Genomic DNA, 113,158 nt, shown 5'->3' with positions numbered 1-113,158 from the left:
CCCGGAATGGTCGGTCGCGAGCGACGCGGAGGGCGGCAGCGGCGAGCGGGGCGGGCTGGTACGGACACACCTGTCCAGCCGACCGCGACACTGGATGACCCAGCCACTGCCAAAGTAGATGCAGAACGAGTGAGGCCGCCTTGATCGTTAGATGGCGGGCCGAATGACACACGCGATTGTTAATCTGAGAATGAAGGCGATAGCCACACCGAGTAGTGTCATTGTTGATGTCCCCGCGATCACGGCCGGCAACACTGCATCCACACTGACACTCAGTTCAGATGATACTTAACAGAGAATGTATGCTCCAGAAAAGCGGAAGGTATAATCTCTCGTTTCGGCGGTGAACAGAGGCTGCTGCGGGGGGCCTCTGCTTAACCAACAGACCACACAGACCGCTGCCAGCGTTGGTTAATCTTACCTGCACTCGTCGGTACCCATCATGGCGAAATCTGTGGTCGGTCTGCGATGGCTGCTGCGTGTTCCCAAACGATGCAATAGTACAGAGAGACAAGGAAATGCCTGACCCTGCAGGGTCAGGCTGAATTCGACACCATCCTTCACTGGAAGGGATTGTCTGGCGTCTCCAGCCGGGTAATACTCTGGATCGTGTCGAAGTCGTCATCAAACGAATAGAGGTACTCAATCCCTTCCCGCTCCATATATGCAGCAATGGTCGCGTCGCCGAAGGATAGGCCCTCATAGGTCTGGAAGAGAGTTACAGCGTTGGTGAAATCCTTCTGGGCCGCGTGGAGCAGTTCAAACCCAGCAGACTGATTTAGCCGCTCATATGTCTCGACAGCCGTCTCGTGTCGCTTCCGATTGTGTATCCAGTTGAGCGTTTCGAGGGCGATGTAGTTCGTCACCCGGGCTGTCGGAAGCTCACCGTGGTCAATGGCATGGACGATCTCCATTGCAATGTCGTGGTGCTCATCGTCAGCATCGGCCATCCCAACCAGAACGCCTGTGTCGATCACGGCGACCGCCATTAGTTAGGCTCCGAGAAGGCGGGATCGTCCTCGTACCCTGCAAGGTCGTGAGTGTCAGATCCACTACCCCCCATCGGAACTGGCTCGAAGTCATCGAACGCGCCGTAGCGCTGCTTGACGACCTCCACAGAGAGGGTACCCTCGTCGTCAGTCGTCCACCGAAGCTTGTCGCCAGGCTCAATGTCAAGACGCCGACGGATGGCTGCCGGGATTGTTACCATCCCCCGGTCGCTGACCGTGGTTTCCTCAGGGGGTTCGTCAGTTGCCATGCGTAGTGATACACGCTCGCCGATAATACATGTTGCCCCACATGTGGGGGAAAGAGAACAGGTGAAGTCTCGATCAGCAACTGGTCACAGCCGTGGATTGTTAACCAACAGACCCCGCAGATCGCTACCGGTGTAGGTTAATCACCGAAGGAGTCGATCGCCTCCGCAAGCGATCCCTCGAACTGCCACGTGGCCTCGATGAACGCGTCGTTCGTCTGTTCGTTCCACCGCGGGAAGCCGCACGCCTCGCTCACGGCCACCTGCCACGCGGGCGGCTCCACCTGTTCCAGCTCGTAGGGCGGGATCGCGACGATGTACAGATACTCCTCGTCCCCATGGATGCCCGCTTGGGGATCCTCAATCCCGTGGCCGAGCAGAAATAGTGGCTGGGAGAGATGTTGCATCCGAGCCGGATCACAGACATCGGCGGGCGACTGCGCGTCAACACGTCGATCAGCCTCTCGGGTTGGATCGAGATACAGCGGCAGCGTCGTGAGCATGTCGAGGAACACGTACTGGGCGGCCGCGTATCCCGGCCCTCGCACGCTGGTCGTCGCCTCCAATAACTGTTTGAGTTGGTGGAGTCGCCTGAGGATGCCTGCTGGATACCCGTCAGAGTGGGTGTAGACCTGTGCGACTGGCGCGGTCGGATCGGTTGTTCGGCCATCGTCGAGGGTCCGAACGAACCGGAGTTGACAGCGGGTCGACATCGGATCACGCCGGCGGTTGTCTCGCCGGCACACATCGCGGCGAGCCAGAAACCACGCACTACACCGGACGCTGCAGACAGTAAGCGACGATCACCGCAGCGAGCAGGTACTGAAGGGGTGGGGGTCTGTCCGATCGGGTGGGAGTCAGCTTGAACACGCAGCGCTCCGTGGTCCATGGTAGATGTCGATGGAACGGTTTGAGGCGGTTATAAACGATCTTCGCCAGCAATCGGGTGTGCTTGAGTGTGTTGCGTGGTCTGACAGCGTGTCGGTCCGCTATTCGGGGGTGCTCTCTGATTTGCGCCGCCGAGCCCGCACACACGATCTCGTCCCCGTGACCATCGACGGCGTGCTATACGCAGAGCCGGTGCCAGTGGAGACCGCCGACGGTGCGATCAGTCCGGCTGCTGATCCCGCCCCGGCAGCTGTGGTTGCGGAGGCTGACGGCGTCGAGTCAGCACACGTGCTCAAAGACAACGGAACATAACGGCTTCTCGTCACGACCACGGGCGTAAAAAACGCGATCGACTTTATGGAGCTCAATGCTTCCTACGGCTGGATACTCACCGAAGCCAAAGAAGCCCAGATCCGATTTGCCCCACCAACGGACGGTGTGTCGTTTCTGTTGAGCCGGGATACAAGCCAGCTTCGGCGCCTTGATCAGCCGTGAGACCACGACGCTCTGGGGGTGCGCTCAACTGCTACGGGGAATTCGTCTCGTCAGCGATTTTGTCGATGAACTCATCGTCGAGCTGCTGTTTCAACACGCGGCGGTTCGCCGCCTCTTCGGCGCCAATGAGCTCGTTGAGTTGCTTACCCGATATCTCGTCATCGTAGTAGGCGGCTGCGATCTCTTGGGAGAGCGCGTCGTCATGGGCTGCTGCTTTGAGATACTCGTGGAGCGCGGTCACGAGGATGTCCGTCCGATCCTGACCGCGAACAGCTGCGAGTGCATCGGCCCGGTCAACGAGCCGCGATGGTGCGTGAAACTCGACGCGCTTCGTGTTGCCGTCCATACTGTGTGGGCCAGTAGACCTCGCCTGTAGTGGATGTGGTCTGCGGCGCTGTATACTTGTCTTTCGAACGCTCACTCGTCTTCGAGGGCTGCGTAAATCTCTGCGTGGCGGCGTCTGTCAAGCGTCCCCATCTCGAGGGCAATCTCGTGGCGTTCGGCGTCGCTTTCGGCCGCCTGATACTGCTCGTACAGCTAGCGGACCTCGTTGTCAACCGCCGTCGAATCTGGACCGGACACCATTGCGCAGGTGCGTGTACGCAATGTCTGCGTATATTCCTTTCTCAGAACCCACTCGCTGGTGGCAACACACGATGTCCACACGGGTGACAGATCGCGGTCTGTGGGCCGCGCACAACGACGATCGCGACCGGCGCCCCACAGCGTGGACACGCGTCATAGGTCGCCATCACCAGCTACCCGGTTTGACCCGTCCACAGCGCTCACAGGCGACGAGTCGGCCCCGTGGCGTGGCATACTGTGCTCGCGCTCTCGGTGGATGTGGACACGATCCCCACGGCGGCTGCTTGAGTAGGCGAACGATGCGACCGATGGCGATCGACACTAAGTGGGTGAACATGGCTCCCACCCACTGGGAGCCACACAACCCCCACGCTAGCCGAGCGAGACGCCTCGGTCGCGGAACACCGGCTGGAACCCTCGCTCGTGGACTGCCATCACGAGCTCGGTGTACGCCGCCCGCACCGTGGGATCCTCGACGAGCTCACGAAACCGGCTCTCGAACCGTCGCCCGTGGGCTGTTCGGCGCTTGTCCGACCGGTCATGGGCCGCCTCATGACACAGGGTGAGAAAGAGATCGTGAGTCCACACCGCGCGTTTCGCGCTCGTCACGGCCGAATCCGTCACCACGATCCGGGACCGACCGTCTGTCCACGCATCGGCGGTCGCCTCACCCCAGTAGATTGTGCGGTCGATCCCGACCGCGTCGGCCAGCGCCCGCGCGAACAAGAGGTATCGCGCCTGCCGTGTTGCGAGCTCGGTGTCCGCCAGCCGGCTGTACCCCTGCCAGACGCCCGCCTCCTCAGCACGTGTCGCAACGTCGAACCGCGACGGCAGCGCAATCTCGGTGTCGCTCTCTGCTGCTGCCGACGCGAGCCGCTTAGTGGCCGGATCGGTCGTATCGAGAATAATGGCACCCCGCTCGACGAGCGCATCCCCGCCGTGGCTGGCGCCCTCCTGGACGGCGATCTGTGGCGCTGCCTGAATCTGTGCGAGACTCACCGGTGTCTCAGTCACCAGCTGGAAGAGATCGCGATCCTGCCAGCGCTCACGCAGCGTCTCGTCACCGATCAGGAGTTCCGCCATCTTTGTGCGTGTGTGGCTGTCGAGCGCATCATCGCCCACCTGCTCGTACAAGGCCTGCCGTGCGTCAGCGATCGTCTCCTGAATCCGGCCCCACCGATCACAGCCCGACTGGATCGCTGTCCGCCCGAAGTTGAGTGTCAGGTTCCCCTTTGAGACGACGACGCCACCCACGCCGACGTCGTGATCGGTGGTCACCAAGAGGCCGTTGCTGTACACGTCCAATCCGTCCTCAGGCGCATGCTCGATCGCCAGATACGCGTCGTCGGTCTCACGCGTTACGGACACCCGACTGTCACCGACGCCCGCAAACGGATGCCCGCGATCGACGGGCTCGCCGTTGACGACGACCGCAACGTCGGTCCGGAAGGTGAGATACGCGAACCGCTCACGGAGGCGCTCGACGATTCGGCGCCATCGGTAGCTCTCCGGATTGGGCACCTCACCCGCGTAGTGGTCGATGGTCACGCAGACACCGTCGAACGCGTGCTCCGTCTCGACGACAACGCCCTCACCGCCAGCCACCGCTGCGAACGGCTCTGTCGTTCGCTGATCCTGATAGTCGAAACACAGCGCGTGTCGCCCGCTCCAGATGCGCACGGCGCCTTTCGCGATGATCGCACCTGTCCCGATCCCCCACTCGCCGAGGGTGGTGTCGTCTGCTCGCTCTTTCGTCCCCGCGCCAAGCACGGAGAGATCCCGCGTCCCCTTCTCCCTCCCCAGATCAATGCCCGTCCCGTCATCACACACAACCGTGCGCTCGGGCGTGACGCTCACGAGCACCCGCGACGACCCGGGACTGTCAACCCCGTTCTGGACGGCCTCACGAACCGCATCCGTGAGATCCGCCATTTGGTCTTCGATCAGATACTGGGCGACCTGATCGGCCGTGGTCATCTCAACCGTCTCGGTACCCCGCGTCTCGGTCCTGGATCGATCCGGGGATGTGGCCTGGTTGGACATGGTGGCCACCCCCTCGGGGCACCCCACAAACCAACACGGACGGCGAGCCAGCCAGCAGACCAGGCGGGTTCAACCCCGTTGGTAGAGCGAAGAGACTGGTGACGGATGCCCCTATAAATTCATCTCCAAATTATTCTTAAACTACGTGATAAACTTCTTAAACACATATATCCTAATATATCACATGGTCAAAACCATTCGAGTATCAGAGGAATACCACGAGTGGCTGACTGCACACAAGGAGGGTGACGAAACGATGGAAGAAACGCTTCGTCGCATGACGCGTGGTCCCCACCCGGGTGATGTTGCCGGGCTCCTAACTGAGGACGAGGCCGACGCAGCCAAAACAGCGGTGACGGATCTGCGCGGACGTGACCGCGACCGGTTGAATGCTGCCCAGGCCGCCTTTGACGCCAGCGAAACCACCGAATGATCATCGACTCGTCGTATCTCTTCGACCTCATGGCGGAAGATTCGGATGCGTTCTCGAAAGGGGCAGAACTCGTCGAAACCGGCGAGATGCAGTGGTTGCCGACGCCAGTCGTCGCAGAGGCCTACTATGGGGTCGCGACAGCCCGCAGCACCACCACCGAACAGGCGCTGCGCAATCGGCTGCTCGGATATCCGCGTATCGAGGTTGACGACGAGATCGCGCGGCGAGCTGGTGAACTCCTCGCGGCGGCAGACGACCGCGCCGGCGAAAGCGCGGGTGTCGGGGCGAACGACGGCTACATCGCCGCGATGGCTGATGTCCTCGATGACGCGGTTCTCACAGACAACGTCGAGGACTTCAACCGACTTGGTGTCCCGGTTGAAACGTACTAACGATCTGTCCTCGAGTCTGTCGTGTCGCTGTCCTCGTCTTGGATCGCAAGAATATCTTGGGCAACATCGGCCACGTGTTGCTGATGCGCGGCTGAGGTCGCCGCGTGTTTGGCGGCAGTCAGTTGACCGTTGACCACCGCGTTCTGCTGTGGCCCCCATACCTCGGGCGGCTCCGATTGAATGTACGACACCCAGCGTTTGATCGCCGCGATGCGTTGCTCACGATTGCGGTCGTGTTTCGCATCGAGCTGATCAGGCGTCTCTGAATCGGTCATATTCAGCGCCGATGTCAAATCGGGATATTTATTTCTTGGGCCAAGACCCACTAAGTGTTTTCTTATCGAGGGTGTAGTGATGGACCGTATTCTCAGATCCAATCGTCAACATAGACGACTCCAGTAACTTCGTCATGAGGATACTGTTTCGACATCCGATGAACTGCATCGGCAATCGTCTTGGATGGGATCGTCACGTCGTTCACATACAGCACTGCTCGATATACCGAGCTATTTAATTCCAGAACAAAATCGTCGTCGTAAGTGAGGATTAGCCGGTCGTCTGACTTCGAATACTGGCCAAGTTCCTTGTCAATTGAACCTTTCCCGAAGGTGGTTAAATCAGAAACATGTTCGGCATTGTGTCCATAATTTCGGAGTTTATGAACAATCCGATACTCAATATTCTCATCGAGAAGGAGTCGATAGCTCATTCCTCGGGCGTCACGAGAGACTGTCGTGCTGCTTCCGTAGCAGCGCGGGTGTGACGTGTCTCGACTCGTCGCATCTCGTCGGGGTTCCGATGGTAGTACGCAAGCGCTTCGTACACTTCGCCGACGTCGAGTCCATGGCGGTCTGCGACGCGATCGGGACGTTGACCCGCCTCCTCAACGGCGGCGTGGAGCTGTCGAACCGTCACCCGACTCCCCTCGAGATGGGGCTCGTCGTGGATGTTCGACTCATCTGCGGAGACGATTCGGTACGTCGTCACTGCCATGCGACATCGTAGGTGTGCCGACAATAAAAAGCCGAGCCTGAACTCCTCAAACACCGCCTACTCATGATCAATCGGATCGGGCTGTGCAGCGATCCTGTCGATCACTGTCGTGCTCGTCGCTCGAATCCGTTCACACCGCTCGAGGAGCCGATCTGCGTCGTCGTCGCTCCACGCGGCAAGATACAGCGCCGACCCGTCCATCCCCAACCCAAAATGGCGCCCGGCGACGTACGCGACCGCCTCAGCCTCACGTTCGCGCGCCTCGCGATCGGCGGTATCCGCTGGGTCATGCAACAGCGCGTGGGCGTACTCATGGAGGAGCGTCCCCGCGACGGCTGCAGGATCTGCCTCCTGCACCTGAATGTGGGGTGTGTCGTCGACATGGCGACAGACGCCGTCGGCGTCGCCGTGCGGCCACACGCCAGCACTCACCACATCGACCGTCACACCGAGTGCGTCGGCTGCCGCGAGCAGTCCAGCTAGCAGCTCATCGGCCTCGCCTTGAGCCGCCGTCTCCAGCTCGGGCAGCGGTTCCCCCTGGGTCTGTGAAATATCGAAGACGGGAACGGGTTTGAACCCGACCACGCCCTCATCCCACTCATCGGGTGGCGTCTCATCGTACGCGCAGTCGCTGTCCGCGTGATAAGAAGGACTGTTCCCACAGTCGGGACACTGACGTGAGATGAGTGGCGCCCAAATCCAGATTGCGGATTCGCCTTCTTTCACCTGCCGGTTAAACTCTTCCTGCCAGGTTCGATAGCCTGCAACCTTCGTCGCTTCCGAACACTGGAGCGTAATCAACAGCGTGTTCCGGTGCGAGTAGTCGTGGAACTGACTCTGGACGTCGAGCCACCGCTGGAACGCCTCACTCGCACGTGCCTCGTCAACGCTATTGACGAGTTCGTAGAGCCACTGATCGATCGCTTGATGCATCGCGTCGGTGCGGGCGTCGGCGTCACCGAACGTGACGGGCCCGCTCGCGGGGTGGGATTCGGCCATGCGCGCTCCCACCCCTCGGGAGCGCCACAAACACCGACAATTCCACTCGCCAGCCAGTCGAGACGACACACGTGGAGGCGACACCTCCCCAGGATACGCCATACTGGCTCTCTGAGGGTGACAGCAACGCCAATACCACCAATATTAGCATAAGATTAACAACTTTGAAATCACATTTTACACCGCATGGGGGATCACCAAGACCCCACCCCGCCGCAGGATGCCACGCACCTCCGCCTCCGGCCGACCGACACGCAGCTGTCGCCTGACGCCGTCGAGCAGGGGTTCTGTCGGCTTCACAGCATCGACGCGGACGCTGACACCGACGGTTGGCTGAGCCGGCTCGGTGGGCCAGCCCCACCAACAATCGAGTTTCGCCTCCAGCGTCCCCCAGGCACCGACGCTGATCTCACGCTGTACGCCGGGATCGATGACGCACCCGTCGAACCACTCCGAGAAGGGTTACGCACCGCCTGCCCGAACGAGTACGAACTCACGCCCGCCACGCCCGACCCGGTGGACTCGCTGACGGAGTCGCCCGCTGAAGCCACAGATCCGGACGCTGATGAGACCATCATCGGCGATGATTCCGCTCCCACTGATGAGACCACAGATCCAGATGTCGATGACTCACCCTCGGAGGAGACAGCCTCAGCGGCCGACGACGCAGACCCGAGCGCCGAACTGGCCGCCGTCGAGTGGGTGGGTGACGCCGAGCGACGTGACGACTGGCAGACGCGGCTCACCCCTCTGACTGCGTTCCAAGACGCGGATGACACGCGGCCGCCGCTAGCGGTGATTGCGGAGACGCTCGCCGACACGACTGCTGCCGTCATCTACCAGGTCGTCTGCCGGCGCTACCGCGACTGGCGCGGCGACGCTCGCGACCGACAGCGCCAGCTCGATGAAGGCCGTGACACCATGGGGAGCCGGCTTGTTGATGATCTAATTGGTGATGTGCTAGCTACAAACGCCCGGGAGCGAGCGGCCACAGCCACCCCCGACCGGCCTGATCCGGCGACGGCCGGCCGGCAGGAGTCGATCGCCGCGGCTGACCCCCAACATGCGTTTTGCGCGAACGCTCGGTGTGTGATCGCCGGCCCCGACGCACGGTCGCTCGCCCGCCGGCTGGCGACCGCCCTCGAGACACTCAGCGGCGACTACTACACCATTGACGGCCGGATACAGATGGGGGAGGCGGTCGCGCCGGTCATCGAGGCCATCCGCGAACGAACGGTTCACGAGCCGACCTACGAGACGCCCCAAACGACGCTCCCGTGGACGGCGAATCGTAGTCGTGGACTGGTGATGGATGCCGCGACCGCGCCAGCCGTTTGCCTACTGGATGGCCCCGCACTCACCACGGGTGGCGATCGCGCCATGGACCCGACCGCTGCTGACCGGACGGCGCTCCCGCCGCCGCCCGCCAGCCAACTCGACCGCTATCAGACGCCCGGACTCACGCTCGGCCAGCCGCTCGATCAGGATGGTGAGCCCACCGCCGAACCGATTGCCGTGCCACCTGCCCTCCAACCGTTTCACGTGGCGTGGTTCGGTAAGACCGGCTCGGGGAAATCGACCAGCCTGCTCACGGGGCTGCTCGCGAACCACGCGGCCACGGACGGCGCCGACATCCTTGTTACGCCGAAAGGCGACGACATGGCGACGGCCTACTGTCGCGCCCACTACGCCGAGTACGACACGCTCGAGAACGTCTACTACTTCGACTGCGCGGAGACGCTGCCCGCCCTCTCAGTGTTCGATATCCGTGATCAGCTCGCAGACGGAATTGACCGGGTGACCGCTGTTGAGGATCTCACGGATCACTACATCGAAATTCTCGAAGGGATCATGGGGGCCGAGCGGTTCCACCAAGCGGTCCGCTCGCCCGACATCATCCGGCTGCTCGTGAAGGCGCTGTTCGACCCAGTGCACGGGAGCGACGCGTTCGCCCACCGGGAGCTCCAGCAGGCCGCCGCCCGGTTCCACGAGACAGGCGAGCCGCCGCCAGTGGTAGACGACGAGCTCCAGTCGATGCTGTACAACGTCGCCGCCAACAGCCAACAGACGTTCGACGAGCTGCTCCAGGGCGTCCACAACCGCATCGAGAAGATCCCGCTCGACGACCGGCTCAGCCAGCTATTCAACCACGTCCCCGACGCCGACGATCCCCACCTTGACCTCCGCGAGGTGATCGACGAGGACGCAGTTGTCATCATCGACACAGGAAACCTGCGGGATGCCAGCCAGCAGGCGCTCGCGCGGACGGTCCTCTCGAAGCTGTGGACCGCGCTTCAGCGCCGCGCTCAGATCACCGCCACCGACGACCGACCGCTGGTCAACCTGTATCTTGAGGAGGCGGCGCAACTCGTCACCTCCGGCATCGTCGACCAGCTACTCGCCCAGGGGCGGTCGTTCGGCTGTAGTGTTACCCTCGCCACACAGTTCCCCGGCCAGCTACGCGTCCGGGATGAGACGGCGTACATTGAGCTGCTCAACAACGTCTCCACCATTGTCACGGGGAGCATACCGGCCGATGACGCGCTCACGAAGCGGCTCGCAACAGCCGAACACGATCCAGCGGCGGTCGGCAATCGGCTGCGCGCGCTCAGCCGCGGCGAGTGGCTGGTGCGGCTTCCGGCACCGTTCAACACAACGCCGCCCTATCCGTTTTTGATCGCGAGCGCGCCGCTGCCCCCGGGGCATCCGGATGGAGACGGGTTCCGGCCGGCGCGTGAAACCGCGGTTGCCGCCCGGATCGAGACGTGTCGGGACCGGACGCGTCAGGTGTATGGCCTCGATCTAACGACGACGCAGGCGACAACAGGAACCAGTGACGATGTCCCCGACACCGAGGCCGAGACAGAACCCACCGCTACGGCGTCGACCGCGCGGATCGACTCCGCGCTGCCGTACACGGAGCGGCTCCCCGATCCGGTTGCCTACGACGACCAGCGCCACGCGCTCGTCTGTGTCGCCTGTGAGACGCGGTACGATCCCTCACCGGACGGGCTCCGGGCAGCGATCGGCTGTTGTCACGATCCTGAGTCGGTCGATCGCGACGACTGTCCCATCTGTGACCTGCCGCTCAAGCTTACCTATGCGGAACGCCAGGAAAGCCCAATCAGTGACGCGGGGCTCCGCTTCCTCCAAGCGGTGTATTCCGCCCACCAGGGTCAGTACGACCCCGAACTCGAATACGACATCACCCGCGACAGCATGCGCCGGCTCCGTGAGTACGTCGGCATCGACGCCGACGAACTCGATGAGCTCCGCGAGGCAGGCCTCGTCAGTCGTGACTGTCGGTATCCACACACGCTGTACACGGTCACGCCTGACGGCCGCGACGCAATCGGTGTGCGCCACCGCGAAGGAGTCGCTCACGGCGCCGGAGCCGGCGACCTCAGCGAGTCGAGCCTTCACGTGGCGATGGTTGAGGTCGGGACCCAGTTTCTCACCGCCGAGTACGTCGAGAATCCGGACTCACCAGCCGTTGAGACCGAGCAGTACTTCGAGGTCTCTGAGGGGCGACTCGATGCGGCCGCCGTCGACGAGACGGGCGACGTGGTCGCCGCGCTTGAAGCCGAGCGGATCAACAACGACGCCAGCCGGGCCATCCCCGAGGATTACGACAAACTCGCCGCCCAAGACCCGGACGCTGCCATCTGGATCGTCAAAAATCGGGAGGCGGCCCACGACGTCATCGAAGCGCTCAACACGCCGCCTGATGGGGACCCGCGGGTGACGAAGACCTACGGGAAACAGACTCGCCCCGCGGTGTTCACAATCGATCGGCCGGGGCTCACCGACGTGTACACCTTCCAATCGGTGCGTGACACTCACCTCGACAACGGCCAGTCAGACTAGGCTCACAACCCACTTGCACTCTCCTCCGAATCCGCACTCTCATTGCGCGGACTCGAATTCTGGCACTTACTGTCCGAAGCGCCAATCGAGTGCTACCCAGAGGATCGCTGTTGGAGCGCTCCGAGCAAACTGAGTACGCCGATGGCCTACAGCCGCTGTGAGTCACATGGAAGTCGTTTCATCGCCGCCACAACGGCCACCAGCTTCCCGTCTCGTCCTCCTCGATGGCATCCTCAAGCTCTTGGCGACGCTTCCGTTCCGTCTGCAGTTCCGCTTGGAGGCGTTCGTTCTCTGCTAACAGGGCCTCCACACGGTCGATGAGTTCCTCGACCCGTTCACGCCGTGCCTGCGCCCGCCGTGGATGGCCCGGTGCAGGCGTCTCGTCGGGAGCCGACTCAGCTGTCTCCCTCGACGGATCTGACGCTGGCGTCGATTCCGCTTCCGTCGCTGTCCCCGTCGGAGCCGCCTCGTGGGTTGTCTCATCGGAGGCGAGTGGCTGGTCGGTGGACCCGGCGGATGCTGGTGTAGCCGTGGGCGACTGATCGGCTGACTTCGTCTCGGGCGGCGTATAGACATCGTCAGTGCGAGTGATTGCGCGGTCGATTGTTTTCTCGCCGTAGGTGTGTCCGTCGGCGTAGTGGACCTCGTCCCACTTCTCACGGTAGAGGTCTGACTGCCGAAACAGCCGATCTATCCGGCCCGCATCACAACCTGTCCAGAAGGCGAGCAGCCGACACAGCGCCATGTCGGCCTCCGAGTGGCTCTCGTAGCCGCTCGTGGTCCCGTTCCAGAGACGCGTGAACTTCTCGCCGTTGGCAGCGTGTTTGGCGCGTGACAGCAGTTCTTCATCCGAGAGTGCAGCTGCTTTGGTCGCAGCCGTCCTCTTATCGGACGACGCGTCCGCAACTGCCGGTGCTGTACTCCTCTCATCTGAGGGGGTCGCTGAATCCTCGGCCGCGTCCGCTACTTCTGTGGCGTGGATCGTCTCGAGGGCATCTGTTCGCGCTGCAATCGTTGTGGGTGTCCCGCTGACGTGGTCGCCAGTCACGGTGAAAAACCGTGACCGGTCGTATAATTCGAGATCGCCGGCGCGGTTCCGTCCCTCAGGAAGCGTCCCGGACACGAGAATATGATACCCCGTCCCGGAAGGGCTCACTTCGGTATAGGAGTCGAGCTCCCCGATGATTCGGTTGGCAAACGCCGTCGGCTCGCCCGTCGCTGGATCTCGACAGTCATCAAGATCGACCCCGACGAGCGGATCGTCGGCGGTGAACACAAAGCCGAGCCCGGCAACACTGGTAGTGGTCACGGCCTCCCGCGCCGTCGCGAAGCTCCGCCAGGTGTCGGGGTCGGTTGTCGACGCAAACCGTGTCGTTCGGGGGATAATCGGCGCCTTGGTGGGTTTCCCATCGCGGTCCTGCGAGCGCCAGCAGATCCACTGGTCACGGTCGACAAGCGTTTCCGGGAGGGCAGCGGCCGTGGGCGGGATTCCCATACCCGATCGTGAGTAACGATCACACGCAATATGCAAATAGCCTGTGCCGATGAGGTTCTTGATTGACGCACAAATCTCGCCGCTTCCCGTTCTGGGGTATAACGCGACCCACAGCGTAGCCGGCGAGGTCGTCCCCGCAAGATTGCTGTTATCGCAACAAACCGCTCAATAGACAGGGCGGTGGCCCCGCCGCAATATATCGCGTAAAAACGCGTGAAACACGTTGGGGGACTGCTCTCAGCGCCCCGTACGCACAAGACGCTGACGCTGGCCGATGCGTCCACCCCCTCAAAACGTGCAGAAGTGCCAGATGACAGCGGTCTACGGACTCGTCTCGCGGCCACCTGGTGATATCTCACTTCTGACTCTTGGGGGAATACATATTTGAGACCTAACACACCAAATTACCAGTATCACCCCCATCGTGTCCGGGGTGATCCGACAGTACGGCGGTCGAATATCGGCCTCCGAACACCACTGTCAGGAGGGTGCTGGATGAGATGTCCGATCGAGTGATAGTTACGACAGCGGTATTCGCCCTCTTTCGTCTGTACAGGCCCGCTGTAGCTGTGACCGTTGCCGGTTCGCTTCTATATGTACCACGCAACTGGGTGATTGATACACGCGGTTTTCACGCGTCTGGCCAGCGTTGTATTGCGGCGGGAATCCTGCGTGAAACACCGTCAGCAGTTTCATCCAGACCCACCAGTGGGGTCAATACCCGACCCGGTAAACACCGCAGTTTATTACGATAGTTCTACAGGAGTCTTGAGTGGTCTTGGAGGCAGACACTCAGAGTCGAAGTCGGAGCGAAGCCGCCTCCGCTCACCAGCGAATTGTATTCTACGCGAGTACTGGGATTTGTATCCGGGACTGATAACCCACGATTACGCCCTCTCCCGAGCCTTGATACCCTTCCTGCGGCACTCCGTTGAGCGAAACCATTTCCATACAATCCGTCTTAACCAACAAATACGCGATATCCTCGCCGTTGTTGGTTAAGACGGATATTCACCAGCTGATTCAGGACAAAATTTGTTATTGCGTGACTGAACTGTTAGATTGAGTAGTGCTAACACGAATCACACAAATCTGACCCCACACATGTTCGACGGTCCTCCTCCATGGTGCCCCGTTCGTGTGCCGGTCCGCGCGGCCTGTCGTCGCGTCGCAGTAGGCTGTCTGCTCGTCACGCTTGTCGCGGTTGAGCCAGCGGCCGCCCAAGAGAGTGCTGTCTGCGAGGTTGACCGGCTTCCTGGGATGATTTCCGGGTTCTTCCAGCTCACCACCGCGATTGGCTTGTTGGGTCTCGTCGTCGTCTGGCAGGCCGACTCGCTGATCGAGCTGTTTACCCTCCGGCCGGAGCAGCGTGAGGGGCTCAAGCGTCACAAGCGGACGGCCTTGCGGTCGACCGTGATCTTGGTCGTGTTGGGACCGCTGTACACCGTCGCCGGCAGCGTGATGAACCTCCCGCTCGCGGAGTGTGTTGATTTAACGCCGTGGTAGCCACCTATGCGGGTCGCATCCAACCTGGGTCACCGGCTTGTGGTGGGGCTGGCGGCGCTGGCGGCAGTTCTGGCGGCCACTGCAGGAGCGACAGCCGCGGATTCACCACCGGCCAACGCAACCCCGACGGTTGACGCCCGCGACGCGGATCCATGTCTGACGCCAGCCGCGTACGACACTACGTACGGCCACCCCCCGACACCCACCCAACAGCTCGCGACGTGTACTGACCTGACGTACGCCGCACCGCCTGCCCACGCCGCCCGCATGACGACCGCAGCGTTTCCGGCGCTAGAGCCAGGTGGTGCCGATACCAGCGTCCACCCACCGCACGCCGATCGTGAGTCCGAGGGTGCGATTGCTGACGCACACGCCACCGTGTTTGCGGTCCACCCCGCAACACGGGTGCATCTCGACTCAACGACCACCCGGCAGTATATTGCGCCTACCGGGATGGTGCGAGCACTCGTTGATTACCGCGTCCGAGACAATCTCGGTCCGAACCGGTCGGTGCGTAGCCACACGGTGCGAACTGTCACGCTCGATATCGGTACCGAGCAGGTGGCGTCGACGACCGGGGCACAGACGCCGACGTTGCCGTACACCACGACCCAAACTGGCGAGCAGCCGCTCACCGTCACCGCCGAGATCGCGGTGTCGATCGCAGTGAACGGCTCCCGTACAACCACATTCACACAGACGGTCACCGTCAGCGACACGCGGTCCGTGTGGGTGTATCAACTGACTCCGGAGGCGTACACCGCCCGCTATCCCGATGGACGTATTGGCCTCGCCGTCTATCAGGGGAGCCCGTGGCACAGCCTCACGCTGTCGGAGGATGGCACCCACCGCGTGCGTGGCGTCTGGCGCTACTACACGGCCCGCGATCCGCGATGGGACCGGCTGACTGTCGCTCGGACTACCGCGACCACAACGCGGCCGTCGGCGGCAACACCGCTGCGTGTGGCGGCGTTCCCCGCCCAGATTGGTCCGCGTGCCGTGCCCGTCCGTGACGGGCCCACTCTTACGGCCGTGTGGGGCGTCACCACCCGATCGCCGGCGACACGGCTCCCACCAAACGTCTCCGTCGGGGTGATCAGCGACGAGTACACCCGGTCGTACGGGGTGGCGGTGCGAAACGAGACGCTCGATTCCGAGCGGATTCAGGTGCATGGTGTCGTTCGCGGTGTCTCGGCGCCGCTTAGCGAGATCACCCGAACTGCACGCCCGATTCGGGAGCCGAATCTGTCGGTCCGCCTGACCGACTCCTCGGGTTCGGCGGCGACACTCCGTATTACCGTTCGGGATTCGCAGACCGGGGCACCCCTCCGTGTGACCGAGTCAGCGGCGCCGAGACCAATCGTCGCCGATGGGCCGGACGGAACGCTGTCCATCAACGGCGATCCCGTCACGCTCGGACCGGACGGCACCGCTACACGAACCGTTGCCGAGCCGGGGCTGTACACGGTCCGCTTCGAGCCGGCGCCGTGGCGCACAACGTCGCCCGCATACACCGCCGCCAGCGACACCGTTCGCTGGCACCCGCTCGGTACCCTCGCTGGTTGGGTCCAGCTGCTCGAGACAACAATCTGGATCGGAATCCCGGTCGCTGTCGCCTGGATCGCTGGCCGGCAAGTTGCACACCTCATGTCCGGTGAGTCACGTCCATGAGCCACACCTCTCCACCGTCGACCCGACGCACCGTGCTGACAACGATTGCGACCGGCGGCGCCCTCACGGTCGCCGGCTGTGCTGACAGTCGGTCGACCGAGCCCGGATCGGGCGCGCTCTCAACAGTCACCGTTGAGGGGACCGAGCTAGTCGTCGAGTATGAGCCTGGTACGGACGCCACCCAACTAGCGGTGATCGGACCGTCAGGTGAGGCGTTTGCCGAACGCGCACTCACTCCGGGTGCCAGCCGCGAGACTGTCCCGATCGGAACTACGTACCCACCGGGCACCTACACCGTCCAGCTTGTCGACGACGACCGCGTCACGGCTACTGTTGAACAGGAACTGCGCCCGGAGATTATGATTCGGGAGTTGCAGCTGGCACGGAACCACCCAGAAGAGATGTTCGACGGGGCTGGCAATTTCACAATCGCGACGGAAGTAATCGTCACGGTCGAGAATGTTGGGACCGGTCCTGAGAAGCTCACTAAACTCCGATTTGACGGGGAGGTGCCCCGCCCGACCCCAGAGGAGATGGCCGGTAGTGGAATTATGGCAATAAATCGCCCTGTCAGGTACACAAACCCCGTCATTGGTCCCGGGGAATTGCGTACACTCTATTCGAGAAGTTTCCCGTTTTCACCAAATAGTGATACAGTAGAATGTACCCCGGAAGGAACTAGTGGACAATTTACCGTCGCACTCAGTGGTGATGTAACTGAAGAGGTGGTCGAACGAGAATACACTGCGTCATATCGAGGAGAAAACCTCTCCAACTGCCAAATCACGGTGGAGAGGGTAGGGACATGAGCGGTATTTCGCTCACAGATGTCGGTTACCAGTGGTTCATTGAGATCACTGAACAGATCACTGAATGGTTCATTGAGGGCACCACAAACGGGTACCGTGATTTAACCGAGGCACTGTTTGGTACACCAGTCCCGGAACCCACCAACGGTCTCCCATTAGGGGCTCCGCAAAATGCACCGTGGACGCGTCTTCACGAGGCACTCGTCGCGGGAGAGGTAACGCTTGTCGCATTTTTGATCCTCGTCTTATGTGTTCAAGCACGAAACACGCTGAAAATTTTCAATCTTAGCGACCCGATTCGTGCAAGACAGGTAGGTCGATCTGCGTGGACAGGCGGGATTTTGATTGCGACTTGGTACTGGATCGCCGTAACCACCCTGTACCTCGTGGACGGCTTCGCAATCGCTCTAGTGCCGGCTATCGGCGTTGTGGTTGAGCCAATGATCGATTTCCTTGATACCACACTCTCGAACCCTCTGCTTGGGTTGTTGCTTACGTCCGTCGGCGCCCTGGCCATGTAGGCGCTACAAGCTCTCCTGTTTCTGCGAGAGCTACTGCTGTACGTCTTCGTGTACGTGATGCCGATCGCGCTCGCTGTTGGATACGGTGGGCTCCCCGTCATTTCCGGGGCCGCGATGCGAATTGCGGTCAAATTCATTCCGCTCGCGGTAATGCCACTTCCCGTGGCGCTGCTGTTCCGTGGCTATGATCTGCTCTTCGGCGGCGGGTCACTCGCGGTCACCACAGACAGCGCCTTCTTCGGGTATCTCATCGCCGTTTCGCTGCCGGTGCTCAGCGTCTGGATCATCTGGAAGCTGTTCGCGTATACGACGCCGCGACTGGTCCGGACGGTCCGGAGGGCGACCGGCCTCACGGTGACAGCGGGCGCCGTCGCTGGTGCCGCGGCGGTTGCCGGGCCTTGGGCTGGCGCGACGGCCGCCCGCTGGGGCCCGACGGCAGCTATCGGCCAGACGGTCGCGCATCGAATCGGTCGGGACGATTCAAACGCCGAGTCGACTCCCGAATCACCTGCAACGGACACGACACCCACCCCCACGGTGCGTAGCCACGAGAGCGGGGCGCCGTCGTACCGCCGCACCGAAAACGAACCTCGTCCATGAGCGACTCCGAGAGCCCCGCGACCCGGCGTGTGATGCGGTCGCTCAATGCTGACCGCCGACTCCCGATTATTGGGGTGTACGAACGCGACCTGTACGTACTGTTGAGTTTCCCCATAGCGGGACTGGTGGGTGGGGCAGCGCTCGGCGTGGACCCGCTCGTGTTTCCGCTGGTGTGTGTCGGGCTGGCAGTCGGGGCGGCCGTCGTGTACGCGGCACCGCGCCAGCTCCCGGCGAGCACGTGGCTGCGCGATGTCGGCCGGTTCTACCTGCGCCGTCCGCGGGTGACCCTCCACGACGCGGTGGCGGCGGCGTCGACGCCCGATCCGGAGGCTGACACCACGGTGCCGCGGCCGTTTGTCGTCGACGAGCGCACCCAGGAGCTGACCGCGCTCAAACGGGCGTGGCCCGAGCATGGCGCGATCGAGCGGACGGACGGGACGATGGAGGCGTTTATTGAGGTCACCCCAGGTAACATGGATTTTGCGATGGCTGACGACTGGGCCACACACCAGGCGGTGGGCGAGGCGTTCGCCGATCAAGAGCTCACCTTTCGGCTGACGTTGTATACGACGACCGACCCGTATCCGGCCGCGAGGCTTGTCGACCAGCTTGATGAGCGGCTCGCCGATCCGCAGGTCACCACTACCGAGTCGCTGCGCGCGCTCATCGCTGCCTACCGCGAGCAGCGCCCGGCTGAGCTCGACGGCACCCAACAGGTGCGCTACTTTTTGCGCGTCGCGGTGGCCCCGTTTGAGGTGTACGAACGCCACCCCGAGGAGCGGACGCCGGCTGAGCGGCTCACGACGCTGCCGGTCGTCGGGGTGTTGGCGACGCCGTTCGTAACGCGCCGGGATCGGCTCACCGATGCGGAACTCCGCGGCGCGCAACTCACGAAGGTCCGCGAGCGGCTCCGGACCGTTGAGACGGAGTTCGTCGGCAAGAACAGTGACTGGACGGCCCGCCGGCTCTCGACGGCCGAAATCGTGGGTCTGGCGACGCAGTTTTGGACCGGAACTGACGTCCAGGAGCCGCCCGTGGCCGACCAGGCGGGCGTCGATCGCCAAGCGCGGGGTGAGACGGATGAGTGACGTGTTGTTCACGCTGGGTGGGGGCCTCGAGTCAGTGACGCCGGCGACACTCGTCATGGGGCTCATTGCGGGTAGCGGGATCCTCGTGGTCGGGTTGCTACTCGGGATCTGGCTGCAGGCTCGGCAGCCCGACCGGGATCCTGAGGTGGACCTGTCCGCGTATATTGAGCCTCCGGAGTCGGCGCCGCAGTCGGAGCCGGAGGTGGCTACACCCCGCGAGCGCCAGCAAGACGCGGTCGCCCCGGCCGCGGTCACCTGGGAGAACCGGTGTGCCCGAGTCGACGACGAGTGGGTGAGTACCCTTTATATCGCTGACTGGCCGGACTACCCGAGTGACGGCTATCTCAGTGAGCTGTTCACACTGACCGACGTCCGGTTTCACGTCACCGCCCACTTCAGGCCTCGCGATCAGGAGCGGGCGCTCGACCAGCTGCAGGCGGCCGCCGACGATCTGAAGGTAGATGCCGATCTTGAGTCGAGCGTCCGGAGCACGTATCTCCAGGACCGAGCGAGCGAGGCGGCCGCGATGTATCGCGCCGTCGAAGCGGGCGCCCGCGTGTTCTCACAGGCGCTGCTCGTGACCGTCCGGGCTGACGACCGTGACACGCTAGAATCGGACGTGCGCCGCGTGAAGCGGACGCTCCGCGAGCAGCCGGCCGAACTCGCACCGAAATCCGCGATCTGTGCGCAAGACAGAGCGTTACGTGAGGCCGCGCCGCTTGGTGGAACGGCCCTCGACCGCACGACGACCTGTGTCAGCGGCGCCGTGGGCGCGCTGCTGGCGTCGCCACACCGGCCTACCCTACTGGAGCCGGATGGCGTCGAGCTGGGGGTCCACAGGCATACGGATACCCCAGTCGTGGTCGACCCCTTCGCTCGTGAAAACGGGTACGCCACGTTCACGGTTGGAGATCCGGGGTCGGGGAAGAGCTTCAGCGCCAAACAGCGATTCATCCGGTCGGTGGCGCACCACGACGACCGGATCGGCGTCATCCTAGAACCGCTCAACGATTGGGCCGGCGTGGCCGAGGCGCTGGATGCCCAGCGGATCACCGTTGGTGGCACTCTCGGAATCAACCCCTTAGAGATCACCCCGATGCCCGCCCACGTCCGCGAGCAGCTGGGGGCCGACGCGAGCCCGTTCACGGAAAAGAAAGAGCGGGTGTTGAGCTTTCTCGCGAACTTCTTTGCGCACCGCGGGATCTCGCTCGGTGACCGGCGGACTACCCTGGAGGTCGCCGTCGAGACGGCATACCAGAATGCTGGGATCACCGAGGATATCACGACCCATGAGCGGGCGAGTCCGACGCTCCGTGATGTGATCGACGTGTTAGAAACGATCGCTGACGAACCCGAAGAATATACGCTGCGGACAGAGGCGGAAGCCGAGAAACTGCAGGCTGACGCCACGTGGCTCATCGATCAGCTCCGACCGTTCGGGCCAGATGGACAGTTCGCACATTTGGGACGCGCAAGTGAGGTCGACTTTCAGGAGACGGATCTCATTTATCTCGATCTCGCCCAACAGGAGGGCCGCGTGGGTGGCCGAACCAGCCTCGTGATGCAGCTGCTCATCTCGCTGGTGTACGAGCGCGCGAAACAGACCGCCAAGGAGGTCGTATTCGTGATCGACGAGGCACGGTACGTGTTGCGTGACGCCGAGAACCTCGCCTTTTTAGAGACGATTTTTCGGCATCACCGCCACCACGATCTGTCGATTCAGCTGGTCACCCAGACAATCGACGAGTTCTTCGAGCGGCCCGCAGCCGAGATGATCCTCGATCAGTGTGCGATCAAGCAGTTTCATCGGTTAGATGGAATGGATGATGAGTGGGCCGCAGAGTTCGGATTGAATCACGCCGAAAAGCGGTTCGTCCAAGAGGCGGTGCCAGGTAACGAGGAATTCGGGTATTCAGAAGCACTCGTGGGGGTGGACGGCGAGTGGCGCGGGATCGAGGTGCGGGCGTTAGACGCTGAAACACGGGTGATAGAAGGGGAGCCCTTAGAGCGATGACACCCACTACCGACCTGAAAATCGGAGAGAACCGCTACCAAGTTAGTCCTTCATACGTGATCCCGTCTCGCCGCTCAACGATCCGTCGGCCGTCAACGACGACGAGGTCGGCCATCGTATCAAACTCCGCGTCAAGGGCGGCGAACTCGTCCCAGTCGGTGACGACGACCGCGCCGTCGCCCCCGTCGAGCGCCGCCCCAGTCGAGTCCACGTACCCCACGTCGTCGAGGTAGTTCGAGGCGTTGTCGGTCGCGACCGGGTCGTAGGCCGTGACCGTCGCGCCACGCGCTTAGAGATCGCGGATCACTGGGATCGCCCGAGAGTTCCGCATGTCGTCTGGACCGGAATTGAACGCGAGGCCGAGGACAGCGACCTCGGCGCCGCCGAGATCGACGTGTCAAGCGAGAAGATCGACCAAGCACTCGGGCTGCCGATCGTTGACTTCGACCGCCACGTTGAGAACCGCCGGATCATACCCGTGTCTTTCGGCGTGGCCGCAGTCCTCGGGATAGCTGATGTCAATCTGCCAGCTGTCCAGTCAGATTCCGTCGATGGTGTGGCCCGACTGAATGAGCAGATTGATCGCGTCCGAGAGTTCTTACTCGCCGCGGTTGGAGAATCAAACGGGTTAGGACGCGATGACACCACATATTAACCAAGGCTGAATCTCTGTTGTGGTATTGACCCGGATCCGAAGCGTCTTTTCGGCTGACATTGAAACCGCGGTATGTTTGGAACGAGCGGCGTACGTGGCCCAGTCGGTGAAACGGTCACGGCTGACCTCGCACTTGACATCGGTCGCGCGCTGGTGACGGACGGCGCCGCCACGGTCGTGGTTGGTCGCGACGCCCGTGAGAGCGGGGAGCCATTACGGCGCGCCCTCTCGGCCGGGATCACAGAGTGCGGTGGCGACGTGATCGATGTTGGCGTCCAGTCGACGCCGACCGTCGCCCGCAGCGTCGTTGACGAAAACGCGGACGCCGGCGTCGTCATCACCGCCTCACATAATCCCGCGCCCGACAACGGGATCAAGCTCTGGGCGGCCGACGGACGCGCATTCGGTGAGGATGCGAACGCGAGGATTACCGACATCGTCGAACGGGAAACATTTGATCTCGCGGCGTGGGACGCCCTCGGAGAACGTTCCCGTGTCGACGGTGCACGCGAACGTCACGAGCGTGCGATCAGAGAGTCGGTCGCGATCCCGGATGATCTCTCCGTCGTCGTTGACCTTGGGAACGGCGTCGGACGTGTCACCGCCGATGCTCTTCATTCGGCCGGCTGCGACGTGGAGACGCTTAACGGACAGCGCGATGGACGATTCCCGGGCCGGCCAAGCGAGCCGACGGCCGAGAAATGTCAGACAGCGTGCATAATCGTCGAAGCGACCGACGCCGACCTCGGGATCGTCCACGACGGTGACGCCGACCGCATGATGGCGATCGACGACCGCGGCCGGTTCGTCTCGGGCGACACGCTTCTCGCGCTGTTCGCCCGGCGTGAGGCCGAGGACGGCGACCGCGTGGCGGTCCCAGTCGACACGAGCCTTCTCGTCGCGGACGCGCTCGCCGAGGTCGGCGCGGACGTGACGTACACGCCGGTCGGCGACGCGTACGTCGCGGCCGAGACCGCGAACCCTGATGTCGTGTTCGGTGGCGAACCGAGCGGCGCGTGGATCTGGCCCGCACAGACGCGGTGTCCGGACGGTCCTCTTGCGGCTTGCGCGCTAGCCGCGCTGGTCAGCACGGAGGGCTCGCTGGCCGCCATGGTTGACGACCTTCCGACGTATCCGATCCGGCGGGACTCAGTGCAAACGGATGCGAAGGAAGCCGTCGTCGAGCGCGTCGCAGCAATCGCCCGCGAGGGGTTTGACGACGTGTCGACACTCGACGGGATTCGGGTGGAGACGGAGACCGGCTGGTTCCTCGTGCGGGCGAGCGGGACCGAGCCGCTGGTCCGGATCACCGCCGAGGCGCGCGACGAGGGCGACGCCGACGAGCTGTTCGAAACGGCTCGCGAACTCATCGATCGAGCCGGTGACGACCATAGCGGCTAAACCCGGGCCTGTCGTCGACTCCACACATGTACGGAGTCGTGCTCGCGGCCGGCCGCGGGACCCGCATGCGACCGCTGACGGATCGTCGCCCGAAACCGCTCCTCCCGGTCGGAGATCAATCACTGCTCGAACACGTGTTCGACACCGCAATCGATGTCGTCGACGAGTTCGTGGTCGTCACCGGCTACCGCGGCGAGATGATCCGCGAGTCCATCGGCGACGCATACCGGGATCACCCGGTTTCCTACATCGAACAGGCGAAGGCACTAGGAACTGCTCACGCCGTGGCGCAGACCGAGCCGGTCGTCGACGACGACTTCTTGGTGCTCAACGGCGACGTGGTCGTGGACGCCTCGCTGCCGGAGGCGCTCGCCGACGCCGAGGGGACGGCCGTCGCAGCTACCAAAGTCGAGGACCCGCGAGCGTACGGGGTGCTCTCGACGGCCGCAGACGACTCGCTTGCGGGCATCGTCGAGAAGCCCGCCGACCCGCCGACCAACCTCGCGAACGTCGGCTGTTACGCGTTCGAGCCCGCGGTGTTCGAGTATATCGAGCGGACGCCCGAAAGCGAGCGTGGGGAATACGAGATCACGACCACGATCGAGCTTCTGCTCGATGATGGTCACCGGATCGACGTGGCCCCTTACGAGGGCACGTGGCTCGATGTCGGTCGCCCGTGGGAACTGTTGGAAGCGAACGAATTGGCGCTCGGGGACCTGGAGGAGTCGGACGAAGCCGTTGCCGGCACCGTCGAGGATGGCGTTCACCTCCACGGACCGGTCGTCGTCGAGGAGGGAGCCAAAGTGCAGTCGGGCGCTTATATCGAGGGGCCGGCGCTGATCCGCGAAGGAGCGGAAGTCGGGCCGAACGCTTACGTTCGTGGGGCCACAGTCGTCGGTCCGAGCGTCCACGTCGGTCACTCGGTCGAAATAAAAAACTCGGTGCTGATGGCGGACGCCTCGGTCGGCCACCTCTCGTACGTCGGCGACTCGGTGTTGGGACGAGGCGTGAACTTCGGCGCCGGCACGAACGTGGCGAACCTGCGGCACGATGACGCGAACGTCCAGGTGACGGTCAAGGGAGACCGCGTGGATACCGGGCGACGGAAGCTCGGCGCGATCGTCGGAGACGGCGCGAAGACCGGGATCAACACGTCGCTGAACGCCGGCGTCAAACTGGGCCCGGACGAGACCACCGGTCCCGGGGAGGCGCTGACTCGGGATCGGATATCGGAGCGCTGACCCACCGCGAGCGATTTAAACCGCGGGCGGGCGACGGTTGCGGCATGAACAACAATCCCGTGACTGCGGTGATCCTCGCCGCGGGCGAGGGACGGCGGTTAGAGCCGCTGACGAACCGACGGCCGAAGCCGATGGTTCCCGTGGCGAACCGCCCGCTGCTCGAACACGTCGTTGAGGCCGTCGCGGCTGCCGGTATCGAACGGATCGCGCTCGTCGTGGGGTACAGACAGGAGCGCATCCGGAACCACTTCGGCGACGGCGACGACTGGGACGTGACGATCGAGTACGTCGAGCAGTCGACGCAGCTCGGGACGGGACACGCCGTGTTACAGGCCGAGCCCGTCGTTGGCGGCCCCTTCGTCGTGCTCAACGGTGATCGGATCGTCGACGCCGATGCCGTCTCTGCCGTCCGCGACCGCCTCCGCGACGGCGACGCCCCCTTGGTAACCGTCACCGCCGTGGAATCGCCCCGTGACTACGGTGTTGTGCAGCTTACCGGCGACCGCGTTACGGAAATCGATGAGAAGCCCGAAGGCCCAGTCGACACCAACCGTATCAACGCCGGCGTCTACGGATTTACGCCCGCGATATTCGACGCGATCCGAGCGACGAACACGACCGGAGAACTGGCCATTACGGCGACGCTGAACGATTTGATCGAGCGAGACACGGTGAACAGCGTGGGCTACGACGGCCGGTGGCTGGACGTGTCGAACCTCTGGGACGTACTCACCGTCAACGCGGCGCTGATTCACGACAGCGACCACGCCCACGAAGCGCCTGCGACGAGGGATCGGGTCGGCGACGCCGTGACCGTCGCCGACGATGTCGTGCTCGCCGCGAACGTGCACGTCGGGCCGAACGCCACGCTGAGCGGGGCGACGGCGATCGAAAGCAATGCGACGATCGCGGCCAACGCCGTCGTCGAGAACTCGGTGATCTTCCCCGACGCGGTCATCGGTCCGGGCACAGTCGTCCGTGACGCCGTGGTCGCCGGCAACGCGCGAATCGGGCCGAACGCGACGATCACTGGGGGCCCCGCGACGGTCGTCGTCGGTGACGCCGTCCACCGCGACGTGATGCTTGGCGGCGTCGTGGGCGATAATGCGTCGATCGGCGGCGGCGCGACGCTCACCGACGGCGCTGTGGTCGGTGACGACGTGCGAGCCGACGCGGGGGTCGTGATCGACGGACGCGTTGAGTCCGGCGCGGTCGTCCGGAGGGGGTAATCATGTGTGGGATCATCGGCTACATCGGCGAGTTGCACGCTGGGGGACAGACGGACGGTAAAGAATCGAGCGAGGCGACGGACGGCGGGAAGTTCCAAAGCGTCGGCGGGATCGTACACCGCGGCCTCAAGAACTTGGAGTACCGCGGGTACGACTCCGCGGGCGTCGCGCTTGTGGGCCCGACGAGCGGGCTCACCGTGACGAAGCGGTCCGGTGAGGTCGACGGGCTGACGGTGCCGGACATCCCAGACGCGACCCACGGCGTCGGCCACACGCGCTGGAGTACGCACGGACCGCCGACGGACGCGAACGCGCACCCGCACACAGACTGTGTGGGCGACGTTGCCGTCGTCCACAACGGGATCGTCGAGAACCACGAGACGCTCAAAAGGGAGCTGGCGGGCCACGAGTTCACGAGCGACACCGATACCGAGGTCATTCCGCACCTAATCGAGGAAGAACTGACCGCCGACCCTAGCGCCGACCTGCTGACCGCTGTCCAGCGCGTTGAGGGGAAACTGGAGGGGAGCTACGCGATCTGTGCGGTGCGCGAGGACGAAGGCGAGATCGTCGTCGCGCGTCGCGGGAGCCCGCTCGTGTTGGGCCGCGGCGAGGACGCGACTTTCGTCGCCAGCGACGTGACCGCGTTCCTCGAGCACACCCGTGACGTGACCTACCTCGAAGACGGCGACGTGGCGTCGCTTTCGGCCGACGGGGTCGAAATATTCGCTAGCGGGGAGCCGGTAGAACGGGAGATCGAGACGGTGACGTGGGAGGCCGACGCCGCGGAGAAGGGCGGCTACGACCACTATATGCGCAAGGAGATCCACGAGCAACCCTCGTCGCTACGACAGACGCTCGCCGGGCGACTGGACGCCGACGGCGGCGATGTCAATCTGGACGTGTCGTTCCCGCCGGGCTTCCTTGCGGATCTGGAGGAGATCCGGATCGTCGCCTGCGGCACCTCCTACTACGCGGGGCGGTACGCCGCCCAGCTGTTCGAGGAGCTGGCGGGAGTGCGCGCGACCGTCGAGATCGCCAGCGAGTACGAGTTCGGCGCGGGCCGCACGCCCGACCGGACGCTGGTGGTCGCAGTCACGCAGAGCGGTGAGACGGCCGACACGCTCGGGGCGGTCCGGCGTGCGAACGCCGCGGGCGCTCGGACGTTCGCGGTGACGAACACCTTGGGGAGTACCGTCACGCGAGAAGTCGACGGGACGGCATTTATCAGGGCCGGCCCGGAGATTGGGGTGGCCGCGACGAAGACGTTCGCCTCGCAGGTAGCGACACTCGCGATGCTCGCGGTCGCCGTGGGGCGGGACCGGGGAGCGTTGGCGGCGGCAGACGCGCGGTCCGTGCTGGAGGATCTGCAGGGGTTGCCGGGCGCGATCCAGCAGGTGCTCGATGACGAAGAGCAGGTACGGGAGGCTGCCCGCGAGTACGGCGACAGTGAGGCGTTCTTCTTCGTCGGGCGGGCGCTCGGTGTGCCCGTGGCGTTGGAGGGGGCACTAAAGCTCAAGGAGATCTCGTACGACCACGCCGAGGGGTTCGCCGCGGGCGAGCTCAAACACGGTCCCCTTGCGCTCGTGACACCCGAGACGCCCGTGCTGGCCGTGTTGACCGACGGTGCGCGGGCGGCCGAGACGATGAACAACGTCACCGAGGCCCAGACCCGCGGCGCGCCCGCGCTGGGGTGTGTCTCGGCGGGTGACGAGTACGACACGCTTGATGTCGCGTTCGACGTGCCGGACGTCGGGATCGTTGAGCCACTGGTGGCGAATGTGTACCTTCAGCTGTTCGCGTATCACGTCGCGAACGAGAAGGGCCGGCCGATCGACAAGCCGCGGAATCTAGCGAAGAGCGTCACCGTGGAGTGAGCGGTTTCGGCGAGACACTCAACATCGTCGGAACGTCGTTCGTCTCTTTCACACCCGTTGAGCGGGTATCATGCTTTCGTGGATACGTTTACCAGATTTTAGAAGATACTACGACACATGACGACCACAATAAAAGTCCACGACGATGCGAAAACCCGTCTGGAAGAGCTACAGGCGAAGATTCGCCTGCAGACGGGACAAAACGTCACATAGCAAGAGCTGCTGGCGCGGCTCATCGACGACGCGTACGAGTCGCGCGAGGCGGTGATGGATTCGTTCCATGAGTCGTCCGTTCCGCTGTCAGACGAAGAGAAGGCGGTAATGCGTCGCGGTCGGTTCAATTCGGGCGTAGAGACCGACGAGGACGGCATTAACGATGTGCTGTACGGATGACTGTCCTACTTCGACACCAACGTGTTGTACGCAGATTACGACGGTGGCGCGTCGCGACACGACGCTGTCAGCACCGCGCTCGAAGCCGTGTCTGACAGGGAATTCAGCCAGCTGTGTATTAATGACTGAATATACGATGAACTGGTAACGCTCACGCCTAAGCGGAGCGGAGCGTTCACCCCCACACAGTGGATTTGCGGGAAGGTCCGCGCTTGCGATTCCTATCCTGACACCTACGAACTACTTTGCGTCTCCGCAGCGGTGTTCCCCGGTGCGAACATGTAAGAGGGATATGACGGCAGTCGTGACTCAGGGTGTTGTTGATATGAACTGCATCAGTGTCCATTGCGTCGATAGCTGAAAAATCATTTCTAGACCTACTAATAGAAACGCAATCCAATTACTGTCAGATCCGATAGAGGAGATATAGACACAAGTGAGAGCGGACGATGAGAACTGGGCGTTCGCTACTGACAAATCGTGAACGCTAGATTGTCGACAGCGAGCAAATATCGACGATCTGATCGTTATTAAATGGTCAGCCGTGTTCGATAGCGGTTTTCACGACTTGAGGGAGATCTCAAAGTGATGAAAAAACATGGTGGGCCAGCTGACGAAGTGCGAGAGATCGTATATTAATACTCTAAGTGAGGGGTACCGGAAAATAGATTAAATCAGGCTTCAACTATTTGGTTTGCTTAGTAACTCTTTCACAAAACAGGGTGATTTCACGGACAAGTATACTTCACAATCGATATACACGCGGACGGGCAACTCCCTCCAATTCGATGACCTCTGCTGATGAACTCTCGTGGAGAGAAAAAATCACTGCCCTCCGTCGCGTAGCGGCCTATCGTCCCATATTCACCCTCGGTCTGGTCCTGTTCGGTGGCCTCGCGGCGGTTCTTGAAGGTGTTGGCCTGGGATTCATTTATCCGATTCTCGAAGTCGCCCAAACAGAAGGGCCCGTTGAGGGCGGTGGTCCCGTACTCGATACCTTCCTCGCGTTTTACGAGTTTGTCGGCCTCCCATTCACGCTTGGCTATCTGATTATTGGGGTCGGGCTCGTGATGATCATCCGGTACACGTTCTCCTTCCTGGTGGCCTGGTTGCGGGCTATTCTCGCGAAACACTACGAAAAATCGCTTCGCACCCGAGCCTTCGAGAGCGCACTCGACGCCCGGATCGGATACTTCGACGAGGAAGGATCGGATGACGTGCTCAATGCCATCATTACTGAAACGCGGTATTCCGGCCGCGTCATCCGCGACGGTGTCCGGACGATGGAGTATGTGTTCCTCGTCACAGTTTACCTGGGCGTCATGCTGTACATCACGCCGACGATGACCGGACTGGCCATTGTCCTTCTTGGCGGGATCACGATCCTGCTACGCTTCGTCATCGAGCCTGCGGTGACAGTAGGTAATCGTGTTGCCGAGGCAAACGAAGAGGTCCAAGAGGCGGTTCAGGCTGGTACCCAGGGGATCCGGGACGTCAAGCTCTTCGGGCTCTCAGATGAGGTGTTTTCCTCGTTTCGCGAGTCGATCGAGCAGTACGCCAGTTCGAGTGTCGATATCACCCGGAACAAGGCCGCTATTCAGAACTACTATCAGCTCGCCGCCGCCTTGACCATCTTTGTCCTCATCTACGTCGGCTTTACCTACTCGGGACTCTCGCTCGGCGAGCTCGGTATTTTCCTTATCGCGATGTTCCAGTTAGCCCCACGAGTGAGTTCGCTCAATAGCTTCTTTTACAATCTCGAAGGGAATATCTCGCATCTCGTTCGGACCCAGGAGTTCCTCGATCGACTCAATGAAAACATCGAGCCGGACTGCGAGAAGGCAGTTCAGTCCGTCAACGAGATCGAGTTCGATGACGTCCATTTCGCCTACGAGCCTGAGGAACCAGTCCTCCAAGGCATCTCATTCGAGGTTGAGCGCGGCGAGTTCGTGGCCTTCGTGGGTCAGTCCGGCGCTGGCAAGTCAACGATCGTCTCGCTTCTGGCCCGACTGTATGACCCAGATGAGGGTGATATCCGGGCTGATGGCACCTCAATCGAGGAATACGACATTGACCAGTGGCGTGAACGAATCGCCGTGGTTCGCCAACAACCCTATATTTTCAACGACACCCTCGAAGCCAACGTCACGATCGGTAATCGGGACGCCATCCGCCGGGAGGTCGAAGAGGTCTGTGAGATCGCGAAAGTCGATGAGTTCCTAGAGGAACTCCCCGATGGGTACGACTCCCAACTGGGTGACGACGGCGTTCGGCTCTCTGGTGGGCAGCGCCAGCGGGTTGCGCTCGCTCGAGCCCTTCTCAAAGACGCAGACTTCCTCGTACTGGACGAGGCCACGAGTGATCTTGACTCCAATCTCGAACGGCAGGTCCAGCGTTCGATCGAGGCGATGGACCGGGATTACGGGATAATCGCCGTCGCTCACCGTCTTTCGACGGTCAAAAATGCGGATCGCATCCACACCGTCGATGCCGGTGAAATCATCGAGTCAGGCACTCACCGGGAACTACTCGACACCGAGGGGGAGTATGCTGAACTGTACGCCATCCAAGCAAAAGAGTGATCGAAAACGAGGAGCAGCAAGCGAAATCTCAAGAATAGCTCAATGCCATCACCGCCAATCACAGTTCGCGCCAGAGTTAGCGCCACCCGTTACAACTGAGAAAGCTATTAGATGATGTGTTAGTCACACCGCGGCCTTTACTCAGATGTAAGAACTGTTTATTAGCTACACATACAGCTAGATGTTATGGCGGAGCAAATCCAGTTCGGGGATCGTTCGATCGCCCCCGATTCACCGGCCTACGTGATTGCAGAAGCAGGGGTCAATCACAACGGAAGTATACAAATTGTGAAGAAGTTGGTTGATATTGCCGCAGAAGCTGATGCTGATGCGGTTAAATTTCAGAAACGAACGCTCTCGGGTAGAGGATTGTTGGTGAGTTCCCAGCAGTAGCTGGAAGTCACAACGGACAAAGGTGACGCGACCCCGTCACCCGACGAATGATGTTCCCAATCAAGACGTTCGTCTCGGAGTGTCGGGCCGCGAATCTGCTGACACAGATTAGCTGGCGTGACGGCGTTTATTGCCCACGCTGCCGTGGCGAGTCTGTGATTCGGTACGGCAGCTATCGGGCGTTTAGTGATCTCTATCTAAGGATTGCGACCGCATAATCAACGATCAAACTGGCACCGTATTCAAACATTCTGCGGTCGCACTCAGAAAGTGGTTTCTCGCCGTCTACACCTACATCCGCTTGAACACGAGTCTCAAGCAGCTAGACGCAGAGATCGACGTTTCTTACAAGACGGTCTACCAGCGTGTCCAGCGCTCACAGGAAACACTGGACGCGCCTCAACCACACTTCAGATTCCCTGTTGAGATCGACAAATCATATATGAGAGCGGGTCTCAAGGGTCGCGAGCTCGACCAACACGTCCGCGCGGCCTGTCCACGCGTGGGCGTGGAGCATACGCTGAGGACAAGCTCCCTGTGTTTGTTCTCGCAGATTGCGGTAGTGGTGAACGGCTGTGTTGAATCGCTATACGGCAGCGAAGTAGGCCACTAAATCAAAGGAGTTGAAGCGGGAAGATTCGGTTGCCTATGACACAAATCTCCCGCTTCATCGGGGAATTTGTGCCGGTTGCTCAAAGAGCTACTGGCGATGGAGGCGAATCCGCCGCCACCGTCCGGGGCGGCGGATTCGCCGACTACGCACTCGTTTCCCTCTATTGTCTCCGGATTTACCTCGATACGTCGTACCGTAGGACGATCGACTTGCTCAAAGAGATGCCACAAATAACCGGAGAGATCGGCCTCAGCGCGGTCTATCTCCCCGCTCCGTCAACGTTGTGTAAGGCGTTCGACCGGATCGGCATGAGCGTCTGCCGAGTGCTGCTGCGCCAGTTGGCGCAGCTGCACGATCTCTCTGAACACGCCGCCATTGACGCCACGTTCTACGACCGCTCACCAGCCAGCCGCCACTACTGCCAGCGAATCAGCTACCGCGTCCAGAAGCTCAAAGTCACGAAACTCGTCGATACAGCGTCGCAGGCCGTCATTGACGTTCACTGCTCAACGAATCGAGAAGGAAGCGACGCAGACCTCGCAAAGCAGATCGCCCGCCGGAACGCGGGCAATCTGCGGTCTCTTGCGGCTGATAAAGGCTATGACAAGCAATCGCTCCGTGAAGGCCTGCGTGAGCTCGGGATCAGACCGCTGATCAAGCACTGCATTTTCGCACCGTACGACCACGCGCACAACGCCAGAATCGACCATAACCGCTACAACCAGCGCTCAATGAGCGAAACGGTGAACTCGGCTGTCAAGCGCTCGCTCGGCTTCGCCGTGCGAGTGCAGTCATGGTGGTTCCGCGAGTTCTACGAAATTGCGCTGATGTGTGTCGTCTATAACATCAGATGCTTCGTCAAACAGTGAATTTCCACGGCTTACAGCGATTCAACACAGCCGTGTGAAGTATATTGTTGGTAAGTCAGAGAACTGCTCGGACAATCTGTTTCAGTGTTTCTCAACCCAGTTTACAGAGGATTCGTCGCCGAAGCTGGAACGGTCTGAGATAAGCTGTGAGTTTGTGTCCTTTGAGACGCCTCTCGCACGTGTTCACGTGCGCGTCTCATCAACGTACTCACCGTCATCATGAATTATTGATTCTCGGTGGAAACTCTCGTCATCATCGAGTGGATCCTAGGCTCGAAGTCCGTCAGTATAGACGGTCAGCGGCTCCTTCTCGCGGTTTTCAAAAAGGAGTCGCACGGTCGCTTCGTTGGCGGATTTCGCCGGGAACATATCGCTGACCGCTGCCGAAATCAACGAGCGTGAACAATGTCGGTTTGTCCCCTTTACGTATCGTTCCTGGTCGCGTCGGCTAACAGAGCTCGCGGAGTCCATCTTGAACACGTATATTTTAACTAAATAAAAAATAGAGTATATTAGGATGGGATGGAGTGAGTTATTATTACGTGGTTTGAGGAATCCAAATAAAGTTCCGCCGTTCGTTTATTACAAAATTAAACAACGTTGGAGAATATTATCAAATCGACTACCACCCCTGTGGAGGTTCAATAAAAAAGACAGCTATGAGAGTCTAACTGTTGAACCTCATCCTCAAGTTCATCAGCCAGCACTAGACGGAAGTGAAATAGAAGATTTTGCTGTAGATTGGGTTGCAGATCCATTTATACATTATGAAAATGGCAAATATTATTTATTTGCTGAAGCAGCGAAAGCAGGCTATCCAAATAATGGAGCGTGCCTTGTTTGGTACGAATCAGATAATGGATTATATTGGTGTTATAAAGGTGTTTTACTTGATATGCAACCCAACTCTGATATGACTGATTCCTACCCTCAATTAATATCGCACCAAGGAAAGCGGTATATGGTGCCATCATTTGCCCGAGGAAGGGAAATAAATGATTTGCAAATTTACAATTTTAAGCATTTCCCTAGTGAATTAAAATTGGCTGATACTGCAATTCATGGAGAAATTAGGGGTGATCCAACCCTTTTCCAGTGGGATTGGGATTGGTATTGTATTTTTGAAGATTTTGATTATAACCTTCGCCTGTATTATTCAGATTCGCTAATTGGTAGCGGTTGGTATGAACATCCTAGCAGCCCGATAGAGAATAAACAAGATCTCCGACCCGGGGGAAAGCCAATTGTGAACGATGACTTTATTGACTTTTTTGTTCAAGGCCCTCGTTCAAAGAGGACCAATTTGTTATATTATCGGATAACAGAACTCTCTCGAGAGTCTTTTCATTGGGAAGAGGTCCGAACCTCTCCTATTCTTTACCCTGCTAGTCATCAAGGCAAATGGAACGAAACAAATATGCACCACATCAGTCATACGTGCTCCAACGGCGAAGCTCCAATAATTGCTGTTGATGGGCAAGACAGAAACAATGATTATGCCATAGGAGTTTATCAGGTATCGCCACAATCTACCTATCAAATATCTTCGACTGAACCAGCAGACCATCAACTATAGGTAGATTAAGCCAATTAACCTATCTATGATCCCTGAAAAGTTATCTATTAAAAATCTACAAAAGGGTATTCACGATCCTTCCTTGCTTAGAGCAGAATTCAAACGGATTATAAATAGTGGTAGCCCAAAGAATATCAACAAGGCATTGAATAAACGCCTATACCAGAAAAAGTATAATAATCAATTCGATGTTATGTCCCAGGATTGGGATAATTTGATCATATTAGACGGATTTAGATACGACTACTTCGAAAAGTACAATGACATTAATGGAGACTTAAAACAGGTCATCTCACAAGGTTCACATAGTACTGAGTTCCAGGAAAAAACCTTTGTGGGGAAAAAATTCCACGATACAATATATATAACTTCGAATCCACATTCACCCCGCCTGATCGATGATAACATTTTCTACTTGATGGAATCGGTGTATGGAAAAGATAGGGGTTCACACCCGCGGGAACACTACCCAGAAAGAGTCATTGAAATGTCATTGCCTATCATTAAAGAAAACCCTAATAAACGACACATAATTCACCTAATGCAACCAAATGTTCCCTTCTTTGGTCCCACCGCTGAAAGTATTAGAGAGCGACTATTTCAGGAAGAAGACATAGTCTTCGCAGGAATGGAGCCATCCGATTTACCAAGCTCATTTTCACCTAATGAAACAGTTGGAGAATTAAAAGAAGCCTGTGAGAAAGGGTATATATCTGAGAAAGAACTTAAGAAATCATATGTCGAGAATATTCAGATAGCTCTCAATTATGCCAAGAAATTGCTTAATGAAATGGAAGGTAAAACTGCAATTACAGCAGACCACGGTGATATGTTTGGAGAACCACTTCCACCCCTGAATTTCAAGCATTTTAGTCATAAGAGAGACCTATATGTTGACGAACTTCGACAAGTACCGTGGTTGGTTATTGAATCGGATAACAGACGGGAAATTCACGCAGAGAGCCCTCAAAAAGATCGCACGGTTGATGAAGGAATTGTAAAAGATAGATTAGAACAGCTAGGCTATCTCGATTATGTGTGAAATTTTTGATTCTACTCATATCCCAGTATTTATAAGAATATTTTGATTCCGTTTTTGAGGATAGTGTGTACTAATCAACCGAGGAACAGAACCTCACAAAGCTAGTTAACTAATACGCTCTTGGGTAGAGGATTGTTGGTGAGTTCTCAGCAGTAGCTGGAAGTCACAGCGGGCAAGGGTGGCGACCGAATCACCCGACAAACGATGTTCCCTATCAAGACGTTCGTCTAGGAGTGTCGCGCCACGAACCTGCTTGAACAGGTTCGCTGGTGTGACGGCGTCTATTGACCACGCTGCTGTGGCGAATCTGTAATTCGGTACGGTAGATATCGAGTATTTTAGCGGTATTTTTATAATGATTGCAATCAAATTCTCGATTATCAGACAGGCACCGTTTTTGAACACTCAGCGGTCGCACTCAGGAAGTGGTTTCTCGCGGTCTACACCTACATCCGCTTCAACACGAGTTTTAGACAGTTAGACGTAGAGATCGATGTTTCCTACAAGACGGTCTACCGGCGCGTCCAGCGCTTCCTGCGAGCGCGACCAGTCGTCGCGCTTGCGTAGCCTGTCCACGCGTGGGCGTGGTACATTCGCTGAGAACAAGCTCCCTTTATTTGTCCCCGCAGATCGTGGTAGTGGTGAACAGTACGTGATCCCAGCGAAAGCCGCGACCGAATCGAAGATTCGACTCCTGCTGGCTGACTGCCAGCAGGAGTCGTTAACTGTCTATATTGACGGCTTTTAGACGTATGAATCCCTTAAGGAGGACGAGTATGTTGATCGAGATGCCCACGTGAACACTTGCGAGAGCCACGGGTCGCTGGCGCGACAGTGGCTTCCGCCACATCGGGGGTCTCTAAAGATAGACTCACACCGTATTTTTGAGGTCTCAGCTCCGCCGTAAAGTGTTCCGCAAACCAGGGAAAAAGGCGCTCGAAACCGTGCTGTGACTCACCAACAATCTACGCCACAAGAGCGTTCTTCATGCTGTCACGGTGCTTAGATCGGTTAATTTCACGTGCTTACTGCACTTGTTGATGCGCGATCTCACTCAGCCCCTGCTTCTAATTCACGCACCAGGGGCTTAGTAGCAGGATTTTCATAGAGTCAATTTCCTTCGCAATTGCCGTGTTGAATAGATGCTGAGTCATGGTTACAGAGGTTCACAGACCGGTTCTATGTTCGAGATGGCGAACATGAGGACAATTTCACGGAACTGTCGATACCAGCCCAGCGCTCGCACGGCATCGCCGAGCGAGCGCTTCGTTGTCGAATACGAAGTCTCGGCCATCCAGCGCTGTGAGTAGCCTTTTGCACGGATGAGCGCGTTATGTCCCAGCGTGAGTGGCCTCGATCCACGCTGTAGGATGAGTGGTTCGACGCCAAGCGCGTAGAACTCGTACTTTGTGATCCAACTGTGGAAGGCTTTGTCAGCAGCCACCGAGAGCAGGTCGTCCGCGTTCCGGCGGACGACCTGCGGCCCAGTCTTTGTATCGTGTTTCTACCGGGCAGAGATGTGTACGTCAAGAACGGCGAGCGACTCTCTATCGGTTAGCGTCGTGACTTTCAGCGTTTGAATATTGCTTCCTGACTGCTGGCGGTAATACGACGAGGCAGAGCGGCGGTCGAAGAACGTGCTGTCGAGTGCGGCGTGGCCAGACTGCGGGTGCTGCTGCGCTGAAACGCGCAGCAGCGCCCGCCATACCCACATTTTCAGCCGGTCGAACGATTTGTAGATCGTGCTGTAGTCTGGGAGGTCGTCAGGATCTAAGCCGAGTGCGTCACGGATCTCGGCCATGTACTTCAGCCGATTCGGCGTCTCGCGGTAGTTGTGGTCGTCTTCAAGCCGAAGACAGTGGAGAACGACGTGTTTCCAGCGGGCGAACCCGCCGCTGGCGGGCTCGCCCGCGTGCTTCCCCAACGCTTGTTTGACTAGGCGACGACACTGCTCAACGAAGTCGAGGAGATCGACCTCCATAGCCAGAGTCGAATTCCTCGGCTTCGCCTTTCTACTCCGTGATAACCGCTGATTAGATCGCTATTCAACAGGGCATTCGCAATAGCATTCATCTGTAGCTCTCGCCGTCAACAGTCTTTTTCCAAGAGCTTCGTTCTAATATGAAATAAAAAGTGGTTCTGGCTTGGAGTACGACTACGCGGGCTAATCGGACGACAACCGTTCTAGCAGACACCGAGCGAGCTCAAGGTCGGCAGGTTCGTCGATATCAACCGAGCGCTCAGGCGGCATCTCGTAGCCCAGAGTCCGGTCGAGATAGAAGGAACCGTACCGCTCGAACGCGTCGGTTCTGGCAGCAAATATCCCACCGTTGGGGTACTGGAGGTCCGGCAAGTCCTGACTCCGTGGAGGATCATCCGTCCAGAGGGTTTCAGCATCGAAGAATTCGTGTAGATATGCGTCGTCGTCTCGTTCGACGGCCCAGAACGGCGAGGGGTCAAACGCCGTGATAGAAATAATCGACTGGGCCGCCGGGCGGTCGTGGAGTTGTACCACGGCGTTATCAATGTCCGTGGCCGTCCGAAGTGGCGTTGTCACCTGCAACATCATAACGATATCCGGGCGACCACGCTCCCGTTTCGCCCAGTCGAGAGCGTGTTCAACGACTGGCGGACTCCGGGCGGTATCTGTAGCTAGTTCTGCCGGGCGTTCGAACGGGACGAGCCCGCCGTGGTCTTCGGCGACGGCGGCGATATCTGGATCATCAGTTGAGACGACAGCCTCGTCTACCAGGTCGGCGTCTGCCGTTTGCTGAATGGTATGTGCGATGAGCGGTTTCCCAGCCAACTCGCGGACGTTCTTGTTAGGCACGCGCCGGGATCCACCACGGGCTGGAATGACCGCGAAGACGTTCATTGGTAGCTTGCTCCGGCTATTGGATAAAAGAGTGCTTGATTCGAGTTGTGAACTTATGTTTCGGACCAGAGTTGGTCTTCAAGTGTTTTTTCCCAAGTCCACTCGCCGTGTTGTTCGTACCACTCGACAGTTCGAGCCAGCCCGTCCTCTAGAGAGACGGTCGGCTCGTAATCGATGAGTTCCTTGGCTTTCGTGTAGTCACAACAAAGCCGCTGCACGTCAAGCGGACGGAATCGTGAGTGTTCGATGTCTATTTTGATGTCGTCGTGGTTCATAAGCTCAGCGGTCATATAGGCGAGTTCCTCAACGGTGAAGTCATCACCGTAGCCGAGATTGACGGCTTCTCCTTCGGCGTCAGGACAGTTGATGAGCTTTGTGGCACCACGGGCCGCGTCGGTAACGTACGTGAGATCACGGCTTGCCTCGACGTTCCCCAGTGAAAGTTCGTTCGAGTCTGCCAGCTGTGCGATGAGTTCGGGAATAATGTAGGGGTGAGTTTCACGTGGACCATAGCAATTGAATTGCCTAAGGATGACAACGGGGATGTCCTGTTCGTGATAGAGGGTAAACGCTAATCGGTCTGAGGCGAGTTTGCTGACCGCGTAGGTAGATTGTGGGTAGGTTCGGTGGTCTTCATCGATGGCTTCGGTCTGGGCTGTCCCGTATACTTCTGAGGAGGAGTATAATAGGACCCGCTCGACATCCGCTTCGTTACAGGCGAGCAAGATCCGGAGTGTCCCGTTGGCGTTGACAGAGAAGAATTCCTGTGGTCGGTCATAGCAGCTTGGGATGTACGGCTCTGCCGCAAGATGGAAGACGTAATCTATATCTTTCGAAATAAGAAGGTCTTCGAGGTCTGAACGCAGCAAATCCCCGCTTATGATGTCGATTTGATCATCGATATCGATTGAGGAACCGTCGAGTTCAGAGACGATATCTTGAAGATTTTTGATACTCCCGGTGACAAAGTTGTCTAGAACCGTAACCTCGTTACCATTCTGAATGAGTTGCTTGACGATTGTGGAACCAATAAACCCAGCACCACCGGTTACAAGTACTGACTCATCCGAAAGCTCGGAAACCATATTATGATATTGTTACCGGATTAATTGAATAGACTTTCGATGCTGTAGTCCTTATCATCAGTTTGTCTGCCCGACGATTTTACATACCTGGTCGATTTCGTCTCGATTTAGTCGTGGCCCCGACGGGAGTACCAGTCCCCGCTCTGCGAGGGTTTTGGAGGTCGGACAGACGGTGCTATCAGCACGGTATGGTGGTTGGTCGTGGAGCGGATGGAAGAACGGCCGAGTCTCGATATCCCTCTCCGCAAGGGCTGATCTGACGCGTTGTCGGTCTTCTCGCGTCTCAAACACGGTTGCGATCATCCAGTTGGAGCTCGTAGCTTTCGGATGCTCAGCCTGGACTCTGAGATCGGTGCCGGTGAGGTTCTCTCGGTAACGGTCAGCGACGCGTCGTTTGGCGTCAAGTATCTCCTCGGACCGTTCGAGTTGACCGACGCCGACGGCCGCCTGAATGTTTGTCAGTCGGTAGTTGTACCCTACAGACGGGTGGTAATATTTTTGTTCAGTCGACATCCCGTCCCGCCGGTACGTTCGGATCCGGTCGGCAAGATCGTCGTCGTCGGTGGTAATTGCGCCACCTTGCCCCATTGTGAGTATCTTATTACCGTAGAAGCTGAAACAGCCGGCATCGCCGATACTTCCGACAGCGTCGCCGTCGTAGATCGCTCCATGTGCCTCGGCGGCGTCTTCGAGGATAAAGAGATCGTGGGACTGGGCGATACCCAGTAGTGGCTTCATATCCGCCGGATGGCCGTAGAGATGGACGGGCATCAAAGCGGCAGTGTCGGGGGTGACATTGTCACGAACACTGTCAGGGTCGAGTGTGAAGCTGTCTTCGGTGACGTCGGCGAAGATCGGTGTCGCACCAACGTATCTCACAACGTTCGCACATGCTATCCACGTCATATCGGGAACGATGACCTCGTCACCGGGCCCGATATCTGCCGCGACCAGTGAGAGATGCAGGGCGGCTGTCCCGGTTGTGGTCGCGAGCGCGTGGTCTACACCGACGAACTCTGCCAACAGCGATTCGAACCGGTCGACATACTCGCCACGTGGTGATATCCACCCCCGCTTAACGGCGTCAGTCACCAACTCAAGTTCGCGGTCACTAATCCATGGTTCGGAGACAGGAAGCATACCCGTATTGATCAGGGCGTGGGTAAGTGGATATCGATTCCAAACGTCTCACAGACAGATATTAATCAAAGGGCGACAGAGGGCAAGAGTAAACAATGGAGCAATCAACTATCGGACCGGACGAACCGTGTTATATTCTCGCGGAAGCCGGCGTCAACCACAATGGCGATATTGAACTGGCAAAGGAACTGGTCAATGTGGCTGTTGAAGCCGGAGCCAACGCCGTGAAGTTTCAGACGTTCAATACAGCGCAATTGGTTACCGAACGGACTGAAACGGCTGGTTACCAACAGCGGTCGGGCAACATTGATCAATACGAGATGTTACAGTCGCTCGAACTCCAGCCGGGGGAGTTTCGAGAATTGCGGGAGCACTGCCTAGACTGTGGCATTGAATTCCTCTCGACGCCCTACGACGCACGGAGCGTCGAATTGCTTGCGTCACTGGGAGTCGATCGTTACAAAATCGCCTCCGCCGACCTCGTCAACAAGCCCTTACTCGAACGGGCCGCTGAGACTGGGTCGGAAATCATCATCTCGACGGGGATGGCGACTCCGGAAGAGATAGTCCGGGCAGTCGGCTGGCTCAACGAGGCCGGGGCCGAACAGGTAGCTATGCTCCACTGCGTCTCGACGTATCCAGCTGATTTCGACCAACTCAATATGCGGTTCATACAGACGCTTGACAATCTCTTTGACGTTCCGGTAGGCTACTCCGACCATACGTTGGGAATTGAAGCCCCGGTCGTCGCTGTTTCGCTCGGGGCGACGGTCATCGAGAAACACTTCACGCTTGACCGCTCGATGGACGGCCCCGATCATGAAGCGTCCCTCGAACCAGATGAACTCGACGCGATGGTAACGGCGGTTCGAAACGCCGAGGAATCACTCGGAAGTGCGGTGAAACGACGGACAACGGCCGAACGGGAGAACGCGGCGGTGATGCGACCGAGCCTCCACGCTGCCGTGGATATCGCCGCTGGTGATTCTTTGACCGAGGAAAACACCAGTGTCAAGCGACCGAACGACGGTCTTGAACCGGCTGCGCTTGAACTTGTCCTCGGTCAAGCAGTACAGGAACACGTAACTGCTGGGCAACCGATAACCCGAGACATCCTCAGATGAAAGCGATAATTATCGGTGCAGGTGGCCATGCACGAGTCGTCTACGATATTCTCCGACACGACCGTAATATCACTGTCGAATCTTTCGTCGACAACACGCGACGCGGGTCCGACGAAGACATTATGGGCGTGCAGGTGACGGGCGACCACTCGGTTATCCCTAGCCTCATCGAAGACGGCGTCAACTTGTTCATCATTGCGGTTGGTGACAACGACATCCGGCAAGACCACTTCGAGACGCTCCGTGAACACGAATTGCGTCCGGTCAACGCAGTCCATCCGAGCGCTGAGATTACGCCCACGGCTAAGCTCGGTACCGGATCCGTGTTTGCTGCCAGCAGTAACGTCTCGACGAACGCGGTCGTCGGGAACAACGTCATTATCAACACCGACGCACTAGTTGAACACGAGACGGAGGTACACGACCATGCACATATCGGACCGGGGAGTAAAATCGCGGGTCGGGTAGAGGTCGGTGATGGGGCGTTTATCGGCATCGGAACCACAATTAAGGAGTACGTCACTATCGGCAAAGGTGCTATTGTCGGTGCAGGGTCGGTCGTACTGGACGACGTTCCCGCGAACACGGTGGCCGCAGGAGCACCGGCAGAAGTCAAACGAGAGCGCGACACCGACGGGACAACCAACTGATGCTCTCTGTGGACCAGTTGTACATCTCAACGGTTTGTCTCGGCCACGAGCGAGACTACCACAACACGCTAGACCGATATAGAGAGCTGGCACTACCGGGTGTCGAACTCGGGTTCTGTGGCGGTATCGATAGTCTTCCAAAAAAAGTGTTCGATTTGAGTACTCCGCTCATCTGTCACAACTACTTCCTACCGGTTAAGAATCCGTTTATCCTCAACCTCGCTTCGCAGGACTCGACAATTCTCCGCCGCAGTCGGGACTACGTCCGACGAGCAATCGAGTTCTGTGGAGCCAATGACATAGAACTGTACTCTTTTCACAGTGGCTTCCGGACTGACCCGTCGTTATCGCTCGAATTCACTGGCCCGATTGCTGAATATGAGAGAGCGTTTACAACATTCCAAGAATCGGTAGCGGAACTGGCTACCTATGGCGACGAACAGGGAGTCGACCTCGCTATTGAGAACAACGTCCTCAATAGGGAGAATCTCGTCGACGGAGCGAACAAGCATCTCTTGATGTGCGAGGCCATGGAGTTTACCCGGTTCTTCGACACACTTGACGCCGAGAACGTCGGAATTCTGCTGGATGCGGGCCACTTATCAGTCACTGCCGAGACGCTCTGTTTTGAGCCCGAGACGTTCGTTGATGCTATACAAGATGAGGTCGTCGCTATACATATCCACGACAACAACGGCGAGAGTGACCAGCATCGACCACCGGAAACAAATGGGCTATCGATGGCAGTGCTTGATAAGATCGCTTGGGGTACCGATATTCCGGTGACTCTAGAGGCGCACTACGACGAGAGCGAAGAGCTCCGGGCCTCGATTGATTTACTTTGTGTCGCGTAACTCTTACCAATACGCTCTTGTGGCGTGGATTGTTAGTGACTCAGAGCACAGTTTTGAAGATAAGTTAGAGCACTTCCATTCTCGGTTTTCGATAGACGTGATGACGGAGCCGAAGTGTTTTTAAATACAGATTGAGCCCATTTTTGAAGATGCTTTGCCTTGTTGAACGCAAGACAGCGACGAGGTAGGGTCGATTGTTTGTAGTCTCAAGCTGTCAGAGGCGCGTTCTTACAGTCAAAAGATGCAGTAGCTGTTACTGACGGCCGTTGTCGAAGGGGCAAAACTATGCTATCTTGCTTCGTTGTGTCAGTGACGACGGACGATGCCCCTCCCGGATACGTCCGGAGAAAGAGAGCAGGTGGAGAGCCTAACTCGCCGCCTGGGTCAGGTTATGCCCGATGCACTTCCGCGTGAGCTCCCGAAACTGGCCGTGCCAGCTCCGGGAGCGAAGCTTTTCGTCGTCGTCTTCCTTCAAGTGCGAGAAGCCTGTTCCACTCATCCACCGCTGTAATCTTCGTTTATTCGGGCGTTATGATCCTTCTGTAGTAGTATCTGCTTCCTGTGCTTGATCAACGGTCGCGTTGAGTTGGAGCACCACTCCTCAGGGAGGTCGCTTCACAAATAGTTCGCGTCAGCAGACAACACACGCAGGTCTTCCGTATTCCGGCGGAAGACCTGCAACTTGATATGGCTGTCCCCTGCCTTCTGCGTCGTGAAATGAACGTCCTTGATCGCCAGCGAGTTCACGTCGATCAAGGTCGTCGTCTTCATCGACTGGAACGAGTAATTCGCGCGGTCGCGGTAGTGGTAGCTGGTTTGATCGCGCTGGAAGCCACTCACATCAATCGCGGCTTCACCACTCCAGCCCGCCTGCTCCGCCGAAGCGCGGAGCAGGCGGCGGAGTTCACGCATCCGGTACTCATTTTCCATTGACAAAACGAGCTGTAGTGCAGTGCGTCGTCAAGATCAAACACGGCGAGAATGCCGGGCATTTCGCTGAGATAGCCTTCGGTTTCGCGGAGACTCTTTTCGAGTTCGACGCGATACAAGATCAACGCAATCTGTACCCACTCGGCGTACCCGTCCGCGTCATCCGGCACGGCGGGTACGTCCGGATCCTCAACATGCTGCTTGGCAAGATCTCGACACAACTGTGCCAGCCGTCTGAGCGATACTATATCGCCAGACGGCATCCATCTTCCGGTTAGTTCGACGGAATCTCTTCGTGAGAGCGTCTGATACTTCCGTTAATTGGCGGCAAAACAAGGCATTCCATCAGGTTCGCCGCATCTCAATTCAATCGAGCAAGTATGGAAACAGCTGAAATGGATGATGTCGCCGATCATCGTCGGCGACGAGAATGAATTTCACGAACTCGTCAAAGACGTATTTGAACTGTTTTGTTGAATAAATGCTGAGTCACGGTTACAGCGGCTCACATAACGGTTTTACGTTTCTGATGGCGAACATCAAGACGACCTCACGGAACTGCCGATACCAACCGAGCGCTGGCACGGCATGGCCGAGCGAGCGCTTCGTTGTTGAGTAGGATATTTCGGCCATCCACCGCTGAGCGTAGCCATTTGCTCAATTGAGCGTGTCGTTCGCGGCTGCTTCCGCTGACGAACCACGGTAGTGAACTAGATACTCAACGTCATGTGCGGCGATTTCGTACTCGGAATACCAGTCTTAGAAGTCGTTGCCAGCAGCGACGGACTGCAGGTCGTCTGCAGAAACGCGGACGACCTGCAGTCCGGTCCTCGTATCGTGCTTCCACCGTGCTATGATGTGAACATCGAGAACAATAAGTGATGCCACATCAGTCAATATCGTCACTTTGAGCGTCTGTATCGTCCGTCCTGCTCGCTGGCGGAAGTATGACGAGTCACGTCGCCAGTCAAAGAACGTGCTGTTGAGCGCAGCGCGGCCAGAATGAGGGTGCTGCTGCGCGTTTCCACGCAGTAGCCACCATACCCATACTTTCAGCCGATCAAACGACTCGTAGATCGTCGTGTGACCGGGGAGATAATCCCGAGCTAACTTGAGAGCGTCACGAACTTCGTCCATGTACTTCAGCCGATTCGGCGTTTCATGATAGCTGTGGATCTCTTCGACCCGAAAACAATGCAAGACGACGTGGACCTAGTGGGCGAACCCGCCGCTGGCGGGCTCGCCTGCGTGCTTCCACAACGCTTGTTTAGCTAAATGATGACACTGTTCGATGAAATTGAGGATATTGATCTGCATACCAGGTTCAATTTCCTCGGCTTCACCCTTCTAAACCCGAGATCTCGGCTGATAAGATCGCTCTTCAACAGAATAATATAGATACCGCTGAGTCTACCCATAGCTGCCGTGTCTTAAATTTAGGATAGAGCGGCAGCGAGAACAAGTCTTACCATCACGCCAGCGAACCTGTTGGATCGGGTCCGTTGTGACCGGTTCCGACTTGAACACATCTAGCGGAATCATTCGTGTCGGGCACCGTTGCGGCGGTGCGATTATTTTTTCCGACTCAACAGCGACAGCTCGACAGTATCAACCACCTCCTATAGAAGGGCGAATGAAAAGATTAAACAACCCACTAGATTAATAGTCAATAACTAGATATCAACTTGTAGATTAAATTCTATGAATGATACCCTAAAAAAGTTTGAGCACTTTGAGCAAAGCAATGACTTATTTGACCTCACTATCGATCATGTTCCTGTTTGGGAAAGGATACGAAATACAATCTGGAATAGTATAAGATTCAAAAACAGTCGAAAACAACAAAACAGGATAACGGAAAATCTTGATATTCTTAAAAAAACATACTTAATGCTAAAAAACATGTTGGTGAAAAATCCATATATGTCCAAAGAGAATGACATTTTGGTTTATGGAACTGGTAGACGTCGGTTAGAGCCCAATAATAAATTTTGGGATGTGTATTTTGACCCAATTTATAAATCGGGTCTGAAAAATTATATACACTTAGAACGACCCAGAAATGCGTCCCACTATAGCCCCATACAGACAGAGGATTTCAAATACATTGACCTAATCCTATATGGATCTCAAATACCATTAAAACTAGGTCTGGAAAAACCGACCATCCCAAATAATGTAAATAAAGAACTTATTGAGATAAAAGAAAAAATAAAAAATGAATTCGGAGTGAACGTCAATATAAAAACACTAGTTCGTGACAACTTGCATTTGAGAAAAACAAGACATTTCTTGTTCAATAAGTTACTAAGAAGAATAAATCCAAAAGTGCTTATCATAGAATGCAGTTACGGTAAAGAAACGCTTATTGAGGTATCCAAATCTCTCAATATACCAGTTATCGAGTTACAACACGGGATCATAACGAAACATCATTTAGGCTATTCTTATAAAAATGCCACAAAAAGAATGTTTCCCGACTATTTGCTCGTATGGGGAGATTATTGGAAGGAATCCGCAGAGATCCCCTTACCAGATGATAGAGTAATCTCTACTGGCTATCCATATCTTGATTATAAGAAAGAAGAACATAATAATATTAACACAAGAAAGCAAGTTGTCTTCATATCTCAGGATACTATCGGAGAGGAATTATCTGAGCTGGCAGTTTCACTAAGTCAGTATGACAATTTTGATTATAAAATTGTATACAAACTACATCCAAAGGAGTATCAGAAGTGGAAAGGAAAGTACCCGAATTTATTACGGGCAGACCTAAGAGTAGTTGGGGGTGACGGACCGGGAATATACAAACTCTTGGCAGAATCAAGTATACAGATAGGAGTGTACTCAACTGCACTCTTTGAGGGTATAGCATTCGGACTGGATACGTACGTTTATAAGATCTCGGGCTGGAGATCTATCGAGGAGTTAGTAAACAATGGTCCTGCTCAAGTAATTTCATCACCCAAACAAGTACTCTCTCTGATTGGTCAATCGAATAAAAACGAGAAAAGTATACATATCTTTAAAAATAATGGCGTAAAGAACACCATCGAGGAAATAAATAGAATTAAAAATGGGGGCTCGACATACGACAATACAAAATAACATAAATATGTTTTTTATATCTTGTTATAGATATCAATCAAATCTTCTGCGATAACCCTTTTATCGTGGTTATCTACAACATACTCCCGCGACTTCTCTCCGATTAGTTTTCTTTTTTGTGGATGTTCTATTAAATTGGAGAGAACTGGTTTAACCGTATTTGGATTGGCATTGACAATTGGAATCGATCCTGGGTAAGTATCAATTAGGTCATCTCGAAGATAGCAAACAGTGGGGGTTCCGGCTGCCATCGCCTCTATTGATAGGACTCCATGTGTACCCCTTAATAATTGATCTACAACAATATCCGCCTGCTGAAGTGTCTGAATCACTTCTTCGTGTGGTGAGTTCTCAATCAATGTGAGTTCAAAATCGTGAGTTTCTTCCAGTTTACTTAGCGCTTTGAGAACAAATCTAGTCCCTTTGTTTGCCCGATTACTAGGTGCATGTGCAATTATCGGCGCATCGTTTCTCGGATCGGGATAGGTGGGTTCAATAGCGCTTGTGTCTGTAGCTCTCCTTACTACTTCAACATGATCAAAATATTTTGCAACACTTGGATAAAGTTCATGATCGGGTACTAGAGCGATATCAATATATTTAGACGCGCGCTTTAGATATTTCTCGGTCTTCTCGTCGTCGTATTCTTTTTCCATTAACTCTTCGTATGGATTCTGTTTCTTTGCCACTGACCCTAGTCTTGCATGACTGCCTCGATAATTCATCACGAGTTTCTTATTTTCTATCTTATATAGTGGGAGGTCAACATGACGAGGAAGAAGAGACCGCCCGGCCCAGAAATGAAATATATCATGATTAGCGTACAGTTGTGGAAAGTGACGCATAATCGTCACTCCACTATTTAATTTTTCTATCCATGTATCTGCTGAAAGATCAAGATCAATATCTGTTGGATATTCGAATGAATGCGAGAGATAGGTAAGTGTAGTCGCTTCAATTCCTAAAGAACGTAATCCCGATGCATAACCCCACATCTGGCCTGCTGTTTCGTACGGTGCAAATAAGATATTATATTCGGGATTCATATATATATAACATTCGCAAAGGGACTATTATACTTTATGATCACCAAGGACTGCCACGTCCATTCTTGCCCCGTTTTGCTACCGATTGACGGCTGGTTCAGACAGCCTCATGGAAGATCCCGCCAAGCAAACCTGGAGTTGTACGCCGTCTGGCGATGTTGTATCTGTCAGACGGCTAGTACGAATATGTCGAGACCTTGTCAAACAGCACACTGATGACCCAGACGTACCCGCCGCGCCGGACGGCGCGGACGGGTACGCCGGGTGGGTGCAGATCGCATTGATTCTGTTCCGCGTCGAGCTGAAGAAGAGCCTCCGCGAAATGGGAGACTACCTCAACGAGATTCCTGGTGTTCTTATTGTATTCGTCCTCAACGAACCACCGCACTACCGTTTATCCTGCCGGTGGGAACGAGAGTACCAGATACGTGAACTGCGCCGTCTGCTCCGCTGAAGCGCGGGGCAGGCAAGCTGGAGTGGTGAAGCCGCGATTGATGTGAGTGGCTTCCAGCGCGATCAAACCAGCTACCACTACCACGACCATACGAACTACCCGTTTCAGTCGATGAGGACGATGATCTTGATCGATGTGAACTCGCTAGCGATCAAAAATGTTTATTTTACGACATAAAAGGCGTGGGACAGCCATATCGGAATGCAGGTCTTCCGCCGGAATTCCGAAGACTTGCGTGTGTTCTCTGCCGATGCGAACCGCTCCTAGAGTGACCTCCCAGAGGAGTGTTGCCCCAACTCAACGCGACCGTTGATCAAGCACAGGAAGCAAGCACCGTGCAGAAGGCTCACAAAGCCTGCATGAACGAAGACTACAACCAGTGCTGGATGAGAGAAATAGGCTTCTCACAGTTGATGCAAGACGACGACGAGAAGCTCCAAGAGCTCACACGGAAGTGTATCATCCACAAGCTAACGCAGGTGGTGAGTTAGAGCTCGCTACCTGCTCTTCTTTCTCCGGACATATTTGCGAGAGGCATCGCCGTCGTCACCTGATCAAAGGAGTAGAATACGATAGTTTTGGCCCTTTGACCACTACCGCTAGCGGCAACTACTAAATCTTCTGAGTGTAAGAACCACTCTTTGACGCCGTGAAATCGTGAGTTATCGACCCTACCCCAACGCCGTCTTGTGTTCAACAATGCATTACAGGATCATAATATATCTGTGTGTCCCGATTAAACACTAATTCGAAGATGTCCAATGTTTCCAGCGGTTCAGATTGTACTATAGATGAACGGACTACTGTCGGATACGAGTACGACACCAAAGTCAACCCCACTATTCTCGGTGACAGTGTTACGATTCGTGCGGGAAGCACGATATACGCAGATGTTAAAATTCATGACTACGTACAAACTGGTCATGATGTTCTTATTCGTGAACAAACCGAAATAGGGAAAGAATCAATCATCGGGACGAAGACCGTTATTGACGGATATAGCAAGATCGGGAAAAAAGTGAGCCTCCAAACTGGTGTCTATATTCCATCTCACACCACCATTGAAGATGAGGTTTTTATCGGACCGAATGCGGTACTGACGAACGATCCGTATCCCGTCCGACAAAACGTCGATCTAGAGGGGCCGACAGTAGAGAGGTCGGCTTCGATTGGCGCAAATGCCACAATCAATCCCGAGATTACCGTCGGTGAACGCTCGTTCGTTGCTTCTGGTGCGGTCGTCACTGAAGACGTACCCGCTGACACACTAGCTGTCGGCGTACCAGCAGAGTTTAAACCGCTTCCGGATAAACTCCAAGGTAAGAACGACCTGTGAATATCCCGATAGCGAACCCACAGATGAGAGACGAGGAACACGACCGAGTTGCCAAAGTACTCGATTCTGGGATGTTGGCGGACGGGCCAGAAGTGCGTGCCTTCGAGGAGGAGTTTGCAGAGTTCTGTGGTGTCGACCACGCGGTCGCCACGGCGAACGGCACGACGGCTCTCCACGCGGCGCTAGAAGCACTCGGCATCGACAACGGTGACCGAGTGCTAACGACGCCGTTCTCGTTCGTCTCTAGCGCCAACGCGATCCGACTGGCGGGCGCGGAGCCAGTCTTCGCCGACGTGCGTCCGGACACGTACAATCTAGACCCCGATTCGGTACGTAAGACGCTCGAAACCGAGCCTGTCGACGCCATCCTCGCGGTCCATCTCTACGGCCTCCCGGCAGACCTCAACACACTAGCCGACATCGCCGACGAACACGATGTGCCGCTCGTCGAAGACGCTGCACAAGCCCACGGTGCGACTGTCGACGGCAACCGCGTTGGTTCCGTCGGTGATGTCGGGTGTTTCTCTTTCTATCCAACGAAGAACATGACCACCGGTGAGGGCGGTATGATTACCACCGACGACGAGGGGATCGCTGCGCGCGCGTCCTCGTATATCAACCACGGCCGCTCCATGGACGGTGGGAGCTACGAACACGTCCGACTCGGCCACAACTTCAGGATGACGAGCATCGCGGCTGCACTCGGACGAGCACAGTTGGATCGCCTGCCAAAATACACAGAGCGACGACGGGAGAATGCCGAGAAATTGACTGAGCAGCTCGAAGAAACTGGAGTCACAACTCCGGTCGAACCTGCTGGACGGACACATGTCTACCACCAGTACACGATACGCTCCGAAAAGCGAGACGAACTGATGAACTATCTCGAAGAACAAGGTGTGGGAAGCGCAGTCTACTACCCAACCTGTATCCACAAACAGCCGGCATATGACGACGTTAGCCACAAGGCGCCTGTCGCCGAGCGGGCGAGCCGCGAGGTGGTATCGCTGCCGATCCATCCTAATGTAGACGTAGATGATATAGAGACGATCGCCGATGCTGTTCGATCGTATATGGAGGGGAATAAATGACGGATGTCGGCGTCATTGGCGTCGGAAGCATGGGTATCAACCACAGCAGGGTGTACAACACACTTCCCGAGGCCAACCTCGTTGGGGTTAGCGATATGGATGAAGAACGCGCCACAGAAGTCGCAGAGCGGTACGACACAGCGGCGCTGGGTCTCGATGCCCTTATCGAACGGGTAGACGCCGTCTCAGTCGCGGTCCCCACGCAGTTCCACTATGAAATTGGTTGTAAGTGTATCAAGGGAGGTGTCGATATCCTCGTCGAGAAGCCGTTTGTAGATGATCCCGAACGAGGCGAGGAGCTCGTCGAATTGGCCGACCGCGAGGGTGTCCGTATTCAAGTCGGTCACATCGAACGATTCAACCCCGCTGTCCTCGCACTTGAGGACGTGCTTGCTGGTAAAGAAGTGCTTGCCTACGAAGTGCGTCGGCTCGGACCAGATCCCGGGCGTGATATCCAGGATTCGGTCGTTACTGATCTGATGATCCACGATCTTGATATTATCAGAAACCTTGTAGGAGAGGATCCAGAGCATATCGACGGAGTCGGCCGTGTAGACGGCAGACACGCAACGTCGACACTCACGTTCAGTGGGGAAGCGATAGCAACACTCACGGCGAGCAGAGTAACTGAACAGAAGATTCGGGAGCTCGGAATCGCCACCGACGAGGGATACGTGAGCGTGGATTACCTCGACCGGCGTATTGAAATCTACCGCGGATCGATGCGACAGATGGTAAGCAGAGATGACAAAACAAGGTATCGCCACGAGAGCGTTATCGAACGGCCGTTTGTGGAAAACATCGAACCGCTAAAACGAGAACTCCAATCGTTCCTTGATACTGTATCTGGCGGGGGAGAGCCATCAGTAACAGCCGAGGATGGACTTGCAGCGGTACGGCTCGCACAGGCGGTCGAACACGAAGTCTTCCCTAACAACTAGGAGAAGTAAATCATGAAAATATACGATTCAGACTTATCGGAGAACACGAAGCGAACAGCCCTACTGGAAGGTGAGATTCCAGTCGCGGTTTATGGTCTGGGAAAGATGGGCCTTCCTCTCACTGCGGTCTATGCCGATGTAACGGGGAACGTCCGAGGGGTGGATATTGATCCCGAAGTCGTTGAGACGGTTAACAACGGTCAGTCTCCGTTTGTCCACGAACCCGGGCTGAATGAATTGGTAGCGGAGACAGTCGCAAACGGTTCGCTGCGAGCAACCACTGACTCGGAATCTGCGGCATCTGAAGCGGCGGTCCACGTGATAATCGTCCCGACACTAGTGACGAAAGAGAACAAACCCGACCTCTCGACTGTTCGATCTGTCGTCTCCGACATAGCTACCGGTATCGACGCAGGTGACCTCGTTATCGTGGAATCAACTGTTCCACCCCGCACATGTGCCGATGTCGTCGCACCACTCATTGAAAAAGAAAGTGATCTTAACGAAGGTGAGTTCGGTGTCGCTTTCTGTCCGGAACGGACCAAGAGTGGTCGCGCACTCAAAGATATCCGTGGTAGTTACCCGAAAGTTGTCGGTGGAATCGATGCTATGAGTACGAATGCGGCGGTAGCGATTTACAAAGAAATAACCGATAACGATGTCGTTACAGTCTCTGACATAACAACGGCTGAAGCGGTTAAACTGTTTGAGGGCGTATACCGTGATGTCAATATTGCTCTCGTTAATGAACTGGCGAGATTCGTTGACGAGACCGGTATTGACGTGCTTGAGGCAATTGATGTCGCAAACGACTCCCCTTATATTGACCTTCACAACCCCGGTGCTGGCGTCGGGGGACATTGTATCCCCTACTACCCGTACTTCCTGATCGAACAGTTCGAAACTCCGGGAAAGCTGATGCGGACGGCTAGAAAAATAAATGACTCGATGCCGGCGTTTACGGTCGACAAACTTCTTGAAGGGCTCAATGCTGTAGATACGCAGCTTAGTAACGCGTCCATCGCTGTGCTCGGCGTTACCTATGATTCGGGAATTCCAGAAACCCGACACACACCTGCTAAACCGATAATCGAACGCCTAGCCGGTCAAGGAGCGAACGTGTACGGGGTCGATCCGGTGATAGAGGATCTGTCGGAGTTCAAAGGCGCAACGCCCACGACGGTCGATGAGCTCTATGATATCGGTTTGGACGCCGCTGTACTCGTGACCGCACATGAAGCGTTCGAAGACATAGCGTGGGACAAATTCGATGATCTCGTCATCGTTGATGGTCGGGACGCTATTAATATCGAGACCGACCGTCACTGGCTGTACACTATTGGGTCAGGGCAGAGGAGGTAACCTTAGGTGGAGTCAAAATCGACTCGATAATCCGACTGGAATTGTCTCCGAAGATCTTCGAACTTTGCCTCGATGTCGTGTTCAATTCGTGTACCAAACGACGCATCTTCATCTCCCCACGAACCTGGGTGTACTAGAATCTGCGCGCGGTCTGGATACCCGTCTGCGAACGGATGCTCGGACCGCCACCGCTGTCTCGAATCGGCGATATACTCGAGCTGATTAAAAAAGTGCTCGCCGTACGTGTTCACGAACGAATCGAACGACTCGCCGAATACCCAGTCAGGTGGCATGTGAAACGATACTGCCGAAGACAACCCCTCTATTCGGGTTCCGATAGCATTGAGTTCTGACTGCACACGGGCCTCGATTGCCTGCTTCGATGGTTCAACATCCTCGTCCCAGTACGGATAGGAACTGAAGTGGAGGCCAACTTCATGCCCCATTGTTTGTAGCTCTTCGACTGCACCCAAGACCGAATCTGAGAACGTATTATAGAGCGGACAGGAAAGCATAAAAAAGTACGTGGAGCTTACGTCGTATTCTTGTTCAATTTCCCCCATCCGAAGCGCTTTCGCTGGGGACCAGTCGACATCATGCCGAAGGACAATCTCATTGTTCCCAATCTGATCGTCAAATGTTTTGAACTGATATCGCTGACTCCGAAGCTGTTCTAGCAGGTCCCGATATGTATCGTACGTAAACTCAAGATTCTGTTCGCTATCAACAGCCGAGGTCATAGAGGTTATAAATACTATATTTACAAAACTGTATTGATACGTGTCGGTCAGGCCGATGGCAATTTTTAATTGGTTTTACTGCGGAGGAGGCACATGGAACAACCACTTGAAGACATAGAGGTTCTTGATGTGGGGCAAATATACAATGGTCCGTACTGCGGACTCATTCTCTCATATCTCGGAGCAGATGTAATAAAAGTAGAGCCACCATTCGGAGAACCGTTGCGTTCGCGTGTTGAGGAAGGAGAACCAGAAGAGCTGGTGATGCTCAATTCCAACAAGAAAGGAATCACGCTCAATTTGAAATCTGAGCGGGGAAAAAATATCTTCAAATCCCTCGCCACTGACGTTGATGTCATCATTGAGAATTTTTCACTCGGAACGATGGAGAAATTGGGACTGGGATACGAGACACTATCCTCAATTAACCCCGAACTGATATACGCGCAGGGAACCGGGTTTGGCCGTACAGGTCCGAAGAAAGATCGGCTTGCGATGGATCTCATCGTTCAGGCAACAAGCGGGGTGATGGACGTAACAGGGAATCCGGATCAAGACCCCATGAAGACAGGGATTGCTCCTGGAGATTTTTTTGGCGGAATCCATCTCGTGAGCGGTATATTAGCCGCGCTCTACGCGAGAGAACAGACGGGAAGCGGACAGCTTGTTGAGGTCGGTATGTATGATGCGGTAGTGCCGTCGTTACTGTCCCAGTTGGCCATTCAGTACCGAGACCCGTCGATACCGTCCCGGACGGGAAATCGGCACAGTGCAATGGCAAAGGCACCGTACAACTCATATAAGACGAAGGATGGATTCATTACTATAATATGTGCCTCCGACGATCACTGGCAGGACCTACTCAAAGTGATTGGTCGAGAAGACTTGCTTGGTGACAAGCGGTTCGAAACAAACGTAGACCGCGTGGACAATATCGACAAAGTCGATGAACTCGTCAAATCGTGGACAGAGGATCTGGAGACCGATACTGTAGAGGAACGACTACTCGATCGCGGGATTCCCTGCGGAACTGTCCAGACAATACAGGAGGTACTGAATGATCCGCACCTCCAGGAACGAAACTCTATTGTCAAACTTAACCATCCAGAAGCGGGTGAGATCAAAGTTCCGGGGTCACCGATCAAGTTCCCGGAGAGTTCGGATGTTGCGGTAGAACCGTCACCTACGAAAGGGGAACACAACGAAGAGGTACTCCATTCCCGGCTCGGGCTTTCCGAAACAGAGATCGAAGAGCTCCGCTCGGACGGCGTCATCTAAATAACGAAACCGGATACAGATTAATGTCAACTAACAATATCCGATTTAAAAATACGGGTAGGGAAGTCAAATCGACTGAAATTGCATCTCATCTAACGAGAGAACACAGGGGAAAAGAAAAACTAGTTTCGGGATTTGCTCCACTAGACGAGGCGACAGCAACAAAGCTCTCTTTTTGCCAAGAAGGATACGAACAAGAATTGCTAGAGTCAAACGCTGGTGCCGTAATTACTGAAGTACATCCCGATGCCCCTGTCGACTGCGCACTGATTTCGTCATCAACGCCGCAGTCGGATTTCGTCAGGGCAGTCCACGATTTTTTTATTGAACGACCGTTGAACCAGTCGATCCATCCATCGGCGACTATCTCTTCCGATGCGACGTTCGGTGATAACTGTGTGATTGGGCCCAGCGTCACTATTGGGCCTGCAGTCACTATCGGCGACGAGTGTATGTTAGGACCGGGCGTTACAATCGGAGAGAAGGTCTCGATAGGGGACCGCTGTATTCTCGGTACAGGAACTTCTATTGGACAAACGGGATTTGGATATCAACTCACATCAGACGATCGGGTCATGAACAAGCCTCACGAAGGAAGTGTCGTTATTGAGGATGATGTTCACTTTGGTGTGAATTGCTCGGTAGACAGGGCTACTTTCCAAGAGACGCGAATCGGTGAGGGATCAAAGATACACAACCTGTGTAACTTTGCACACAACGTCAAGATCGGCGCTCGTAACATGATGAGTCCTGGCTGTCACTTTGCCGGGAGTTCAACAACAGGAAAGGAGGTCAGGATTCATCCACACGTCGTTGTTGGTAGTCATACGAGCATCGGTGATTCTGCGGAGGTAGGCGCGAACTCAACTGTTTTAGATGATATTAGTGAGGACACGCTTGCCGTCGGCTCACCTGCACGACCTATTGACTGATGGACTGACACCCCGATAACAGCAATCTAAAACGAAGATCAATCGATTCGGTTACGAAGACAGTTGCATTTCACACAAAAAGAGGATATGGGGGGCTGATCAGAGCCGCGTATCGGTACTCACAGTCTCATTCAGATTGGCGGTTTCGGACCGCAGTAATGACAAGTGAGAGGACAATCAGTATGAGGAGAATGATAGAGATGTTGCTTGCAGCAAGGAACTGAACGGCGTCGCCTTGGTTGATCGTCCACCCCTGTACAAATCCCTCTTCGGCGAACCCACCAACGATAACACCGATAACAACGCTTACCATCGGATAATCGCTTATGACGAGAATAATGCCAACTAATCCAAAAAGAAGCATAATAAAAATATCGAGATAGGAGTTACGAACAGCAAACGCACCGACGATCGCAAGAACAATGACTGTGGGAATGATGTACCGAATCGGAATTCTAGAGATTTTTCCAAAGTACTGTGCACCACTTAGTCCGTATACTAAAATGAGGATATTACCGAGGAACAATGAAAAAATCAGGGCGTATACTAGAACCCCGGAACGTTGGAACAGTCCAGGGCCCGGATTGAGGCCATGAATTGCGAAAGCACTCAAGAGTGCTGCTGTTGAGCCGCTTCCAGGGATCCCGACAGTCAGTGTGGGGATGAGTGCGCCACCCTGGGTTGCGTTGTTCGATGAATCCGCAGCGATAATTCCCTCAATGGCGCCTTTTCCAAATTCTGCAGGATTCGAAGCCCATCGCTTCGCTTCGTTGTACGCCACAAAGTTCGCAACGTCCGCACCAGCTCCCGGGAGAGAGCCAATAAAAATACCAATGAAGGTCCCGCGTAAAAACTCAACAGGGCGGGCTATAACAGCGCGGATCCCCTCAAAAACTTGCGCCCGATCATCTGATCTGTCAGTATCCGTAGTCAGTATCTCACCACGTGCTGCAAGAAAAATCATCTCGGCGAATACGAACAGACCAATGAGTACCACGACAAAATCAATACCACTTCTGAGTAGTGGTTGATCAAAAATTGCTCGCGGCTGTGCGAGCTGAGGATCACTTCCAACGGTAGCGACTAATAATCCAAATGTCCCACCTAACAGCCCTTTTAATAGTGACTGGCCTTTCGCAGCAGGAATGATTGTGAGCGCGAATATTGCGAGGAGAAAGAGTTCAACTGGACCGAAACCGAGCGCAAAGTCTGCAAGTATAGGACCGGTCGCAAGAAGAGCAACGGCGGCAATAATTCCAGCGAGCCCTGATACGACGGCAGACACGGCAAGTGCGTATGTCGCACGCCCGGATTTCGTGAGCTCGTACCCATCCCAACAGGTGACAACTGATCCAGGTGCACCAGGAGTATTTATAAGGATGGCTGGGATTGATCCGGCGTATACAGCACCTCCATAAGCTGAAACTAGGAAAACTAGCGCGACTGAAGGGTCAAACGGAATTGTGACCGGCGTGAACAAAATAAGAGTCATCGTCGCGGAAAATCCAGGTATGGCCCCAAAGATAATACCAATCGCAACCCCGATGAAAATCGCAGCGATGACAGGAGGCTGTAGCAATAGCCCAAGTCCGGTTCCGAGTGCACCTGGGAAAAGAAGTAGTACAGCGGTCATAGTGGAATTCTGAGCCAAAACACGAATACCGCGTAAATAATTGCTGTTAACACCGTGGAGTACAGGATCAGAACCTGTCGATTTTGTTCACCTAAAGTGTACAAGGTCCCTCCTAGGAACAGAAAGGTAGCTAGCGTGAATTGGATACGCATCCCCACGAGATACGCGCTGGTTAATAGGATAACGTAGAGAGCGTTTTTTGACCGCCACTTATCGGTCGTGACACCGGTCATGCTGCTCACAGATTCGCCCTGATCTGTACCGTTCGGGTTAAACTGAACACCGAAATCAAAAATGACGGCGAGTGCAAAAAGAACCGTCGTGTACAGAATTGGTTCTGCGTACAACACAGAACGGTCTGGAAGGCCTCTTGTATCAACGTAGTACGCCCCACAGAAGATAAGTACGAGGAATGGAAAAATCAACTCCTTAGCGTTTATTTTGAATATATGACCACGGAATGATAATGTTGTCATTGGTTACGGAATGCCTCAAAGAGGCCCTCAAATTCTCGCATTGAGTTACTCACATTCTGTACTATTTCAAATGTGTCCTCGGGATTATTATACCGGAGAATTTCGTTAAGGCTTCCCTGTTCAGCTGCTCTTTCTTGATACTCTTCTGTCTCCATGGCGCGTTTGTAGCTGTCGACAAGCGCTTGATATCGGTCTGGATATTCCTCCTCAAGACCACCGGGGGCCATCATCAATTTCCACTGCCCAAGCCCTTCGTCAACGAGTGGGACATCGCCGAGATTCAATTCAGCGAACGAGGGGGTATCTGGCCAAAGACTCTGGCGCTCAGATGTGTGTGAGCCGAGGGGTGTCACTTCTCCGATGTTCGTGGGATTGAACGCCCATGGTTGGTTGACGACAACAGGAACTTGTCCGCCGAGAACGCTCTGGCGGACACTCGATCCACCTTCAAGGTTTACAAGATTAAACTCAACGTCGTATGTTTCTTGTATCAGGAGAGCTGAGAGAGCAGTATTCCCGACTGCGGAGGTAAGCCCAACCGTGATCTCACCCGGTTGGTCCCTTGCGGCATCAATAAGATCTGTCATATTCTCGTATGGAGTTTGTGTGCCGGCGAACCACATGGTTGGGTCAAAATGATTTGTTCCAATATAGTCGAAATCTTCAATTGTATATGGAGCATCCTGGAACAACCGGGTGGCATTCATTTGTGGGAGGTTCCACATCGAAACCGTATATCCATCTGGTTTAGCGTTGTATAACTGCTCTCCACCAACTTGTGTCGACCCACCAGAATAATTCTCTACCACGAATTCGCCACCGATCTCTTCTTTCCATGGAGATACGAGGATACGCGTTGATCGATCGGTTCCACCACCTTGCGCCCAAGGAACAATGATTGTTATCGATTGGCTGGGATAGCTTTGATCCCCCAGCGTATCAGAACACCCGGCGACTCCGATAGCGGTGGCCGAAGCAAACCCTCGGAGATACGCTCTCCGGTCCATATAAGAAGTCTACATAGTGCTGTGGTAAATATTTTACTTTGTGGAAGTCTGGTATCAAGATATGGAAGAATAATTCTCTATATTTCTATTTCCTGAGCCTATTCTCAAGACGGAGTTTTATGTATCAAAAATCTGTCAGTATTGAGAGTGATATTTATCAATGCTCCTATCAACTCACTAGATATGTGGAACGAGGTTCTCCATGGAGTAGTCACGGACGAGTTTGAAGAACGTCTGTCCGAAGCGTTACAACAGCAGGATTTAACCATAGAAGAATTTGCGGAGCGTCATAATATCCCTGTGAGTACACTTTATAAGATCACGAGTGGAAATCACACAAATTTTGGGGTTGAAACACTCCAAAAAATCATCCACGGATTACAAGAAGAGGAAGGCTATACACAACCTATGATCGGACTAATAACTACGCGGGGGGCGTGCGACCGTGCACCGAGTCGTATCCAGGTTGATGATATTGAATATCGAATTAAACCACTTCCATCCCAATCAATTGAAGAGGAGATTATCAGAGGGGTGCGAGCAGAAAAAGATGGTATTGACGGATTATTGTGCGGACCCATTGCCGCTACGACACTAGAACAGGTTGTTGATGTCCCAGTCGGAGGACTACAGTTTGATACAGATCTTATCCAGACATCAATAGAAAGCTTTGTTCGGCGGATAAAATAAAATATCAGCTCGTCAAGTCTTGGAAAACATTATAGTATCTTTCGCTGATTTTTTTCCAAGAATTCTCTTTTGCATACTCTTGGAGTGCGGATCCTGTCGCAGGAACTTGATCCGGATCCTGTTGAATCATGTTCAATGCATTTACAATATTCGGCGTAGTCGGCTCAATAAAATGTACTTCATCTGCAGAGAAGATACGCTCCCGTCGTCCAGGCATGCCAAGCACGGTGAGACCGGCGGCCCCGTACTCCAACAATTTAAGCGGTCGTTCACCCTTAGATAGTGAAAACCCGACATCACTAAATGAAAGATAGCCTGGAATTTCTTCGTGAGGAACGACACCTGGGAAGTAGACGTTCTCGTGTGTTTTAGCTACCTCGGTGACTGCATTAGCGTGTTGACCCTCCTCGCCAAGAAACAAGAATTCCCACTCAGGACATTTGGGGACTGCCGCCAGTATCTCTAGAATATGTTGTTGTTTAGTGAATGCACCGATGTAGACGGCTAAAGGCGCATCGAAATTCAGCCCCATAGATTCCAACTGTTTTCGAGCATTTTCAACGACTGACGGGTCAGGATCAGCGAACTTTCTGTACCAAACAGAGTTACGTACCAAGTGTCCATCAAGCCCACGATTATGTGCCCGTTCAAGTACTTCAGCTTCGACAAAAAACCGAGCATCAGCCCGTTTGAGTACCCTCCACTCATACCAAGTGAGAAATAAGAAGATGGGGCGAGGAAGGTCATCTTTGACACGCTCTACAGGTTCGGTCACCTCCGCCACAAACGGGACTCCCTTCAGTCGGGCAAGAGGGAATCCCAAATAAAGCCCAATACGGACGGTTCCAACAATAATGTCATAATCACCAGTCAGAGCGGTTTTTATTGCCCTAATAGCATCTGTCCCGCTCGTGTCTACAATGTTAATTGACACTTCATAATCGGATAGTCCCTCTCGGATACGCTCACGTCGGGTGCTGATATGAGTCCCGACAGTTGGCCGAAGCCAGAGTATGTTCATTGTCTCTATGCCAGGACTCGTGAACTACGTAAGGTTTTCGTGTTAATTGATTGTTTCTGTACATAATTGCACAATGGGTTACTGAGTAGTTGAAGATTCATTGCTAGGGTTATAAAGTTCTGATTATTCGAAAATATAGACTGTAATTTGTGAAATCATCTCTCTGTAATCAGCGCTCATCGAATATCGATATTTTACCCTAGATGTCAGAGATACATTATACTCACTGATTCTGGAACCACTCAATCGTTCGTTTAATACCCTCCGTGAACGACGTATTGGGCTCGAATCCGATCGATTTGTTGGCTTTTGAGATATCCGCGGCTGAGTGACGGATATCTCCCGGACGTGGATCTTCATGAACCGGCTCAATGTCTCGATCTAGTGTATTATTTAAAACTGTGACCAACTCGTTGATTGTCACCGCAGTTCCCCCTGCGATATTGAGAACCCCCGTATGATCTTCTTCCGCCGCACGAATATTTGCTGCGACAACATCATCAACGAACACGAAATCTCTCGACTGCTCACCGTCTCCGAAGATCACTGGCTGTTCGCCGTTGATCATCAATTCGATGAACTTTGGGATGACTGCTGCGTAGGCACCGCTGGGGTCTTGGCGCGGCCCGAAGACGTTGAAGTATCTGAGCGCGACGGTATCAATATCGTAGTGTTCGCTAAACTGGACGGCTAACTGTTCGGTGTAGTATTTTGAGAGAGCGTAGGGTGACTCAGGCTGGAGTTCCATCGACTCGATTTTCGGTAGTCCCTCGCTTGAGCCATAGACTGCACAGGTAGATGCGACAACAACGGTGTCGACATCTCCCTTCTGTGCAGCGTCGAGCACTGTCGCGGTTCCAGTGCAGTTGATATCAGTCGTAGTCACCGGATCTTCGATACTCTGGGGAACCGACGGAACCGCGGCTTGGTGAAAGACGTAATCGACGCCGTTGATCTGTTCAGTGATCGCCGTTTTATCACGCACGTCCATCTTGGTGAATGAGAACGCGTCGTGCGCTTCGAGCGAGACGAGATTCGCCTTGGTTCCACTGTCAAAGTTGTCGATGCCACGGACGGTATAGCCGCGGTCAAGCAGGCCTTCGGCGAGATGCGACCCAATGAATCCTGCTACGCCAGTGACGAGTGCAGTCGGCATACTTACACTTCAGGTGTAGCTACATTGAGTGTGTCGCTTCGGTACACTAAGGCCGAGGAAACGTCACGTAATCAAAAAAAAAAACAAATATGCTATTCGTTTAGACCATGTCTAGCTATCCCATAGAGGTAGCCGAATCCGACGGCCATAGTAAAGAGCACGAGATAGAAGAGCTGTCCGAGCGGCTTGAGTGATCTACCACGAAGCCCCTCTGTGAGATGGTTTGGAATCGAGTGAGTGAGCAGGCGTTTGAGAAACAACGTCTCGTTGTCGCCCGAATCCTCGATTACGCCTTCCATAACGCGCTTGGAGTACCCCTGCCAGAACGAACGGACGAGCAGCCACCAGGGATCAGTCCGGTACTCGAACACCTTGTGGCTGACTCGTGCGCCGGGGTTGTAGATGACACCCTGGCCAAAATCCTCGCGCATTCTAGCACAGAACTCAGTCTCGCCGCCCTGGAGGACCTTGCCGGCCTGTGGACCGATATCCTCATTAAATTCACCAATGCGATCGAATACTTCGGCGCGAAACGAGATGTTCGATCCGTATGTATTTCGTACCTCTTCACCCGGCGCGGCAAACCTAGGCGGAGTCACGCCCACAAGCCAGTAGAACTCTGGCGGCAGAAACCAGGGCTTTCCGACGACCCACTCGGGTATCATCTTCCCGCCAACTGCGATAGCGTCGGTACTCCGGTAGGTAGAGACAAGTTCCTCAATCCAGTCAGGTTCAGCGACCGCGTCATCGTCGAACAGTGCGACGATATCGCCTGACGCCTGTTTCACTCCCTGAGTCCTGCTATACGAGAGGCCGCGGTTCTCATTGTTGCAATGAATTACCACATTGTCTCGGCTGCCGTACGCCTCGAGCGTGCGTTCGTAGACCATCTCGTCTCCGTCGACGACTAGAACAAGTTCGACCGGGCTGTACGTTTGAGCAAGAACACTGTCGACAGCATCGCAGAAGTCCTCAAATCGGTCCATCGAGTACGTAGCGATAACGACAGAGACCTTCATCACCAGATACCCGCCGGGGCTGGCGAATAAGCATTTCCATCCGCCCTACCTATCATTGTTGTCCGCGCCGCCGAGCGTGACAACATCTGCTGGCACACCTTCGGGCATCGCATTGCGGGTGTCGAAGACGAATGAGGCTGCCTCACCGACAGCATCGAGATCAAAATCGTCGTGATCGACGAGTAACAGAACGACATCGGCACCGGCTAGGTCTGCGTCCGCTAGCCACTGTGTGATACTGTACGGACTTGACTCCTGATCTACGTGTGGGTCAACTACAGTCACTGCCGCGGTTTCGGGTAGTTTCTCAAGGATGCGCATAGCCGGCGAGTTCCGGGTGTCACCAATATTAGGCTTATACGAGAGTCCGAGAACGACAATCGAGGCCTCTGAGATGTCGATCCCTCGACCACGGAGGAACATCTGAAGTCGGTCAGCCACCAGCGTGGGCATTCGCTCGTTGACCTCATGTGCGTCGTCGATAAACGAGACGTCTGTGCCGATGTCGTTCGCCCGCCAGCTCAGGAACTGTGGGTCGACCGGGATACAGTGTCCGCCGACGCCCGGCCCCGGCCGGAAGGCCTGGAATCCGAACGGCTTGGTCGCCGCGGCGTCAATGGCGTCCCAGATGTTTGCATTGAGACCTTCGGTGAGCGTGACGAGTTCGTTCACGAGTGCAATATTAATCATTCGATACGTATTTTCGAGTGTCTTCGTGAGTTCAGCCGTATCCGTCGAGTCGACCGGATGGGTCTCGACGACTAGCCTGTCGAAGAGGATGCTTGCGGACCTCCGAGCAGTCTCAGTGTCCCCGCCAACAACGAGAGGGATATCCTCAAAATCATAGGTTCCCCCGGGGTTGATTCGTTCGGGAACCATCGCGACGTAGGCCGGCGTGTCTCGGCGCTCGTTGACAATAGGCGCAACAAGTTCTGCTGTCGCTCCCGGGTAGACCGTACTGGAGACGACGACCAGCGTCTCACCGGGACCCGACTGTGCTCCGACGGTCTCCGCGGCCGATTTAATTGCGGTCATGTCTGGCCCGTCCCCTCGCATTCCAGTTGGGACGGTAATAACGTAGACATCACAGTCGGCGACGATCTCCGACCCAGCTGACGGCGTAAAACCGCTATTGAGACCGGTCTCTAGTCTGTCATCGGTAATGTCGTCAACGTAACTGTCCGCGTTTAGGAGGCGTTTGACGCGGTCTTTATTTATATCAAATCCCCGAACATGAAAGCCCGCCTCGGTGAAACTCAACGATAGGGGGAGCCCAACGTATCCCAGACCGATGACTCCAACCTTCCCCTCACCGCGTCGGAGACGGTCAACAAGTTGATCGCTCTCACGCTCGGGACGGTTATTTTCACTCATCGTCTGTCTCTCCGCGTTGACGCCGAGAGAGAATATCGCTGATGATTTTTTCTAGACTCGTGTCGGGAACCCAGCCGAGCGTTTCCCGAAGTTTCGAAACATCTGGTTCACGTCGTTCAGGTTCCTCAAAGTTTTCTCCATATATTTCTTCAAAAGGAATATGTGTGGGTGTCGAGTCAGAATCAGTTGCTTCGATGACGGCTTTGGCGAGATCGTTTATTCTCGTCGGATTCGGCGACCCGATGTTGTATACTTCACCGTGTGCCTCCTCAATCTGTAGAAGTTCGTAAGTCGCCTTGACGGCGTCATTCACGTGCGTGAAGCTTCGCTTTTGCGTGCCATCACCGTAGACCGTCAACTCCTCATCACTATGAGCCTGTTCGATGAATCGCGGGACAACCATCCCGTACTCGCCGGTCTGTCGAGGACCGACAATGTTGAAGTACCTACCGACGACCACTGGGATATCTCGTTCGTCTTGATATGCCAGACCGAGGAACTCGTCGACTGCTTTGGCGGAGGCGTATCCCCACCGCGGAATGTTTGTCGGCCCCAGTACCCGATCACCGTCCTCGCTGAACGGTATCTCGTCACTCTTGCCGTACACTTCAGACGAGGAGGCGATGAACGTGGAAGCCATTTCGCTGTCGGCGGCGTCAAGCACGTGTTCGGTTCCGTGGAGATTTATTTCGAGAGATTCGAGTGGATTGTTGACGACGTTCTGAACGCCGACTGCCGCTGCGAGATGAAAAATAGTATCCACACCCTTGGCGGCACGCTTAACAGTCGCCTTCTCACGGATGTCGCCGTTTATGATCCTGGCTCGGTCGGTATCGAGATGCGAGAGGTTCGACCGCGAACCGGTTGAGAAGTCGTCAAGAACTCGAACGTCTTCTGTCGTATTTTCCATAAGAAAATCAACAAGATGTGAACCGATAAATCCACCACCGCCTGTAACGAGTGTGGTCATATGTCTATAGTAATATCGCTGTCCCACGAGAATGTTATGATTCTCTGTTCATATATATAAACCATCGATTGTACGCCTGACGCACACATCGATGGGTCTCTATACGGCTAACAGGACTCATCTGAAACAGCCTTTTCGACGGATGAGCGTACCATTGACCACGCAATCCATGGCCAAGCATAGGGGCCGCAAATTTCACGTGATCGTTTCTATGTTCCACAACATCGAGCGGGCCATGAAATAATAAACTCAAACACTATCTGGCGATTCACCAGAACCGTTTCACGCTATCGTGAGTATATGATAAGCCTTATGCGCGTTTTGCCAGTCATCTCCATGTAATGAGTGACTCAAATGACCCACCGGCAGAGTCGGATCAGTCCCCCGCTGATCTCCTCGCACGGTGGCATCACGTTCCGGTTCTTTTCGCCGCATTGAGCTTCATGTTGTGGACACGTCTCCGGTCATACGGAAACTTCGTTCTCGACGGCAGGGTGTATTTCCGCGGGAACGACCCCTGGTATCATCTCCGTGAGACATCGTATATCATGGAGAACTGGCCCAGTCGAATGCCATACGATGTTTGGACTGGTTTCCCAGTTGGATATCAGGCAGGCCAGTTCGGTACCCTCTGGGACCATATCATGGTGGTCGGGATCTGGATCGCTCGTCCGGTTATGGGCAGCGCCGAGGAGGTCATGCTCGTCATGGCCCCCATCGCCGGTACGCTTGTCGCGATTCCGACCTACTTCATCGCACGTCGGTTCGTCGACCGATTTGTTGCACTCGTTGCCGTCGTTGTGCTCGCGCTCCTACCGGGAACCTTCTTCAGCTACAGTCTCGTTGGCTTCCCGGACCACAGCGCAGCCGAGGTCCTTTTCCAAAGTATTGCCGTCCTTGCGTTCCTCGTCGCCTTTGCCATCGCCGAGCGCGAGGCACCCGTCTGGGAGTTGATCGTCGACCGCAACTGGACCGCACTCAAGCGCCCAGCAGTCTACGCGATCAGCGCTGGGATCGCTCTCGGTCTCTATCTCTGGACGTGGCCGCCCGCTGTCCTCATGGTCGGTTTTACCGGCGTCTACCTCGCGATCAAGCTCACGAATGATACCTTCCACGGTCGGAGCCCCGAACCGATCGCATTCGTCGGCGCGGTCGCGATGGGCGTCACTACCCTGATGCAGTTGATACCGCTCGACACGTTCTCGTTCTCACCCACTCAGTACTCCCTTCTTCAAGTCATCCTCCCATTCGGCGTCGCCGTCGGTGCTGTCTTCCTCGCTTGGCTCGCTCGCCAGTGGGAGGTGCGCGATCTCGACGCTGCAACCTTTCCCCCGGTTGTCGGTGGGCTTATTTTCGCCTCTGCTGGCGTCGTCTGGCTCGTGATTCCTTCGCTGTGGACAACGCTCACAAGCAACCTCCTCGGCTTCGTCGGATTCAGTGCAGGAGCAGGAGCCCGTACTATCGGTGAGGCGCAACCTCCGCTTCAGGGGGCCGCCTTCTCTGACTTCGTCCTCTCCCAGTACGGCTTCGCGTTCTTCCTCGCGCTCGCCGCGGTCCTCTACATCCTCGCGCGTCCCCTCTACCGCTCCGACGACTTCTCCGACTCCGTCTACATCGTCTCCGCACTCGCCGTGATCGGCTCCGTCTACGCGGTCCCACAGCTCTACGGCGCCATCGGCGGCGTCGTCGGCCTCGACTGGCAGGTGGTCGGCCTCGTCATCGCCGCCGCCTTCCTCGTCGGCGCGACGTTCCTCGTCGAGTACGACGCCGAGGAGCTCTACTTCGTCGTCTGGGCGGCGTTCATCGGGAGCGCCGCGTTCACCCAGACCCGCTTCAACTACTACCTCGCGGTGATCGTCGCGGTCGGCGCGGCGTACTTCCTGCAGGTGACGCTCGACGCGATCGACCTCACCTCCCTCGCCGCGCTCCGCGACATCGAGGGGTGGCAGGTGATGACCGCGCTCGCGGTGGTCGCGGTGCTGATCGTCCCGCTCGTCGGCGTCGCCACCCCAGTCTGGCAGGCAGGCAACTCCAGTAACCCCGGCAGCGTCACTCAGTGGGACGGGAGCCTCCAGTGGATGAACGACGAGACGCCCACGCCGGGCGAGCTCGAAGGCGCGGACAACCCCATGGAGCTGTACGGCACCTACGAGCGCCCCCCCGGCGGCGACTTCGACTACCCGGAGGGCGCCTACGGCGTGCAGTCGTGGTGGGACTACGGCCACTGGATCACCACGCGCGCCGAGCGCATCCCGAACGCGAACCCGTTCCAGCAGAACGCGGGCGAGGCGGCCGACTACCTCCTCGCGCCGAGCGAGGCGGAAGCTCGCGAAGTCCTCGCGAGCCAGAGCGACGAGGGCGCGAACACCCGCTACGTGATGGTCGACTCCCAGATGGCGTCGCCGAACTCCAAGTTCAGCGCCCCCGTCACGTTCTACTCGGGCAACGAGACGCGCGAGGACTTCAACCGCGTCCTCTACCAGCAGACGGAGCAGGGCGGGTTCCGGACGGTGATGCAGGTGAACACCCAGCGCTACCACGAGAGCCAGATGATCCGCCTCTACGAACACTATGGTAGTGCGGTCGAGCCTGAACCGGTCGTCGTCGACTGGGAGACCCGGACGGCCCAGACCCAGGGCGGCGAGCAGATCGAGGTCAGCGTCATCCCGAGCGAGCGGACGACGACGATTCGGCAGTTCGACAACATGACCGCGGCACGCGAGTACGTCGCGGAAGACGGCAGCGCCCAGATCGGCGGCGTCGGAAGCCTGCCTTCCGAGCGCGTGGAAGCCCTAGAGCACCACCGGCTCGTCCACGCCTCGCAGGCGCGGGGGCAGTCGCCCTCGGCGCTTCAGGTCCGCGTCCTCCAGCAGCTGATTCCGGAGGACACCAGCGTCGAGGACCTCCTTGGCGAATCGTTCCTCCGGGCGTTCCAGGACGACTTCGTGAAGACGTTCGAACGGGTGCCCGGTGCGACGATCGAGGGGTCGGGCGCCGAGGCCGGCCAGGAAGTGCGCGCCACGGTCCGGATGCAGAAGCCCAACGGCGGGACGTTCCGGTACACGCAGTACGCCGAGGCCGACGCGAACGGCAACTTCGAGCTCACGGTGCCGTACTCGACGACCGGCTATGACGAGTTCGGCCCGGAGAACGGCTACACGAACACCAGCGTCCGCGCGACGGGACCGTACCAGCTCTCGACCGGCCTCTCGATCGCCAACGGCACGCCGACCTCCCGGACCGGCACGGTGAACGTGACCGAGGCGCAGGTCGTCGGCGCAGACGACGCGGCCGCCACGGTCGAACTCGAGGAAACGACGCTCGGCGGTGGAAGTGAGAGCGACGGCGAGTCCGGCTCGGCCGACGACGGCTCGGGAACGACCGACGGCACCACCGACGACGCGAACACGACGGCGGCGATCGGCACGCCCGACACCCCCGACGCGTCCGTCGCCGACGCGAACGCCCTCGATGCGTCCGCCCTCGATGCGCCCGTCTCCCACTCGCTCGCACCCGACGCGCCGCCGTCTTCCGCACCCGATGCGGCGGTGGCACGCGGCGCGACCGCATCGCTCACCGCTTTCGTCCCCGTCGGCGCGTAACGCCTCATGCCCGACCTCCGCGCGTGGATCGCCATCTATCTGAAGGGGATCGCGATGGGGAGCGCGGATGCGGTCCCCGGCGTCTCTGGCGGCACCATCGCGCTGATCGTCGGCATATACGAACGACTGATCGCGGCCGTAACCGCGATCGACCCCGCACGGATCCGCCGCGTGATCGCGGGCGTCCGTCCCGCGAACCTCCCGGACGCTCGCGCGGCGTTCCACGAGATCGACGGCGCCTTCCTCCTCGTCCTCGGCGCGGGCATCGGCACGGCGGTCGTGGTCGTGTTGAGCGGGGTCAACTACCTACTCGCGACGCGGCCGGTCGCGACGTACGGCTTCTTCTTCGGGCTGATCGCCGCGAGCGCGGCGGTGCTGCTCCGCGGCGTCGCGCTCGACACGCCGCGGCGCACGGCGGCGGCGGTCGCCGGCTTCCTGCTCGCGTTCCTCGCCTCCGGGTACGCCTCGACCGGGCTCGGGAGCTCGCTGCCGGTCGTCTTCGCCGCCGGCGCGGTCGCGGTCAGCGCGATGGTGCTCCCGGGGATCTCTGGGTCGCTGCTGCTCGTCGTGCTCGGCCAGTACGAGTACATGTCTGGCACCGTGAGCCGGGCGGTCGACGGTCTCGTCGCGTTCGCCACCGGCGACGGCAGCGGCGCGCTCCTCGCGACCGTCCCGCCGGTCGCGACGTTCCTCGCCGGCGGCGTCGTCGGCCTGTTCACGGTCGCTCACGCCATCCGCTACGCGCTCGCGCGGGCCCGGGCTGCGACGCTCGCCTTTCTGGTGAGTCTGGTCGTCGGCGCGCTCCGAGCACCGATCGCCGAGGTGTCGATCCGGCTGGCGGCGAGTGGCGAATCGTGGCGGGCCGCCGCGCCGCGATTCGTGCTCGCGGCACTCTTCGGTGCGGCGTTTGTGTTCGTGTTGGACCGCTACTCCGCGGCAATCGAGTACTGATCCCGGAATTGAGCGAGAGCATATTTTGGGTGACGTATTCTGGATCGTGTACCGCCGGCACAAGATGCCTGCCCTAGAATAGATCCCCTGACGCGGGATCACGGAGCGAGAAAGCGGAAGCCCACAATTTCAGCGTGGGAGCAATTCGACAGAAGGACACGAAGACCGGTTCGGCATGAAGAACGGTATAATCGGGAATATCAGTTCCATTGTCACACGTTACTCTCGTCGCTACCGGAGCCAACAGCGCGTTCTTTTTTAAGCCGCTTGGTTGCCTAGCGCCCCTGGTCGTCTGTTTTCCCTCCCAGAATCCCACGCAGGTCCGTCACCGAGTGGACAGGACGAATGACAATCTCGCCCTCTGCGGTCCGAACGAACTTCACACAACCGGGTGTACTGATACCCAACTCCTCGCGAAACTCTTTCGGGATGGTGGCCTTCCCCCGCGACGACATAGACTCCGCCTTTTCAGATTCCGTTCCACTCATAGGGTTCTGTACCAATACGTTAGATTAGTCATAAATAAAGTACAGCGCTGGGTTAGCGTTCTAGAGTGTGCTCTTCGCAGGGGTCCCCCCGACGAGTTCGACGTCAAGATGGATGCGTTCGTATGGAAGGTACGGCCGTTTCGACCGGCTCTCCTCGACGACGAACAGCAAGCCGTGGTCGACGAGCAGCGACACATCGTTGTGAACCGCTCGATAATCACGGTCGAGATCGTCTGCGAGTACTGAGATACTCTCAGCCGCGCCACCGATCGCGAGGAGCGTCCGTAGCAGTTCGATGCGGCGGTCGGTGAGGATCGTTCGCAATTCACCGACTGTCGCGAACGAGACGATCGCGGGCTGTTCGTCGCCCTCACTGACTGTTTCGATGGCATTACGGGTCTCTTCACGTATCCCCTCGAATGACTCCACAGTGACGCGAAGCACGCTTGGCTGCGGGCGGTCACGAGGGTCACGGTACTTTTCCGGCCAGCCGTCGTCGATGAGTTCAGGCATCGATTATCTACTCAATTGTGGAGAGCTGAGCGATCTCTTAGAGGAAGCGGGCGACGTGCATGGTGACGTTCCGAAATTGGCTCTGTTGAAATCCTCAGAAGATGAGATATCCTGGCTTATTTTGTTCAATACAGGCGGCTCAGGGACCGATATCGGTCATCACCGATTCTCGTCGATCCACTCGCAGAATGCTTCGAAGTTCTTCGCACCGGCGTCATCAGCAATGTCATGGAGCGTTCCAATGCTGATTGAGTCGTGGGCTGGGACAGTCACGGTACGGGTATCTGCGTTCTCATGGTCTTCTGGTGGGTCCCATCGAAGAATCAGGTGATCTCCTGTGGTACGAACGTGCTGAAACCCACCGACGTTCACCAGCACCTTGTACACCTCTTCACCCGAAAAATCCCGCTTCACCATCGCTATTGTAAGACATCGGGAAGATCATCGCTCTGTGACTGAGCGACTTCAGGATCAACACCGAGGTCACGTATCTCCTCGTCGGTTGGAGATCGCCCGCCATCGCCTTTGACCGCCTCAATAACGGCATCAAGATTGTCAAGTGCTACGTCCCGGCTCTTCCCTTGAGCAGTCACTCCGACACGGAGATCACGAGCCGTCCATTGACCATCCGGATTCTTCACTAAGCGGATTTCCCGTTCAGGAGAGTCTGAATTACCAGAATCGGCTCGTGCCATGTCTAGTGATACCCCGGCGAGAGGAAAAACGCTTCGGGAGACCTACCATCTCACACGGACCGTTGATGCTCGACACGCAGTTCTGATGAACTTATAGCGTATAGATCTTGTATTCTAAGTATCACTACGCCGAACCCCTGCCTTGTCGGAGGGTTCAACTTCCCTCTCAGCGAAACCACACGCGATGCGAACGCGCCGAGACCTGTTGGCGTCAGGCGCCGCCGGACTGGCCGGCGCCGCCGGCTGCGCCGCGCTCCCGTCCGGTCGATGGACGGAAGCCGGAAGCGACCGCGACGGCCCGAAGACCGCCGCCGTCGACGCCCGACTCGGCTTCGTCGGCGATCTCATGCTCGGCCGCAGCGTCAACGAGCGGTGGGCCGACGACGACCCCGCTGGCGTCTGGGGATCAACCCTGCCGCGCCTCGACGCGCTCGACGGGCTTGTCGCCAACCTGGAGTGTTGCGTCTCCGACCGCGGCACGCGGTGGCCCGACAAGGGGTACTACTTCCGGTCGGATCCCTCGTTCGCGATTCCGGCACTAGAAGCCGCCGGCGCCTCGTTCGTCTCGCTCGCGAACAACCACATCCTCGATTTTCAAGAGCCGGCCCTCCAGGACACCCGAACCCACCTCAACGACGCCGGCATCGCCCACGCCGGCGCCGGCACCGACCTGACGGCTGCGCTCGAACCCGCGGTCTTCGAGGCGGGCTACGTTACGGCCGCCGCGTTCGGCCTCACCGACCAGTCCGCGGCGTTCGCCGCCGGGGAGTCGTCTTCGGGGACCGCCTTCGCGACGCTCGATCCGGCCGTCCCCGAGACGCGGTCGCTCGTCGAGGGAATTCTCGACGCCGCGCGGTCGCACGACCCGGACCTCGTCGTCGCCTCCCTGCATTGGGGCCCGAACTGGGAGACCGAACCGCGTCGGGTCCACGAGCGGTTCGGGCGGTGGCTCGTCGATCGGGGCGTCGACGTCGTCCATGGACACAGCGCACACGTCCTCCAGGGTGTCGAGGTGTACGAGGGCCGCCCGATCGTCTACGACGCGGGCGACTTCGTCGACGACTACGTCAGCTATCAGGATCGCCAAGGCGTCCGCAACAAGCGGAGTGCGCTGTTCGAACTGGTCGTCCGCGACGGCGATCCCGACGAACTCCGCGTCGAGCCGACCGCGATCGTCGACGAGGCGGCGACGCTGGCGGACGACGAGGTCGCCGCGTGGGTGCGCGACACCGTCGCCGAGCGCTCCGCGGCGTTCGGAACCGATATCGAGCGCGCGGAGGGTGGACTGTCAATTCCGTTGAGAGACGACTGAGGCCGGCTGACGACGAGGGAATTCGGTCGGCTCGAACGGTCCTCCGGCCGGTCAGGTTCAAATGGGTTCGTCCGTTAGATCAGGTATGTTCGGTCTGAGCACGGCGCAGCTGGAAGTCCTGCTACCGACGATCATGATCGTGAGCCTGGTGCTCGCCGCGGCGTGGGCCCTGTCCGTGCTGTATCGAGACCCGGACTGACGGCGCCGGATGGAACCCCGAGCCTGCCGGCGGAAGCGGTCAGACGACCCGTCCGCTTCGCCCTCGCTCCCCGCCGGGGTCCAAACCCTGTTAGGGCCCGGTCGTCAACGGGGCCCGTGACGGACATCAACCGCGAGTGGCTGCTCGCCGAGCGGCCGACCGGCGAGCCCGACCTGGACTGCTTCGAACTGCGCGAGACGGAGGTCCCCGTTCCCGACCCCAGCGAACTCCTCGTCCGCACCCGGTTCCTCTCGGTCGACCCGTACATGCGCGGACGGATGCGCGACGCGGAGTCGTACGCCGAGCCGTGGGCCGTCGGCGACCCCCTCAAGGGCGGAATCGTCGGCGAGGTGGTCGAGAGCGACCACGACGCATACGATCCGGGCGACCTCGTGACCGGCGAGGGACGGTGGGCCGACTACGCGACGCTCGACGGCGACGACGTCGCTCCGGTCGATCCGACCGTCGCCGATCCGGAGGCCTACCTCGGCGTCCTCGGGATGCCCGGCCGGACCGCCTACTTCGGACTGCTGGAGGTCGGCGAGCCCAAGCCGGGCGACACGGTCGTCGTCTCCGGCGCCGCGGGCGCGGTCGGATCGGTCGTCGGCCAGATCGCGAAGCGCGCCGGCTGTCGCGTCGTCGGCTTCGCCGGCTCCGACGAGAAGACGACGTGGCTCACGGACGACCTCGGCTTCGACGCCGCGATCAATTACAAGACGACCGACGACTACCGCGCCGCGCTCGACGAGGCCGCGCCCGACGGCGTGGACGTGTACTTCGACAACGTCGGCGGCCCGATCACGGACGCCGTCTTCACCGATCTGAACCTCGACGCGCGCGTCGCCGTCTGCGGCCAGATCGCCCACTACAACGACGAGGAGACGCCGACCGGGCCGCGGAAGCTTCACGGGCTCATCCCGGTGCGAGCGCGCGTGCAGGGCCTGCTCGTCAGCGACTTCGCGACACGGTTCGGCGAGGCCAGCGAGCGACTGGGTCGTTGGGTCGCGAGCGGCGATCTCGAACACCGCGAGACGGTCGTGAAGGGGTTAGAGCACGCGCCCGACGCTTTCCTCGGGCTCTTCGCCGGCGACAACATCGGGAAGCAGGTGGTGCGGGTGTCGGCAGCAGACGGGGAGTAGTATGATGTCGGGCGGATCCCTGATCCCGAGTTAGGGCTCTGGTGAAACCGGAATGTCGCCGGAAAGAATAATTGACGAGAGATTCTATCAGTTTATATGAGTATTACCCATGACGATGATGTGCTCGGCGGCGAGCCACGTATTGCCGGGACACGTATCGGTGTTCGCCACATTGCTGCACGGGTGATCGATAGCGGACTGTCCCCCGCTCACGTCGCAGACCAGCTTGACGTATCTCTCGCAGCGGTGTACGAATCTCTCTCCTACTACTATGCTCATATTGACGAGATGCGTGAGCTGGAACGCGAGAACGAAGCGGCATTCGAGCGCGTTCGGGATTCGTCGCTGAAACCCAAAGAGACCGCGTAGTGACGGGGGTTCAGATTCTGCTCGATGAGCACGTCGGACGTGTCTTCGAACGCATCCTCAGAGAGCGTGGATACGATGTCGAACAGGCCAAAGACCGGTTCGGAGAACACACGACCGACGCCGAACTGGTGTCGCGGTGTGGTGAGTCGGGGACCGTTCTGGTGACGAACAACGCGAAAGACTTCGAGTCACTGCATCACGAATACGATCACGCGGGGATCCTGCTCTACTACGATCAAGAGCTCCCCGACACCGACCCGGAAGGACTCGCTCGAACGGTCGATTCGGTGTTCAATCAGTACGGGTCTGAAGGAGTCAAAAACCACCTAGTCGACCTCGGGGAGTGGTACGAGTGGCTCCACGACTGACGGATGCCATATTTGAATGCTAAACCGTAGTTGAGCGACTCGTAATGCACACTGTGACTTGGAGCCGGTTCAGTGAGGCCAGCGAGCGGCCGGCCTAGTGGGCTGCCAATGGCGAACTCGAACACTGCGAGAAGATTGTCGACGAACTCGAAAACGCGCCCGACGCCTCCTTCGGACTTTTCGCCGGCGACAACATCGGCAAGCTGGTGGTGCGGGTGTCGGCGGCGGACGGGGCGTAGCGGACCGACCCTCGGATACGTTGCCGAGCATCTTCGTTGCCTGACTCATATATTTGCAAAATACGAAGATATATTGAAACACAGTGCGTACACGACGGTATGACCGAGTTCGATCCGGCCCCCGAACACGGGACTGAAGCGTCTCGATGGCAGGAGGGAACCGACACGTTCGGGCGCGTCTACGACGTGGTACTCGGAGTCACGTCGCCGACGGCGTACACCGAGGTCGCCGAGCTCGCGGACTGCTCTCCGAACGCGGCGAAGAAGCACCTCGACCGACTGGCAGAGATGGGCGTCGCTCGCGCGAACCGAGAGCACCGCCCCGCGACGTACGAGCGACACGACGGCTATCTCGAATGGCAGGACGCGAGCCGGATCGCCGCGGATCTCTCCATCGACGAGATCCTCGATCGCGTCGCGGCCCTCGAAGAGCGGCGAGCCGAATACGAAGATCGGTTCGAGACCGCCGATCCGAACGCCGTCACGGCGTTCGAAGCCGCCGACCACGAGACGATTCACGACCGAATGACCGCGGTGAGCGAGTGGAAGGGCGTGATTCGGAATATCCGGCTCTACGAACTGGCCCGCCGGCTCTCGGAGAACGACGGTCACCTAATTCCTGCCTGAAGATGGACCCACCTTCGGGCGATTCGGCATCCGGATCGACCGGCCCTCCCGATCGACAGACGTTACGGTTGATCGAGCGGCAACTGACGGCCGATCCGCTGGTCGCCGAGATTCGGTTCAAACCGGACCCGCACGAACCGCGGCTCCTCCGTGCGCTGCTCGCCGCTGACCGCTACCCGGATACGGCGACCACGGCGCGAATCGACGTTCGGTGGTTCGTGACGGGTGACTTCTCGATACACTACGTCGAAACCCGTGACGACGGCCGGTGGGAGTGTCGCTGGGACCGGCACCCGAACGCGCACAACAGCCGGGTACACTTTCACGAGCCGCCGACGGGCGCCACGGTCTCGGATCTCGACCTGCCGTCGCTCCATCCGCTCGAAGTCTACGCGACCGTACTCGATGCGATCGAGCGGCGGATCGAGGCGGTCTGGTCCGGGTCGCCCCAAGAGTGACACCCCCTTTCGCTCCGATCTCTCGCCCGTCCGGCGGCTATGTTAAATACCCTGACCCCTTCCCTTCCGGACAGATGTCCCACGACGCGCGAGCCAGACTGAGCGATCTCCGGCGGGCGTTCCACCGCCACCCGGAGCCGGGGTGGCGGGAGTTCCGGACGACCGCCCGCGTCGTCGAGGAGCTCGAACGCATCGGCGTCGACGATATCGCCGTCGGCCGCGATGCGCTCGCGACCGACGAGCGGATGGCCGTCCCCGACGACGACGAGATCCGGCCGTGGCTCGACCGGGCGCGCGACGCCGGGGTCGACGAGGACCGGCTCGAACGGACCGCGGGCGGTCACACGGGGGTCGTCGCGACGCTCGCACGGGGCGAGGGGCCGTGTATCGGCCTGCGCGTCGACCTCGACGCGATCTCGATCCGGGAGTCGACCGACCCCGACCACCGGCCGACCGCGGAGGGGTTCCGCTCCGAACACGACGGCTACATGCACGCCTGCGGCCACGACGCGCACCTCGCGATCGCGCTCGGGACGCTGGAGGCGGTCGCGGAGAGCGCGTTCGAGGGGACGCTGAAGGTGTTCTTCCAGCCCGCCGAGGAGGTCTCCGGCGGCGGGAAGGCGATGGCCGAGAGCGGCCACCTCGACGGCGTCGACTACCTCTTCGCGCTCCACGTCGGGCTCGGGCACCCGACGGGCGAGATCGTCGCCGGCGCGGAGAGTCCCCTGGCGATGGCGCACCTGACGGCCACCTTCGAGGGGGCGAGCGCCCACGCCGGGAAGGCGCCAAACGAGGGAGCCAACGCCATGCAGGCGGCCGCGACCGCGATCCAGAACGCGTACGCGATCGCCCGCCACGCGGACGGGGCGACGCGGGTGAACGTCGGCCGGATCGAGGGCGGCTCCGCGAGCAACGTCATCGCGGAGGCGGTGACGATCGACGCCGAGGTCCGCGGCGAGACGACCGCGCTGATGACGTACGCGCGCACCGAGCTCGAACGGGTCCTCTACGCCGCCGCGGAGCTCCACGATTGCGACGTGACGCCCCGCGTGATCAGCGAGTCGCCGTGCGTCGACAGCCACCCGGCGCTCCGGGAGGTCATCGGCAACGTGGCGTGGGACGTCGACGGCGTCGACCGCGTGATCCCGACCGAGGAGTTCGGCGTGAGCGAGGACGGCACGTATCTGATGGGGCGGGTCCAGGAGGCGGGCGGGCTCGCGTCGTACGTCCTCGTCGGCACCGACCACCCGACGAGTCACCACACGCCGACGTTCGACGTCGACGAGAAGAGTCTCGGGATCGGCGTCGACCTGCTGTCGGACGCCTTCGTCGAGCTCTCGCGCCGGCGGCCGTAGCGGGCTCCGAGCGAGCCTCCGCGACTCGGACGAGCCCGGACGCGTCTGCGAGACCAGTACTGTTAATCCCGTGGCACCCGGTGTTTCGGCCATGAGCCAGAACGACGTGCCGGAGTCGCTCGAGGCGGCGGCCGAGTCGGACCGGCCTCGCGGTATCCTCACCCCCTCCGACCGCGACTTTCTGCTCGGCCGGAAGACGGACTACACGGACCACTCCCGGAAGCAGAAGCGGAACCGGATCCGGCGCCGCGTCCGGAACGCCATCCTCGATTTCAGCATCCTCTTCGAGTGCCTAGAGGAGCGCGACCGGAAGACGGTGTTCGACCCGGACGACGAGGACCGCGAGGCGTACACGCAGGGGATCACGGACATGCTCGCGTTCCTCCACCTCGGGACGATGGGGTACCACACGCCGTTCAAGGACATGCTCTCGGAGGGGGTCGGCAAGGCGGAACAGCGGCTCGCCGGGTCGAACTACCGCATGGTCAACGTAGAGTTCAACGTCGACCCGGTCGGCCAGATCGACGTCGACGAGGTGGTCGGGAAGCTCGAAGACGACGAGTTCGCGGAGCTCACCGACGAGGAGCTGCGCGCGTTCGTCCGCCTGCTGACCATGTCGGACTCCTTCTCGCCGGAGGAGGCCGGCGAAGAGATCAAAGACCGCGTCGACGAGTTCGCCGAGCGACTGACGGAGAGCGCCGCCACCCACGAGCGCACGCTCGAGGAGCTGACGAACTGACGCGCTGACGGCCGACCGGCGCCGACGGTCCGGCCCCGGTCGGTAACGAATATCGGTGACACGCCTCCCCGTCAGCGACCCGCCTCTCTACGCGATCCCGTTTCGGACCGACCGGGCGTCGTTCGGGTCTCGGCGCAGTTCGATGCGACCTCTTCGGTTATATTGTTTACCTCCCGCTGATTGTCCAGAATTTCTCGTGATTTGTTGTCGATATCGCTTCGTTCGCGGATTATACGGTTCTCGTTGAATGTATATACATACTTCATAATACGGTTATGAAGCGGCATATTGAGAAACACTTATTGTGTACAATTTCGATCCACCGTGCATGCCAGCACGTGGCATGGTACTCGACCGGCGGAGGCAACGGGGAGTAAGCAGTCGTCGCCGCGACGGGGGTGTCGCCTCGTGAGCGGCTCAGAGGGAGGCCTCTTCGCGGAGTTCCGCGAGGAGATCGACCCGATCGTCTTCGCGTTCGGCGCGCTGATCACCCTCGGCGTGATCGTCGCGTTCTTCATCAGCCCGTCCGCCGTCGAGAGCGGCATCTCGTCGCTGAACAGTCAGCTGCTCGGCGCGTTCAACTGGGCGCTGCTGCTCATCGTCTTCCTGATCGTCCTCTTCCTCCTCTTCCTGATCGTCGGGCCGTGGGGAGGGATCAAGCTCGGCGACGAGCCGCCCGAGTACAGCTTCCTCTCCTTCTTCGCGATGCTGTACTCCGCGGGCTTCGCGGCCGGCGTCGTCTTCTGGGGCCCGACCGAGGCGCTGTTCTACTACAACAACCCCTCGCCGCTGTTTAGCGGGGTCGAGGGCGGGTCGGCCGAGGCGATGACGGTCGCCGTCCAGCAGACGCTGTTCCACTGGGCGCTGCCGCAGCTCGCGGTGTTCACCATCATGGGCATCGCCATCGGCTACTTCGCGTACAACTACGACAACGTCCCGCTGCGCGTCTCCTCGGCGCTCACGCCGATCCTCGGCGCGGATAACCTCGACGGCCCGGCCGCGAAGGTCGTCGACATCCTCGCCGTCTTCGCGACGATCGGCGGCGTCGCCACCTCGCTCGGCTTCATCGGGAGCCAGTTCGTCACCGGCCTCGACTACCAGTGGGGGATCAGCATGGGCGACCTGGGCATCCTGCTCGTCGTCACCATGATGACCCTGCTGTTCACGACCTCGATGGTGCTCGGGGTCGACAAGGGGATCCGGCGGCTCTCGAACTTCAACATGATCCTGTTCGTCGCGCTCATGCTCGTGACGTTCGTCGTGGGCCCGACGCTGTTCCTCGTGCTGCTCGGCACGCAGGCGTTCGGCGGGATGGTCAGCGAGTTCGTCTCGATGAGCCTCTTCACCGGCGCCGGAGCGATGGGCGGCGGCGACGGGAGCGCGACCAGCTGGATGAACGCGTGGACCGTGTTCTACTGGGCGTGGGCGCTCTCGTGGTCGCCGTTCGCGGGGCTGTTCATCGCCCGGATCTCCAAGGGACGGACCGTCCGCGAGGTCGCGTTCACGGGGATCGTCGCGACCTCCGGCGCCACCATCCCGTGGTTCACCTTCGTCGGCGGCACGGCGGTGTGGGCCCAGCACAACGGCATCGCCGACTTCGGCGCGGTGATCGCCGGCGAGGCCGGCCCCGAGGTGTCCGGATTCATCCTCTTCGAGGCGTTGAACTTCTCGCTGAACGTCGGGGGCGCGTCGATGACGATCCCGGTCGGCTCCGTGCTGATCTACGCGTTCATGATACTCGTGACGACCTTCTTCGTCACGTCGGCGGACTCCTCGACGCTGGCCGTCTCGATGATGACCACCGGGGGGAAGGCCGAGCCGTCGAACATCAACCGGATCTTCTGGGGCGTCGTCCTCGGGATGACCGCGGCGATCCTGATGATCCTCGGCGGCAGCGGCAGCGCGAACACGCTCCAGCAGGCGGCGATCATCACCGGGACGCCGTTCGCCCTGGTCTGTTTCCTCGCGATGCTGTCGCTGATCAAGGACTTCGGCGGGAACTACGACCAGGTGCTGTTCCAGCGCGACACCGTGCTGTGGGGGTCGCGCGACGACGCCGACTCACCGACGAGACCGGTCGAGTCCGCCGGATCGGACGACGACTGACGCGGGTCGCGTCCGATTCGCGGCGCCGCTATACCAAGTTTTAATGTACGTAGTATACATAATCTGTGTATGGATAGGGATACGGCCGAACCGGCCGCGGATGCGTTCCCCGGGCCGAACGCGCGGCGCTGGGTCGACTTCCACCAGTCGCACTCCGCGCCCAGCGAGTACTCCCACGAGTTCGTCTGGGACGTGACCCGCGAGGCGGACGGCCCCTTCGTCACCGACGTCGACGGCAATGTCCTCCTCGATTTCACCTGTCACATCGGCGCGGCCCCGCTCGGCTACAACAACGAGAAGGTGCTCTCGAAGCTGCGGGAGTTCGACCTCGTCGAGCCGCTGAAGATCGCGGGCCAAGACATGTACTTCGGCTCCGGACCGACCCCGGAGGAGGCCGACTTCCCGGGATCGAGTCACCTCATGGACCGGCTCACAGACGTCTCGGGCCAGTACGGGATGGACACCGTCTTCCTCTCGAACTCGGGCGCCGAGGCGATGGAGAACGCGATGAAGATCACCCACGACCACCGCTCGCCCGCGAAGTACGGCGTCGCCTTCGACGGGAGCTTCCACGGTCGCACGCTCGGCACGCTCTCGCTGACGAAATCGAAGGACGTGTACACGCGCCAGTACCCCGAGATCAGCGGGATCGAGACGGTCCCGTTCTGCGCGGACCGCGGCTGCGACGCCGAGACCTGCGACTGCGGCTTCTTCGCGGGCGGCGGCTCGCGGCTCCGGAACATGCTCGCGCCCGAGGGCGGGCACGTCGACCCCGCGGAGATCGCCTTCCTGACGCTCGAACCGGTCCAGGGCGTCGGCGGCTACCGCTTCCCGAGCGAGGCGTTCATGGACGAGGTCGCGGCCGTCACCGACGAGTACGACATCCCGCTCGTCGTCGACGAGATCCAGTCCGGCGTCGGCCGGACCGGAGAGATCTGGGCGTCCGACCACTACGCGATCGAGCCGGACGTGATCGCGGCCGCGAAGGCGCTGCGCGTCGGCGCGACGATCTCCCGGTCGGACGTCTTCCCCTCGGAGAAGAACCGCCTCGGATCGACGTTCGGCGGCGGCGACATCCTCGGCTCGATGATGGGCACGTTCACGCTGGAGGCGATCGAGGAACACGACCTGCTCGACAACGCGACCCGGCGGGGCCGGCAGGCGAGGGAGCTCCTCCGCGACGACGCGCCCGAGACCGTCGTCGACGTCCGCGGCAAGGGGCTGATGCTCGCGGTGGAGTTCGACGCGCCCGAGCGACGGGACGCCGTCGTCGAGGCCGCCCTCGACCGCGGCCTCCTGACGCTCGGCTGCGGGAAGAAGACGATCCGGCTCCTCCCCCCGCTCGACGCGACCGAACGCGAGATCGCGCTCGGAACCGGGCTCTTCCTCGACGCGGTCGACGCCGTCAGCGCGAGCGCGGCGGTCAACTGACGGCCTTCGTCGTCTTCTCGCCGTTACGATCCGTCGCGACTCACTCGCGTCCGGACCCGTCACCGGTCGCCCCCGACCGGACGGTGGCGTGGCCCCCGGTGTGCGGCACCGGGTGTCGCCGTTCGAGGTCCCGGATCGCGCCGACGAGGACATCCACCCCGTGGCGGATGCTCCGCTCGTCGACGTCGAACGTCGGCGTGTGGTGGCTCGTCGGGTGGTCGGTGCCGACGATGAGGTACGTCGCCAGCCCGCCCTCCTCCTGGACGCGCTCCATCAGGAACGTCGCGTCCTCGCTCGCGCCGAAGTCCGCCGCCGGGCGCACGCTGTCGACCCCGTCGACGCCCTCGGCGACCTCGGTCACCAGCGCCTGCAGCTCCGGGTCGCTGTCCGCGCGCGGCGACTCGCTCACCACGTCGACGGTCCCGCGACAGCCGTGCATCGTCGCCGCGGCGCGCACGGTGGTCTCGAACCGCCGTTTCATATACTCCATCAGCTCGGTCGTCTCCCCGCGCGCCTCGGCCTCCATCTCCGCGCGCTCGGCGATGACGTTGCTCGCGCTGCCGGCCTCGGCCCACCCGACGTTGACCCGCGTCATGCCGTCGGCGTGACGGGCGATCCCGTACGCGTTCTGGATCGCCGTCCCCATCGCCTGCATCGCGTTGTCGCCCTCGTTCGGGGCCTTGCCGGCGTGCGCCGACGTGCCCTCGATCGTCGCGTCGAGGTGCGCCATCGCCAGTGGCTTCTCGATCCCCGCGACCACCTCGCCGGTCGGGTGATCGAGGCCGACGTGGACCGCGAGCAGGTAGTCGAGGTCGTCCGCGAACCGGCTCTCGGCCATCGGGTGGCCGCCCCCGCCGGTCTCCTCGGCCGGTTGGAAGAAGACGACCAGCCGCCCGGCGAAGTCGCTCTCGGCGATCGCTTCGAGGACCGCGAGCCCCCACGTCATGTGCACGTCGTGGCCGCAGGCGTGCATCGTCCCGTCGATCTCGGAGCGGAACCCCTCGTCGACGGGCTCGTGGTCGGGGGCGGTCGACTCCTCGATGAACAGCCCGTCGATGTCGACGCGCAGGCCGATCGCGGGCCCCTCGCCGCGGTCGAGGACGGCGACGCATCCGGTGTTCCCTCCGGTCATGCGGTCGAGCAGCTCGCCGTCCGCGCCGTGTTCCCGGGCGCGCTCGATCCACGGCTCCAGGTCGGCGTCGGGGACCGCCATCCGGTCGGCCGGGTCGTACGCGTCCGGACCGATCGCGAGCTCGTCGACGCCGATCGACCGGATCTCGTCGACGAGCGTCGCCGTCGTGAGGAACTCGCGCCACGCGGGCTCCGGGTGGCGGTGGAATCGTCGGCGGACGCTGGCGAGCCGATCGCGGATCGGTTCGTTCATGCGAGTGGCTCTCTCGCTCGACCGTCTTAAGCGTGGCCCGTTGTACACGATTGTCGTGTACACGGGATACACGAAAAGATAAGAAACCCCCTCGCGTTGATCCGTCAACGCGTCGTTCCGACGCGCTCACCGCTCATGAGCTCAGACCAGACCGCTGACCCCGACATCGTCGTGTTGCGCGAGGGAACGGAAGGCCTGTCGATGGCGTCGTACGCGGACGCGCTCCGCGAGCGGCTCCCGGACCGAACGGTCGCGCTCGCGCGGACGCCGGCCGAGGAACGCGACCTCGTGTCACGGGCCCGGGTCGCGACCGGTATCACGCTTGACGCCGACCTCCTCGACCGCGCCGACCGGCTGGAGCTGTTCGCGTGCACCTTCGCCGGCACCGACCACGTCCCGACCGACGCGCTCCGCGACCACGGCGTCACCGTGACGAACGCGGGCGGGATCCACGCGCCGGGCATCGCCGAGCAGTCGATCGCCAACATGCTGGTGTTCGCGCGGAACCTCCACGAGGGGTTCCGCCGGAAGGCGAACGGCGAGTGGCGCCACTTCCAATCCCACGAGTTCACCGACAGCACGGTCACCGTCGTGGGGCTCGGCTCGATCGGGCAGGCCGTCGTCCAGCGGCTCGCCGGCTTCGAGGTGGAGACGATCGGGATCCGCTACACGCCCGAGAAGGGCGGCCCCACCGACGAGGTGCTCGGCTTCGACGACGACGACGTCCACGCGGCGTTCGCTCGGAGCGACTACGTCGTGCTCGCGTGCCCGCTCAACGACCTGACCCGCGGGATGGTCGGCGAAGAAGAGCTGGCGACGCTCCCGCCGAACGCGGTCGTCGTCAACGCGGCCCGCGGCGGGCTCGTCGACACCGACGCCCTGATGTCCGCGCTCCAGACCGAGGGGATCCGCGGCGCCGCGCTCGATGTCACCGACCCCGAGCCGCTCCCGTCGGACCACGTCCTCTGGGACTTGGAGAACTGCCTCATCACCCCGCACACCGGCGGTCACACGCCAAAACACTGGGACCGGCTGGCCGACATCGTCGCGGACAACGTCGCGGCGCTGGACGGTAACGGCGAGTTGGAGAACGCGGTCGTCACGCCCGACTGACTTCGTCGCGCTCGGCGGAGACGGACCGCCGTGCGAGGCGCGCATCTCGCCGGGGAGAGGAGCTCAATCGCCGGACCCGGTGTTTAAGTCGGTGAACGGCCAACTCGACGTATGGGAATCGTCCGGGATTCGGAACACAGCGACGGTGCGCCGACGATCGAAGGAACGGGGATCCGCGTCAGAGATGTCGCCTCTGCGTACGAACACAGCGGCTACGGTCCCGACGAGATCACGCAGTTGTACCCCGATCTCAGTCTCGGTGATGTCCATCGGGCGCTCGCGTACTACTACGACCACATCGACGAATTCCGGTCGTCCTCGTCCGAACCGGCCTCGGCGTAATGCGACCGCTGTACTGTGACGAGAGCATCTGGATCCCAGTCGCCGAAGGACTTCGCCGACGCGGATGGACGGTCCGTACCGCCCGAGACGCGGGGACCCTCGGTGACCCCGACCGTGACCAGTTGCGGTACGCGGTCGACAACGACTGGCTCCTCCTGACGTTCGACGAAGACATCCTCTCACTCGTCGAAGGCCAGGGGCTGGAACACGCAGGCCTGATCTACGTGCGACAGGCCGGACGACAGATCGGCGAGGTGGTGAAAGTCGTCGACGAGCACCTACAGCACAGGCCCGAGAGCGATCGCTCGATTCAGTTCCTGTGAGGCGCCTCTCGTCACCGCTCAGGTCGTGAACAGCTCCCGCGGGAAGTCGGCCAGCGTCTCCGCGCCGGTGGAGGTAACGCGGAACGTCTCGCTGATCTCCATGCCGACGTCGGGGGTCCAGATACCGGGGATCATGTGGAACGTCATGTTCTCCTCCAGGACCGTCTCGTCGCCGGGGCGGATGCTCGCCGTGTGCTCGCCCCAGTCCGGCGGGTAGCCGAGCCCCATCGAGTAGCCGATGCGGTCCTCCTTCTCGACCCCGTACCGCTCGATGGTGGTCCGCCACGCCTTCTCGACGGTCTCGCACGTGACGCCGGGCTCCGCGGCGTCGAGCGCCGCCTCCAGTCCCTCGACGACGATATCCGCGGTCTCCTCGAGCTCGGCCGGCGGGTCGCCGACGAAGGTCGTCCGGGCCAGCGGCGAGTGGTAGCGGTGCCGACAGCCGGAGAGCTCGATGATCACCGGGTCGCCGTCCTCGTACCGCCGGTCCGTCCACGTGAGGTGCGGCGTGCCGGTGTGGTCGCCCGACGGCATCAGCGGGACGATCGCCGGGTAGTCACCGCCGAACTCGTCGGTCCCGTCGATCAGCTGCTGGTAGATGGCGGAGGCGACCTCGTACTCGGGGACACCCTCGCCGACGGCGTCGAGACCGGCCTGCATCGCGTTCTCGGAGATCCTGGCGGCCTGCTCCATGTACGCCAGCTCCTGTTCGGACTTCTTGATCCGGATCCAGCCGACGAGCAGCGTCGCGTCCTCGAAGTCGGCGTCCGGGAGATTCTGTTGGAGCCGGGTGTACGACTTCGCGGTGAAGTAGGCGGCGTCCATCTCCAGCCCGACGCGTCCGTCGGCGACGCCCAGCTCCTCGAGGACCCCCGCGACGTAGTCCATCGGGTGGAGGTCCTTCGGCGACTGCACGTGGTCGTCGCTGTACGCGCGAATGCTCTCCTCGGCGAGGTGCGTCGTCGCCCGCGCGCCGTCGCCGTCCATGTCGCGGCCGATCCAGACGGGCTCGTCGCGGTCGGGGGTGACCACGACCGCCTGATGGACGTAGAAGGACCAGCCGTCGTAGCCGGTCAGGTAGTTCATGTTCGCCGGGTCGCTGACGACGATCGCGTCGAGGTCGCGCTCGCGCAGCCGCTCTTTCGTCCGGGCGACCCGCCGCTCGTACTCGGCCTCGTCGAAGACGTGTTCGCGTGGCATAATAACAGGGCGTCTACGAAGGGAATCCGGGAGCAGCGGCATAAATTCACCGTGTATATTACAAACGGATTCTGTGTACATGTTCACCGGCGCTCCCCGGAAATTCGCTCCGAAGCGCCGCTGAGGCGCCCTCCGAGCGATACCGAGAGAGCGGTCGAGAGGAGGTAACGCCCGCAGTTCGTCCGGCTTGCTCGGTTTTTTGTGTCTCGTCCACGGAGGATCGACCATGCTACACAGCACCGGGCCGCTGCTGTCGATCGACGTCAGCGAGCGGACCACGTCAGAGACGGACATCACGGAGGTTCAAGAGCGGTATATCGGCGGACGGGGCGTGGCGACGCGGCTCGCGCACGAGCGGGTCCCGTTCGACGCGGACCCGCTCGGTCCCGAGAATCGGGCCGTCTTCACCACCGGGCCGATGCAGGCGTCCCAGATGAGCTTCACGGGCCGGACGAACTGCACCGCGCTGTCGCCGCTGACCGACGGGCTCCTCTCGTCGAACGCCGGCGGCTTCGTGTCTCGTCACCTCGCGGCGACGGGGTACGGGGCGATCGAGCTGGCGGGCGCGAGCGACGAGCTGGTCGTCGTTCACGTGCGCGACGACGGCGTCGAGTTCGAGGCGGTGCCGGACCTCGCGGGAGCGACCGTCCCCGAGACGACGGGCTATCTGGAGGACGAACACGACGTCTCCAAGGAGCAGACGGCCGTGATCGGCCCCGCCGGCGAGAACGAGGTCCGCTTCGCGTCGATCATGACGACCGAGGAGCGCGCGTTCGGCCGCGGCGGGCTGGGCGCGGTGCTCGGCTCGAAGAACGTCAAGGCCCTCACGTTCGACGGCGACTCCGCGCCCGAGGTCTCGATCGACGCGACCGCGACCGACGTCCACCGCGAGGCCGCCACCGAGGACCACATCATGAAAGAGCAGGGGACGGTGGCCGTGATGGACCTGGCCAACGAGATGGACGGGCTCCCGTCGTACTACTTCTCCGAGCGCTCCTTCGAGGGCGTCGAGGGGATCAACGGCGCCGCCGTCGCGGAGAAGAAGTACAAGAAGGGGACCTGCTCGGCCTGCGCGTTCGCCTGCAAGCTCCCGACCCGCGACGAGGCGCGCGGCGTCGAGACCGAGGGCCCCGAGTTCGAGGTGGCGATGGCGTTCGGCTCGAACTCGGGCGTCGACGACATCGTCGACGTGATGGAGTCGAACCGCCTGTGCGACGAGTACGGGCTCGACGCCATCTCCATGGGGAACACGATCGCCGCCTACCTCGCCGCCGAAGACGAGTTCGGCAACCGCGAGCTCATCTGGGACCTCGTCGAGCAGACCGCCCGGCGCGAGGGCGTTGGCGACCGGCTCGCGGAGGGTATCGGTCGGATCCACGACGACCTCGGCGTGGAGAACTGGTCGGTGAAGAACATGGACTTCGCGGCCCACGAGGGGCGACTGCTCCACGGGCAGGCGCTCTCGTACGCGGTCGCGAACCGCGGCGCCGACCACATGTACGCGACGTTCTACTCCGTGGAATACCCCCTGGTCGAGGAGGGAGAGGCGATGGCGCCCGCGGGGTTCGAGGGGAAGGCACAGCGCCTCGTCGAGCGTGAGAACCTGATGGCGCTCAACGACAGCGGCGTCGTCTGCAAGTTCTCCCGCGACTTCATGACGCCGGAGCGCTACGAACTGCTGTTCGACGCCGACTTCGAGGAGCTGCTCGCGGCGGGCGCGCGCACGGTGACGCTGGAGCGCCACTTCAACAACCGGCGCGGCCTCGACGGCGACGACGACCGCCTCCCGTACGAGGCGGAGCTCCCCGGCCTCGACGACGCCATCGACTCGTACTACGAGCTCCGCGGGTGGAACGACGACGGCACGGTGCCCGAGTCGGCGCTGCCGGCGTAGCGCTCCTAGGCCGTGCGGATCCCGTCCCGATCGAGCTAAACTGGAACGTGGATACGTCGCAACCGACGCGAAATCCGATTAAAAGAGTCGACGCCGCCTACGCCGGCCGCCGTCCTTCCGTGGTCGCCGCGATGGCGTCCGCGATGATATCGGTGGCGACCTCGGCCTGTCGCTCGGTCAGCACGAGCGGCGGCAGCAGTCGCAACACGTTGCCGTGGCGGCCGGCCTTCCAGACGAGGACGCCGTGTTCGAAGCAGTACTGTTGGATCGCGTCGACGACGTCGCCGTCGGGGTCGCCGTCCTCGTCGACGAACTCCGCGCCGATGAAGAGCCCGCGGCCGCGGACCTCGCCGATGCGGCCCGTCCCCTCGCCGGCGGCCCGGAGGCGGTCACGGATGTACTCGCCGAGGTCGCGGGCGTGCGCTAGGAGGTCGTGATCCTGGATGTATTCGATGGCGCGGGTACCGGCGCGCATCGCGACCACGTGGCCGCGATAGGTACCGGCGTGGCCGCCGGCGTCCCACGTGTCGAGGTCCTCGTGGTAGATCGTCGCCGACAGCGGGAAGCCGACGCCGCCGAGCGCCTTCGCCGTCGTCATGATGTCGGGCGTGACGCCGTCCCACTCGCTCGCCCACCACTGCCCGGACCGACCGAGCCCGCTCTGGATCTCGTCGAACATCAGCGGGATGTCGTTCTCGGTGGCGATCTCCCGAAGCCCCTTCAGGAAGCCCGACGGCGGAACGATAACGCCGCTCTCGCCCTGGATCGGCTCGACGAAGATCCCGGCGGGGTTCGCGAGCCCCCCGTAGGGGTCCTCGATGATCTCTTGGACCTCCTTGAGCGCGCGCGCACACGAGGGGGCGCCGCAGCACTCGCTCGCGGGGCGCGGACAGACCGACGCCGCGTCGCCCGACTCGTCGCGGTCGATGAACGGCGAGGGGTACTTGGCGTGGACGACCTCGGGGAGGAGCGGCGTGTAGTCGTCCTTGAACCCCTTGTTCGAGGTGAGCGCCATCGCGCCGGAGGTCGCGCCGTGGTAGCTCCCGCGGAACGCGATCAGCCCGTCGCCCCCGGTGTTGTACTTCGCGAGTTTGATCGCGGCCTCGACCGCGTCGCTGCCGGTCGGCCCGCCGAAGACGACCCGGTTCTCCCCGCGGAGGCCGGGCGGGGCGATCTCGTCGAGCTTCTCGATCAGGTCCAGTCGGGCCTCGGTCGGGAAGTCGATCGTGTGGACGATCTCCTCGGTCTGCTCGCGGACGGCCTCCAGCACGTACGGGTTCGAGTGGCCGACGTTCAACACGCCGATGCCGGCGAACATGTCGATGTACGTGTTGCCGTCGGCGTCTCGGAGCGTCGCCCCCTTCGCCTCCTTGAACGCGACCGGAATGTCGTCGGGGTACGCGACCGCGCTGCTGTCGATCTCCTCCTGTTTCTTCAGGAGCCGCCGCGACTCCGGACCGGGGACTTGGTCGACGCTCGGCTCCTCCGCGAAGTGCAGGTCGTGGATCGGCGGTCCTGGCATGCCCTAACCGATACGATCCGCCCACATAGAATTGGTGCAACCAGCAATCAATGACAGTGTATACGGAATTCGTTTTCAGTTCGCGGCAGTCGCCGTCGGATCGCCGCGACGCCGCGACCGGATCAGGCCTCCGCTCGGCGAGTGAGCGCTCGGAAGTTCTCTAACACCCGCCCGGCGCTGACATCCTCGAACGAGTGGCCGTCCGACTCCCAGTCGAAGTCCTCGACGAGCCGGTCGCGGTGTGCGGCCGTGATCTCCGGGTGGAACTGGACCGTCCACAGGGGCGCCGTCCGGTGCCGCGTGCCGAACACGCGGGCGTGGGGCGCCGACGCGATCACCTCCATCCCCTCGCCGAGGTCCGTCACGGCGTCGCCGTGCAGCGACACGACGACCGGGTCGACCCCCTCGAACAGCGGGTCGTCGTCGAGGGTCGCCTCGACGAGCGCCGCGGTCGTCCCGACCGCCTCGACGCTCCCGCCGAGCGCCGCGTTGATCACCTGATGCCCGAAACAGACGCCGAGCGTCGGGATCTCCCGCTCGACCAGCTCGCGGACGAGCGCCTCCTGCTCGGCGATCCACGGACGGCGCTCGGCCTCGTAGACGGCGGCCGTGCTACCGGTCAGGACGACGCCGTCGGCCTCGTCGAGCGGCACCCGCTCGCCGGCGACGAAGTCGATCTCCTCGGCGTCCGGGAACGCCGCCGCGAGCGCGTCGCAGTGGTACTCGCAGTCGGGGTCGACCTCGTTCCGGACGACGTACAGCTCCGACGGGTCCGTGGTGCCAGTTGTCACACATCCACGTTCGTCGGCGATCGGCGTTATCCTTTCGGCTCGTCGGGTCGGTCGCGTCGGTCGCGTCGGTCCCGCGATACGGGCCGGCCCATCACCGTAACTCGCGCGGGACCGGATTCGAACCTCAGTCACTCCACTTCGCTCCGTTCCCTGCTTCGAATCCTCAGCACCCATTCGCGGCTCACGAACTGTTCGCCGCGAAATGCGCGGGACCGGATTCGAACCGAAGGAAGACGTGCTCACTCGCTTTCGCTCGTTGCGCGCGACTTCCAGGGTTCGGAATCCGCTCCTGCTCCCTCCTTCGTTTTCTCGCTGCGCTCGAAAACTCAGTCAGTGCGCGGGACCGGATTCGAACCGGCGGACCCCTACGGGATAGCGTCCTAAGCGCTACGCCTTTGGCCTGGCTCGGCAACCCGCGCGCGGGCTATCGTACCCGAGTGCCTCAAAAATAGTTGTCGCTACCGTCCCGCGACGCTCGGCTCGCCCCCTGCCCTCAGAGGTCGGTCTCGAACGGCAGCAGGTCGAGCACCGCCTCCTCGCCCACTCGGTCGATGAGCCGCTCCGCGAACAGGACCGCGGCGATCCCGAGGCCGATCCCGAAGAGCGTGTCGGAGAGGTAGTGGGTGCCGAGGTAGATCCGCGAGAAGGAGATCAGCCCGGCGAAGCCGGCGGTGACGGCGAAAGGCAGCACGTCGGAGTCCCGCGCGATCGTCGCGTACGCGGTCACGGCGGCCGCGTGTCCGGAGGGGAACGAGCTCGTCACGCCGGTGTCGCCCTCGGTGATACACACCGGATCCGGGGGAAACGGGCGCTCGACGAGCGACATCAGCCCCCAGACGACGACGCCGAGCAGCGACAGCGCGACGACGCTCTTGACGAACTCCTCGCGCCAGCCGGCGAGGTAGAACAGCCCGACGAACACGACGCCGGCCGTGACGGAGCCGAGACCGGTCATCGACGTCATCATCACCGTCAGCATCCCCGTGCGGATCGCCCCGACGAACTCGACGCCGAGCCGATCGATCCAGTGGACGTAGTTCAGGACCTCACCGATCAGCGCGTACATTCGTGGCCGATCCTATCGGCCGGACGACCATAGGGGTCCCGTTCACGCGCAGAACTCGCAGTCGCAGTACGCGGCGCAGACGGGGTTGTCGCAGTCGGCGCCGCGAGCGGAACAGCGCTCCCGTCCGTGCCGGATCAACAGCACGTGGAGCGGATAGGTCAGCTCGTCGGGCACGATGTCGTCGAGGGCGTCGTGGGCGGCCTGGTTCGAGGCCGACTCCGGAACGAGTCCGAACCGCTTGGAGACGCGCTCGACGTGGGTGTCGACCGCCATCGTCGGCTTCCCGAAGTGGAAGTTCAGGACGACGCTGGCGGTCTTCGGACCGACGCCCTTGATATCCGTGAGCCACGCCTTCGCGTCGTCGGTCGTCATCGCGTCGAGGAACGCGAGCGAGTAGGCGCCCCCGGTCTCCTCGCGGATCGCGGCGAGCGCGCGCTGGATCCGGGCGGCCTTCTGGTCCGGGAGCCCCGCCACCCGGATCGTCTCCTTCAGCTCCTCGTGGTCGGCCGCCTCGATCGCCGCGAAGTCGTCGTACCGGTCGAACAATGACTCGGAGGCCCGCCGCGTGTTCTCGTCGGCGACGTTCTGCGAGAGGATCGTCGTCACCAGCTGTCGCACGCCCTCACCGGGCTCTGCGGTCGGGTCGGCGCCGTGCTCGGCGACCCGATCCACCGGCTTGTACAGCGACACCAGGTCGTCGTGCAGCTCGCGCACCCGCGTCTCGTCCCACGCTTGCGTGGACATATCCGCGGTACGGTCGACACCGACTTTAGCGCGACGGCCGGGGCGACCCGGACCGCCTCTCGATCGGCTCCCGGCGACCTCGCGCCGCCGCCCCTCCGCGCGGCCTTTTTATACCGTACCGCCCAACGGTCGGGCATGTACCGAGCGAGCGATCGCGTCGACAACGCGGCGTGGATCGAGCGGCTCGACGACGCGTGCGCGACGCTCGACCTCGACGAGGAGGCGCTCTCGACGGCGACGGACCTGTTCCTGTCCCGGGCGCCCGACGACGACCGCGGGAAGCGCGTCGCCGCCGCCGCCAGCCTCTACGCCGCGGCGCTGATCCGCGGTCAGGAGCGGTCGCAGTCCGCCGTCGCCGACGCGATGGGCGTCTCCCGGCTCTCCGTGCAGAAGCGGTGGAAGCCGATCCTGGAGGACGCCGGCTTCTCGCCGCCGACGTGGTAGGAGTCGGCAGTCTCGCCCGCGTTCCGCGTTGACCCGGCTCTCGTCGGGCGAGTGCGCGGCGGGGGATTCACTACCGAGCGCGCGCTGATCGGGACATGACCGACTCGAAGACGACGGTGTTCCACGTCTCATCGCCGCGCTCGCTCGGCGTCGTCGAACGGAAAGCTCGGAACCTCCTCGCGGACGACACGGTCGAAATCGACCGGATCCGGATCGTCGTCGACGACGGCGAGACGATCGCCGAGTTCGACCGGAACGAGTCGCTGGCGGCCGCGCTGGCGTCGCTCCCCGAAATCGTCGAGATCGCGGTCTGTCGAAACGCGCTGTCCGGATCGCCCGTCGATGCCGTCAGCGAGCCTGAGCGCGTCGAGGTCGTCGCCTCCGGCGTCGGGGAGTTGACGCGGCTCCAGCGCGCCGGCGCGGCCTACATCCGACTCTGCGACTGAGCGGTGATCGCCCGGGTGAGATCGGTCGCAAGGGGGGCCCTCCGCCCTCACCGCGGCGTCGCCACGACGCCGAGGTGGTCCTCGTGATACCGGTCGAGCCGACTCGTCTCCAATACCTCGTACGTCTCGCGGAGCTCGTCGAGTGCGGTCTCGAACACCTCGTCGGGGTCCGCGGTGGCGTCCTCGCTGCGCGCCTTCACCGCGAGCAGGAGTCGCCCGTCCTCGGCGAGGAACCGGGCGTTTCGCGCCGCCACGGTCGCCTGTCCCCGCGTCGCCACGTCTTGGACGACGGCGTCGATGTCGGCCTCGACGACGTGCGCGTACGTCTCCGGCTTCCGGGCGTCTTTGAGTAGGGGAAACAGCCGGTCGCGCGGCTCCGCGGCGTCGAGGAGGTCACGGGCGGGTCGGGGGGCGAACTCGACCGCGTACGTCGGCCCCGCGAAGTCGGCGACGTGACTGACGGTCGTCCCGCTCGCGGCGCCGAGGTACAGCACCGTCTCGCCGCCGGTCAGGCCGGTGTCGAACCCGAGTTCGAGCATCCCGCCGAGCTTCGACCGCTCGGGGTCCCACGCCCGCCAGCCGTCGGCGGTCGGCTCGCCGTAGACGGGGTCGCCGCGCGTCGCCAGCCGCGTCTCGCCGGCGATCTCGCGGCGCTCGACGCCCGCGGGCAGGTCGGGGTCGCTCACGCGTCGCCCTCCGCGTCGGGATCGGCACCGCCGTTGATTTCCCCGTCACCCGTCTCGGCCCGCGCCCGGATCGTCGCCATCCGTTCGCGGAGCTCCTCGTGGAGGGTCGCCCGGCGCTCGCCCGAGTAGTGGTCGACGCGGGCCGCGAGCGTCAGCTTCCCGGCGAGCGCCCGCGCGGCCGAGCCCCGGTCCTCGGGCCGGGTGTTCCGGACGTAGTCGTGGGTGTAGATGATCCCGTGTTTCGGCGAGGGCGCGCGCCCGGAGAGGTGGGCGAACAGCGCGTCCTCCGCGCCGAGCACCTGCACGGTGCCGGAAGGCTTCTTCGCGAGCGGCTCCAGCCCGCCGGCGAGCGCGATGAGCCGCGCCGCGAGCTCCGGCCCGGCCATCTCGACGAGGTTCGGCGCGACCGCGGGCGCGGTCCGGTCGATGGTCTCCGCGAGCGCGTCGCGCTCGGCCGCCAAGTCGACGACCCGCGCCGCGAGCGACACGGCCCGGCGCTCCAGTTCGCCCTCGGGCTTGCGGGCCGCCACGGCGCGGGCGCCCTCGATCCCCGGCTCGGCGTCGTCGAACAGGCTCCCCGCCCACTCGGCGGCGCGCTCGGCCAGCTCGTTGGCCGTGCGCTCGGAGTCCTCCATCGCCCGCACGGAGTGGATCAGCTGCTGGTCGTCGGCGCGCTCGCGCTCGCGGACCGTCGCGCGCGTCGCCGTCACGGTCGCCTCGCGGAGTCGGTCGTAGTAGTCGTCGGTCGAGTCGGCGAACCCGGCGTCGACGGCGAGCGTCGGCCAGTCTCGGGGCTCGTCGGTTTCGCCGTCCGCGATTCGGTCGCGGGCGGCGTCGACCGCGTCGCGTCCGGCGGCCTCGTCCGCGTCGCGGCCCGCGAACCAGCCCGCGTCGGCGTCGGTGTCGGTCATTAACGGCGGCTACTCGTTCCCGTCGTATAGGCGTTCCCGAACGGTCGCGGGCGCTTCGCGACCCCGACGGCGCCTCACTCGGCGGCCGCCGCGTCGCCGGCCGCGCCCTCGCCCGCGTCGAGCGTCTCCTCGTCCTCGTCGGACCGGAGCGCGGCGAGGAAGCCGCCCGGATCGGAGCACACGTCGGCGACCGTCGCGCCCGCGAGCGCGCCGAGGGCGCCGCCGCTGGACGCGGCCTGTCGACCGATCAGCCCGCCGATCGCGGCGCCGACGGCGGCGCCGACCGCGGCCAGTGCCGCCCGAGAGAGCGCGCGTCGAATGCGTGAAGCCATGCCGGATACGTCTCGGTCTGATTACAAAAAACCCCACACGTTTCCGTTCGGTTACAAAAAAGCCGCCGGCCGTCGGCCGTCCTCACCGTCGCGCGCGTCTCCCGCTCACTGTAGGCGCTTCGTCGTCTCCACGAGGGGGTGGCGCGCGTAGTCGACGATCTCGATGTCGGTGATGTCGCTCAGTCCCTCCTTCTCGGCGGTCTTGGCCATCCCGAGGTCGACCGCGCGCTCCGGGACGATCACGTACGCCTCCATCGTCTCGATGCCCGCCTCGTGGGCGGCCATCACCCGGTGGTGACCGTCTGCGAGGTGGAGGGTGCCGTCGTTGTCGATGACGACGAGCGGCTCCGCGAGCCCGCGTTCGAGCTCGTACTGGCGGCCCTCCAGCTCGTCTGCGTACACCCGCGCCTGCGTCGGGATGAGATCGGTGAGGTGCACCTCGCGGCGCTCCTCGGTGAGGCTCACGCCGTGGATCTGTTCGAGCGTCCGCATCAGCTTCCCGACCTTGCTCGGCGTGGCGCGTTCGATCTGCGAACGGACCACGTCCGTGTTCGAGATGATCCCCACGAGGTTGTCGGCGTCGTCGACCACGGGGAGCCGCTGGATCCCGGACCGGAGGATGACCCGGGCGGCGTCGGTCACCTTCATGTCCGGGTGCGCGACGATGAGGTCGTCGGACATCACGGTGAAGACGGGCGCCTCGTCGTCTGCGAGCAGCAGGTCGGCGGCCGAGACGAACCCCTCGACCGTCCGGCCCTGCGTGACGGGGAACCCGTTGTGGCCGTCGCTCTCGACCATCCGCCGCGCGACGTCGTCGACCGTCTCCTCGGGACTGACGGTCTCGACGTCGCGGGTCATGTACTCGCCGACGGTCGGTTTCCCGCTCATCGTGCGCCGTTAGTCCCGGCGGAATAAAAAGGGGGCGGGGCGCGCTCTCTCCGGAAGCGGTGCTGCGGGCGCTCATCCGCGAGTCGACGACCCGCGCCCGCTCCAGCGGTCGCCGAGAGCGACGGGTGAGATACAGAAGCAGCGTGGGGGCGGCGGTTGCGAGCGCGGACGCCGCCCAGTCGGCCGTCGGACGCGGTCCCGAGGCGGTCCTACTGCGGGCTCGGGCTGGAGGGACCGGAGACGCTCCCCTCCTTCAGGGCCGAGCCGGTGATCGACTTGAGCCGGGAGACGAGCGAGTCCTTCTCGGCCTCGCCCTCCAGCGCGATGTCGAGCACCTCGCTGATGTGCGAGACCGGGATGATCTCGATCATCTCCTCGTACTCGTCTTCGATCATCACGTCCTGCTCGTTCGCCTGCGGGATGATGACGCGGGTGCAGCCGGCCTTCGCGGCTGCCTCGATCTTGTGCGTGACGCCGCCGACGGGGAGCACGTCGCCCCGCACCGACAGCGACCCGGTCATCGCGAGGCTCTGGTCGACGCCGACGTCCTCCAGCGCGGAGATGACGGCGGTCGCGACCGTGATGGACGCGCTATCCCCGTCGACGCCCTGCTGGCCCGCCTGCACGAACTGGATGTGGATGTCCATCTCCGAGATGTTCTCGTCGGAGAACTTCTTGATGATCGCGGAGACGTTCGACACCGACTCCTGGGCCATCTCCTTCAGTTGGCCCGTGGCGATCACTTCGCCGGGGCCCTGCGAGGGGGCGACCTCGGCCATCACCGGGAGCATGATCCCGGAGTCCTCGCCCATCACGGCGAGCCCGTTGACGCGGCCCACGACGTACCCCTCGGAGACCTGCAGCTCGTAGTCCTTCCGCCGCTCGATGAAGTCGTCCGCGAGCTGCTGCTCGATGGAGCGCGAGCGCCCCTTCGCCTGCAGCACGTGGTCGCGGGTGGTCATCTCGGCGTCCTCGCCGCGCGCGATGTCGCCGGCGACGCGGACCATCCCGCCGAGGTTCCGCATCTTCAGCGTGAGGTGGCCCTTCCGGCCGGAGCGGCGCTTGGCTTCGAGGATGATCTCCTCGACGGCCTCTGCCGAGAACTCCGGCAGGCGGCCGTCCTTCGCGACCTCCTGGGCGATGAACCGGACGTACTTCCGGCGCATCTCCGGGGTGTCCTCGATGGTGTCCTCCATGTACACCTCGTAGCCGTACCCCTTGATGCGGCTCCGGAGCGCCGGGTGCATGTTCTCCATCGCGTCGAGGTTCCCCGCCGCGATCATGACGAAGTCGGTCGGGACGGGCTCGGTCTGGACCATCGCGCCCGAGGAGCGCTCGGACTGGCCCGTGATCGAGAACTCGCCCTCCTGGATCGCCGTCATGAGGTGCTGCTGGCTGCGGATGTCGAGCGTGTTGATCTCGTCGATGAACAGCACGCCCTTGTTTGCCTTGTGGATGGCGCCCGCCTCGACGCGGTCGTGGCTGGGCGTCTCCATCCCGCCGGACTGGAACGGGTCGTGCCGGACGTCGCCGAGCAGTGCGCCGGCGTGCGCGCCGGTCGCGTCGCGGAACGGCGCCGTCTTCGTGTCGCCGTTGTTCACCAGCAGGTTCGGGATCATCGCGTCGGAGCCGCGGTTGAGGTAGCGGAAGACGAGGTAGACGACCCCGGCCGCGATGATGCCGACGAGGATCTGGCCGACGATGATGAGCGCGTAGCCCAGCACGACGGCGATGATGATCCACATCAGCAGCGACCGCATCTGGTTGCGCTTGCGCGCCTCCTCGCGGTGCGCGTCGACGATCTGGTCGCCCTTCCCCGCCGGCACGGTCCGGACCTTCGGCTTGTTGCCGTCGTCCGGGTTGTGATAGACGAGGACGTCCTGCAGCTCCTCCTTCGGGAGCAGCTCCGACATCGCCTTCGCGAGCATCGACTTCCCCGTCCCGGGCGAGCCGATCATCATCACGTGGCGGCGCTGCTTCGCCGCCTTGATGATCACGTCGCGGGCGTGCTCCTGCCCGATCACCTGGTCGACGAGCCGATCGGGAATCTCGAGTTCGGCGGTGGTGTCGATCTTGAGCCCGCCGAGGAGGTCGTCCTCGTCCGGGTCCTCATCGATCTCGGCACCCTCGACCTCGACGGAGCTCCCGAGCTCGTCGATGTCGCCGTTCTCGGTCTCTTCGGTGACACCCTCGGGGGTGACGCCGTTCTCGTCCCCGCGGCCCACGCCGGCGCCGTCCGGGACGGGATCGTCGACGACGATCCCGTCGTCCCAGACCTCGTCCGGCTCCTCGCCGGGCGCCGACTCCTCGGCCTCGCCGGCCTCGTCCGGCGCGCGCGCGCCGTCGTCGGGAGCGACGTCGTCGGGGGCGTCCTCGCCGTTCCCCGCCGGATCCGAGCCCTCCGAGCCCGTCTCGTCGGGCTCCTCGGGGTCGTCGGTCGGCGGGTCGTTCGCGTCCTTTTCGTTGCTCATAGAATCGGGTATCGCTAGTAAAAACGAAGGGTCGGCTACTGATATACTTTCTCCCCGCAGCGGGTTCGCCGGGATCCAGCGAAACGCCGCTGAGAGCGGGTATGGACACCGATATTGCCGTTCGAGCAGTCCCGCGGGGTTTATAAATAGTGGCCGCCCAACGTGAACCCATGCGCGGGTTCTACATCGGGCGGTATCAGCCGTTTCACGACGGCCACCGGCACATGGTCGAGGAGATCGCCGGGGAGGTCGACGAGCTCGTCTTAGGGATCGGCTCCGCCGGCGACTCCCACACCACCCGGAACCCGTTCACGGCCGGCGAGCGCGTGATGATGGTGACGAAGGCGGTGGAACACCTCGACGTCACCACCTACGTCGTTCCCATCGAGGACCTCGACCGCAACTCGGTCTGGGTGAGCCACGTCCAGAGCATGACTCCGCGGTTCGACGTGGCCTACTCGAACAACCCCCTCGTCGTCCGTTTGTTCGAGGAGGCCGGCGTCGAGGTGCGCGGCTCCCCCATGTTCCGCCGCGACGTCCTGGAGGGGACGGAGCTGCGCGAGCGGATGATCCACGGCCACGACTGGCAGGCGCTCGTCCCGGAGACCGTGATCGACGTGATCGAGGAGGTCGACGGCGTCGAGCGCATCCGCCGGATCGCCGAGACCGACACGAACGGCGAGCCGCCGATGGACGCGTAGTCGCCGCCGTCCGACTCCCCCGGAGGCGCAGTCGCCGCCTTTTAAGCGTCGGCCGCCCTGCGGATCGCTCATGATAACGCTCACGTCGGACTTCGGCTCGCCGTACCCGGCCGCGATGAAGGGGGTCGTCCGGCGCCACACGGACGCCGAGATGATCGACGTCGCTCACGACCTCCCGCGCGGGGACCCGCGGGCGGCCGCCTTCTGGCTGCGCTTCGTCCTCCCGGAGTTCCCGCCCGCCGTCCACTGCGCCGTCGTCGACCCGGGCGTCGGCACCGACCGCGACGCGCTCGTCGTCCGCGCCGGCGCGCACGTCCTCGTCGCGCCCGACAACGGGCTCGCGATGCCGCCGGCGCGGGCGCTCGCGGGAGGGGACGCGGGGGCCGAGACCGAGGCGTTCGTCGTCGACGTCGAGGAGCCCGCGAGCCAGACGTTCCACGGCCGCGACGTGTTCGCGCCGGTGGCGGCGCGGATCCGCGCGGCGCTCGACGGTGGGCCGGCGGCCGCGGGGCCCGAGGGGGTCGCGGCCGCGCTCGACGCGATGGACGAACTCTCGCCCGCGGCCGACCCCGTCGACATCGCGTTCCCCGAGCCGACCGTCGAGCGCGACGACGACGGCGACCCCGTCGCCGTCGACGGCGAGGTGCTCGTGATCGACCGGTTCGGCAACGTCGTCACGAACGTCCCGGGCGAGCTGGTCCGCGGCAGCGACTGGATCCGCGTCGACGGCGAGCTCACGCCGGTCGCGGAGACGTTCGGCGCGGTCGAACCCGGCGACCGGCTTGTCACCGTCGGGAGCCACGGCTACGTGGAGTGCGACGTCAACGACGGCCGCGGCGACGGCGCGTTCGACCTGCGGCCGGGCGACGAGGTGCGGCTGGTCGGCGACAACGTGAGTATTTAAATAGTCGCGGGGAACGCGGAGCGGCCGAGACCGGCCTACAGCTCCACGCCGGAGGGGATCAGGCTCTCGCTGCGGAGGAGATTCCCCTCGTGGTCGTACACGAGGAACGTGTCCTTGTCGTAGGCGACGAGCCGCTCGCCCTCGACGTCGATCTCGACCCGGTAGCGGGCGTCCTCGTCGCCGGCCGAGTCGCGCGCGGCGTGGATGAACGGGAGGACGTCCGTGGCGGTCTCGTTGAGCTCCAACACGAAGTCCCCGGTGTACCGGTTCGTCACGCCGACCACGCCCTCCGGGTCGGCGGCGTCCGAGAGCGGCTCTCGGAGCCGGAACGCCACGTCGACCTCGGCGGCCGCCAGCAGCTCTCCGTCCGTGTCCGAGAGCCGGTCGCGCAGGAGTCCCTCCGGCCCGTGGAAGTCGATCCGGACCAGGGGCGTCGCCCGGTCGTCGGCGTCGTCGCCGACGCCCTCGACGGTCAGTTCGAAGTAGTCACGCCGCATTGCCTGTTAGGTCCTTTGCGGTCGGCACCTATCAACGTAACGGGCGACGCCCGGAACGGACGGGTCAGACGGGGCGATCGCCGCGCGCTCGGATCGCGGGCACCCCCAGTCTCACGGCCGATACTCGCCCGGTGGAATTTAAACGGCCACGTCGCATACGCCCTCGTAACCGTATGGCGAGCGAGGCGAGCGAGGACGGCGGAGACCGCGTCGCGGCCCTCCGGCGACGGCTCTCGCGAACGCTGGAGATGCTGCGGGGGTCGGAGCTCGACGTCCGCCCCTTCCGCCCGGACGAGGACGGCCCGCTCGCCTCCTTCGCCGTGCCGGACGGCGAGCGCGAGGTCGACCGCTACTGGGTGAACGCCCCGTACGCGTACGTCGTCATCACCTACGACGAGGCCGAGAGCGAACACCGGTACTACGCGGTCGAGCCGGACCTCGACGAGTTCGAACGCGACCTCCTCGACCGCGTCGTCGACGACATCCGGGACCCCCTGCTCTACCGAGAGGGATCCGGCAAGACAGACGAGGAGACGCTCCGCGAGGAGCTGAAGGGGCTCTTGGAGGGGTACGGCGTCGACGCCGGGATGGCGACGTTCCACGCGCTCGCCTACTACCTCTACCGCGACTTCCGCGGCTACGGGAAGGTCGATCCGCTCCTGAACGACCGTCACATCGAGGATATCTCCTGTGACGGCTACGACCTCCCCATCTTCGTCTACCACGACGACTACACGGACATCGAGACGAACGTCTCGTTCCCGAAGGGGGAGCTCGACAACTACGTCATCCGACTGGCCCAGCAGTCCGGGCGCCACGTCTCCGTCGGCGACCCGATCGTGGGGACGACGCTGCCGGACGGCTCGCTCGCCGAGCTCTCGCTCGGGGAGGAGGTCACCCCCCGTGGCTCCGCGTTCACGATCCGGCAGTACGCCGAGGACCCGTTCACGCCGATCGACCTCGTGGAGTACGGCACGTTCTCGGTCGAACAGATGGCGTACTTCTGGCTCTGTATCGAGCACAACAAGAGCCTCATCTTCGCGGGCGGGACCGCTTCCGGAAAGACCACCTCGATGAACGCGGTGTCGATGTTCGTCCCGCCGCGCGCGAAGGTCCTCTCGATCGAGGACACCCGCGAGCTCTCCTTATACCACGACAACTGGCTCTCCTCTATCACCCGCGAACAGCGGTACGAAGGGGCCGACATCGACATGTACGACCTGCTCCGCTCGGCGCTGCGCCACCGCCCGGAGTATATCATCGTCGGCGAGGTGCGCGGCGACGAGGCGATCACCCTGTTCCAGGCGATGAACACCGGTCACACCACCTTCTCGACGATGCACGCCGACTCGATCGAGACGGTGATCAACCGGCTGGAGAACGAGCCGATCAACGTGCCGCGCGCGATGGTGCAGTCGCTCGACATGCTCTCGATCCAGACGCTGACGCGCTCGGGCGACCAGCGCGTCCGACGCGCGAAGACGATCGGCGAGATCGGCGGCATCGACCAGCGCACCGGCGAGCTCGACTACTCGTCCGCGTTCGAGTGGGACGCCGAGAGCGACGAGTTCCGCCGCAACGACTCGTCGCTCATGGACGAGATCGCCGACGAGCGCGGCTGGTCCCGCTCCGAGCTGCTCCGCGAGATCCGGCGCCGCGAGCGCTTCTTAGAGCTGCTCCGCGGGCTCGGCATCACCGACTACCGGACGTTCACGGCCCTCGTCAACGAGTACTACGCCGACCCCGAGCGCGTGATGGACCGGCTCGAAGCGCGGGCGGCCGACGCCGACGGCGTCGAGGTCCCGGCGGAGGAGCCCACGCCGGGCGACGGGGCCGACGGGTCGGGCCCGACCCGCGGTGAGGCGGCCTCGTCGGGGGCCGGAGAGACGCCGGAATGATCGCCTCGATCCCTCTCTTCGCCGCGCTCGGGCTCTGTCTGGCGCTGTTGCTGCCGGCCGTCTCCGACCGCGCCGACCTGCTGGTCACCCGGATCGCGCTGTCGCTGTTCGGGGACTACGTCGCCGAGGACGACTCCCGGCGACGGCGCCAGCGCGACCTGTTGCACGCCGCCCACGTCGACGCCACCCACCGGGCGTACGCCTCGCGGACCCTGCTGTACGCCGGCGTCCTCGGCGTCGCGGGCAGCGTTCTCGGCGTGTACGCGGCCGGCGCGCTCCTCTCCGCGCTCGACGTCGGCGAGGCGGCGATCCGCGCGTTCCTCCCGGCCGCGCTCTCCTTCCTCGCCGGGCTCGCGGGGCTCGCGTCGCTCTCCCTCCCGCGGCTGTTCCTCCTCCTGACGTTCGCCTCGGCGACGCTCGGCTCCGCGCTCGCGGCCGGGACGTACTACGGGCGATGGGAGCTGCTGAGCCAGCGCGCGCACGCCAGGGCGGCCGAGATCGACGCCACCCTCCCGCGGACGGTCGCGTTCATGTACGCGCTCTCGCGGTCGGGGATGGCGTTCCCGCGGGTGATGGACACCCTCGCGGAGAACGAGGCGGTGTACGGCGAGGCGGCCACGGAGCTGTCGGTCGCCGTCCGCGACATGAACGCCTTCGGCACGGACGCGCTGACCGCGCTCCAGCGCACCGCGCGTCGGACGCCGAGCGACGACCTGGCCGACTTCTCGGAGAACCTCGCCTCGGTCCTCGGCACCGGCCAGTCGATCTCGACGTTCCTCGCCGACCAGTACGAGCTGTACCAGGAGGAGGCCGAGTCGAAACAGGAGCGCTACCTCGATCTGCTCTCGACGTTCGCGGAGGCGTACGTCACGGCGCTGGTCGCCGGCCCGCTCTTTTTTATCACCATCCTCGTCGTCATCGGGCTCGTCCTGGAGGACACGCTCCCGCTGCTCCGCGTCGTCGTCTACCTCGGCGTCCCGCTCGCGACGTTCGGGTTCGTCGTCTACGTCGACAGCGTGACGCAGGGGGTCGGCGGGACGGAGAGCGTCGACCTCTCCGAGGCGGCCGACGACGAGACGGGCAGCGGGAGAGGCGAGAGAGCGGGCGGCTCGACCGGCGACGCCCCGGGCGTCGCGGCCGACGGGGGCGTCGCGGACGGGACCCGCCGAGACCGCTGGACCGCCAGCCGGGAGCGGCTCCGGGCGTACGACCGGGTCCGGCGGCTGCGCCGCTGGGCCGCGTCGCCGGTCGAGAACGCGGTTCGGGCCCCGGCGACGTCGTTCCTCGCGACCGTGCCGCGCGCGCTCCTCGGCCTGCTCGTCTTCGCCTTCCCGGTCACGCTCGGCCCGGCGACCGAGATGGTCGCGCAGGTGGAGACCCCAGTCGTCGTCGCGACGGCGCTCGTCCTCGCGGTCTACGCGGTCGTCTACGAGGTCGGGAAGCGCCGCACCCGCCGGGTCGAGTCGTCCGTGCCGGACTTCCTCGACCGGCTCGCGAGCGTCAACGAGGCCGGCACCTCCGTCGTCGGCAGCGTCAGGCGGGTCGCCGACTCCAACCTGGAGGCGCTGACGGCCGACCTGAAGCGCACCCGACGCGACATCGACTGGGGCGCCGACGTGAGCACCGCGCTCCGCCGGCTGGAGCGCCGGGTCCGGTCGCCGATGACCTCCCGGGCGGTGGCGCTCGTGACGAACGCGATGCACGCCAGCGGCGACATCGGTCCCGTGCTCCGGATCGCGGCCGACGAGTCGCGCGCGACGTGGTCGCTCCGCAGGGAGCGCCGGCAGGTGATGTTGACGTACCTCATCGTGATCTACATCTCCTTCCTCGTCTTCCTCGGGATCATCGCCTCCCTGTCCGTCTCCTTCATCCCGGCCATCGAGCAGGCCGCCATCCCGAGCGCCGGGGGCGACACCGGCGGCGTCCCCGGCGCGCCCGGCGGCCCCTCCGGGATCACCGAGGGGCTCGGCGATATCGACGCGTCCGCCTACGAGCAGCTGTTCTTCCACGCCGCGTCCGTGCAGGCCGTTTGCTCCGGGCTCGTCGCCGGCCAGCTCGGCGAGGGGTCGGTGGCGGACGGCGCGAAACACGTGGTCGTCCTCCTCGCGTTGACGCTCCTCACCTTCGCCGTCATCGACCTGGTGTGACGGCGCGCGCGGCTCGGGAACCGCCGTCGCGGGTCTCACCGGTCCGCCGCGGTCGCCGTCCACCGGAGCTATGTCGCTCGGCGCCGACCGTCCGGCATGGAGTCGGACCCGCAGACGACGTACGACCGCATCGCCGCGCACTTCGCGAAGACCCGCGAGCACGCGTGGCCCGAGGTCGAGTCGTTCTTGCAGGAGCGGTCGGCGGAACGCGCGCTCGACGTCGGCTGCGGGAACGGGCGCCACGCGGAGCCGCTCGCGGAGCGCGCCGAGTCGGTCGTCGGCGTCGACCTGAGCCGCGAACTCCTGCGCGAAGCGACGGCTCGCGCCCGCGAGCGCGGCTACGCCCGGTCGTTCGACCCGGTCCACGGCGACGCCGCCGCCCTCCCGGTCGCCGACGACGCGGTCGGGCTCGCGGTCTACGTCGCCGCGCTCCACCACCTCTCGCCGCGCGCCGCCCGCGTGCAGAGCCTCGACGAGCTCGCACGGGTCCTCGCGCCCGGCGGCACCGCGCTCGTGAGCGCGTGGAGCACCGCCCACGACCGCTTCGACCGGGAGGCGGGGTTCGACACGACCGTCGACTGGACGCTTCCCGACGGCGAGGTCGTCCCCCGTTATTACCACATCTACTCGCCCAGCGAGTTCGAGCGCGACCTCGCCGAGAGCGCCCTCGATCCCGTCGATTTCGACGTCTCCAGCGGGAACTGCTACGCTGTGGTCGCCGCGCCTGACAGCTGATTATCAGTGGCGATACCGGCGTGGGAGCATTGAAGGGACCCCGCCGACCCCGTCGAGGTAATGAGTTCGAGTCGGCTTGAGCGCCTCATGCGTCGGGCGACGCCCGAGCCCGTCGTCCGGAGTTACCTCGCGAAGTTCCTCGTCGCCGTCCTCCTCATCGTCGCCGGTATCGGCGGCGTGGGCGCGATCACGTACGCGGAGACCACTGACCACCTCGAATCGACCGCCAGGGAGGACTACACCGCCGTGGCCGAGCTGAGCGCGACGGAGCTCGACCGGTGGACCACCGAGCGTCGGGCGACCGCCGCCGGAATCGCCGACAGCAACGCGTTCTCGCGAAGCGCGGCCGGAGTCGAGAACTACCTCTCCGGGCAGCTGTCCCTGATCGCGGACGAGGTCGTCGCCCTCCACTTCGTCGAGCGGACGAGCGGCGAGGTCATCGCGTCCAGTCAGACGGGCGAGGAGGGAGTCGACCGCGGCGAGACCGTCACGTCGAGGGAGTGGTTCGACGACAACCTGTTGCTCGGCGATCAGGTGTTCACCTCGCCGATGTACGAGGTCGACGGCGAGCGACGGGTCGCGTACGTCGCTCACACGCCGCTCAGTGAATACGTGGTTATGGAAGTCGCAATCGCGCCGGTCGTGGCCGACTTCCGGCAGCCGACGGCGAGCGCGTTCACCACGGTCGTCCACGCCGACGGGACGATCGGCGCCAGCGACCGCGACGGAGTCACCGGCGAGCGGTACGAGGAGGGCGCGGTCCTCGACGCGATGTCCGACGGCGAAGCGGCCGTGGGGCACGTCGCGGCGACGACGTTCGGCTTCGACCGGGACGCCGAGTACTTCGTCGCGTACGCTCCGGTCCCCTCCGAGGGGTGGCACGTCGCCGTTCACGTCCCGCTCTCGGAGGCGTACGCGCTCTCCGGAGTGATCGGTCGGAACCTGCTGCTCATCGTCGGCGTCGCGGTCGTCGGGCTCGGGCTGCTCGGCGCGACGCTCGGGCGCGGCACGGTCGCGGAGCTGAACCGGCTCACCCGGAAGGCGCGGGCGCTGGAGGCCGGCGACCTCGACGTCGAGTTCGGCACCGAGCGCCGCGACGAGTTCGGCGACCTCCACGGCGCGTTCTCGACGATGCGCGACTCGCTCGGCGAGCAGATCGAGTCGGCCGAGACGCAGCGGCGGCGCGCCGAGGAAGCAAAGGCCGAGAGCGAGGCGTTCGCGGAGCGGCTGGAGGCGCGGGCGACGACGTTCGGCGCGACGATGAACGACTGCGCCGACGGCGACCTCACGGCTCGGCTCGACGTCGAACCCGACGACCCGGACGCGCTCGCCGACATCGCCGCCGGGTTCAACGGCGCGATGGACGAGCTGGAGGCCGCGATCGCGGAGGTCGACGCCTTCGCCGCGCAGGTCGCCGAGCGCAGCGAAGCGGTCACCGACGGCGCCGACGAGGTCGCGGCGGCGGGGCGGGAGACGAGCGACGCCGTCGACGAGATATCCGCCGGCGCGGAGCGGCAGAGCCGGCGGCTGTCCGAGGTCGCCGGCGAGATGGAGGACATGTCCGCGACCGTCGAGGAGGTCGCCGCCTCGGCCGACGAGGTCGCGACCACCTCCCGCGAGGCGAAGGCGGTCACCGAGGAGGGCCGCGAGGCCACGACCGCGGCGGTCGACGAACTGCACGACGTCGAGTCGCGCTCGGCGTCGGCGACCGAGACCATCGAGCGGCTTGAGGCGGAGATGGCCGAGGTGGACGCGATCGTCGAGACGATCTCGGAGATCGCCGATCAGACGAACCTGCTGGCGCTGAACGCCTCGATCGAGGCGGCGCGGGCGGGCGAGGCGGGCTCCGGGTTCGCCGTCGTCGCCGAGGAGGTGAAATCGCTCGCGGAGGAGACCCAGTCGTCCGCCGCCGAGGTCGAGGCGCTGATCGAGGGGCTGCGCGAGCGCACCGACGAGAGCGTCGCGGAGATGGCGCGGATCCGCGAGGGGGTCGACGCCGGCGTCGACACCGTCGAGACCGCCGACGACGCCCTGAGCGAGGTCGCCGAGCGGGTAGCCGAGGCCGACGACGGCGTCCAGGAGATCTCCGGAGCGATGGACGCGCAGGCGTCGTCGGTGAACGCGGTGACCGGCGCCGTCGACGACCTGGCCGGCGTGAGCCAGCAGACCACCGCGGAGGCGACCACGGTCGCCTCGACCGCAGAGGAACAGGCCGCCAGCCTGGGCGAGGTCTCCGACCAGGCCCACGCGCTCACCGAGCGCGCGAGGAACCTGCGTCGGCTGACCGAGGGGTTCGAGGTGAACGCCGGGCGAGCGGTCGGTGGCGGGAGGGACCTCGGCGGGCTCGGAGAAACGGAGGCTGACGGCGACGACGCCGACACCGGCCTCAATTTCGGCTCGAACGACGCTGAGGGCTCGATGAGCGCCGACGGCGGAGTCGACCGGGAGCCGGACGCGGGGCCCGTCGACGAGTCGTCGGACGCGGAAAAGTAGCCGCGCCGCCTCCCGCGGCGGTCGGGTCGCGACCTCAGTCGGCCACGGTCTCGTGGCCGGTCTGCGCGTCGTCCGCGAGCGGCGTCACGACCTTGTACGCCGCGTAGAGGCCGAGCACCGCGACCCCGGCCAGCACGACGCCGGTCCGGATCTGCGGCGAGATCAGCGGCGTCGCCACGACTTCGCCCGCGTCGTTGGTCATCGGGACCGGGCTGTACGGCTGTCCGGCGAGGATCTCTAGGATCCCCATGCCGACCAGTCCGAGCAGCATCAGTCCCGCACTCAGCGCCATCGCCGCCTTGTCGATGATGTTCGTCATTTGGTGTCACCTCTTAACCGAGCAGGTAGCGGAGCTTCGGGTGCGCCTGCACGAACGATAGCTTCTCGATGACTGCGTCGAGGCCGTAGTACCGACCGGCTGACAGCATGATCATGGTGACGAACAGCAAGAGCCCCATGAAGTCGCTGTTGACCAGCCCGTGGCCGAAGCCGGCGTTACCGACCCAGAACAGGGTCATGAAGATGACTCCGCCGAAGGCGGCGAGCCGGGTGAACGCCCCCGCGATCAGCGCGAGGCCGATCAGAGTCTCGAACAGCGGGACCCCTGGCTCGATAAGCCACGCGAGGTTGTTCCCCATCCAGACGGGGATCCCGCCGAGCGCCGTGCCCGTCATCCCATTCATGTACGCCGGTCCGGAGGTAAACGCGAACCCGCTCTCGATGATCTTCGTGATCCCGGCGTGGAAGAACCACCAGCCGGTGACGACGCGCAGGAAGGCGATCCAGTACGCCGCCCACGGGCCGTCAAGCGCGAACTCGACCTCGTCGACCAGGGGATTGCTCGATTGGTATGACATCGTGTTCACCTCACGGGTGAACGTTGGCCACCCACCCGTATATGTACACGACCGCCTTCTAAACGGCTGAAAAGCGTTCTAAGCGTACGGGAACGGCCCGCGATACTGTGGCACTTTAAATACGTCTCCGGCCGCTCGGAGGGTCTTGCCATCCCGACCGACCGGTCGGCCGTCGGAAACACGGAACGTTTATTGGATTCGTTGGGCCTACGTCTACACGCGTCGACGACGGACGCATCCGTGCGCGCCGGTGGTCTAGTGGTAGGACCTGAGCCTTCCAAGCTCATGGCCCGGGTTCAAATCCCGGCCGGCGCACTCCCTTCGGTCGTGCGCCGGCCGACCTCCCGCTCGCTCGCTACGCTCGCTCGCGGGAGTCCCGGCCGGCGATTTTCCTCGCTTCGCTCGGAAAATACTGAGAAGGGTTTTGGATCCAATCAGTCGCGCGCAACGAGCGACGCGAGCGAGCACGTTTGATTCTCCAGTCGGCGAATCTCTGGAAGGTCCGTATTAGTCGTCGAACCTGTCGCTCCGCCCGGCTCGTGACCGCCGCCTATAGACTCGCCCCGCCGTCGACCCACACCGTCTCACCCGTCACGTAACTCGCGCCCTCGGAGGCGAGGTAGAGGTACGCGTCGCGCAGGTCCGCGGGGATACCGGCTCTGGAGGGGAGACCGTCGGACTCCTCGATAGCGCCCCTCGCCTCGTCGGCCCACCCCTCTCGGATCTCGGTTGCGATCGGTCCGGGAGCGACCGCGTTCACCCGGACTCCGTGTTCGTCGAGTTCGAGCGCCGCGCTCCGGGTGAGCATCTGGACCCCGCCCTTCGTCGCGGCGTAGTGGGAGTGATCCTGCTCCGCGCGCTCGGCCGTCGTCGACGACGTGTTCACGATCGCGCCCTCGACGCCGCGGTCGATCATGTCCTTCGCGGCCAGCTGCGTGCCGAAGAAGGTGCCCCTGAGGTTGACGCCGTGAACGTAATCGAAGTCCTCGGGCTCGACGTCGAGGAACTCGAGGCTCCGGTGGACGCCCGCGTTGTTCACCATCACGTCGACCCCGCCGAACTCGCGGGCCGCCTCGATCACCGACTCGATCTGACTCGGCTCCGAGGCGTCGGTCTCGACGAAGACGGCGGTCCCGCCGCGCTCCTCGACGACCTCGTGCGTGGGGGTCTCGGCGCTGACGTCCTTCGGTTCCGCCCGGATGTCGGCGTTGATCACGGTCGCGCCCGCGTCGCCGAATCCGATCGCGACCGCGCGACCGATCCCGCTCGATCCGCCCGTGACCACGACCGTCTCGTCGGAGAAGTCCGCGCTGATGGTCCCCATACCGACGCTCGGACGCAGCGGATCAAAAAAGGTCGGTCTCGCGGTCCCGCGAGCCGGGTTGACCCGCCTCGGACTCCGATCCGGTTCGGTTCAGTCGTCGTCGGCCGCGGGCTGCTCTGCCTCCGAGTCGGCGCTCGCGTCGGTCCGCGGACCGCCGGCGTGGCCCTCGTGAGCGACCGCGGTCGCCAGTAGTTCGGGCGAGATCGCGGGCACGTCCTCCTCGGAAACGGGCCCGTCCCGCGCGATCTCCTCGGTGGAGCGGGGGAACTCGCGGAGGTCCTTATGTAGCGCGATCCCGGCCTTGGCGCCCTGCCCCAGCGCGACCGGCACCTGGTTGTGGCCGGGCGTCACGTCGCCGACGGCGTACACGCCGTCGACGCTCGTGCGGCCGTGGTCGTCGACGTCGATCTCGCCGCCCTCCGTGAGATCGCAGCCGAGTCCCTCGGCCAGTGCGGTGTTGTAGTCGGAGCCGTACATCGGGAAGCCGCCGCGGTACTCGCGGCGCGTCCCGTCTTCGAACTCCATCGCCTCCAGCCAGCCGGAGTCGGAATCGTTCTCGACGCCGGCCACGTCCTCGTGGACGATATCGACGGGGTGCGCCTCCAGCCGGGCCGCCGTCTCCTCGCTCCACGTCGGCTCCGCGCCCCGAGTCAGGAGGTCCACGTCGTCGGTCAGGTTCAGCATGATCATCGCGACGTGGGCGGCGGCCTCGCCGTGGCCCATCACGTACACCGGCTCGTCGACGAACATGTAGGCGTCGCAGTGGAGACACCAGTGGAGCCCCCTCGCGTTCCTGGGGAGCGGCGGGTCCGGGCGCTCGTCGGAGAAGCCGGTCGCGAGCACGACGCGGTCCGCGAGGAACTCGGCGTCGCTCGTCGTCAGCCGGAAGCGACCGTCCTCGGTCTCGGTCACGTCGGTGACGAAGCCGCGCTCGAAGGTTCCGCCGTACGACTCCACCTGCTCGCGGCCGGTCGCGAGGAACTCGTTGCCGGAGACGTCCTCGGTGACGCCGATCACGTTGTGCGTGTCGGCCATCATCGCCGCGCGGCCGCCGCCGCGGTCGATGAGCGCCGTCTCGTGTCCCAGGCGGGCCCCGTACAGGGCGGTCGTCAGTCCGGCCGGCCCCCCGCCGACGACCGCGATCTCGTACTCGTCGTCTACCGAACTCATTACCGGATCGTAGGCGACGCATCGGTTTAAATGGAGCCGTGATGTGCGCGAGTCGCGGCCAGCCCGGTAGGGACGGGATACCCGCCTCGGGTCCCCCGGTCCGGCGCACCCCCGGAAGCTTATTACGGTTCATCGCCTCGGCACTGCCAGTGCCCTCGCGTCTCGCCGCCGCCGTCGCGCTCCTCCTCGTCGGCGCGGTCGCCGACATCGCCTCCACGTACGTCGCGATCGGGGGCGGGCAGTACGTCGAAGGCTCCCCCGTCGGCAGCGCATTCATCGCCGCGTTCGGGCTCGTCCCCGGAATGCTCCTCACCAAGGCCGCCGGCATGCTCCTCATCGGGATCCCCGTCGCGGTCGCGGGCGGAACGCGGCGCCTCGTCGCAACGCTGATGTGCGCCGGTATCGGCCTGCTCTCGCTGGCGACCGCCGCGCGCAACGTCCTGCTCCTCCTCGGGCTCTGGCCGTGAGGCTCACTCACCTCTGTAGAGACGATCGGCGGTACGCTCCGGGAGCCCCGCCTCGGCGACCGCTTCGCGCACGCGGTCGATGTCGTACGCGACCCGTTTGAGGGTCACTTCGTCGGTGGCCGCGTCGAGCACGGCGTACCCGGCCTCCGGGTCGCCGTCGCGCGGCTGCCCGACGCTCCCGGGGTTGACGACGACGCCGCCCGCGACGGACCGCTTCCCCTGCACGTGCGTGTGGCCGAGGACGATTCCGTCGAACTCGCCCATGTGCCGGTCCAAATTCGGGAACTCCTCGGGATAGACGTAGGCGTCCTCGCGCTCGGCCGCGGGGTGCGAGTGGACGAGGAGGTATCGGCCGCCCGCGAACGTCTCAGCGCGGGGGAGCCCGCGGAGCCACGCGAGCCGGTCCTCGGAGAGCGACTCCTTCGCGTGTTCGAGCCCGGCCTCCGCCATGCGGTTGGCGCGGTAGCGCTCGGGAGTCTCGACCGTGCGGTCGTGGTTCCCGCGGACGGTCATGGCGGCGACCTCGCGCACGCGATCGACGCACTCTGCCGGCCACGGATTGTACCCGATCACGTCCCCGGCGCAGACGATCCGGTCGACCGCGGGCATGTCGTCGAGGACGGCTTCGAGCGCCGGGAGGTTCGCGTGGACGTCCGAGATGAGCCCCACTTTCATCGAATCGGGATTGGAGGGCGACGCCCGAATAGCTTCGGCCTATACGTCGCGGTATACGGGATTAAGTCTGAGAACATCGACGACGTCGATTGCTTATAAACCGCCGACTCCGGATCGGCGGTGAACATCTCCAAAGCCCCAGCCGCGAGGACGGCGCACGCTCGCTGCGCTCCTCGCTCAGTCGCTACCGCTCCTTCGCTGCGGTGCTTGGCGTCGCCTGCGCCGTCCTCGCGGCTGCCCCTTTGAGACCCACCCCGGCCGCACAGCACCGCAGCCTCATGCCTCCCCAGCCTCGTCGCTCGCGCTCTCCGAGCGCTCACCG

99 protein-coding genes, 2 tRNA genes and 12 pseudogenes are annotated in these 113,158 nt (G+C 61.2%); 63 read left to right on the top strand and 50 right to left on the bottom strand.

Translation table 11 applies throughout. From position 1 onward, the window contains the following. Positions 1 to 560 precede the first annotated feature (560 nt). The 3 genes from SD626R_RS14950 to SD626R_RS14940 form a co-directional block, all read right to left on the bottom strand. On the bottom strand, positions 561 to 989 hold the full coding sequence (locus SD626R_RS14950) for a type II toxin-antitoxin system VapC family toxin (RefSeq protein ID WP_092567114.1): 429 nt from the start codon (positions 987 to 989) through the stop codon (positions 561 to 563). Next, positions 989 to 1,258, bottom strand: coding sequence for an AbrB/MazE/SpoVT family DNA-binding domain-containing protein (locus SD626R_RS14945; RefSeq protein WP_092567113.1), 270 nt, complete (start codon positions 1,256 to 1,258; stop codon positions 989 to 991). The genes SD626R_RS14950 and SD626R_RS14945 overlap by 1 nt, the downstream gene beginning before the upstream one ends. Positions 1,259 to 1,395: 137 nt before the next feature. Further along, positions 1,396 to 1,968 carry a hypothetical protein gene (locus SD626R_RS14940; RefSeq protein WP_092567112.1) on the bottom strand — a complete coding sequence of 191 codons (573 nt, stop codon included), beginning with the start codon at positions 1,966 to 1,968 and terminating at the stop codon, positions 1,396 to 1,398. A 181-nt stretch (positions 1,969 to 2,149) separates the two neighbouring features. Here SD626R_RS14940 and SD626R_RS17065 point away from each other — a divergent pair, with 181 nt between their 5' ends. Then, positions 2,150 to 2,455, top strand: a complete 306-nt coding sequence (locus SD626R_RS17065) for a hypothetical protein (protein ID WP_137782505.1) — start codon at positions 2,150 to 2,152, stop codon at positions 2,453 to 2,455. Between the two features lie 214 nt (positions 2,456 to 2,669). Here SD626R_RS17065 and SD626R_RS14935 read toward each other — a convergent pair whose 3' ends face one another. Then, positions 2,670 to 2,984 carry a hypothetical protein gene (locus SD626R_RS14935; protein ID WP_092567111.1) on the bottom strand — a complete coding sequence of 105 codons (315 nt, stop codon included), beginning with the start codon at positions 2,982 to 2,984 and terminating at the stop codon, positions 2,670 to 2,672. A 611-nt stretch (positions 2,985 to 3,595) separates the two neighbouring features. Continuing rightward, positions 3,596 to 5,200, bottom strand: coding sequence for a sensor histidine kinase (locus SD626R_RS14930; protein ID WP_092567118.1), 1,605 nt, complete (start codon positions 5,198 to 5,200; stop codon positions 3,596 to 3,598). Between the two features lie 250 nt (positions 5,201 to 5,450). Here SD626R_RS14930 and SD626R_RS14925 point away from each other — a divergent pair, with 250 nt between their 5' ends. Further along, positions 5,451 to 5,699, top strand: a complete 249-nt coding sequence (locus tag SD626R_RS14925; protein WP_092567110.1) for a hypothetical protein — start codon at positions 5,451 to 5,453, stop codon at positions 5,697 to 5,699. Continuing rightward, positions 5,696 to 6,091: a PIN domain-containing protein gene (locus SD626R_RS14920; protein ID WP_092567109.1), complete on the top strand. Its 396-nt coding sequence runs from the start codon at positions 5,696 to 5,698 to the stop codon at positions 6,089 to 6,091. The genes SD626R_RS14925 and SD626R_RS14920 overlap by 4 nt, the downstream gene beginning before the upstream one ends. Here SD626R_RS14920 and SD626R_RS14915 read toward each other — a convergent pair. The 4 genes from SD626R_RS14915 to SD626R_RS14900 form a co-directional block, all read right to left on the bottom strand. Next, the gene (locus SD626R_RS14915) at positions 6,088 to 6,366 is read right to left on the bottom strand and encodes a DUF8150 family protein (RefSeq protein WP_092567108.1); all 279 of its coding nucleotides are present in this window, start codon (positions 6,364 to 6,366) and stop codon (positions 6,088 to 6,090) included. The genes SD626R_RS14920 and SD626R_RS14915 overlap by 4 nt on opposite strands. Before the next feature lie 92 nt (positions 6,367 to 6,458). Then, complete coding sequence (locus SD626R_RS14910; RefSeq protein WP_092567107.1) at positions 6,459 to 6,800, bottom strand: DUF5615 family PIN-like protein; 342 nt, start codon at positions 6,798 to 6,800, stop codon at positions 6,459 to 6,461. Then, positions 6,797 to 7,084 (bottom strand): DUF433 domain-containing protein, encoded by a 288-nt coding sequence (locus SD626R_RS14905; RefSeq protein ID WP_092567106.1) that lies wholly within the window; start codon positions 7,082 to 7,084, stop codon positions 6,797 to 6,799. The genes SD626R_RS14910 and SD626R_RS14905 overlap by 4 nt, the downstream gene beginning before the upstream one ends. Before the next feature lie 57 nt (positions 7,085 to 7,141). Beyond that, complete coding sequence (locus SD626R_RS14900; RefSeq protein WP_092567105.1) at positions 7,142 to 8,083, bottom strand: ArdC-like ssDNA-binding domain-containing protein; 942 nt, start codon at positions 8,081 to 8,083, stop codon at positions 7,142 to 7,144. Between the two features lie 186 nt (positions 8,084 to 8,269). Between SD626R_RS14900 and SD626R_RS14895 the strand changes: the two genes are divergently transcribed. Beyond that, the gene (locus SD626R_RS14895; protein WP_092567104.1) at positions 8,270 to 11,950 is read left to right on the top strand and encodes an ATP-binding protein; all 3,681 of its coding nucleotides are present in this window, start codon (positions 8,270 to 8,272) and stop codon (positions 11,948 to 11,950) included. A 178-nt stretch (positions 11,951 to 12,128) separates the two neighbouring features. Here SD626R_RS14895 and SD626R_RS14890 read toward each other — a convergent pair whose 3' ends face one another. Then, positions 12,129 to 13,445: a phage NrS-1 polymerase family protein gene (locus SD626R_RS14890; protein WP_092567103.1), complete on the bottom strand. Its 1,317-nt coding sequence runs from the start codon at positions 13,443 to 13,445 to the stop codon at positions 12,129 to 12,131. Between the two features lie 1,104 nt (positions 13,446 to 14,549). Here SD626R_RS14890 and SD626R_RS14885 point away from each other — a divergent pair. The 6 genes and pseudogenes from SD626R_RS14885 (at position 14,550) to SD626R_RS14860 (ending at position 21,654) form a co-directional block, all read left to right on the top strand. Further along, complete coding sequence (locus tag SD626R_RS14885; protein WP_199242117.1) at positions 14,550 to 14,951, top strand: DUF7985 family protein; 402 nt, start codon at positions 14,550 to 14,552, stop codon at positions 14,949 to 14,951. Between the two features lie 6 nt (positions 14,952 to 14,957). Next, the gene (locus SD626R_RS14880; protein WP_092567102.1) at positions 14,958 to 16,622 is read left to right on the top strand and encodes a DUF8186 domain-containing protein; all 1,665 of its coding nucleotides are present in this window, start codon (positions 14,958 to 14,960) and stop codon (positions 16,620 to 16,622) included. Then, positions 16,619 to 17,431: a hypothetical protein gene (locus SD626R_RS14875; protein WP_092567101.1), complete on the top strand. Its 813-nt coding sequence runs from the start codon at positions 16,619 to 16,621 to the stop codon at positions 17,429 to 17,431. The genes SD626R_RS14880 and SD626R_RS14875 overlap by 4 nt, the downstream gene beginning before the upstream one ends. Next, positions 17,428 to 18,552, top strand: a pseudogene (locus SD626R_RS14870) (hypothetical protein). Before SD626R_RS14875 ends, SD626R_RS14870 begins: the two are co-directional and overlap by 4 nt. Beyond that, on the top strand, positions 18,549 to 19,640 hold the full coding sequence (locus tag SD626R_RS14865; protein ID WP_092567100.1) for a TraC-like domain-containing protein: 1,092 nt from the start codon (positions 18,549 to 18,551) through the stop codon (positions 19,638 to 19,640). The pseudogene SD626R_RS14870 and the gene SD626R_RS14865 overlap by 4 nt, the downstream one beginning before the upstream one ends. After that, the gene (locus SD626R_RS14860; RefSeq protein ID WP_092567099.1) at positions 19,633 to 21,654 is read left to right on the top strand and encodes a VirB4 family type IV secretion system protein; all 2,022 of its coding nucleotides are present in this window, start codon (positions 19,633 to 19,635) and stop codon (positions 21,652 to 21,654) included. Before SD626R_RS14865 ends, SD626R_RS14860 begins: the two co-directional genes overlap by 8 nt. A 34-nt stretch (positions 21,655 to 21,688) precedes the next feature. Here SD626R_RS14860 and SD626R_RS17550 read toward each other — a convergent pair. Beyond that, positions 21,689 to 22,144, bottom strand: a pseudogene (locus SD626R_RS17550) (UDP binding domain-containing protein); the annotation flags it as partial. On the opposite strand from SD626R_RS17550, the gene SD626R_RS17360 reads away from it, so the two are divergent. The 10 genes and pseudogenes from SD626R_RS17360 (at position 22,049) to SD626R_RS14810 (ending at position 32,907) form a co-directional block, all read left to right on the top strand. Then, positions 22,049 to 22,309 carry a hypothetical protein gene (locus tag SD626R_RS17360; protein WP_241996633.1) on the top strand — a complete coding sequence of 87 codons (261 nt, stop codon included), beginning with the start codon at positions 22,049 to 22,051 and terminating at the stop codon, positions 22,307 to 22,309. The pseudogene SD626R_RS17550 and the gene SD626R_RS17360 sit on opposite strands and share 96 nt — an antisense overlap. Before the next feature lie 72 nt (positions 22,310 to 22,381). After that, positions 22,382 to 23,710, top strand: coding sequence for a phosphoglucosamine mutase (gene glmM / locus SD626R_RS14850; RefSeq protein ID WP_092567098.1), 1,329 nt, complete (start codon positions 22,382 to 22,384; stop codon positions 23,708 to 23,710). A gap of 26 nt (positions 23,711 to 23,736) precedes the next feature. Continuing rightward, complete coding sequence (gene glmU / locus SD626R_RS14845) at positions 23,737 to 24,951, top strand: bifunctional sugar-1-phosphate nucleotidylyltransferase/acetyltransferase (RefSeq protein WP_092567097.1); 1,215 nt, start codon at positions 23,737 to 23,739, stop codon at positions 24,949 to 24,951. A gap of 44 nt (positions 24,952 to 24,995) precedes the next feature. Continuing rightward, positions 24,996 to 26,180 (top strand): sugar phosphate nucleotidyltransferase, encoded by a 1,185-nt coding sequence (locus SD626R_RS14840; protein WP_092567096.1) that lies wholly within the window; start codon positions 24,996 to 24,998, stop codon positions 26,178 to 26,180. A gap of 2 nt (positions 26,181 to 26,182) precedes the next feature. Then, a complete protein-coding gene (gene glmS / locus SD626R_RS14835) occupies positions 26,183 to 28,057 on the top strand; it encodes a glutamine--fructose-6-phosphate transaminase (isomerizing) (protein WP_092567095.1) in 1,875 nt (624 codons plus the stop codon). A gap of 117 nt (positions 28,058 to 28,174) precedes the next feature. After that, positions 28,175 to 28,450, top strand: a pseudogene (locus tag SD626R_RS17545) (hypothetical protein). Positions 28,451 to 29,238: 788 nt separating this feature from the next. Next, the gene (locus tag SD626R_RS14825; RefSeq protein ID WP_092567094.1) at positions 29,239 to 31,032 is read left to right on the top strand and encodes an ABC transporter ATP-binding protein; all 1,794 of its coding nucleotides are present in this window, start codon (positions 29,239 to 29,241) and stop codon (positions 31,030 to 31,032) included. A gap of 186 nt (positions 31,033 to 31,218) precedes the next feature. Then, positions 31,219 to 31,425, top strand: coding sequence for a hypothetical protein (locus SD626R_RS14820; RefSeq protein WP_275552382.1), 207 nt, complete (start codon positions 31,219 to 31,221; stop codon positions 31,423 to 31,425). 50 nt (positions 31,426 to 31,475) lie between these two features. Further along, positions 31,476 to 31,998 (top strand): annotated as a pseudogene (locus SD626R_RS14815) (IS1595 family transposase); the annotation flags it as partial. 75 nt (positions 31,999 to 32,073) lie between these two features. Beyond that, complete coding sequence (locus tag SD626R_RS14810) at positions 32,074 to 32,907, top strand: IS5 family transposase (protein WP_092567093.1); 834 nt, start codon at positions 32,074 to 32,076, stop codon at positions 32,905 to 32,907. 91 nt (positions 32,908 to 32,998) lie between these two features. On the opposite strand, the pseudogene SD626R_RS14805 reads toward SD626R_RS14810, so the two are convergent. Beyond that, a pseudogene (locus SD626R_RS14805) lies at positions 32,999 to 33,325 on the bottom strand (IS1595 family transposase); the annotation flags it as partial. Between the two features lie 99 nt (positions 33,326 to 33,424). Here SD626R_RS14805 and SD626R_RS16595 point away from each other — a divergent pair. From SD626R_RS16595 to SD626R_RS14800, 3 genes and pseudogenes are all read left to right on the top strand, one after another. Then, complete coding sequence (locus tag SD626R_RS16595; protein ID WP_137782503.1) at positions 33,425 to 34,483, top strand: glucosamine inositolphosphorylceramide transferase family protein; 1,059 nt, start codon at positions 33,425 to 33,427, stop codon at positions 34,481 to 34,483. Positions 34,484 to 34,508: 25 nt separating this feature from the next. Continuing rightward, on the top strand, positions 34,509 to 35,525 hold the full coding sequence (locus SD626R_RS16590) for a hypothetical protein (RefSeq protein ID WP_137782502.1): 1,017 nt from the start codon (positions 34,509 to 34,511) through the stop codon (positions 35,523 to 35,525). Between the two features lie 249 nt (positions 35,526 to 35,774). Next, a pseudogene (locus tag SD626R_RS14800) lies at positions 35,775 to 36,478 on the top strand (IS1595 family transposase). A gap of 203 nt (positions 36,479 to 36,681) precedes the next feature. Here the strand turns inward: SD626R_RS14800 and SD626R_RS14795 are convergent. From SD626R_RS14795 to SD626R_RS14780, 4 genes and pseudogenes are all read right to left on the bottom strand, one after another. Then, positions 36,682 to 37,506 (bottom strand): annotated as a pseudogene (locus SD626R_RS14795) (IS5 family transposase). Between the two features lie 183 nt (positions 37,507 to 37,689). Further along, positions 37,690 to 38,400: an acylneuraminate cytidylyltransferase family protein gene (locus SD626R_RS14790; protein ID WP_092567092.1), complete on the bottom strand. Its 711-nt coding sequence runs from the start codon at positions 38,398 to 38,400 to the stop codon at positions 37,690 to 37,692. Between the two features lie 53 nt (positions 38,401 to 38,453). Beyond that, a complete protein-coding gene (locus SD626R_RS14785) occupies positions 38,454 to 39,485 on the bottom strand; it encodes a GDP-mannose 4,6-dehydratase (protein WP_092567091.1) in 1,032 nt (343 codons plus the stop codon). A 57-nt stretch (positions 39,486 to 39,542) separates the two neighbouring features. After that, positions 39,543 to 40,625, bottom strand: coding sequence for a DegT/DnrJ/EryC1/StrS family aminotransferase (locus SD626R_RS14780; RefSeq protein WP_092567090.1), 1,083 nt, complete (start codon positions 40,623 to 40,625; stop codon positions 39,543 to 39,545). Positions 40,626 to 40,720: 95 nt separating this feature from the next. On the opposite strand from SD626R_RS14780, the gene neuB reads away from it, so the two are divergent. The 3 genes from neuB to SD626R_RS14765 are packed head-to-tail and all read left to right on the top strand — an operon-like array spanning position 40,721 to position 43,253. After that, on the top strand, positions 40,721 to 41,749 hold the full coding sequence (gene neuB, locus SD626R_RS14775) for an N-acetylneuraminate synthase (RefSeq protein WP_092567089.1): 1,029 nt from the start codon (positions 40,721 to 40,723) through the stop codon (positions 41,747 to 41,749). Continuing rightward, positions 41,746 to 42,399: an acetyltransferase gene (locus SD626R_RS14770; RefSeq protein WP_092567088.1), complete on the top strand. Its 654-nt coding sequence runs from the start codon at positions 41,746 to 41,748 to the stop codon at positions 42,397 to 42,399. The genes neuB and SD626R_RS14770 overlap by 4 nt, the downstream gene beginning before the upstream one ends. Next, on the top strand, positions 42,399 to 43,253 hold the full coding sequence (locus SD626R_RS14765) for a sugar phosphate isomerase/epimerase family protein (RefSeq protein ID WP_092567087.1): 855 nt from the start codon (positions 42,399 to 42,401) through the stop codon (positions 43,251 to 43,253). Before SD626R_RS14770 ends, SD626R_RS14765 begins: the two co-directional genes overlap by 1 nt. A gap of 367 nt (positions 43,254 to 43,620) precedes the next feature. Here the strand turns inward: SD626R_RS14765 and SD626R_RS14760 are convergent. Next, positions 43,621 to 44,431: pseudogene (locus tag SD626R_RS14760) on the bottom strand (IS5 family transposase). Between the two features lie 91 nt (positions 44,432 to 44,522). Between SD626R_RS14760 and SD626R_RS16585 the strand changes: the two are divergent. Next, a pseudogene (locus SD626R_RS16585) lies at positions 44,523 to 44,648 on the top strand (IS630 family transposase); the annotation flags it as partial. Between the two features lie 30 nt (positions 44,649 to 44,678). On the opposite strand, the pseudogene SD626R_RS14755 reads toward SD626R_RS16585, so the two are convergent. Beyond that, a pseudogene (locus SD626R_RS14755) lies at positions 44,679 to 45,500 on the bottom strand (IS5/IS1182 family transposase). Positions 45,501 to 46,106: 606 nt separating this feature from the next. Here SD626R_RS14755 and SD626R_RS16580 point away from each other — a divergent pair. Next, positions 46,107 to 47,294 (top strand): hypothetical protein, encoded by a 1,188-nt coding sequence (locus SD626R_RS16580; RefSeq protein WP_141651440.1) that lies wholly within the window; start codon positions 46,107 to 46,109, stop codon positions 47,292 to 47,294. Positions 47,295 to 47,308: 14 nt separating this feature from the next. On the opposite strand, the gene SD626R_RS16575 is transcribed toward SD626R_RS16580, so the two are convergent. Continuing rightward, on the bottom strand, positions 47,309 to 48,340 hold the full coding sequence (locus SD626R_RS16575; RefSeq protein ID WP_137782500.1) for a glycosyltransferase family protein: 1,032 nt from the start codon (positions 48,338 to 48,340) through the stop codon (positions 47,309 to 47,311). A gap of 109 nt (positions 48,341 to 48,449) precedes the next feature. Here SD626R_RS16575 and SD626R_RS14750 point away from each other — a divergent pair. From SD626R_RS14750 to SD626R_RS14730, 5 genes and pseudogenes are all read left to right on the top strand, one after another. Further along, positions 48,450 to 49,285: pseudogene (locus SD626R_RS14750) on the top strand (IS5/IS1182 family transposase). A 263-nt stretch (positions 49,286 to 49,548) separates the two neighbouring features. Beyond that, entirely contained in the window at positions 49,549 to 50,130 is a 582-nt protein-coding gene (locus SD626R_RS14745) for an acyltransferase (protein WP_092567086.1), read from the top strand. Positions 50,131 to 50,153: 23 nt separating this feature from the next. Next, entirely contained in the window at positions 50,154 to 51,221 is a 1,068-nt protein-coding gene (locus tag SD626R_RS14740) for a DegT/DnrJ/EryC1/StrS family aminotransferase (protein ID WP_092567116.1), read from the top strand. Next, positions 51,218 to 52,162 carry a Gfo/Idh/MocA family protein gene (locus SD626R_RS14735; protein ID WP_092567085.1) on the top strand — a complete coding sequence of 315 codons (945 nt, stop codon included), beginning with the start codon at positions 51,218 to 51,220 and terminating at the stop codon, positions 52,160 to 52,162. Before SD626R_RS14740 ends, SD626R_RS14735 begins: the two co-directional genes overlap by 4 nt. A gap of 12 nt (positions 52,163 to 52,174) precedes the next feature. Further along, positions 52,175 to 53,524, top strand: a complete 1,350-nt coding sequence (locus SD626R_RS14730; RefSeq protein WP_092567084.1) for a nucleotide sugar dehydrogenase — start codon at positions 52,175 to 52,177, stop codon at positions 53,522 to 53,524. A gap of 2 nt (positions 53,525 to 53,526) precedes the next feature. Here the strand turns inward: SD626R_RS14730 and SD626R_RS14725 are convergent, their stop codons facing one another. After that, entirely contained in the window at positions 53,527 to 54,264 is a 738-nt protein-coding gene (locus SD626R_RS14725) for a polysaccharide deacetylase family protein (RefSeq protein ID WP_092567083.1), read from the bottom strand. A gap of 93 nt (positions 54,265 to 54,357) precedes the next feature. Here SD626R_RS14725 and SD626R_RS14720 point away from each other — a divergent pair, with 93 nt between their 5' ends. Further along, a complete protein-coding gene (locus SD626R_RS14720; RefSeq protein ID WP_092567082.1) occupies positions 54,358 to 55,542 on the top strand; it encodes a CaiB/BaiF CoA transferase family protein in 1,185 nt (394 codons plus the stop codon). Between the two features lie 23 nt (positions 55,543 to 55,565). Then, entirely contained in the window at positions 55,566 to 56,474 is a 909-nt protein-coding gene (locus SD626R_RS14715) for a DapH/DapD/GlmU-related protein (RefSeq protein WP_092567081.1), read from the top strand. Positions 56,475 to 56,601: 127 nt separating this feature from the next. Here the strand turns inward: SD626R_RS14715 and SD626R_RS14710 are convergent, their stop codons facing one another. From SD626R_RS14710 to SD626R_RS14700, 3 genes are read right to left on the bottom strand one after another with little or no spacing between them, the layout of a single operon-like run. Then, positions 56,602 to 58,107, bottom strand: coding sequence for a tripartite tricarboxylate transporter permease (locus tag SD626R_RS14710; RefSeq protein ID WP_092567080.1), 1,506 nt, complete (start codon positions 58,105 to 58,107; stop codon positions 56,602 to 56,604). Next, complete coding sequence (locus tag SD626R_RS14705) at positions 58,104 to 58,583, bottom strand: tripartite tricarboxylate transporter TctB family protein (protein WP_092567079.1); 480 nt, start codon at positions 58,581 to 58,583, stop codon at positions 58,104 to 58,106. The genes SD626R_RS14710 and SD626R_RS14705 overlap by 4 nt, the downstream gene beginning before the upstream one ends. Further along, positions 58,580 to 59,590 carry a Bug family tripartite tricarboxylate transporter substrate binding protein gene (locus tag SD626R_RS14700; protein ID WP_092567078.1) on the bottom strand — a complete coding sequence of 337 codons (1,011 nt, stop codon included), beginning with the start codon at positions 59,588 to 59,590 and terminating at the stop codon, positions 58,580 to 58,582. The genes SD626R_RS14705 and SD626R_RS14700 overlap by 4 nt, the downstream gene beginning before the upstream one ends. Before the next feature lie 183 nt (positions 59,591 to 59,773). On the opposite strand from SD626R_RS14700, the gene SD626R_RS14695 reads away from it, so the two are divergent. Continuing rightward, complete coding sequence (locus tag SD626R_RS14695; protein WP_092567077.1) at positions 59,774 to 60,280, top strand: helix-turn-helix domain-containing protein; 507 nt, start codon at positions 59,774 to 59,776, stop codon at positions 60,278 to 60,280. Between the two features lie 4 nt (positions 60,281 to 60,284). On the opposite strand, the gene SD626R_RS14690 is transcribed toward SD626R_RS14695, so the two are convergent. From SD626R_RS14690 to SD626R_RS14670, 5 genes are all read right to left on the bottom strand, one after another. Beyond that, positions 60,285 to 61,301 (bottom strand): glycosyltransferase, encoded by a 1,017-nt coding sequence (locus tag SD626R_RS14690; RefSeq protein WP_092567076.1) that lies wholly within the window; start codon positions 61,299 to 61,301, stop codon positions 60,285 to 60,287. 223 nt (positions 61,302 to 61,524) lie between these two features. Then, positions 61,525 to 62,457 (bottom strand): SDR family oxidoreductase, encoded by a 933-nt coding sequence (locus tag SD626R_RS14685; protein ID WP_092567075.1) that lies wholly within the window; start codon positions 62,455 to 62,457, stop codon positions 61,525 to 61,527. 92 nt (positions 62,458 to 62,549) lie between these two features. Continuing rightward, on the bottom strand, positions 62,550 to 63,476 hold the full coding sequence (gene aglG, locus SD626R_RS14680) for a glucosyl-dolichyl phosphate glucuronosyltransferase (RefSeq protein ID WP_092567074.1): 927 nt from the start codon (positions 63,474 to 63,476) through the stop codon (positions 62,550 to 62,552). Between the two features lie 45 nt (positions 63,477 to 63,521). After that, a complete protein-coding gene (locus SD626R_RS14675) occupies positions 63,522 to 64,850 on the bottom strand; it encodes a nucleotide sugar dehydrogenase (protein WP_092567073.1) in 1,329 nt (442 codons plus the stop codon). Then, entirely contained in the window at positions 64,843 to 65,820 is a 978-nt protein-coding gene (locus SD626R_RS14670) for a GDP-mannose 4,6-dehydratase (RefSeq protein WP_092567072.1), read from the bottom strand. The genes SD626R_RS14675 and SD626R_RS14670 overlap by 8 nt, the downstream gene beginning before the upstream one ends. A 341-nt stretch (positions 65,821 to 66,161) precedes the next feature. On the opposite strand from SD626R_RS14670, the gene SD626R_RS14665 reads away from it, so the two are divergent. Continuing rightward, a complete protein-coding gene (locus tag SD626R_RS14665) occupies positions 66,162 to 69,422 on the top strand; it encodes an oligosaccharyl transferase, archaeosortase A system-associated (protein WP_092567071.1) in 3,261 nt (1,086 codons plus the stop codon). Between the two features lie 6 nt (positions 69,423 to 69,428). Next, positions 69,429 to 70,373, top strand: a complete 945-nt coding sequence (locus tag SD626R_RS14660) for a DUF368 domain-containing protein (protein ID WP_092567070.1) — start codon at positions 69,429 to 69,431, stop codon at positions 70,371 to 70,373. A gap of 275 nt (positions 70,374 to 70,648) precedes the next feature. Here SD626R_RS14660 and SD626R_RS17540 read toward each other — a convergent pair whose 3' ends face one another. From SD626R_RS17540 to SD626R_RS14640, 4 genes are all read right to left on the bottom strand, one after another. Beyond that, positions 70,649 to 70,828: an AbrB/MazE/SpoVT family DNA-binding domain-containing protein gene (locus tag SD626R_RS17540; RefSeq protein ID WP_394324707.1), complete on the bottom strand. Its 180-nt coding sequence runs from the start codon at positions 70,826 to 70,828 to the stop codon at positions 70,649 to 70,651. Positions 70,829 to 70,921: 93 nt separating this feature from the next. Next, positions 70,922 to 71,374 carry an HVO_A0114 family putative DNA-binding protein gene (locus SD626R_RS14650; RefSeq protein ID WP_092567069.1) on the bottom strand — a complete coding sequence of 151 codons (453 nt, stop codon included), beginning with the start codon at positions 71,372 to 71,374 and terminating at the stop codon, positions 70,922 to 70,924. A gap of 159 nt (positions 71,375 to 71,533) precedes the next feature. After that, entirely contained in the window at positions 71,534 to 71,791 is a 258-nt protein-coding gene (locus SD626R_RS14645; RefSeq protein ID WP_092567068.1) for a type II toxin-antitoxin system HicA family toxin, read from the bottom strand. A 2-nt stretch (positions 71,792 to 71,793) separates the two neighbouring features. After that, complete coding sequence (locus SD626R_RS14640; RefSeq protein WP_092567067.1) at positions 71,794 to 72,069, bottom strand: type II toxin-antitoxin system HicB family antitoxin; 276 nt, start codon at positions 72,067 to 72,069, stop codon at positions 71,794 to 71,796. A gap of 184 nt (positions 72,070 to 72,253) precedes the next feature. Here SD626R_RS14640 and SD626R_RS14635 point away from each other — a divergent pair, with 184 nt between their 5' ends. The 11 genes and pseudogenes from SD626R_RS14635 to SD626R_RS14585 all read left to right on the top strand — a co-directional run bounded on the left by SD626R_RS14635 (position 72,254) and on the right by SD626R_RS14585 (position 82,411). After that, the gene (locus tag SD626R_RS14635) at positions 72,254 to 73,381 is read left to right on the top strand and encodes a CapA family protein (RefSeq protein WP_092567066.1); all 1,128 of its coding nucleotides are present in this window, start codon (positions 72,254 to 72,256) and stop codon (positions 73,379 to 73,381) included. A gap of 315 nt (positions 73,382 to 73,696) precedes the next feature. Then, positions 73,697 to 74,719, top strand: a complete 1,023-nt coding sequence (locus SD626R_RS14630; protein WP_092567065.1) for an NADP-dependent oxidoreductase — start codon at positions 73,697 to 73,699, stop codon at positions 74,717 to 74,719. A 96-nt stretch (positions 74,720 to 74,815) separates the two neighbouring features. Next, on the top strand, positions 74,816 to 75,088 hold the full coding sequence (locus SD626R_RS14625) for a DUF433 domain-containing protein (protein ID WP_092567064.1): 273 nt from the start codon (positions 74,816 to 74,818) through the stop codon (positions 75,086 to 75,088). Further along, on the top strand, positions 75,088 to 75,456 hold the full coding sequence (locus tag SD626R_RS14620; RefSeq protein WP_092567063.1) for a DUF5615 family PIN-like protein: 369 nt from the start codon (positions 75,088 to 75,090) through the stop codon (positions 75,454 to 75,456). Before SD626R_RS14625 ends, SD626R_RS14620 begins: the two co-directional genes overlap by 1 nt. 62 nt (positions 75,457 to 75,518) lie before the next feature. Beyond that, positions 75,519 to 75,695: pseudogene (locus SD626R_RS17350) on the top strand (NADP-dependent oxidoreductase); the annotation flags it as partial. A 99-nt stretch (positions 75,696 to 75,794) separates the two neighbouring features. Beyond that, positions 75,795 to 76,322, top strand: coding sequence for a DUF7342 family protein (locus SD626R_RS14610; protein ID WP_092567062.1), 528 nt, complete (start codon positions 75,795 to 75,797; stop codon positions 76,320 to 76,322). A gap of 2 nt (positions 76,323 to 76,324) precedes the next feature. Then, positions 76,325 to 76,780 (top strand): toxin-antitoxin system TumE family protein, encoded by a 456-nt coding sequence (locus SD626R_RS17535; protein WP_092567061.1) that lies wholly within the window; start codon positions 76,325 to 76,327, stop codon positions 76,778 to 76,780. Between the two features lie 74 nt (positions 76,781 to 76,854). Next, the gene (locus tag SD626R_RS14600; protein ID WP_092567060.1) at positions 76,855 to 78,135 is read left to right on the top strand and encodes an amidohydrolase; all 1,281 of its coding nucleotides are present in this window, start codon (positions 76,855 to 76,857) and stop codon (positions 78,133 to 78,135) included. Positions 78,136 to 78,226: 91 nt separating this feature from the next. Continuing rightward, positions 78,227 to 78,874 carry a DUF8102 family protein gene (locus SD626R_RS14595; protein ID WP_092567059.1) on the top strand — a complete coding sequence of 216 codons (648 nt, stop codon included), beginning with the start codon at positions 78,227 to 78,229 and terminating at the stop codon, positions 78,872 to 78,874. Positions 78,875 to 79,282: 408 nt separating this feature from the next. Continuing rightward, positions 79,283 to 80,980 carry a BCCT family transporter gene (locus SD626R_RS14590; protein WP_092567058.1) on the top strand — a complete coding sequence of 566 codons (1,698 nt, stop codon included), beginning with the start codon at positions 79,283 to 79,285 and terminating at the stop codon, positions 80,978 to 80,980. A gap of 69 nt (positions 80,981 to 81,049) precedes the next feature. Further along, positions 81,050 to 82,411 (top strand): aminotransferase class III-fold pyridoxal phosphate-dependent enzyme, encoded by a 1,362-nt coding sequence (locus SD626R_RS14585; protein WP_092567057.1) that lies wholly within the window; start codon positions 81,050 to 81,052, stop codon positions 82,409 to 82,411. A gap of 40 nt (positions 82,412 to 82,451) precedes the next feature. Here SD626R_RS14585 and SD626R_RS14580 read toward each other — a convergent pair whose 3' ends face one another. Beyond that, positions 82,452 to 83,795, bottom strand: a complete 1,344-nt coding sequence (locus SD626R_RS14580; protein WP_092567056.1) for an amidohydrolase — start codon at positions 83,793 to 83,795, stop codon at positions 82,452 to 82,454. Positions 83,796 to 83,930: 135 nt separating this feature from the next. Here SD626R_RS14580 and SD626R_RS14575 point away from each other — a divergent pair, with 135 nt between their 5' ends. From SD626R_RS14575 to SD626R_RS14565, 3 genes are all read left to right on the top strand, one after another. Continuing rightward, positions 83,931 to 84,908 (top strand): D-2-hydroxyacid dehydrogenase, encoded by a 978-nt coding sequence (locus SD626R_RS14575; protein WP_092567055.1) that lies wholly within the window; start codon positions 83,931 to 83,933, stop codon positions 84,906 to 84,908. Positions 84,909 to 85,019: 111 nt separating this feature from the next. After that, positions 85,020 to 85,250 carry a DUF433 domain-containing protein gene (locus SD626R_RS14570; RefSeq protein ID WP_092567054.1) on the top strand — a complete coding sequence of 77 codons (231 nt, stop codon included), beginning with the start codon at positions 85,020 to 85,022 and terminating at the stop codon, positions 85,248 to 85,250. After that, complete coding sequence (locus SD626R_RS14565; protein ID WP_092567053.1) at positions 85,250 to 85,573, top strand: DUF5615 family PIN-like protein; 324 nt, start codon at positions 85,250 to 85,252, stop codon at positions 85,571 to 85,573. The genes SD626R_RS14570 and SD626R_RS14565 overlap by 1 nt, the downstream gene beginning before the upstream one ends. Before the next feature lie 18 nt (positions 85,574 to 85,591). On the opposite strand, the gene SD626R_RS14560 is transcribed toward SD626R_RS14565, so the two are convergent. Then, positions 85,592 to 86,773 (bottom strand): M24 family metallopeptidase, encoded by a 1,182-nt coding sequence (locus SD626R_RS14560; protein ID WP_092567052.1) that lies wholly within the window; start codon positions 86,771 to 86,773, stop codon positions 85,592 to 85,594. A gap of 226 nt (positions 86,774 to 86,999) precedes the next feature. On the opposite strand from SD626R_RS14560, the gene SD626R_RS14555 reads away from it, so the two are divergent. Next, entirely contained in the window at positions 87,000 to 88,667 is a 1,668-nt protein-coding gene (locus SD626R_RS14555) for an aldehyde ferredoxin oxidoreductase family protein (RefSeq protein WP_092567051.1), read from the top strand. Positions 88,668 to 88,764: 97 nt separating this feature from the next. On the opposite strand, the gene SD626R_RS14550 is transcribed toward SD626R_RS14555, so the two are convergent. The 5 genes from SD626R_RS14550 to nth all read right to left on the bottom strand — a co-directional run bounded on the left by SD626R_RS14550 (position 88,765) and on the right by nth (position 92,790). After that, the gene (locus SD626R_RS14550; RefSeq protein WP_092567050.1) at positions 88,765 to 90,189 is read right to left on the bottom strand and encodes an aspartate aminotransferase family protein; all 1,425 of its coding nucleotides are present in this window, start codon (positions 90,187 to 90,189) and stop codon (positions 88,765 to 88,767) included. Positions 90,190 to 90,311: 122 nt separating this feature from the next. Next, a complete protein-coding gene (locus SD626R_RS14545) occupies positions 90,312 to 90,980 on the bottom strand; it encodes a type 1 glutamine amidotransferase (protein WP_092567049.1) in 669 nt (222 codons plus the stop codon). 334 nt (positions 90,981 to 91,314) lie between these two features. Then, a tRNA-Leu gene (locus SD626R_RS14540) sits at positions 91,315 to 91,399 on the bottom strand. A gap of 74 nt (positions 91,400 to 91,473) precedes the next feature. Then, the gene (locus SD626R_RS14535; RefSeq protein ID WP_092567048.1) at positions 91,474 to 92,046 is read right to left on the bottom strand and encodes a phosphatase PAP2 family protein; all 573 of its coding nucleotides are present in this window, start codon (positions 92,044 to 92,046) and stop codon (positions 91,474 to 91,476) included. A 42-nt stretch (positions 92,047 to 92,088) separates the two neighbouring features. Continuing rightward, a complete protein-coding gene (nth, locus tag SD626R_RS14530) occupies positions 92,089 to 92,790 on the bottom strand; it encodes an endonuclease III domain-containing protein (RefSeq protein ID WP_092567047.1) in 702 nt (233 codons plus the stop codon). A 135-nt stretch (positions 92,791 to 92,925) separates the two neighbouring features. Here nth and SD626R_RS14525 point away from each other — a divergent pair, with 135 nt between their 5' ends. After that, entirely contained in the window at positions 92,926 to 93,234 is a 309-nt protein-coding gene (locus SD626R_RS14525; protein ID WP_092567046.1) for a cyclin, read from the top strand. Positions 93,235 to 93,329: 95 nt separating this feature from the next. After that, a complete protein-coding gene (locus tag SD626R_RS14520; protein ID WP_092567045.1) occupies positions 93,330 to 93,680 on the top strand; it encodes a DsrE family protein in 351 nt (116 codons plus the stop codon). 47 nt (positions 93,681 to 93,727) lie between these two features. On the opposite strand, the gene SD626R_RS14515 is transcribed toward SD626R_RS14520, so the two are convergent. The 5 genes from SD626R_RS14515 to lonB form a co-directional block, all read right to left on the bottom strand. Continuing rightward, positions 93,728 to 94,366, bottom strand: a complete 639-nt coding sequence (locus SD626R_RS14515) for a fibrillarin-like rRNA/tRNA 2'-O-methyltransferase (RefSeq protein WP_092567044.1) — start codon at positions 94,364 to 94,366, stop codon at positions 93,728 to 93,730. Next, entirely contained in the window at positions 94,363 to 95,277 is a 915-nt protein-coding gene (locus tag SD626R_RS14510) for an NOP5/NOP56 family protein (RefSeq protein ID WP_092567043.1), read from the bottom strand. Before SD626R_RS14510 ends, SD626R_RS14515 begins: the two co-directional genes overlap by 4 nt. Before the next feature lie 74 nt (positions 95,278 to 95,351). Beyond that, entirely contained in the window at positions 95,352 to 95,609 is a 258-nt protein-coding gene (locus SD626R_RS14505; protein ID WP_092567042.1) for a hypothetical protein, read from the bottom strand. A 105-nt stretch (positions 95,610 to 95,714) separates the two neighbouring features. After that, positions 95,715 to 96,497, bottom strand: a complete 783-nt coding sequence (locus tag SD626R_RS14500) for a CBS domain-containing protein (RefSeq protein WP_092567041.1) — start codon at positions 96,495 to 96,497, stop codon at positions 95,715 to 95,717. A gap of 209 nt (positions 96,498 to 96,706) precedes the next feature. Then, a complete protein-coding gene (gene lonB, locus SD626R_RS14495) occupies positions 96,707 to 98,968 on the bottom strand; it encodes an ATP-dependent protease LonB (RefSeq protein ID WP_092567040.1) in 2,262 nt (753 codons plus the stop codon). Positions 98,969 to 99,138: 170 nt separating this feature from the next. Here lonB and SD626R_RS14490 point away from each other — a divergent pair, with 170 nt between their 5' ends. Then, entirely contained in the window at positions 99,139 to 99,669 is a 531-nt protein-coding gene (locus SD626R_RS14490; RefSeq protein ID WP_092567039.1) for a nicotinamide-nucleotide adenylyltransferase, read from the top strand. Between the two features lie 70 nt (positions 99,670 to 99,739). Beyond that, positions 99,740 to 100,573 (top strand): SAM hydrolase/SAM-dependent halogenase family protein, encoded by an 834-nt coding sequence (locus tag SD626R_RS14485; protein ID WP_092567038.1) that lies wholly within the window; start codon positions 99,740 to 99,742, stop codon positions 100,571 to 100,573. 35 nt (positions 100,574 to 100,608) lie between these two features. Here SD626R_RS14485 and SD626R_RS14480 read toward each other — a convergent pair whose 3' ends face one another. After that, positions 100,609 to 101,070, bottom strand: coding sequence for a DUF5793 family protein (locus SD626R_RS14480; RefSeq protein WP_092567037.1), 462 nt, complete (start codon positions 101,068 to 101,070; stop codon positions 100,609 to 100,611). Between the two features lie 173 nt (positions 101,071 to 101,243). Here SD626R_RS14480 and SD626R_RS14475 point away from each other — a divergent pair, with 173 nt between their 5' ends. The 4 genes from SD626R_RS14475 to SD626R_RS14460 all read left to right on the top strand — a co-directional run bounded on the left by SD626R_RS14475 (position 101,244) and on the right by SD626R_RS14460 (position 108,343). Then, on the top strand, positions 101,244 to 102,968 hold the full coding sequence (locus SD626R_RS14475) for a type II/IV secretion system ATPase subunit (RefSeq protein WP_255310199.1): 1,725 nt from the start codon (positions 101,244 to 101,246) through the stop codon (positions 102,966 to 102,968). Beyond that, positions 102,965 to 105,115 (top strand): type II secretion system F family protein, encoded by a 2,151-nt coding sequence (locus SD626R_RS14470; RefSeq protein ID WP_092567036.1) that lies wholly within the window; start codon positions 102,965 to 102,967, stop codon positions 105,113 to 105,115. The genes SD626R_RS14475 and SD626R_RS14470 overlap by 4 nt, the downstream gene beginning before the upstream one ends. Before the next feature lie 96 nt (positions 105,116 to 105,211). After that, complete coding sequence (locus SD626R_RS14465) at positions 105,212 to 105,850, top strand: class I SAM-dependent methyltransferase (RefSeq protein ID WP_092567035.1); 639 nt, start codon at positions 105,212 to 105,214, stop codon at positions 105,848 to 105,850. A gap of 60 nt (positions 105,851 to 105,910) precedes the next feature. Further along, complete coding sequence (locus SD626R_RS14460) at positions 105,911 to 108,343, top strand: methyl-accepting chemotaxis protein (RefSeq protein ID WP_092567034.1); 2,433 nt, start codon at positions 105,911 to 105,913, stop codon at positions 108,341 to 108,343. Positions 108,344 to 108,377: 34 nt separating this feature from the next. Here the strand turns inward: SD626R_RS14460 and SD626R_RS14455 are convergent, their stop codons facing one another. Continuing rightward, positions 108,378 to 108,662 (bottom strand): hypothetical protein, encoded by a 285-nt coding sequence (locus SD626R_RS14455; RefSeq protein ID WP_092567033.1) that lies wholly within the window; start codon positions 108,660 to 108,662, stop codon positions 108,378 to 108,380. Between the two features lie 13 nt (positions 108,663 to 108,675). After that, positions 108,676 to 109,200, bottom strand: coding sequence for a DoxX family protein (locus SD626R_RS14450; protein WP_092567115.1), 525 nt, complete (start codon positions 109,198 to 109,200; stop codon positions 108,676 to 108,678). Between the two features lie 244 nt (positions 109,201 to 109,444). Here SD626R_RS14450 and SD626R_RS14445 point away from each other — a divergent pair. Continuing rightward, positions 109,445 to 109,515: transfer RNA gene (locus SD626R_RS14445), tRNA-Gly, on the top strand. A gap of 235 nt (positions 109,516 to 109,750) precedes the next feature. Here SD626R_RS14445 and SD626R_RS14440 read toward each other — a convergent pair. Together SD626R_RS14440 and SD626R_RS14435 are read right to left on the bottom strand one after the other, a co-directional pair. Next, positions 109,751 to 110,524, bottom strand: a complete 774-nt coding sequence (locus SD626R_RS14440) for an SDR family NAD(P)-dependent oxidoreductase (RefSeq protein ID WP_092567032.1) — start codon at positions 110,522 to 110,524, stop codon at positions 109,751 to 109,753. 90 nt (positions 110,525 to 110,614) lie between these two features. Continuing rightward, entirely contained in the window at positions 110,615 to 111,694 is a 1,080-nt protein-coding gene (locus SD626R_RS14435; protein WP_092567031.1) for an NAD(P)/FAD-dependent oxidoreductase, read from the bottom strand. Positions 111,695 to 111,843: 149 nt separating this feature from the next. Between SD626R_RS14435 and SD626R_RS14430 the strand changes: the two genes are divergently transcribed. Beyond that, the gene (locus SD626R_RS14430) at positions 111,844 to 112,161 is read left to right on the top strand and encodes a hypothetical protein (RefSeq protein WP_092567030.1); all 318 of its coding nucleotides are present in this window, start codon (positions 111,844 to 111,846) and stop codon (positions 112,159 to 112,161) included. A gap of 3 nt (positions 112,162 to 112,164) precedes the next feature. Here the strand turns inward: SD626R_RS14430 and SD626R_RS14425 are convergent, their stop codons facing one another. After that, a complete protein-coding gene (locus tag SD626R_RS14425; protein WP_092567029.1) occupies positions 112,165 to 112,836 on the bottom strand; it encodes a metallophosphoesterase family protein in 672 nt (223 codons plus the stop codon). Between the last annotated feature and the right edge of the window lie 322 nt (positions 112,837 to 113,158).

Origin of the sequence: Halorubrum sp. SD626R (genome assembly GCF_001261915.1) — an archaeon.
In the GTDB taxonomy this organism is placed as follows: Archaea; Halobacteriota; Halobacteria; order Halobacteriales; family Haloferacaceae; genus Halorubrum.
The sequence above is the reverse complement of the archived record's forward strand: the minus strand, read 5'-3'. Positions and strand labels throughout refer to the sequence as shown.

Bases quoted from the DNA above. Each gene is read 5' to 3' on its own strand.
- SD626R_RS14950 (WP_092567114.1), bottom strand. From the start codon at position 989: ATGGCGGTCGCCGTGATCGACACAGGCGTTCTGGTTGGGATGGCCGAT.
- SD626R_RS14945 (WP_092567113.1), bottom strand. From the start codon at position 1,258: ATGGCAACTGACGAACCCCCTGAGGAAACCACGGTCAGCGACCGGGGG.
- SD626R_RS14940 (WP_092567112.1), bottom strand. From the start codon at position 1,968: ATGTCGACCCGCTGTCAACTCCGGTTCGTTCGGACCCTCGACGATGGC.
- SD626R_RS17065 (WP_137782505.1), top strand. From the start codon at position 2,150: ATGTCGATGGAACGGTTTGAGGCGGTTATAAACGATCTTCGCCAGCAA.
- SD626R_RS14935 (WP_092567111.1), bottom strand. From the start codon at position 2,984: ATGGACGGCAACACGAAGCGCGTCGAGTTTCACGCACCATCGCGGCTC.
- SD626R_RS14930 (WP_092567118.1), bottom strand. From the start codon at position 5,200: ATGACCACGGCCGATCAGGTCGCCCAGTATCTGATCGAAGACCAAATG.
- SD626R_RS14925 (WP_092567110.1), top strand. From the start codon at position 5,451: ATGGTCAAAACCATTCGAGTATCAGAGGAATACCACGAGTGGCTGACT.
- SD626R_RS14920 (WP_092567109.1), top strand. From the start codon at position 5,696: ATGATCATCGACTCGTCGTATCTCTTCGACCTCATGGCGGAAGATTCG.
- SD626R_RS14915 (WP_092567108.1), bottom strand. From the start codon at position 6,366: ATGACCGATTCAGAGACGCCTGATCAGCTCGATGCGAAACACGACCGC.
- SD626R_RS14910 (WP_092567107.1), bottom strand. From the start codon at position 6,800: ATGAGCTATCGACTCCTTCTCGATGAGAATATTGAGTATCGGATTGTT.
- SD626R_RS14905 (WP_092567106.1), bottom strand. From the start codon at position 7,084: ATGGCAGTGACGACGTACCGAATCGTCTCCGCAGATGAGTCGAACATC.
- SD626R_RS14900 (WP_092567105.1), bottom strand. From the start codon at position 8,083: ATGGCCGAATCCCACCCCGCGAGCGGGCCCGTCACGTTCGGTGACGCC.
- SD626R_RS14895 (WP_092567104.1), top strand. From the start codon at position 8,270: ATGGGGGATCACCAAGACCCCACCCCGCCGCAGGATGCCACGCACCTC.
- SD626R_RS14890 (WP_092567103.1), bottom strand. From the start codon at position 13,445: ATGGGAATCCCGCCCACGGCCGCTGCCCTCCCGGAAACGCTTGTCGAC.
- SD626R_RS14885 (WP_199242117.1), top strand. From the start codon at position 14,550: ATGTTCGACGGTCCTCCTCCATGGTGCCCCGTTCGTGTGCCGGTCCGC.
- SD626R_RS14880 (WP_092567102.1), top strand. From the start codon at position 14,958: ATGCGGGTCGCATCCAACCTGGGTCACCGGCTTGTGGTGGGGCTGGCG.
- SD626R_RS14875 (WP_092567101.1), top strand. From the start codon at position 16,619: ATGAGCCACACCTCTCCACCGTCGACCCGACGCACCGTGCTGACAACG.
- SD626R_RS14865 (WP_092567100.1), top strand. From the start codon at position 18,549: ATGAGCGACTCCGAGAGCCCCGCGACCCGGCGTGTGATGCGGTCGCTC.
- SD626R_RS14860 (WP_092567099.1), top strand. From the start codon at position 19,633: ATGAGTGACGTGTTGTTCACGCTGGGTGGGGGCCTCGAGTCAGTGACG.
- glmM (WP_092567098.1), top strand. From the start codon at position 22,382: ATGTTTGGAACGAGCGGCGTACGTGGCCCAGTCGGTGAAACGGTCACG.
- glmU (WP_092567097.1), top strand. From the start codon at position 23,737: ATGTACGGAGTCGTGCTCGCGGCCGGCCGCGGGACCCGCATGCGACCG.
- SD626R_RS14840 (WP_092567096.1), top strand. From the start codon at position 24,996: ATGAACAACAATCCCGTGACTGCGGTGATCCTCGCCGCGGGCGAGGGA.
- glmS (WP_092567095.1), top strand. From the start codon at position 26,183: ATGTGTGGGATCATCGGCTACATCGGCGAGTTGCACGCTGGGGGACAG.
- SD626R_RS14825 (WP_092567094.1), top strand. From the start codon at position 29,239: ATGACCTCTGCTGATGAACTCTCGTGGAGAGAAAAAATCACTGCCCTC.
- SD626R_RS14820 (WP_275552382.1), top strand. From the start codon at position 31,219: ATGGCGGAGCAAATCCAGTTCGGGGATCGTTCGATCGCCCCCGATTCA.
- SD626R_RS14810 (WP_092567093.1), top strand. From the start codon at position 32,074: ATGACACAAATCTCCCGCTTCATCGGGGAATTTGTGCCGGTTGCTCAA.
- SD626R_RS16595 (WP_137782503.1), top strand. From the start codon at position 33,425: ATGGGATGGAGTGAGTTATTATTACGTGGTTTGAGGAATCCAAATAAA.
- SD626R_RS16590 (WP_137782502.1), top strand. From the start codon at position 34,509: ATGATCCCTGAAAAGTTATCTATTAAAAATCTACAAAAGGGTATTCAC.
- SD626R_RS14790 (WP_092567092.1), bottom strand. From the start codon at position 38,400: ATGAACGTCTTCGCGGTCATTCCAGCCCGTGGTGGATCCCGGCGCGTG.
- SD626R_RS14785 (WP_092567091.1), bottom strand. From the start codon at position 39,485: ATGGTTTCCGAGCTTTCGGATGAGTCAGTACTTGTAACCGGTGGTGCT.
- SD626R_RS14780 (WP_092567090.1), bottom strand. From the start codon at position 40,625: ATGCTTCCTGTCTCCGAACCATGGATTAGTGACCGCGAACTTGAGTTG.
- neuB (WP_092567089.1), top strand. From the start codon at position 40,721: ATGGAGCAATCAACTATCGGACCGGACGAACCGTGTTATATTCTCGCG.
- SD626R_RS14770 (WP_092567088.1), top strand. From the start codon at position 41,746: ATGAAAGCGATAATTATCGGTGCAGGTGGCCATGCACGAGTCGTCTAC.
- SD626R_RS14765 (WP_092567087.1), top strand. From the start codon at position 42,399: ATGCTCTCTGTGGACCAGTTGTACATCTCAACGGTTTGTCTCGGCCAC.
- SD626R_RS16580 (WP_141651440.1), top strand. From the start codon at position 46,107: ATGTCCAAAGAGAATGACATTTTGGTTTATGGAACTGGTAGACGTCGG.
- SD626R_RS16575 (WP_137782500.1), bottom strand. From the start codon at position 48,340: ATGAATCCCGAATATAATATCTTATTTGCACCGTACGAAACAGCAGGC.
- SD626R_RS14745 (WP_092567086.1), top strand. From the start codon at position 49,549: ATGTCCAATGTTTCCAGCGGTTCAGATTGTACTATAGATGAACGGACT.
- SD626R_RS14740 (WP_092567116.1), top strand. From the start codon at position 50,154: ATGAGAGACGAGGAACACGACCGAGTTGCCAAAGTACTCGATTCTGGG.
- SD626R_RS14735 (WP_092567085.1), top strand. From the start codon at position 51,218: ATGACGGATGTCGGCGTCATTGGCGTCGGAAGCATGGGTATCAACCAC.
- SD626R_RS14730 (WP_092567084.1), top strand. From the start codon at position 52,175: ATGAAAATATACGATTCAGACTTATCGGAGAACACGAAGCGAACAGCC.
- SD626R_RS14725 (WP_092567083.1), bottom strand. From the start codon at position 54,264: ATGACCTCGGCTGTTGATAGCGAACAGAATCTTGAGTTTACGTACGAT.
- SD626R_RS14720 (WP_092567082.1), top strand. From the start codon at position 54,358: ATGGAACAACCACTTGAAGACATAGAGGTTCTTGATGTGGGGCAAATA.
- SD626R_RS14715 (WP_092567081.1), top strand. From the start codon at position 55,566: ATGTCAACTAACAATATCCGATTTAAAAATACGGGTAGGGAAGTCAAA.
- SD626R_RS14710 (WP_092567080.1), bottom strand. From the start codon at position 58,107: ATGACCGCTGTACTACTTCTTTTCCCAGGTGCACTCGGAACCGGACTT.
- SD626R_RS14705 (WP_092567079.1), bottom strand. From the start codon at position 58,583: ATGACAACATTATCATTCCGTGGTCATATATTCAAAATAAACGCTAAG.
- SD626R_RS14700 (WP_092567078.1), bottom strand. From the start codon at position 59,590: ATGGACCGGAGAGCGTATCTCCGAGGGTTTGCTTCGGCCACCGCTATC.
- SD626R_RS14695 (WP_092567077.1), top strand. From the start codon at position 59,774: ATGTGGAACGAGGTTCTCCATGGAGTAGTCACGGACGAGTTTGAAGAA.
- SD626R_RS14690 (WP_092567076.1), bottom strand. From the start codon at position 61,301: ATGAACATACTCTGGCTTCGGCCAACTGTCGGGACTCATATCAGCACC.
- SD626R_RS14685 (WP_092567075.1), bottom strand. From the start codon at position 62,457: ATGCCGACTGCACTCGTCACTGGCGTAGCAGGATTCATTGGGTCGCAT.
- aglG (WP_092567074.1), bottom strand. From the start codon at position 63,476: ATGAAGGTCTCTGTCGTTATCGCTACGTACTCGATGGACCGATTTGAG.
- SD626R_RS14675 (WP_092567073.1), bottom strand. From the start codon at position 64,850: ATGAGTGAAAATAACCGTCCCGAGCGTGAGAGCGATCAACTTGTTGAC.
- SD626R_RS14670 (WP_092567072.1), bottom strand. From the start codon at position 65,820: ATGACCACACTCGTTACAGGCGGTGGTGGATTTATCGGTTCACATCTT.
- SD626R_RS14665 (WP_092567071.1), top strand. From the start codon at position 66,162: ATGAGTGACTCAAATGACCCACCGGCAGAGTCGGATCAGTCCCCCGCT.
- SD626R_RS14660 (WP_092567070.1), top strand. From the start codon at position 69,429: ATGCCCGACCTCCGCGCGTGGATCGCCATCTATCTGAAGGGGATCGCG.
- SD626R_RS17540 (WP_394324707.1), bottom strand. From the start codon at position 70,828: ATGTCGTCGCGGGGGAAGGCCACCATCCCGAAAGAGTTTCGCGAGGAG.
- SD626R_RS14650 (WP_092567069.1), bottom strand. From the start codon at position 71,374: ATGCCTGAACTCATCGACGACGGCTGGCCGGAAAAGTACCGTGACCCT.
- SD626R_RS14645 (WP_092567068.1), bottom strand. From the start codon at position 71,791: ATGGTGAAGCGGGATTTTTCGGGTGAAGAGGTGTACAAGGTGCTGGTG.
- SD626R_RS14640 (WP_092567067.1), bottom strand. From the start codon at position 72,069: ATGGCACGAGCCGATTCTGGTAATTCAGACTCTCCTGAACGGGAAATC.
- SD626R_RS14635 (WP_092567066.1), top strand. From the start codon at position 72,254: ATGCGAACGCGCCGAGACCTGTTGGCGTCAGGCGCCGCCGGACTGGCC.
- SD626R_RS14625 (WP_092567064.1), top strand. From the start codon at position 74,816: ATGAGTATTACCCATGACGATGATGTGCTCGGCGGCGAGCCACGTATT.
- SD626R_RS14610 (WP_092567062.1), top strand. From the start codon at position 75,795: ATGACCGAGTTCGATCCGGCCCCCGAACACGGGACTGAAGCGTCTCGA.
- SD626R_RS17535 (WP_092567061.1), top strand. From the start codon at position 76,325: ATGGACCCACCTTCGGGCGATTCGGCATCCGGATCGACCGGCCCTCCC.
- SD626R_RS14600 (WP_092567060.1), top strand. From the start codon at position 76,855: ATGTCCCACGACGCGCGAGCCAGACTGAGCGATCTCCGGCGGGCGTTC.
- SD626R_RS14595 (WP_092567059.1), top strand. From the start codon at position 78,227: ATGAGCCAGAACGACGTGCCGGAGTCGCTCGAGGCGGCGGCCGAGTCG.
- SD626R_RS14585 (WP_092567057.1), top strand. From the start codon at position 81,050: ATGGATAGGGATACGGCCGAACCGGCCGCGGATGCGTTCCCCGGGCCG.
- SD626R_RS14580 (WP_092567056.1), bottom strand. From the start codon at position 83,795: ATGAACGAACCGATCCGCGATCGGCTCGCCAGCGTCCGCCGACGATTC.
- SD626R_RS14575 (WP_092567055.1), top strand. From the start codon at position 83,931: ATGAGCTCAGACCAGACCGCTGACCCCGACATCGTCGTGTTGCGCGAG.
- SD626R_RS14570 (WP_092567054.1), top strand. From the start codon at position 85,020: ATGGGAATCGTCCGGGATTCGGAACACAGCGACGGTGCGCCGACGATC.
- SD626R_RS14565 (WP_092567053.1), top strand. From the start codon at position 85,250: ATGCGACCGCTGTACTGTGACGAGAGCATCTGGATCCCAGTCGCCGAA.
- SD626R_RS14560 (WP_092567052.1), bottom strand. From the start codon at position 86,773: ATGCCACGCGAACACGTCTTCGACGAGGCCGAGTACGAGCGGCGGGTC.
- SD626R_RS14555 (WP_092567051.1), top strand. From the start codon at position 87,000: ATGCTACACAGCACCGGGCCGCTGCTGTCGATCGACGTCAGCGAGCGG.
- SD626R_RS14550 (WP_092567050.1), bottom strand. From the start codon at position 90,189: ATGCCAGGACCGCCGATCCACGACCTGCACTTCGCGGAGGAGCCGAGC.
- SD626R_RS14535 (WP_092567048.1), bottom strand. From the start codon at position 92,046: ATGTACGCGCTGATCGGTGAGGTCCTGAACTACGTCCACTGGATCGAT.
- nth (WP_092567047.1), bottom strand. From the start codon at position 92,790: ATGTCCACGCAAGCGTGGGACGAGACGCGGGTGCGCGAGCTGCACGAC.
- SD626R_RS14525 (WP_092567046.1), top strand. From the start codon at position 92,926: ATGTACCGAGCGAGCGATCGCGTCGACAACGCGGCGTGGATCGAGCGG.
- SD626R_RS14520 (WP_092567045.1), top strand. From the start codon at position 93,330: ATGACCGACTCGAAGACGACGGTGTTCCACGTCTCATCGCCGCGCTCG.
- SD626R_RS14510 (WP_092567043.1), bottom strand. From the start codon at position 95,277: ATGACCGACACCGACGCCGACGCGGGCTGGTTCGCGGGCCGCGACGCG.
- SD626R_RS14505 (WP_092567042.1), bottom strand. From the start codon at position 95,609: ATGGCTTCACGCATTCGACGCGCGCTCTCTCGGGCGGCACTGGCCGCG.
- SD626R_RS14500 (WP_092567041.1), bottom strand. From the start codon at position 96,497: ATGAGCGGGAAACCGACCGTCGGCGAGTACATGACCCGCGACGTCGAG.
- lonB (WP_092567040.1), bottom strand. From the start codon at position 98,968: ATGAGCAACGAAAAGGACGCGAACGACCCGCCGACCGACGACCCCGAG.
- SD626R_RS14490 (WP_092567039.1), top strand. From the start codon at position 99,139: ATGCGCGGGTTCTACATCGGGCGGTATCAGCCGTTTCACGACGGCCAC.
- SD626R_RS14485 (WP_092567038.1), top strand. From the start codon at position 99,740: ATGATAACGCTCACGTCGGACTTCGGCTCGCCGTACCCGGCCGCGATG.
- SD626R_RS14480 (WP_092567037.1), bottom strand. From the start codon at position 101,070: ATGCGGCGTGACTACTTCGAACTGACCGTCGAGGGCGTCGGCGACGAC.
- SD626R_RS14475 (WP_255310199.1), top strand. From the start codon at position 101,244: ATGGCGAGCGAGGCGAGCGAGGACGGCGGAGACCGCGTCGCGGCCCTC.
- SD626R_RS14470 (WP_092567036.1), top strand. From the start codon at position 102,965: ATGATCGCCTCGATCCCTCTCTTCGCCGCGCTCGGGCTCTGTCTGGCG.
- SD626R_RS14465 (WP_092567035.1), top strand. From the start codon at position 105,212: ATGGAGTCGGACCCGCAGACGACGTACGACCGCATCGCCGCGCACTTC.
- SD626R_RS14460 (WP_092567034.1), top strand. From the start codon at position 105,911: ATGAGTTCGAGTCGGCTTGAGCGCCTCATGCGTCGGGCGACGCCCGAG.
- SD626R_RS14455 (WP_092567033.1), bottom strand. From the start codon at position 108,662: ATGACGAACATCATCGACAAGGCGGCGATGGCGCTGAGTGCGGGACTG.
- SD626R_RS14450 (WP_092567115.1), bottom strand. From the start codon at position 109,200: ATGTCATACCAATCGAGCAATCCCCTGGTCGACGAGGTCGAGTTCGCG.
- SD626R_RS14440 (WP_092567032.1), bottom strand. From the start codon at position 110,524: ATGGGGACCATCAGCGCGGACTTCTCCGACGAGACGGTCGTGGTCACG.
- SD626R_RS14435 (WP_092567031.1), bottom strand. From the start codon at position 111,694: ATGAGTTCGGTAGACGACGAGTACGAGATCGCGGTCGTCGGCGGGGGG.
- SD626R_RS14425 (WP_092567029.1), bottom strand. From the start codon at position 112,836: ATGAAAGTGGGGCTCATCTCGGACGTCCACGCGAACCTCCCGGCGCTC.